Annotated in this window: 88 protein-coding genes (1 of these 88 cut by a window edge); 21 read left to right on the forward strand and 67 right to left on the reverse strand. The window is 66.7% G+C overall.

What is annotated here, in order from left to right; translation table 11 throughout:
• Positions 1 to 417, reverse strand: the 5' portion of a protein-coding gene (locus DBO33_RS31765) for an ABC transporter permease (RefSeq protein ID WP_107658327.1). 399 nt of this gene lie to the left of the window's left edge; only the first 417 of its 816 coding nucleotides appear in the window; the start codon lies at positions 415 to 417; the stop codon falls past the left edge of the window.
• A 211-nt stretch (positions 418 to 628) separates the two neighbouring features.
• On the opposite strand from DBO33_RS31765, the gene DBO33_RS31770 reads away from it, so the two are divergent.
• Positions 629 to 2,011: an APC family permease gene (locus DBO33_RS31770; RefSeq protein WP_107658328.1), complete on the forward strand. Its 1,383-nt coding sequence runs from the start codon at positions 629 to 631 to the stop codon at positions 2,009 to 2,011.
• Positions 2,012 to 2,104: 93 nt separating this feature from the next.
• Positions 2,105 to 2,605, forward strand: a complete 501-nt coding sequence (locus DBO33_RS31775) for a hypothetical protein (protein ID WP_234391147.1) — start codon at positions 2,105 to 2,107, stop codon at positions 2,603 to 2,605.
• On the opposite strand, the gene DBO33_RS31780 is transcribed toward DBO33_RS31775, so the two are convergent.
• Both DBO33_RS31780 and DBO33_RS31785 read right to left on the reverse strand, forming a co-directional pair.
• Positions 2,606 to 3,058, reverse strand: coding sequence for a DUF4254 domain-containing protein (locus DBO33_RS31780; RefSeq protein ID WP_107658330.1), 453 nt, complete (start codon positions 3,056 to 3,058; stop codon positions 2,606 to 2,608).
• Positions 3,059 to 3,572: 514 nt separating this feature from the next.
• The gene (locus DBO33_RS31785) at positions 3,573 to 4,331 is read right to left on the reverse strand and encodes an SDR family oxidoreductase (RefSeq protein ID WP_234391148.1); all 759 of its coding nucleotides are present in this window, start codon (positions 4,329 to 4,331) and stop codon (positions 3,573 to 3,575) included.
• Between the two features lie 73 nt (positions 4,332 to 4,404).
• Between DBO33_RS31785 and DBO33_RS31790 the strand changes: the two genes are divergently transcribed.
• From DBO33_RS31790 to DBO33_RS31800, 3 genes are read left to right on the forward strand one after another with little or no spacing between them, the layout of a single operon-like run.
• Entirely contained in the window at positions 4,405 to 4,761 is a 357-nt protein-coding gene (locus DBO33_RS31790) for a winged helix-turn-helix transcriptional regulator (RefSeq protein WP_234391149.1), read from the forward strand.
• A 33-nt stretch (positions 4,762 to 4,794) separates the two neighbouring features.
• Positions 4,795 to 5,898, forward strand: a complete 1,104-nt coding sequence (locus tag DBO33_RS31795) for a DNA polymerase III subunit beta family protein (protein WP_107658332.1) — start codon at positions 4,795 to 4,797, stop codon at positions 5,896 to 5,898.
• A gap of 11 nt (positions 5,899 to 5,909) precedes the next feature.
• Positions 5,910 to 6,398, forward strand: coding sequence for a hypothetical protein (locus DBO33_RS31800; RefSeq protein WP_107658333.1), 489 nt, complete (start codon positions 5,910 to 5,912; stop codon positions 6,396 to 6,398).
• Between the two features lie 185 nt (positions 6,399 to 6,583).
• On the opposite strand, the gene DBO33_RS31805 is transcribed toward DBO33_RS31800, so the two are convergent.
• The gene (locus DBO33_RS31805; protein ID WP_407670554.1) at positions 6,584 to 7,951 is read right to left on the reverse strand and encodes a TIGR03118 family protein; all 1,368 of its coding nucleotides are present in this window, start codon (positions 7,949 to 7,951) and stop codon (positions 6,584 to 6,586) included.
• Between the two features lie 222 nt (positions 7,952 to 8,173).
• On the opposite strand from DBO33_RS31805, the gene DBO33_RS31810 reads away from it, so the two are divergent.
• Both DBO33_RS31810 and DBO33_RS43170 read left to right on the forward strand, forming a co-directional pair.
• The gene (locus DBO33_RS31810) at positions 8,174 to 8,674 is read left to right on the forward strand and encodes a peroxynitrite isomerase (protein WP_107658335.1); all 501 of its coding nucleotides are present in this window, start codon (positions 8,174 to 8,176) and stop codon (positions 8,672 to 8,674) included.
• 709 nt (positions 8,675 to 9,383) lie between these two features.
• Positions 9,384 to 9,536 carry a hypothetical protein gene (locus tag DBO33_RS43170; protein ID WP_159080634.1) on the forward strand — a complete coding sequence of 51 codons (153 nt, stop codon included), beginning with the start codon at positions 9,384 to 9,386 and terminating at the stop codon, positions 9,534 to 9,536.
• On the opposite strand, the gene DBO33_RS31815 is transcribed toward DBO33_RS43170, so the two are convergent.
• From DBO33_RS31815 to dxr, 5 genes are all read right to left on the reverse strand, one after another.
• Entirely contained in the window at positions 9,530 to 11,338 is a 1,809-nt protein-coding gene (locus DBO33_RS31815) for a penicillin-binding transpeptidase domain-containing protein (protein ID WP_107658336.1), read from the reverse strand. The genes DBO33_RS43170 and DBO33_RS31815 overlap by 7 nt on opposite strands.
• Positions 11,339 to 11,425: 87 nt before the next feature.
• Positions 11,426 to 12,292 carry a GNAT family N-acetyltransferase gene (locus DBO33_RS31820; protein ID WP_107658337.1) on the reverse strand — a complete coding sequence of 289 codons (867 nt, stop codon included), beginning with the start codon at positions 12,290 to 12,292 and terminating at the stop codon, positions 11,426 to 11,428.
• Positions 12,293 to 12,425: 133 nt separating this feature from the next.
• Positions 12,426 to 13,583: a flavodoxin-dependent (E)-4-hydroxy-3-methylbut-2-enyl-diphosphate synthase gene (gene ispG, locus DBO33_RS31825; protein ID WP_107658338.1), complete on the reverse strand. Its 1,158-nt coding sequence runs from the start codon at positions 13,581 to 13,583 to the stop codon at positions 12,426 to 12,428.
• A 226-nt stretch (positions 13,584 to 13,809) separates the two neighbouring features.
• Positions 13,810 to 15,003 carry a M50 family metallopeptidase gene (locus tag DBO33_RS31830; protein WP_107658339.1) on the reverse strand — a complete coding sequence of 398 codons (1,194 nt, stop codon included), beginning with the start codon at positions 15,001 to 15,003 and terminating at the stop codon, positions 13,810 to 13,812.
• A gap of 819 nt (positions 15,004 to 15,822) precedes the next feature.
• Complete coding sequence (dxr, locus tag DBO33_RS31840) at positions 15,823 to 17,001, reverse strand: 1-deoxy-D-xylulose-5-phosphate reductoisomerase (protein WP_107658341.1); 1,179 nt, start codon at positions 16,999 to 17,001, stop codon at positions 15,823 to 15,825.
• 137 nt (positions 17,002 to 17,138) lie between these two features.
• Between dxr and DBO33_RS31845 the strand changes: the two genes are divergently transcribed.
• The 5 genes from DBO33_RS31845 to DBO33_RS43180 all read left to right on the forward strand — a co-directional run bounded on the left by DBO33_RS31845 (position 17,139) and on the right by DBO33_RS43180 (position 19,166).
• A complete protein-coding gene (locus DBO33_RS31845; RefSeq protein ID WP_107658342.1) occupies positions 17,139 to 17,408 on the forward strand; it encodes a DUF2631 domain-containing protein in 270 nt (89 codons plus the stop codon).
• Positions 17,409 to 17,427: 19 nt separating this feature from the next.
• The gene (locus tag DBO33_RS43175; protein WP_159080635.1) at positions 17,428 to 17,592 is read left to right on the forward strand and encodes a hypothetical protein; all 165 of its coding nucleotides are present in this window, start codon (positions 17,428 to 17,430) and stop codon (positions 17,590 to 17,592) included.
• 9 nt (positions 17,593 to 17,601) lie between these two features.
• Positions 17,602 to 17,919: a hypothetical protein gene (locus DBO33_RS31850; protein ID WP_107658343.1), complete on the forward strand. Its 318-nt coding sequence runs from the start codon at positions 17,602 to 17,604 to the stop codon at positions 17,917 to 17,919.
• A gap of 933 nt (positions 17,920 to 18,852) precedes the next feature.
• Positions 18,853 to 18,978 carry a hypothetical protein gene (locus DBO33_RS44505; RefSeq protein ID WP_267897904.1) on the forward strand — a complete coding sequence of 42 codons (126 nt, stop codon included), beginning with the start codon at positions 18,853 to 18,855 and terminating at the stop codon, positions 18,976 to 18,978.
• A 35-nt stretch (positions 18,979 to 19,013) separates the two neighbouring features.
• On the forward strand, positions 19,014 to 19,166 hold the full coding sequence (locus DBO33_RS43180; protein ID WP_159080636.1) for a hypothetical protein: 153 nt from the start codon (positions 19,014 to 19,016) through the stop codon (positions 19,164 to 19,166).
• A 145-nt stretch (positions 19,167 to 19,311) separates the two neighbouring features.
• Here the strand turns inward: DBO33_RS43180 and DBO33_RS31855 are convergent, their stop codons facing one another.
• The 3 genes from DBO33_RS31855 to DBO33_RS31865 all read right to left on the reverse strand — a co-directional run bounded on the left by DBO33_RS31855 (position 19,312) and on the right by DBO33_RS31865 (position 21,224).
• Positions 19,312 to 19,569 (reverse strand): hypothetical protein, encoded by a 258-nt coding sequence (locus DBO33_RS31855; RefSeq protein WP_107658344.1) that lies wholly within the window; start codon positions 19,567 to 19,569, stop codon positions 19,312 to 19,314.
• The gene (locus DBO33_RS31860) at positions 19,566 to 20,108 is read right to left on the reverse strand and encodes an RNA polymerase sigma factor (RefSeq protein WP_107658345.1); all 543 of its coding nucleotides are present in this window, start codon (positions 20,106 to 20,108) and stop codon (positions 19,566 to 19,568) included. Before DBO33_RS31860 ends, DBO33_RS31855 begins: the two co-directional genes overlap by 4 nt.
• 177 nt (positions 20,109 to 20,285) lie before the next feature.
• Entirely contained in the window at positions 20,286 to 21,224 is a 939-nt protein-coding gene (locus DBO33_RS31865) for a LysR family transcriptional regulator (protein ID WP_107658346.1), read from the reverse strand.
• A 36-nt stretch (positions 21,225 to 21,260) separates the two neighbouring features.
• Here DBO33_RS31865 and DBO33_RS31870 point away from each other — a divergent pair, with 36 nt between their 5' ends.
• Positions 21,261 to 21,674, forward strand: coding sequence for a DUF5997 family protein (locus DBO33_RS31870; RefSeq protein WP_107658347.1), 414 nt, complete (start codon positions 21,261 to 21,263; stop codon positions 21,672 to 21,674).
• 18 nt (positions 21,675 to 21,692) lie between these two features.
• Here DBO33_RS31870 and DBO33_RS31875 read toward each other — a convergent pair whose 3' ends face one another.
• The 3 genes from DBO33_RS31875 to DBO33_RS43185 form a co-directional block, all read right to left on the reverse strand.
• Positions 21,693 to 22,688: a hypothetical protein gene (locus DBO33_RS31875; RefSeq protein ID WP_234391150.1), complete on the reverse strand. Its 996-nt coding sequence runs from the start codon at positions 22,686 to 22,688 to the stop codon at positions 21,693 to 21,695.
• A gap of 254 nt (positions 22,689 to 22,942) precedes the next feature.
• Positions 22,943 to 23,794 carry an inositol monophosphatase family protein gene (locus tag DBO33_RS31880; protein WP_107658349.1) on the reverse strand — a complete coding sequence of 284 codons (852 nt, stop codon included), beginning with the start codon at positions 23,792 to 23,794 and terminating at the stop codon, positions 22,943 to 22,945.
• A 47-nt stretch (positions 23,795 to 23,841) separates the two neighbouring features.
• A complete protein-coding gene (locus tag DBO33_RS43185) occupies positions 23,842 to 24,369 on the reverse strand; it encodes a hypothetical protein (protein ID WP_159080637.1) in 528 nt (175 codons plus the stop codon).
• 898 nt (positions 24,370 to 25,267) lie between these two features.
• On the opposite strand from DBO33_RS43185, the gene DBO33_RS31885 reads away from it, so the two are divergent.
• Positions 25,268 to 27,262, forward strand: coding sequence for a glycosyl hydrolase family 18 protein (locus tag DBO33_RS31885; protein ID WP_107658350.1), 1,995 nt, complete (start codon positions 25,268 to 25,270; stop codon positions 27,260 to 27,262).
• Positions 27,263 to 27,316: 54 nt separating this feature from the next.
• Here DBO33_RS31885 and DBO33_RS31890 read toward each other — a convergent pair whose 3' ends face one another.
• The 3 genes from DBO33_RS31890 to DBO33_RS31900 all read right to left on the reverse strand — a co-directional run bounded on the left by DBO33_RS31890 (position 27,317) and on the right by DBO33_RS31900 (position 31,737).
• Positions 27,317 to 29,041 (reverse strand): ABC transporter ATP-binding protein, encoded by a 1,725-nt coding sequence (locus tag DBO33_RS31890; RefSeq protein ID WP_107658351.1) that lies wholly within the window; start codon positions 29,039 to 29,041, stop codon positions 27,317 to 27,319.
• The gene (locus DBO33_RS31895; protein WP_234391151.1) at positions 29,038 to 30,819 is read right to left on the reverse strand and encodes an ABC transporter ATP-binding protein; all 1,782 of its coding nucleotides are present in this window, start codon (positions 30,817 to 30,819) and stop codon (positions 29,038 to 29,040) included. Before DBO33_RS31895 ends, DBO33_RS31890 begins: the two co-directional genes overlap by 4 nt.
• A gap of 225 nt (positions 30,820 to 31,044) precedes the next feature.
• The gene (locus DBO33_RS31900) at positions 31,045 to 31,737 is read right to left on the reverse strand and encodes a TetR/AcrR family transcriptional regulator (RefSeq protein ID WP_107658353.1); all 693 of its coding nucleotides are present in this window, start codon (positions 31,735 to 31,737) and stop codon (positions 31,045 to 31,047) included.
• 177 nt (positions 31,738 to 31,914) lie between these two features.
• Here DBO33_RS31900 and DBO33_RS31905 point away from each other — a divergent pair, with 177 nt between their 5' ends.
• Entirely contained in the window at positions 31,915 to 32,865 is a 951-nt protein-coding gene (locus DBO33_RS31905; protein ID WP_107658354.1) for an alpha/beta fold hydrolase, read from the forward strand.
• Between the two features lie 237 nt (positions 32,866 to 33,102).
• Here DBO33_RS31905 and DBO33_RS31910 read toward each other — a convergent pair whose 3' ends face one another.
• Together DBO33_RS31910 and DBO33_RS31915 are read right to left on the reverse strand one after the other, a co-directional pair.
• Positions 33,103 to 33,393, reverse strand: coding sequence for a hypothetical protein (locus DBO33_RS31910; protein WP_107658355.1), 291 nt, complete (start codon positions 33,391 to 33,393; stop codon positions 33,103 to 33,105).
• A gap of 214 nt (positions 33,394 to 33,607) precedes the next feature.
• Positions 33,608 to 34,357 (reverse strand): MerR family transcriptional regulator, encoded by a 750-nt coding sequence (locus DBO33_RS31915; protein WP_107658356.1) that lies wholly within the window; start codon positions 34,355 to 34,357, stop codon positions 33,608 to 33,610.
• Between the two features lie 61 nt (positions 34,358 to 34,418).
• Here DBO33_RS31915 and DBO33_RS31920 point away from each other — a divergent pair, with 61 nt between their 5' ends.
• Positions 34,419 to 34,895 carry a DUF6194 family protein gene (locus DBO33_RS31920; RefSeq protein ID WP_107658357.1) on the forward strand — a complete coding sequence of 159 codons (477 nt, stop codon included), beginning with the start codon at positions 34,419 to 34,421 and terminating at the stop codon, positions 34,893 to 34,895.
• Between the two features lie 232 nt (positions 34,896 to 35,127).
• Here DBO33_RS31920 and DBO33_RS31925 read toward each other — a convergent pair whose 3' ends face one another.
• From DBO33_RS31925 to rlmN, 4 genes are all read right to left on the reverse strand, one after another.
• Positions 35,128 to 35,460 carry an Rv3235 family protein gene (locus DBO33_RS31925; RefSeq protein WP_159080638.1) on the reverse strand — a complete coding sequence of 111 codons (333 nt, stop codon included), beginning with the start codon at positions 35,458 to 35,460 and terminating at the stop codon, positions 35,128 to 35,130.
• An 845-nt stretch (positions 35,461 to 36,305) separates the two neighbouring features.
• Positions 36,306 to 37,157 carry a helix-turn-helix domain-containing protein gene (locus tag DBO33_RS31930; protein WP_107658359.1) on the reverse strand — a complete coding sequence of 284 codons (852 nt, stop codon included), beginning with the start codon at positions 37,155 to 37,157 and terminating at the stop codon, positions 36,306 to 36,308.
• A gap of 72 nt (positions 37,158 to 37,229) precedes the next feature.
• Positions 37,230 to 38,537, reverse strand: coding sequence for a cytochrome P450 (locus tag DBO33_RS31935; RefSeq protein ID WP_159080639.1), 1,308 nt, complete (start codon positions 38,535 to 38,537; stop codon positions 37,230 to 37,232).
• Positions 38,538 to 39,044: 507 nt separating this feature from the next.
• A complete protein-coding gene (gene rlmN, locus DBO33_RS31940) occupies positions 39,045 to 40,154 on the reverse strand; it encodes a 23S rRNA (adenine(2503)-C(2))-methyltransferase RlmN (RefSeq protein ID WP_107658361.1) in 1,110 nt (369 codons plus the stop codon).
• Between the two features lie 125 nt (positions 40,155 to 40,279).
• Between rlmN and DBO33_RS31945 the strand changes: the two genes are divergently transcribed.
• Complete coding sequence (locus DBO33_RS31945; RefSeq protein ID WP_107658362.1) at positions 40,280 to 40,648, forward strand: LapA family protein; 369 nt, start codon at positions 40,280 to 40,282, stop codon at positions 40,646 to 40,648.
• Positions 40,649 to 40,680: 32 nt separating this feature from the next.
• On the opposite strand, the gene DBO33_RS31950 is transcribed toward DBO33_RS31945, so the two are convergent.
• The 7 genes from DBO33_RS31950 to rpsB all read right to left on the reverse strand — a co-directional run bounded on the left by DBO33_RS31950 (position 40,681) and on the right by rpsB (position 46,867).
• Positions 40,681 to 41,412 (reverse strand): hypothetical protein, encoded by a 732-nt coding sequence (locus DBO33_RS31950; RefSeq protein ID WP_107658363.1) that lies wholly within the window; start codon positions 41,410 to 41,412, stop codon positions 40,681 to 40,683.
• Positions 41,409 to 42,095 (reverse strand): MarR family transcriptional regulator, encoded by a 687-nt coding sequence (locus DBO33_RS31955; protein WP_107658364.1) that lies wholly within the window; start codon positions 42,093 to 42,095, stop codon positions 41,409 to 41,411. The genes DBO33_RS31950 and DBO33_RS31955 overlap by 4 nt, the downstream gene beginning before the upstream one ends.
• 52 nt (positions 42,096 to 42,147) lie before the next feature.
• A complete protein-coding gene (locus DBO33_RS31960; protein ID WP_107660774.1) occupies positions 42,148 to 42,990 on the reverse strand; it encodes a phosphatidate cytidylyltransferase in 843 nt (280 codons plus the stop codon).
• A gap of 420 nt (positions 42,991 to 43,410) precedes the next feature.
• The gene (gene frr, locus DBO33_RS31965; RefSeq protein ID WP_107660775.1) at positions 43,411 to 43,968 is read right to left on the reverse strand and encodes a ribosome recycling factor; all 558 of its coding nucleotides are present in this window, start codon (positions 43,966 to 43,968) and stop codon (positions 43,411 to 43,413) included.
• Between the two features lie 50 nt (positions 43,969 to 44,018).
• A complete protein-coding gene (gene pyrH / locus DBO33_RS31970) occupies positions 44,019 to 44,747 on the reverse strand; it encodes a UMP kinase (RefSeq protein ID WP_107658365.1) in 729 nt (242 codons plus the stop codon).
• A gap of 253 nt (positions 44,748 to 45,000) precedes the next feature.
• Complete coding sequence (gene tsf, locus DBO33_RS31975) at positions 45,001 to 45,825, reverse strand: translation elongation factor Ts (protein WP_107658366.1); 825 nt, start codon at positions 45,823 to 45,825, stop codon at positions 45,001 to 45,003.
• A 163-nt stretch (positions 45,826 to 45,988) separates the two neighbouring features.
• The gene (rpsB, locus tag DBO33_RS31980) at positions 45,989 to 46,867 is read right to left on the reverse strand and encodes a 30S ribosomal protein S2 (protein WP_107658367.1); all 879 of its coding nucleotides are present in this window, start codon (positions 46,865 to 46,867) and stop codon (positions 45,989 to 45,991) included.
• Positions 46,868 to 47,661: 794 nt separating this feature from the next.
• On the opposite strand from rpsB, the gene DBO33_RS31985 reads away from it, so the two are divergent.
• Complete coding sequence (locus tag DBO33_RS31985) at positions 47,662 to 48,126, forward strand: M23 family metallopeptidase (RefSeq protein WP_234391428.1); 465 nt, start codon at positions 47,662 to 47,664, stop codon at positions 48,124 to 48,126.
• A gap of 197 nt (positions 48,127 to 48,323) precedes the next feature.
• On the forward strand, positions 48,324 to 48,842 hold the full coding sequence (locus tag DBO33_RS31990; protein ID WP_107660776.1) for a DUF1990 family protein: 519 nt from the start codon (positions 48,324 to 48,326) through the stop codon (positions 48,840 to 48,842).
• 34 nt (positions 48,843 to 48,876) lie between these two features.
• On the opposite strand, the gene DBO33_RS31995 is transcribed toward DBO33_RS31990, so the two are convergent.
• The 7 genes from DBO33_RS31995 to DBO33_RS32025 form a co-directional block, all read right to left on the reverse strand.
• Positions 48,877 to 49,236 (reverse strand): GatB/YqeY domain-containing protein, encoded by a 360-nt coding sequence (locus tag DBO33_RS31995; protein ID WP_234391152.1) that lies wholly within the window; start codon positions 49,234 to 49,236, stop codon positions 48,877 to 48,879.
• Between the two features lie 54 nt (positions 49,237 to 49,290).
• Positions 49,291 to 51,207 (reverse strand): alkyl/aryl-sulfatase, encoded by a 1,917-nt coding sequence (locus tag DBO33_RS32000; protein ID WP_107658370.1) that lies wholly within the window; start codon positions 51,205 to 51,207, stop codon positions 49,291 to 49,293.
• Between the two features lie 123 nt (positions 51,208 to 51,330).
• A complete protein-coding gene (locus DBO33_RS32005) occupies positions 51,331 to 51,639 on the reverse strand; it encodes a DUF202 domain-containing protein (protein WP_107658371.1) in 309 nt (102 codons plus the stop codon).
• The gene (locus DBO33_RS32010; protein WP_107658372.1) at positions 51,636 to 52,001 is read right to left on the reverse strand and encodes a YidH family protein; all 366 of its coding nucleotides are present in this window, start codon (positions 51,999 to 52,001) and stop codon (positions 51,636 to 51,638) included. Before DBO33_RS32010 ends, DBO33_RS32005 begins: the two co-directional genes overlap by 4 nt.
• Positions 51,998 to 52,669, reverse strand: a complete 672-nt coding sequence (locus tag DBO33_RS32015; RefSeq protein WP_159080641.1) for a DUF3159 domain-containing protein — start codon at positions 52,667 to 52,669, stop codon at positions 51,998 to 52,000. Before DBO33_RS32015 ends, DBO33_RS32010 begins: the two co-directional genes overlap by 4 nt.
• Before the next feature lie 170 nt (positions 52,670 to 52,839).
• Positions 52,840 to 53,535, reverse strand: coding sequence for an acetoacetate decarboxylase family protein (locus tag DBO33_RS32020; protein WP_234391153.1), 696 nt, complete (start codon positions 53,533 to 53,535; stop codon positions 52,840 to 52,842).
• A gap of 174 nt (positions 53,536 to 53,709) precedes the next feature.
• Positions 53,710 to 54,441, reverse strand: a complete 732-nt coding sequence (locus tag DBO33_RS32025) for a TetR/AcrR family transcriptional regulator (protein WP_107658375.1) — start codon at positions 54,439 to 54,441, stop codon at positions 53,710 to 53,712.
• Positions 54,442 to 54,495: 54 nt separating this feature from the next.
• Here DBO33_RS32025 and DBO33_RS32030 point away from each other — a divergent pair, with 54 nt between their 5' ends.
• On the forward strand, positions 54,496 to 55,956 hold the full coding sequence (locus tag DBO33_RS32030) for an MFS transporter (protein ID WP_234391154.1): 1,461 nt from the start codon (positions 54,496 to 54,498) through the stop codon (positions 55,954 to 55,956).
• Between the two features lie 115 nt (positions 55,957 to 56,071).
• Here DBO33_RS32030 and DBO33_RS32035 read toward each other — a convergent pair whose 3' ends face one another.
• From DBO33_RS32035 to DBO33_RS32105, 15 genes are all read right to left on the reverse strand, one after another.
• Positions 56,072 to 56,995: a tyrosine recombinase XerC gene (locus DBO33_RS32035; protein ID WP_107658377.1), complete on the reverse strand. Its 924-nt coding sequence runs from the start codon at positions 56,993 to 56,995 to the stop codon at positions 56,072 to 56,074.
• Between the two features lie 48 nt (positions 56,996 to 57,043).
• Entirely contained in the window at positions 57,044 to 57,478 is a 435-nt protein-coding gene (locus tag DBO33_RS32040) for a PIN domain-containing protein (protein ID WP_107658378.1), read from the reverse strand.
• Positions 57,475 to 57,714: a ribbon-helix-helix protein, CopG family gene (locus tag DBO33_RS32045; RefSeq protein WP_107658379.1), complete on the reverse strand. Its 240-nt coding sequence runs from the start codon at positions 57,712 to 57,714 to the stop codon at positions 57,475 to 57,477. The genes DBO33_RS32040 and DBO33_RS32045 overlap by 4 nt, the downstream gene beginning before the upstream one ends.
• A 65-nt stretch (positions 57,715 to 57,779) precedes the next feature.
• A complete protein-coding gene (gene dprA, locus DBO33_RS32050) occupies positions 57,780 to 58,916 on the reverse strand; it encodes a DNA-processing protein DprA (protein WP_107660777.1) in 1,137 nt (378 codons plus the stop codon).
• A 128-nt stretch (positions 58,917 to 59,044) separates the two neighbouring features.
• Entirely contained in the window at positions 59,045 to 60,553 is a 1,509-nt protein-coding gene (locus tag DBO33_RS32055) for a YifB family Mg chelatase-like AAA ATPase (protein ID WP_107658380.1), read from the reverse strand.
• Complete coding sequence (locus DBO33_RS32060; RefSeq protein WP_107658381.1) at positions 60,553 to 60,909, reverse strand: YraN family protein; 357 nt, start codon at positions 60,907 to 60,909, stop codon at positions 60,553 to 60,555. The genes DBO33_RS32055 and DBO33_RS32060 overlap by 1 nt, the downstream gene beginning before the upstream one ends.
• Positions 60,910 to 61,042: 133 nt before the next feature.
• Positions 61,043 to 61,348 (reverse strand): DUF2469 domain-containing protein, encoded by a 306-nt coding sequence (locus tag DBO33_RS32065; RefSeq protein WP_011210678.1) that lies wholly within the window; start codon positions 61,346 to 61,348, stop codon positions 61,043 to 61,045.
• 46 nt (positions 61,349 to 61,394) lie between these two features.
• Positions 61,395 to 62,150 (reverse strand): ribonuclease HII, encoded by a 756-nt coding sequence (locus tag DBO33_RS32070; RefSeq protein WP_107660778.1) that lies wholly within the window; start codon positions 62,148 to 62,150, stop codon positions 61,395 to 61,397.
• Between the two features lie 80 nt (positions 62,151 to 62,230).
• Complete coding sequence (gene lepB / locus DBO33_RS32075; RefSeq protein ID WP_407670555.1) at positions 62,231 to 63,013, reverse strand: signal peptidase I; 783 nt, start codon at positions 63,011 to 63,013, stop codon at positions 62,231 to 62,233.
• A 192-nt stretch (positions 63,014 to 63,205) separates the two neighbouring features.
• Positions 63,206 to 63,547, reverse strand: a complete 342-nt coding sequence (gene rplS / locus DBO33_RS32080) for a 50S ribosomal protein L19 (protein ID WP_029893064.1) — start codon at positions 63,545 to 63,547, stop codon at positions 63,206 to 63,208.
• 207 nt (positions 63,548 to 63,754) lie between these two features.
• Positions 63,755 to 64,672, reverse strand: coding sequence for a hypothetical protein (locus tag DBO33_RS32085; RefSeq protein ID WP_107658382.1), 918 nt, complete (start codon positions 64,670 to 64,672; stop codon positions 63,755 to 63,757).
• Between the two features lie 24 nt (positions 64,673 to 64,696).
• A complete protein-coding gene (locus DBO33_RS32090; protein ID WP_107658383.1) occupies positions 64,697 to 67,096 on the reverse strand; it encodes a Tex family protein in 2,400 nt (799 codons plus the stop codon).
• 207 nt (positions 67,097 to 67,303) lie between these two features.
• Positions 67,304 to 67,531, reverse strand: coding sequence for a hypothetical protein (locus tag DBO33_RS43195; protein ID WP_159080642.1), 228 nt, complete (start codon positions 67,529 to 67,531; stop codon positions 67,304 to 67,306).
• Between the two features lie 376 nt (positions 67,532 to 67,907).
• Positions 67,908 to 69,533 (reverse strand): AMP-binding protein, encoded by a 1,626-nt coding sequence (locus DBO33_RS32100; protein WP_107658385.1) that lies wholly within the window; start codon positions 69,531 to 69,533, stop codon positions 67,908 to 67,910.
• The gene (locus tag DBO33_RS32105) at positions 69,533 to 71,155 is read right to left on the reverse strand and encodes an AMP-binding protein (protein ID WP_107658386.1); all 1,623 of its coding nucleotides are present in this window, start codon (positions 71,153 to 71,155) and stop codon (positions 69,533 to 69,535) included. Before DBO33_RS32105 ends, DBO33_RS32100 begins: the two co-directional genes overlap by 1 nt.
• An 87-nt stretch (positions 71,156 to 71,242) precedes the next feature.
• On the opposite strand from DBO33_RS32105, the gene DBO33_RS32110 reads away from it, so the two are divergent.
• Positions 71,243 to 72,091 (forward strand): LuxR C-terminal-related transcriptional regulator, encoded by an 849-nt coding sequence (locus DBO33_RS32110; RefSeq protein ID WP_107658387.1) that lies wholly within the window; start codon positions 71,243 to 71,245, stop codon positions 72,089 to 72,091.
• A 39-nt stretch (positions 72,092 to 72,130) separates the two neighbouring features.
• Here the strand turns inward: DBO33_RS32110 and trmD are convergent, their stop codons facing one another.
• From trmD to ftsY, 14 genes are all read right to left on the reverse strand, one after another.
• Positions 72,131 to 72,817, reverse strand: coding sequence for a tRNA (guanosine(37)-N1)-methyltransferase TrmD (gene trmD, locus DBO33_RS32115; RefSeq protein WP_107658388.1), 687 nt, complete (start codon positions 72,815 to 72,817; stop codon positions 72,131 to 72,133).
• Positions 72,818 to 72,824: 7 nt separating this feature from the next.
• Positions 72,825 to 73,349 carry a ribosome maturation factor RimM gene (rimM, locus tag DBO33_RS32120; protein WP_107658389.1) on the reverse strand — a complete coding sequence of 175 codons (525 nt, stop codon included), beginning with the start codon at positions 73,347 to 73,349 and terminating at the stop codon, positions 72,825 to 72,827.
• Positions 73,350 to 73,592, reverse strand: coding sequence for an RNA-binding protein (locus DBO33_RS32125; protein WP_011210690.1), 243 nt, complete (start codon positions 73,590 to 73,592; stop codon positions 73,350 to 73,352).
• The gene (rpsP, locus tag DBO33_RS32130; protein WP_107658390.1) at positions 73,592 to 74,029 is read right to left on the reverse strand and encodes a 30S ribosomal protein S16; all 438 of its coding nucleotides are present in this window, start codon (positions 74,027 to 74,029) and stop codon (positions 73,592 to 73,594) included. Before rpsP ends, DBO33_RS32125 begins: the two co-directional genes overlap by 1 nt.
• Positions 74,030 to 74,228: 199 nt before the next feature.
• Positions 74,229 to 74,780, reverse strand: coding sequence for a dihydrofolate reductase family protein (locus DBO33_RS32135; protein WP_107658391.1), 552 nt, complete (start codon positions 74,778 to 74,780; stop codon positions 74,229 to 74,231).
• A 95-nt stretch (positions 74,781 to 74,875) separates the two neighbouring features.
• A complete protein-coding gene (locus DBO33_RS32140) occupies positions 74,876 to 75,622 on the reverse strand; it encodes a class I SAM-dependent methyltransferase (protein WP_107658392.1) in 747 nt (248 codons plus the stop codon).
• A 62-nt stretch (positions 75,623 to 75,684) separates the two neighbouring features.
• Positions 75,685 to 76,668, reverse strand: a complete 984-nt coding sequence (locus DBO33_RS32145) for an LLM class F420-dependent oxidoreductase (protein ID WP_107658393.1) — start codon at positions 76,666 to 76,668, stop codon at positions 75,685 to 75,687.
• A gap of 82 nt (positions 76,669 to 76,750) precedes the next feature.
• Positions 76,751 to 77,845, reverse strand: a complete 1,095-nt coding sequence (locus DBO33_RS32150) for an amidohydrolase family protein (protein ID WP_107658394.1) — start codon at positions 77,843 to 77,845, stop codon at positions 76,751 to 76,753.
• 231 nt (positions 77,846 to 78,076) lie between these two features.
• A complete protein-coding gene (ffh, locus tag DBO33_RS32155) occupies positions 78,077 to 79,642 on the reverse strand; it encodes a signal recognition particle protein (protein ID WP_107658395.1) in 1,566 nt (521 codons plus the stop codon).
• A gap of 170 nt (positions 79,643 to 79,812) precedes the next feature.
• On the reverse strand, positions 79,813 to 80,127 hold the full coding sequence (locus DBO33_RS32160) for a hypothetical protein (protein ID WP_308633306.1): 315 nt from the start codon (positions 80,125 to 80,127) through the stop codon (positions 79,813 to 79,815).
• A 117-nt stretch (positions 80,128 to 80,244) separates the two neighbouring features.
• Positions 80,245 to 82,722 carry a [protein-PII] uridylyltransferase gene (locus DBO33_RS32165; RefSeq protein WP_407670556.1) on the reverse strand — a complete coding sequence of 826 codons (2,478 nt, stop codon included), beginning with the start codon at positions 82,720 to 82,722 and terminating at the stop codon, positions 80,245 to 80,247.
• 85 nt (positions 82,723 to 82,807) lie between these two features.
• Positions 82,808 to 83,146 carry a P-II family nitrogen regulator gene (locus tag DBO33_RS32170; protein WP_107660780.1) on the reverse strand — a complete coding sequence of 113 codons (339 nt, stop codon included), beginning with the start codon at positions 83,144 to 83,146 and terminating at the stop codon, positions 82,808 to 82,810.
• A gap of 5 nt (positions 83,147 to 83,151) precedes the next feature.
• The gene (locus DBO33_RS32175; protein ID WP_325050761.1) at positions 83,152 to 84,531 is read right to left on the reverse strand and encodes an ammonium transporter; all 1,380 of its coding nucleotides are present in this window, start codon (positions 84,529 to 84,531) and stop codon (positions 83,152 to 83,154) included.
• Between the two features lie 404 nt (positions 84,532 to 84,935).
• Positions 84,936 to 85,849 (reverse strand): signal recognition particle-docking protein FtsY (gene ftsY, locus DBO33_RS32180; protein ID WP_199856821.1); only part of this gene is annotated, 914 nt, incomplete at its 5' end.

An 85,849-nucleotide genomic window follows, 5' to 3' on the forward strand; every position in this document is an offset into this window, starting at 1 on the left:
GATCACCAGTCCGCACAGCACGGCGACCGCCAACGAGACCACGGCACGGTACATCGCCGCCGTCACGCGCGCTGCCAGCGGTGCCGTCGCGGGCATCGGCATCGAGCCGAATCGCACGGTGAGCCCATCCTTGGCGTCGCTGGCCGCACGGAACGCGGCCGAGGTCGCGCAGAAGGCCACCGCCTGCATCACGATCATCGGCATGAGGAACTGGGCGTAGCTGCTGAGCCCGTGCCCGTACACGCTCATCACCAGGTTCAGCGGCACGTAGAACCCGAGGGTGAACACGGTCGGCGCGACCACGGCGGTCACCAACTCGCCGTTGCGCCAGGACGGCCGGATCAGGCGGCTGGTCAGGACCCACCACTGGGCGGCCGCCCCGATCCGCGGCCGCGACGCCACCGTCAGCAGGCTCATCTGCACGCTCTCATCCTGCGGATATCCGCACCGGTTTGCCGGGAACCGGCACTTGTCCGCATGTCGCGGGCGACTGTCCTAGGAGATACCGAGACAGCGCGCGTTTCGGTTCATCGCGTCGCGCGATTCGCCGCGAAAGTAAAAGTCGGTCGACTACTTTCGAGTGGTTCGGGGTACTTCATCCATCTGTTCGAACATCGGGAGGGACCGCATGGCCGAGGTCACCGCACAGCGGGAATCGCAGCCGGAGCTGAAGCGGGTGATGGGCCCGGGACTGCTGTTGCTGTTCGTGGTCGGCGACATCCTCGGTTCCTCGATCTACGCGCTCACCGGCAAGGTGGCCAACGAGGTCGGCGGCGCGGTGTGGGTGCCGTTCGTGGTCTCGTTCCTGGTCGCGCTGGTCACCGCGATGAGCTACCTCGAATTGGTCACCAAATACCCGCATGCCGCGGGTGCCGCGCTCTACACGCACAAAGCCTTCGGCATCCAATTCCTGACCTTCATGGTCGCGTTCGCGGTGATGTGCTCCGGGATCACCTCGGCCTCGACGGCGTCGCGCGCCTTCGCGGCCAACTTCGCCGCGGCCTTCGACCTGGATCTCGGCAAGGGCATCGCGATCACCATGATCGCGCTGGCCTTCATGATGGTGGTCGCGGCGATCAACCTGCGTGGGGTCAGCGAGGGCGTCAAGCTCAACGTGCTGCTCACCTGCATCGAGCTGACCGGTCTGCTGATCGTCATCGGGATCGGCTGCTGGGCGCTCGGCGCGGGTGACGGCGACTTCGGCCGGGTGGTCGAGTTCGACACCGGCGACCGGACGGCGGTCGGCGGCGTCATCGCCGCCACCACACTGGCCTTCTACGCGATGGTCGGCTTCGAGGATTCGGTCAATATGGCCGAGGAGTGCAAGCAACCCAGCCGGATCTTCCCGAAGGTGCTGCTGGCCGGGCTGGCCATCACCGCGCTCGTCTATGTGCTCGTCTCGATCACTGCGATCGCGCTGGTGCCGGTGGCGCAACTCGGCCAGGGCGACACGCCCCTGCTGCAAGTCGTGCAGGTGGGCTGGCCGGCGTTCCCGACGCACGTCTTCGCCTACATCAGCATGATCGCCGTCGCCAACACCGCGCTGATCAACATGCTGATGGCCAGTCGCCTGCTCTACGGCATGGCCAGGCAGGGTGTGTTGCCGCGGCCGCTCGGGCACGTGCACGCCGGTCGGCGCACGCCCTACATCGCGATCCTGTTCACCACGCTGCTCGCGCTGTGCCTGATCGCGGTCGTCAGCGAGGTGCCCGAGCTCGGCGGCACCACCGCGCTGCTGCTGCTCGCCGTGTTCACCGTCGTGAACGTCGCCGTGCTGGTATTGCGCCGAGATCCGGTGTCGCACGAACACTTCCACACGCCCACCGCGCTCCCGGTGATCGGCGCGCTGACGTGCGGGTTCCTGGTGACGCCGTGGACCGACCGCAATCCGCAGCAGTACGCGATCGCGGGGGTACTGCTCGCCGTCGGCGTCGTGCTGTGGGGCGTCAACCACCTGGCGATTCGGTACTTCCACGCCGCCCCCGCAGCGGCGAAACCACCCGCCGAATAGTGGATCTTGTTCTCGGACAGTGCACCAGCTCACGCCGGGTTCGCCCGGATCACTAGGTGACTAGTCGCGGCACGGTGAGTAATGTGTGCCGGGATGACCAGCATGGAAGCTCGTTTCGGTGACGCGACCCGAACCGTGCCCCTCCCCAACCCGTGGAACCTGGCGGCCTATCTGGCCGCTGTTGCCGCGCACCGCGGCCGCTCCATCAGCCTGCACACCGCGCCCAAGCCGCTGCTGAACGAGATCGGTTGCGGCGGAGGCGGTCTCTGGGTCGCGCGCAAACACGACGACATCATCGTCTACGACGTCGACGCCACCGACCGCAATGCCGACCACATCATCCTGCATGAGGTCGGGCACATGCTGCTCGGTCACGGCACCACCGAATCGGATCGCAGCGCGCCGGTGCCGCCGTCGCTGGGGCTGCTGCTGCCGTCGGTGTCGCCGCAGTCGATCGAGCATGTGCTCGGCCGGACCGAGTTCGGCGTCGACCGGGAGCGGGAGGCGGAGGTGTTCGCCGACATGACCATGGTCTACGCGACATTGCCGCAGCGCCGGAGTCGGTCGTTCCGGCTGTTCGGCCGCGGGAAATAGTTACGAGCGCTCGTACGGGTCGTCCGGTAATCGCCGGATGCCGTAGCGCAGGTCGTCGATGAGGTCCTGGTAGCCGTCGGCCAGCTCCTCGATCTGCACCCACGCGTCGTAGAAGACCGCTTCCGGGGCGAAGGCCAGCGCGGCGAACGCCTGCGCGGTCATCCCCGCGAGCCGGTCCACGATTCTGCCGACGGTTTCGGTGTGTTCGGGAGCGGCGATCTCCGGGACCGGGGTCGCCAAGGTGACCCAGCGGTCGATGGTACGCACCAACTGGATGCGACGCCGATCGATCTTGACCGACTCGGTCGCCGGGGTCCGCTCGCGAACCAGATGCAGCTGCGCTAGTTCGCCCGCCGCCTCCAGCATCGGATGATCCTCGTGCGGGAAGCCGCGGAAGGCCGCGAGCAGCAGGTCTTTCCCGGGGAGCGCGCGGTCGTTGCCCGAGTGGTTCATCGCAGCGCACCCACCTGGACGTGCGACCACTCACCCGGGTACCGAACACCGCGCCGTCGCCGCAGCTCATCGCGCACCTGGCACACATCGATAGCGTGAACGAGACTTCCCCCCTCCACGTCGATTTCACCTACTTCCGTTCATCCGACACGCGCTGGTCAGCGACCTCCCCACCAGCCTGCCGTCGCATCCCTCCGGGTTCGGCAAACCTCGAGTGAGCACACCTTAATCTGCCACCCGGAACTAATGACCTGCGGCTATGCCCAATCGATGCGGCGTCCAAACCAATCCCGGGCGAGTCGGGCAAATCGTGCCTGATGCGCACGCAAGTGCGGCGAGCGGACCGGCGGTTGCCGCCGGGCGTTGACCGCCCCGAATCTGCGGGACATCCGCGAGCGGGCATGGAGTCATGCGTTTCGGCCAGTTGCCCCACCGTCCACAGCACGTCGGCCAGCTCTCCCTGCCCGTTCGATCGAGGGTTGCGCTCCCGCCACGTCGCCGCTGCGGACGTGGGCTACGAGAGGGCGGGCTCGGTGGTGAGGTAGTCGGGTCCGCCGATGTAGGTGGTGTGGCCGGATTCGGTGGGGCTGGTGGTGGCTTCGGCTACGGCGGTGGCGAATTCGGTGATGGTGGGTAGTGGGGCGGTGTCGCGGCGGGCGGCGACGGCGTCCGGGTTTCGGCGTTCGAGGAGTTGCACGATGATGGTGCCGTCGATCATGTCGCCGGAGACGGTGTGCAGGGTGACGCCGTGGGTGGTGAGCGTGGGGATCATGGCGCGTAGTGCGTCTTCGCCCGCGCGTTTGCTGGCGGCGATGGGTTCGTATTCGGAAGGAACGGGTTTGCGGCCGTGGAAGTGCGCCTGGTGACTGGTGACGAAGACGATGCGGGCACCGGAAGGCATGTGCGGCAAGGCAAGTCGGACCAGCCGGGTTTGCGCGTCACGGTTGATCGACATGGCGTAGTCGGCGGCGGCGTTGCGCTCCAGTCCGCCGGAGGCGTTCAGGATCAGGACGTCCAGGCGGCCGAACTGCTGGGTGATGCCGTCGATGAGGGCGCGGGCAGAGTCCGCGTCGGAGATGTCGGCGCCTGCGGTGGACGCGCTGCCGCCGGCGGCGATGATCTCGTCGGCGATCGCGTTGGCACGCTTGGCCTTTTCGCGGTAGTTGATGATCACGTGATCGCCGCGGCCGGCGAGGATGCGCGCCGTTTCGGCGCCGATGCCGCGGGAGGCACCCGTGATGAGAACGATTCGCTGTCCGGCTGGTTCGACCACCGTCTTCCTCTCGGTTGCGGACCCGGCGGCCCGGCGGATTGCTTCTAATTCAGAATCACTATGGTAGTTCTAAATGAGAAGTGCAAGCGGGGCGAGGCCGCCCAAGGACCGGGCCGATCCAGCGAACGCACCGGTATTGGCCGCGATGGAACTGCTGGGTCAGCGGTGGGTACTGCGCGTGCTGTGGGAGTTGGAACCCGGGCGGCTCGGGTTCCTAGAACTGCGGCGACGGATGGACAACTGCTCCTCCAGCATGCTGTCGGTGCGGCTGCAACACCTGCAAAGCGCTGGGCTGATCGTGAAGAACGCCGACAAGTCCTACGAACTCACCACCGCGGGAACCGAACTCGGCGTCGCCCTGGGTGGCGTCTGGGATTGGTCGCGACGATGGGACGCGACACTCACCGACCCCACCAATCGCACCGTTTGACCTTCCGCCTACCTGAGACTCCATGATGACGGGGTGGCAGAGTCCGACGGGTTGATCACGATAGGCGTGCTGGCGCGAGCGAGCGGGCTCACAGCCAGTGCGCTGCGGTTTTACGACGACAGCGGATTGCTGGTACCCGCCCGGGTGGATCCGCTCACCGGGTACCGCTACTACACGGCGGCGCAGCGGGAACGCGCGGCGCTGATCCGGAAGCTGCGGGCGATCGAGGTACCGCTCGACTCGATCTCCGACATCCTGTCCGGCGATACCGAGCGCGCGGAACGCTTGCTGGACGAGCACGTCGGTGAGCTGACACGCCGGGCACAGGAGGCCGCACGCGTTGCCGAGACGATCAAACAGACCCTCGGCACCGGCGACACGGTCGTGCTGCCAGCGGCATTGCTGGCAGAGGCTTTCGAGCAGGTGCGCGCCGCTGCGGCGATCCACCACGAAATACCCGTACTGGCCGGGATTCTGGTGGAGGCGAACGCGAATTCGCTGACGCTCACCGCCACCGATCGATACCGGCTGTCGACACGAACAGTGGTGACACGGGATCGGCGAGGCGACGATTGGGCGCTGGTCGTCGACGCGAGCGAGGTCACGCCGGTCATCGCATGGCTGCGCCGGCAGGACGACATCACCGCTGTCCCAAGGGATCAGGCACTGGTACTCACCAGTGACAGCGCCGAGCGACATTGCCGAGTGATCGACGAACCGTTTCCCGACTATCGTGCGGTGCTGGCCGGGCTCGCGCCAGTCCGAACACGGGTACTCGCGGCCCGGGATCGGTTACGCGATCTACTCGAAAACTCCTCCCGCACAGTACGGTTCGAGCTGCTCCCGACCACGGGCTTCGTCAACCCGTTCGCCACCGATGCGGCCGAACCGCTCGACCGGACCGGTCTCACCGTCTCCGATGGCAACCACCGACACCACCTCCCCGCCACCGTCACCGGCGCCCCCATCGATATCTCCTTCGACGTCGCAACACTGCTGCCCGCGATCCACACCGCGCTGGGCCCGGATCTCATGCTCGACATCGCCGCAGCCGACCTCCCGGTCGTCCTGCGCTCCGCCACCGACGGCGACCTCACCACCCTGGCCATGCCGACCCGGCAGCCACTCGACAGATAGGACCATCCGCCATGACAGACGACACCATGACCGCCATCACGCAGGCGGTAACACTCGGGCACGAAGGCCACCCCGACGCGGCCCGCGAGTCCCTGCTCACTCTCTGGAACTCCCTTGGCCCACAGGGCGATCCGCTACACCGCTGCAGCCTCGCCCACTACCTCGCTGACCTCTACGACGACGCGGCCGAAGCCCTCACCTGGGACATTCGCGCCCTCGACGCCGCAGACGCGCTCACCAACGCCCGCGCCCAGCAGTACGAGCCCAGCCTGGACGTCCAGGGCTTCTACCCCTCCCTGCACCTCAACCTCGCCGACAACTACCGCAGGCTGAGCTCCTTCACCGCCGCCCAACGCGAGGTCAGCGCCGCCCGAGCCACCCTCCACACCCTCCCCGACACCCCCTACGCCACCATGATTCGCACCGCGGTCGAGGAGGTCGAACAAGCGATCCGTGCCCAGAACACCGACCCCCGCCCATCCGCACCCACCGGCAGGTAACGAGCGAAGACACAACCGTGCGGCACTGAGAGGGCAGCAGCGGCGTTGTCGAGTTTTGCCACTTGAGCAGAGTCATATGGTTGCTCGTCAAGATCAAGTAGCGACCATTCGACTCTGCTCGATTCAGCTCTGGCCAACAAACGCGAACGGCCCGCACTCAGAGTGCGGGCCGTCGACGTCAGGACCTACTTCAGGCGGAGCTTGCCGAACAGCCCATCCTTCTCATCCTCCGGACCCGCCGTGAAGTACAGCGAGTCGGCATCACCGAGGCTCTCCCCGTTGCCGAACATCAGCGCCCAAAGCCCCTCGATCGCAACGGGCTTGCCCTCCGCATCACGCAGGTAGTCGACGAACTCGCCGGTCGCGTCATCGAACGCGAGAATATAGCCCGCGCCTCCGAAGTTGCCGATCAGCAGCTTGCCGCTGAGCGGCCCGAAGCCGGCGGGCGCGACGGTCACCGCCCAGGGTGCGTTGAAGCGCTTGTCGCCGTCGAACACGCGAACCAGCTTGCCGTCCGCGTCGAACTCCGCGACTTTGCCCTTGTCCGGCAGACCCTTCGCGTCCTTCTCCTGATCCTTGTCCAGCGAATCCTCTTCGCCGACATCCAGCTTGGTCGCGTCGGCCTCGGCCGACTTGGTGGTCGCGTAGGCGACGAACACCCGGTTGCCGACGGTGGACACGTTGAACGGAGCGGGATCGCCCGGCTTCACCTTCTTGCCTTTGTCCGGCGCGGCGGCGTCGACGGCCTCTCCGGTGGCGAACGGGTTGACGAAGCCGGCGGTCGGGATCAGCTGCCAGTTCTTGTCCAAGGTGCGCACCTGCGGATCCTTACCGAAGTCGGCCGCGAGCAACTTGTCACCGGACGGGGAGAGCGCGATACCGAAGAACTGCATACCTTGCGGTTCGCCGTCGAACATCAGGTTGGCGGGTCCGTCCTGCCGGACGATGGTGCCGTCGGCGGCCTGCTCGGTCCAGCCGGAGATCTTGCCGGAGTCGGTGGCAAAGATGAACCGCGCCGAGCCGCTGAGCATTTGCCGCGCACCGTTCACCTCGACCGGCTGATCGCGCACCACGAACAGATCGGAGGTGATCGGCGCCGGGTTGAACAGCACACCGGTGGCTTTGCCGATGCCGTTGTCCGAGGTGTCGGCGTCGGCGCCGGGGATGGTGACGATCTTCAGCGGATCCTGGAACAGCTTCTGCAGCTTCGGGTCCGCGGACGCGGTCACATCGCCGACGAACTGGAACGACTTGCCGCCCGCACCTACCCAGAAATGGCCGCCCGCACCCTTCGGCCGGTCGGCGAGGCCCCAGGCGTTCACCATGTCGGGAAAGGTGAACAGTGCCTGGTACTCGGCCTTGTTGGCCGCCAGATTGGTCTGCACATACCGATTGCCATCGAGCGCGGGCACCTCGGTGTCGGCCGGCTCGGACTTCGAGCAGGCGACGGCGACCACCAGCGCGGCGCCGAGCACCGAGGCGCGCAGCAGACCGTTTCTCGTTCGCGCCCGCCACGCACCGGCCCGGCGCAACTCACTGCAGTGTCCGTTCAACTTTTGTTCCTTTCCGACAGGCTCGCCCCTGTCGGGACGAACCGCACAGCGGAGCACGCGCCACCCCCGACGAAAGCGCATTCTCCGAGCCCGTCGACATTTGCCGGCAAGTTCTGTAGGCCACACACCACGATTGACGTTTAGGCGATGCTAACCTTAGCTCCAAGAGAATTCGGCAGTATACGAACACCCCGCGAACCAACAAGGTTTAGGCTGTGCGCCGTGGTCGAACCCCAACCCGCAATCGCGCCCCATCCCGATATCGCCCCCCTCGCTCCACTGCTCGGCACCTGGCGTGGCAACGGACACGGCGAATACCCGACCATCCAGTCGTTCGATTACCTGGAAGAAGTCCGGTTCGGCCACCTCGGCCGCCCGTTCCTCACCTATCGGCAGCGCACCCGCGCCGCCGACGGCAGCCGACCGATGCACGCCGAAACCGGCTATCTGCGTTGCCCGAGCCCGGACCGCGTCGAATTGATCTTGGCGCACCCCACCGGAATCACCGAAATATGTGAGGGCGCACTGAATGTCGCCGACGGTGCGCTGCACATGGAATTCGACTCCACCAGCATCGGCCGCACCGGCACCGCGAAACTCGTTACTGCCCTTGGTCGCACCTTTCAATTGAAAGGCGACACCATCGATTACACGTTGCGCATGGCCGCCGTCGGCGAGCCACTGCAACACCACCTCGCCGCCACGTTGCGCCGCGCCGAGTAGCCGCGCGCGAAAGGCGCTAAGCGCCCAGGCCGTTCATCGCAAGCTCGATGAACCGCCGCCAGTTGCTGCTACCGGTGCGGATGGTCGCGGACAAGTCGCCGACCAGCAGGAACATATCCGCCGCGGTGGCGTCGGCAGGAATGGTTCCGCGGCCCGGCCGTCCGCGAGGCCGCAGTGGCGTCGGCCGGAATGGTTCCCCAGGCCCGGCCGTCCGCGAGCAGATCACGGACCGCCGCTTCGAGGTCCGCCTTGGTGGCTCCCCTCGGCTCGATTTCCGAGGGTCCCCTGACGGCTTCGATCGCCGGCGGACAAACCCCGATCGCCCGCGAGGACCTCACCGACTCGGGCGAGGCACAACCGGCCCCTACACAGCGGACGAGCCCGCTGATCCGAATACCTCCGCCGAGCGCAGGCAAATTCTCGACATTATTCGGCCTGATCGCTCGTTTCACGGAGTAGTTCCACCATCGCCACAATCTGCGGAATCGGCCTCTCACCCGACGGTAGCCTCACCGAAGATCTCAGAGAATGTGACCCGACGCACTGCACGGGCCTGACATGTCGTCCGTCACTTGCGCTTGTTCACTGAATCGATCTCGGTTTACGGTTCTGCTTCAGCAAACTTTCAGATAACTTCGCGCGGCAACCCTCGCGCGGAGTAACCAGCACCTTTCCCCCGTCGACACCCCTGACCCGAGGGAGCCGAACAATGAAGCGTTCCACCACAGTTCTGGCCAGTGTGGCCATCATCCTCAGCGGCGCTGCCACCGTACAGATCCTCGACGGCGGCGACGCCGGCGCCGCGATCATGGACCACACCGCCGCGACCAGCAACCAGTCAGCGCAAGACCCGGCTCAGTAACCGGCCGGCAGCGCGGCGACCATATCGCGGGTGACCGCGACCGCATTATCGGAGCTGCCACCCTTGACCAGCAGCGTCGCGAACGCGATATCCCCGCGGTAGCCGACGAACCACGAGTGCGACCCGCCGTCGACCTCGGCCTCACCGGTCTTGCCGTACACCTCCCCCTGATCGGCGATCCGCTCCGCGGTGCCGCCGGTGACCACCCTGCGCATCATCGCCCGCAACCCAGTGATCACCTGCGGCGAGAAGGTCGTCAGCTCGCCATCGACCGTGGTGGTGCGGCCCGCGATCAGGTACGGCACGGGTACCGAACCGTGCGCGATGGTGGCCGCCATCAAGGCCATGCCGAGCGGGCTGACTACCACCTTGCCCTGGCCGATACCGTCCTCGGTGCGCTGGATCAGCTCGTCGGAGGGCGGCACCGAGCCGGAGAACGTCGGCAGTCCGGCCACCGTATAGCCCGGTCCGACACCGAGTTTCGCGGCGGCCGCGTGCAGCGCGTCGCCCGGCAGCCTGCTGGCCACGTTGGCGAAGGTGGTGTTGCACGACCGCTCATAAGCCGTGATCATCGGCACGTCACCGACCGTGAACAGGTTGTAGTTGGGAATCATGCGTTCCCCGATGGTGATTCGGCTCGGGCACGGCAGCACCGTGTCCGGGGTGGCGAGGCCGGTGGACATCGCGGCGGCCGCGGTCACCGTCTTGAATACCGAACCCGGCGGATACTGCCCGATCGTCGCGACCGGCCCGTCCCGATCCGCCGCCTTGTTCTGCGCGATCGCCAGAATCGCACCGGTGGACGGGCGCAGCGCCACCATCATGGTCTGCTCTTCACGCAGGTCGACGGCGCGCTGCGCGGCGTTCTGCACATTGCGGTCGACGCTGAGCGAGAACGAGGGGGCCGGTTGCGACGGCACCTCGGTGAGCACGTCGGTGTCGGCGCCGTTCGCGTTCATGGTGACCACGCTCCAGCCCGCCTTGCCGTCCACCTCGGCGATCACGGTCTTGCGGATCTGAGCCAGCAAATCCGGGGCGAAGGCGCGGTCGGTGGGCACCAGGTCCCACTGCGTGCTGATCACCACGCCGGGCAGGCCGATGAGATCGGTACTCACCTGGTCGAATTCGTTCTCACTGAGCAGTGCGACCGTGTACGCGCCGCTGGTCGCGGTGGCGGCGTCCCGGATGGATTCGGGCGTGAGCTGCGGGTCGAATCGGCGCAACGCTCCGGCGAGCACGGTCGCGACCGCGCCGGGGTCGCCGGCGTTCGCCGCGGTGAACGCCACCCGGGACACCTTGCCGGGCACCAGCACATCGCTGCCCGCCTGCTCGTTCACCCTGGCGCGCGGGGCCGGGGTGGACCGCAGCGACATCGTCTGCGTGTCACCGAGTTTGGGATGGATGTTCGAGGAGGTCCAGCGCACTTTCCAGCGACCGCCGCTGCGGCCCATCTGCAATTGCCCGGTGTAGCGCCAGGTCCGGTCCTTGGGGAGCCGCCACTCGTAGGTGTAGTCGACGGTCGCGGTGTCGCCGGTGACCCTGGACGAGCCGATGCGAGCGGTGAGCCGCTCGGCCTGCAGGTGATCCCAGGCCGAACCCATTGCCGCACCGGCCTTTTCGGGCTGGTTCGTGAGCTGAGCCGCGGCCGTCAGGTCGCGCTCGGCGAACGCCGCGACGAAGTCGTCGGCCGCGGGCACCGGTCCCTGCGGGCCGCGCGCACAACCCGCCGCGGGCACCGCGAGCAGCGCGACAGTGAGCGTGATGAGAAGCGGTGTTCTCAGCGGAGTAGTGCTAGTCGACATCGATACCGATGGTAATAGCCAACACCGAGCAAACCATCGCGCCGCTCCGTGTTTCTTTCCACTGAAACGGTTTTCAGCGTAAACGGATCAGTCGAGCAGGACCGTGGAGAAGGTAGCGATCTGCCGGAAGCCGACTCGGGAGTAGGCGCGGCGCGCGACTTCGTTGTAGTCGTTCACATACAGGCTCGCGGTGCGGCCGGACGCGATGACCGCATTGGCGATGGCGGCGGTGCCCATGGTGCCGCGCCCGGTGCCGCGATGTTCGGGATGCACCCAGACACCTTGGATCTGGCCGGTGCGCCGGGACAGCGAACCGACCTCGGCCTTGAATACGACCTCGCCGTCCTCGAAACGTGCCCAGGCGCGGCCGGATTCGATCAGGCTCTGAATGCGGCGACGGTAGCCGCGGCCACCGTCACCAGCGCGGGGATCCACACCGACTTCTTCGATGAACATGGCGATCGCGGCGCAGAGGTAGCGATCGAGTTCGTCCGGGCGCACCCGGCGCACGGTCGGGTCGGGAGCCACCAACGGCGGTTGGGTGAGGGCGAGCAGCGGCTGCTCGCCGCGTAGTTCCCGCTCCGGACCCCAATGGTCGGACAGCATCTCCCACAGCGGTAACGCCAGTTCACGACGTCCCACCACCGAGGAGGCGATGCGCGGCCACCGGATCGCCCGGTCCGCGAAGGCCCGCAGCGCATTGTGGTCACCGCGCAGCGGGATCAGGTTCGCACCCGAGAAACACAGCGACTCCGAAGGGCCGCCGCGACTCCACAGTTCACCCTGCCCGCACCTGGCCGTGTCCAGGCCGAATTCCTGGAGCCGGGCGGCGACCATGCACGAGGCCACCGGATCGGCATCCAGAATTCGCAGGACCTGGCCCAGGTCCCGGTTCGCGAGCTGCCGCGCGGGAACGTACTTCGTCCTTCGCGTCGGCTCCAGCAGACTCCGCACGGTGATAGCCTGCCACGAATATCGACGATGTGGTACGGCTATGCCGAACGCAACAGTCGCAGGTGTGTCGAACTGAACCGGGCGAAGCGCACCTTCAGCCCCGCCCGGGCCTGGTGAAAGTTCGGCCGGCGGCTCAGCCGACCGTGACGACCGGTTCGCCCGCGCCCGCGTCCACGCCCATTTGCTCGGCGATGCGCAGCGCCTCCTCGATCAGGGTCTCCACGATCATCGCCTCCGGCACGGTCTTGATGACCTCGCCCTTGACGAAGATCTGGCCCTTGCCATTGCCGGACGCGACACCGAGGTCGGCCTCGCGCGCCTCACCGGGGCCGTTCACGACGCAGCCCATCACGGCCACCCGCAACGGCACCTCCATGCCTTCCAGTCCGGCACTGACCGCGTTCGCCAGCGTGTACACGTCCACCTGGGCGCGGCCACACGACGGGCAGGACACGATCTCGAGCTTGCGCGGGCGCAGGTTCAGCGACTGCAGGATCTGGTCGCCGACCTTGATCTCCTCGGCGGGCGGCGCGGACAGCGAGACCCGGATGGTGTCGCCGATGCCCTCCGACAGCAGCGCGCCGAACGCCACCGCGGACTTGATGGTGCCCTGGAACGCCGGACCCGCCTCGGTCACGCCGAGGTGCAGCGGGTAGTCGCTGCGCGCGGCCAGTTGCCGGTAGGCCTCCACCATGACCACCGGGTCGTTGTGCTTGACCGAGATCTTGATGTCGCCGAAACCGTGGTCCTCGAACAGGCTGGCCTCCCACAGCGCGGATTCCACCAGCGCCTCCGGGGTGGCCTTGCCGTACTTCTCCAGCATGCGCTTGTCCAGCGAACCGGCGTTGACGCCGATGCGGATCGGGATGCCCGCGGCGGCCGCCGCCTTGGCGACCTCGCCGACCCGGCCGTCGAATTCCTTGATGTTGCCCGGGTTCACGCGCACCGCGGCACAGCCCGCGTCGATCGCGGCGAAGATGTAGCGCGGCTGGAAGTGGATGTCGGCGATCACCGGGATCTGGCTCTTGCGGGCGATCGTCGCCAACGCGTCCGCGTCTTCCTGACGCGGACAGGCCACGCGCACGATGTCACAGCCGGAAGCGGTCAGCTCCGCGATCTGCTGCAGGGTGGCGTTGATGTCGTGGGTCTTGGTGGTGGTCATCGACTGCACGGAGATCGGGTGATCACTTCCGACCCCGACATTGCCCACCATCAACTGACGGGTCTTGCGTCGAGGAGCGAGAACGGCCGCAGGAGCGGCGGGCATCCCCAATCCGATTGTGCTGGTCACCTTCGGCTGCCTACTTTCATACGTGCGGCCTCGCGCATCCGCGGCTCGCAAGCGCTCTGTACATTCCGGGCCGTTCGCTTTCCGAGCTTAGTCGCGCACGCCGAACGACCACCCTGTGACGCCCACGACAACGTACTGCCCCCAAGCGCCGGCGACAGGGTACCTCTTCGCAGGCGAACAGCGGTGGTCGGTCCTCGACGGGACTCGTCCGGTCGAGTAAACGAAATCAGAACAGTTTGATCGGGTTGACGATGTCTGCGGCGAGGGTGAGCAGCATGTACGCACCGCCGATTACCACGACCACGTAGGTGGCGGGCAGCAGCTTCAGATAGTTGACGGGTGCGCCCGGGGCGAGCCCGCGCCAGCGGCGGAGGACGTCGCGGATCTTCTCGTAGATGACCACGGCGATGTGGCCGCCGTCGAGCGGCAGCAGCGGAAGGATGTTGAAGGCGCCGAGGAAGAAGTTCAGGCTGGCCAGCACCAGGATGAACATCCCCCAGAGTCCGCGCTCGGCGGTCTCGCCGCCGATCCGGCTCGCGCCGTAGACGCTGACCGGGGTCTCCGGGTCGCGTTCGCCACCGGTCACGGCCTCCCACAGCGACGCCACTTTCGCGGGCATCTGGGCAAGGGACTGCACGGTGCGCACGGTGAGGTCACCGGTGAACGACAGCGAGGCCGGGATCGCGGTCAGCACGTTGTAGTCGGGGCTCTTCGGCAGTTCGCGGATGATGCCGACCGCGCTGACCTCGCGCTTCTCCCCTGTCTCGGTGTAGCGCACGACCCGCTCGGGATTCACTCGGAGCGTCAGCGACTGCCCGGCACGGTCGACCGTGTAGGTCATCTCTCCGGTCGCGTTCCTGGTTTCGGTGGTGAACTTGACCCAGCTGTCGACGGGCTTGCCGTTCACGGCGGTGATGGTGTCACCGATCTGCAGCCCTGCCTGTTGCGCGGGCCCGACGCCCGAGCACGGATTGGTGGTGCGATCCGGGTTCTCGTCGGACAGGCACTGCAATTCTCCGACCTTCACCGGCGGTTCGGTCAATATCGGCAGCCCCCAGCCGACCGCCATGATCACGATCAGGACGAAACCGAGCACGAAGTTCATCGCGATCCCGCCGGACATCACCACGAGTCGTTTCCACGTGGCCTGCCGGTACATCGCCCGGTCGATCTCGTCGGGCTCCAGTTCGTCCAGCGCGGTCATGCCCGCGATGTCACAGAACCCGCCCAGCGGCAGCGCCTTGAGGCCGTACTCGGTTTCACCGCGCCGGAACGAGAACACCTTCGGCCCGAAGCCGATGAAGTACCGCCGCACCTTCATACCGCTGGCCTGGGCGGCCCACATGTGCCCGCATTCGTGCAACGCGATCGATATCGTGATGCCAAGGGCGAACAGCACGAACCCCAACGCGTAGACCATGTGTTTAGCAGCCCTCCTGCATAGCGCAGCTCGCCTCGATGAAGTGCGACCGCCGGGTCGGCCGCCCACAAACCTGCACCCGCACATCCCGTCACGGCCGCGAGCACCCCGACCACAGTAACCGGACCCCGCCCGACCCTGCGTATTCAGTGTGCCAGGCGGGGCTCACCAGGCGAGTCGATCCGCGGCAACGCGAGTTCGCCCTGCCGATGATTGGCGCCGACGCGGAAGTTACACATGCGTACGCGGTTAGGCGGGCCGACTCAGGCGCTCACGCCAATTCGCGGACGGCCTCAGGCACCGCACCCGGTTCGCGGGCGGCGTCAAGCGCGCACTCGGGTTCGCAGGCGACCTCAGGCGTGCACCCCGGTTCGCGGGCGACCCCAAGCGCGCACTGGGCGACCCCGAGCGCGCACTGGGGTTCGTGGCCAGCCTCAAACGCGCACCCGGGTTCGCAGACGGTCTCGGGCACGCACCGGCACCACCGACGACCTCAGGCGCGTACGCCGTTAGCGGGCGACCTCAGGCGCGCATGCGGTTAGGCGTGGGCCTCGGGCGCGCACCCAGGATCGCGGGCGTCGTCAGGCGCGCATCCGGGATCCGGACGTCATCAAGTACTCGCCCGGGATCGCAGGCGTTGCCAGGCACACAGCCCGGATCACCAGCGACCTCAGGCACACAGCCCGGATCACCAGCGACCTCAGGCACACAGACCAGTTCACCGACGACCCCAGGCAGACCAGCTCGGATCACGGAGGACCCAGACACGAACCCGGGGTTGCGGGCGGCGTCAAGCGACCACCGGCGCCACCGACAATCTCAGCCACGCACTCGGGATCGGGCGAAGTCGCGGGCCCAGGTGTCGGCGGCGAGGACCTCCTCGAGGGAGTTCGGTTCGGTGCGCCACTGGTCGGCAGCCTCGATCGCGGCGGCCACGGTGCGGACGATGGCGGGGAAGCGGATGGCGCCGTCCAGGAACGCTTGTACCGCAACCTCATTGGCGGCGTTGTAGACGGCGGTGACGGTGCCGCCTGCTTCGCCGGCCCGGCGGGCGAGGTCGATCGCGGGGAAGACCTCGCTGTCGACGGGCTCGAAGGTCCAGGTGGCGGCGGTGCCGAAGTCGCAGGCCGCGGCGGCGCCCGGCACCCGGTCGGGCCAGCCGAGGGCCAGCGCGATGGGCAGTTTCATGTCCGGCGGGCTGGCTTGGGCGAGGGTGGAGCCGTCGGTGAAGGTGACCATCGAGTGCACGATCGACTGCGGGTGCACGGTGACGTCGATGCGGTCGTAGGGAATGCCGAACAGCAGGTGCGTCTCGATCAGCTCGAGCCCCTTGTTGACCAGCGACGCGGAGTTCAGCGTATTCATCGGACCCATCGACCAGGTCGGATGCGTCTTCGCCTCAGCGGGGTTCACCGATTCCAGCATCTCGGTGGTCCAGCCGCGGAACGGTCCGCCGGACGCGGTGAGCACCAGCCGGTCCACCTCCTCGGCCCGCCCGCCGCGCAGGCACTGGGCGAGCGCGGAATGTTCCGAATCGACCGGCACGATCTGGCCGGGCGCGGCCGCGCGGGTGACCAGCGAGCCGCCCGCGACCAGCGATTCCTTGTTCGCCAGCGCGAGCCGGGTGCCCGACTGCAGGGTGGCCAGGGTCGGTTCCAGTCCGAGCGAGCCGACCAGCGCGTTGAGCACGACGTCGGCCTCGGTGCGGCGCACCAGTTCGGTAGCCGCGTCCGGACCGGCCAGCTCCACCTCCAATTGCTGAGCGGCGGCCGGATCGGCGACAGCGACATTGCGCGTCCCGGTGGCGGCCATCTGCGCGGCGAGCAGCTCGGTATTGCCGCCGCGCGCGGCCAGGCCGACCACCTCGAACCGGTCGGGGTTGGCGGCGATCACCTCGAGCGCTTGGGTACCGATGGATCCGGTACTGCCGAGGAGCAGGACTCTCACGATGTCGGACACGGGTTCATTGTGGCGCACAAGAAAGTACGCGCAGTGCATACCCGTCCCGCCCGCTGTCATCGCCCGACCGGCGTGGCCGACTTACAACGACGCGCCGTCGTATGTCACGATATCGAGCAGCAGTCCATCGAGCGCGTACCGGAACCCGCGGTACCCGAACCAGCTAAGGAGCGATCGTGGCCGCCACGGAACTCGAACCCGCCAGCACCGAGCGCGGCATCGTCACTCACGTGGACACCGCCGAGGTTCCCTCCGCAGAGTGGGGATGGAGCGGTGAGTCGCCCCGTACCTTCCGCATCGCCGGCTGGATCACCGCGTTCATCCTGCTTGCGATGATCATCGGTAACCACAAGGGGCGAGTCGAGGACATCTTCCTCATCGGTTTCGCCGCCGCCATCGTCGGCATTCTGGTCCGGGATTCGTTCCTGCGGCGCAAGCCTCGCTAGCTTTCCCTTTCAACGGCACTTGACCGTCGCGAGTAGCGGCCACGGTCAGGTGCCGTTGATCATGGTGGACCCGCCGAATGCCCTGAGTTATACCGGCTTTCAGCAGGCCAGCGGGGTCGAGTACGGTGTGCGTCGAGAGGTCCGCGACTCACTCGAGTCGCGGACCTTCGCTGCTGACCTGTGAGGAACCCCCATGCCCAAGATCTTCGCCGCCGCGCTGCTGACCGCCAGCGCCATCGGTTCCCTGCTCTTAGTTCCCGCCGCCCCGGCCCACGCCCAGTCCGACGCTTGCAACCGTGCCATCGTCGCGATCAACAAGGCCATCGACGGCTCCCCCGATGGTGTCATCGACGACGTCGTCGCACAGGCCCTCCACTTCACCCTGATGTCCCTCGATGCCCAAGGCGAAGAGAAGGCCGCCATCACCGGCTACGCCAACGCCCTGCTCGACGAAAACGTCACCGACCTGGACCCTTACACCACCGAACTCAACCGAGTCTGCGGCGCCTGACCGCTCCGGGAGTAGCGGCGTCGAGCGGGACACCAGGGTGCCCGCACTCCGATTCGCCGTCGCTACGTCCCAGGCGAGCGGCCACGCCGCGAAGCGGGACACGACGCACCGCTCACCCGCACTTCGCCGCCGCTACGTCCCGGCCAACCGGCCCGACGCCGCCAAGCGGGACATCACGCAGTGCTCACTCGCACTTTGCCGCCGCTATGCCCCGGCCAGCGCCCAGCCGCCGCCCAGCGGGCCTTGAGGCAGCGCTTCCCCCCACGTCACCGCCGCTCCGTCCCATTCGGCGAAAGGTGGTCCAGGGCACGGCCGCTCGATGGCGTCGAGCGGGACATGAAGCCGCGCGCACGCGCCATTTCCGCCGCTACGTCCCGGCAAGACCACCCGATGCCGTCGAAGGGGACATGACGCAGCGCTTACTCTCGATTCGCCGCCGCCATGTCCCGGCCAACGCCGCCCAGCGGGACACGACGCAGCGCTCACTCCCACTTCACCGCCGCTACGTCCCGGCCAACCCGCCCAACGCCGCCCAACGGGACACGACACAGCGCTCACCCGCACTTCGCCGCCGCTACGTCCCGGCCAACCCGCCCAACGCCGCCGAACGGGACATGACACAGCACTCACTCCCACTTCACCGCCGCTACATCCCATTCGGCGAAAGGTGTTCCAGGGCACGGCCGCTCGATGGCGTCGAGCGGGACAGGAAGCCGCGCGCACGCGCCATTTCCGCCGCTACGTCCCAGGCAAGCCACCCGGCGGCATCGAGCGGGACATGACGCAGTGCTCACTCGCACTTTGCCGCCGCTACGTCCCGGCCAACCCGCCCGAGGCCGCCGAACGGGACATGACGCAGCACTTCGCCGCCGCTCCGCCTCATTCTGCGAAAGGTTGTGCAGGGCAAGGCCGCTCGATGGCGTCGAGCGGGACATGACGCGACGCGCACTCGCGATCTGCCGCCGCTACATCCCGGGCAAGCCACCCGATGCCATCAAGCGGGACATGACCCGCGCCCCCGCACTTTGCCGCCACGACGTCCCGCTCGACGAAAGCTGAGCCCAGGCACGGCCACGCGATGCGGCGGTCGGGACATGACGGCGCGCGCACTCGCGGTTGGCCGCCGCTACGTCCCGGGCAAGCCGCCCAATGCCGTCAAGCGGGACATGACGCAGCGCCCATTCGCAATTCGCCGCCGCTACGTCCCGAACAAGCCGAACGACGCCGTCGAGCGGGACATGGCGTAGCACGCACCCACGCTTTGCCGCCACGACGTCCCGCTCGACGAAAGGTGGTCCGGGGGTGGCTTATGCCGTCGGACGGGATATGACGGAGTGCGCACTCGCAGTTGCTGCCGCCATGTCCCCGCTCGACGGACGAGTGGGGTGTGGGTCAATCGGCGAGCGTCAGTTGGCATCGACCGTCTGCGCACGATCGTTGCAACCGGCCCATCGAAATGGTCTGCATCAATCCGATGGCCCAGCAGGTCGGGCAACCCCGGAGTGCGACGAAGCCGAGCGGGGCGAGTAGCAAACTCGCCAGGCCGACCCACGGCAGCAGCGCGAACGCTGCGATCAGTGCGCCGAATCCGGCCACCCCTCGGGCCAGATGCCGCGGCACCGAAGTGCTGGCGAAGCTCTGCTCGTTCATTCGCGACCCGCTTCCGGAAACCCGCCGCGCAACGACTGCTGCACGGCGGAACGAGCCCGATGCAACCGCGACTTCATCGCCGCGGTGCTGAGACCGAGACGATCCGCCACCATGCGCCCGCTGTACCCCTTGAGGTCTCGCATGATCAGCACCTGCCGCTGATCGATCGGCAAGGCCGCGATGGCCGACGCCACCCGCTCAGCCTCCAACCGACGCATCGCCTCGTCCTCCGCTGAGACCATCGAGACATCAGGTGTCACCTCGACAGGTCGCCCCATCAGCCGCAACTGACGCAGGCACTCGTTGCGCACGATGCGAAACATCCACGCCGCCAACGCTCCTGACGCACGCAGCGTGCCGATCTTGCGGTACAGGATGATCAACGCCTCCTGCGCGGCATCCTCGGCATCCTCCGGCGACGCACACAGCGAATAGGCGAACCGCCGCACATGCGGGTGCGTCCCCGACACCAGCGCGGCGATCGATTCCACATCACCCGCCCGCGCGCAGGTCACCAATTGTTCGTCGGGCCAACTCATTTCCGGCTCCGACGACGCAACACGGCAACACTGCACGCACAAACCAGCAGTGCGCCAACAACAATCGCGGCAATGATCACAGCAACCTCCCGAACCAGTGCCGACGTGGTTGCCGGCACAAGTAAGAGAGGGGCGGACTCCGGAAAAGGATTCACCCGTGGATCAACTGGATCCGAGCTACCGTCCCCGACGCTTCACTGGCTTCTTCTTACCGACCGCATTCTTCGCCGGACCGGGTCGTCCACCAGCCCGCTTCGCCACCGACTTCTTCTGTGGCTCAGCACTTTTCGCCCGCACTCCAGGCGACCGAGAACTGCGCTCCGAGCGACCCCGCACCACGCCTACAAAATCTTCCACCAGATCACTGGTCCGCTCCGTCGGCCACGCCAACGCGATCTCCGTGTCCGCAACGTCGGTGACCGTGCGATACACCAGGTCACGACGAGCATGCAGCCGAGCGATCGAATGCGGAACCACGGCGACACCCACCCCCGCCGCGACCAGCTCGATAGCACCCGAAACAGCGTCGATATCGGAGGCGTCCTGCATCCGCTCATCGGCCAGATCCGCCATGCTCACCTGCTCGAACACCGAGATCGGATGATCCTTCGGCACTACAACCACCGGCACCTCCCGATACAGCGGAATCGCACTCATCCCGTCCCGGTCGATCGGCAGCCGAACAAAACACAGATCGACCCGCCCCGACCGCAACGCCGCTTCCTGCTCCCCCATCGGCACCCCCACCACCTCGAGCGGCGTATCCGGAAACCGCTCCCCCCAGATCCGCGTCCACTTCGACACCGTCACACCGGGCACAAACCCCACCCGCAATGCCGCCGGCCCGTCCGTCGTCTCCTCGACCACCGACTCGGCCCGCGCGATCAACTCCCGCGCCTCCACTAATAACGCCGCCCCATCCTCAGTCAACTGAGTGGGCTGCGCGCCCGGCACGAACAGTTTCGCCCCCAGCTCCTCCTCCAATTCGATGACCGTCTGACTCAATCGCTGCCGCGAAATATTCAACCCCTTCGCCGCCCGCGCAAAATGCAGCTCCTCGGCAACCGCGACAAACCACCGCAGCCGCGCGACATCGATCGACTCGAACCGGCTCATGCCAGGAACACTATCGCCACCCGATACGCTGGTTCAGTGAGCCCGGACCCGAACCCCCAGATGATGAAGCCCCTGACCGCAGCCAACAAGCTCGGCATCTACCTCCCCGCGGCCCCCGAATCCTTCCAAAACACCCCCCTCTCGCGCGCCGACCTCGAAGCCCTCCGCACCGACCCGCCGGAATGGCTCACCGAACTCCGCCGCACCGGCCCCTTCCCCCGCGACGTCACCGCCCGCAAACTCGGCGTCTCCAACTCCGGCCTCTCCCGCGCCCAGGTCTCCGACGCCCTCACCGCCGACGAGATCACCGCCCTCCTCGCCGACCCCCCGGAATGGTTGGTCCGCGAACGCGAGAACTACGCCGAGGTCCTCAAGGAAAACGAGCGAATCGCCGCCAAGGAAGCCGAACGCCGCGCCGCCACCAACCGCCCCGCGAAGAACCGCACCTAGCCGTTTCCGCCGGGCCCCTCACATACCGCTGACGAACTCGCGGTAAAGGAACTTCTGATGCAGGCTTTCGAGGGTTCCCGAGTGCCGCCGGAACGGAATCAAGGCGAGGCGCAGTGGCCGGGTAATCGGTATACCCGGCCCTACTAGCTCCGCCACAGAAGCCGCCGCTTCGATCAACGTCGCCTCGGTCTCATTCGGCTCAGCCGCCTCGAGACCCAGGCGCCGGAGCAACTGGTCGCGCACGCCTTCCACGTCGAGTTCCAAGCGACGCGCTTCCTCCTCGGTATCACAGCGCGACAGCGCCCGCCGGAAATCGACTGCCCGCGCCCGGTATTCGTCGATACGGCCGCACACCATCTCGAGCCACCGCTCGTCGCTGAGTCGTCCCCGGTCCCGCAGCGACCACAATCGCCCACCCAACAGCGGCAATTGGTACTCCAACAGCTGGAGTCGACGACCATGCCTAGCGCCCGCGACCTTGCGAATCTCGCTGGGTATCCCGCGGACCGCCGAGATCACTTCTTCGATCGTATTGTCGGGAACACCGTCATCGAAGAGATCGAACATCACCGAGAAGTCCCGGCGAAGCGGGTGTGGTGTGTAGGCAACAGCTTTCACCTTCGCCCGCGCCGAATACCGCAGCGAGCGCACCAACGTGGCAATGAGCCACAGTTGCTGTTCGCTGTCCTCGATCAAGCTACGGAATTGCCCTTCCATGGCAAACGATGACGCACGCGCCCACTGGTCGAAGGGGTCGAGTTCAACACCGTCGGCACTGGCGATACGAGCCCGGTGATGGCCCTCGATTCTGACGTTCTCCCACTGGTAATCCGCCCACGCCGCGATGTTCGCCAGCATCCGCTGCCCACCGCCGCGCTCCTGCACTTCGCGATCGGTGCGGCGGGTCTTATCGATGAACCGCAGCATGGTCTCGACACCGGTGGTTTTGAGCGTCTCGATAGCGGTCCGCTCGGCCGTGGCGAGGGCAGGCTCTTCGCCGATGCCGATCAGCATCGGCACGGCGATTCGCAGGTCGAAGAGGTGGCGAAGGATTCGAGGGAAGTCACCGTAGTCGGCGGGAACCGGATTCAACTTGGTCGGGTGCGGTACGAGTACCTCATCGAAATAGATCAGGGATTGGACGAGCTCGGCGTAACACTGCTGAGCGAAGGGATCGCGCGGTCGCGATGGTGAGCTGTGGTTCTGCGACAGGATGAATTCTTCTGCGCTGGTGAACGTCGTGACGTCCACCATGACACGATTGGACATCAGCCGCTCCGAGGCTCCGCCAGCAACTCGACGAACCACTGCACGCAATCAGGGTCGCCGGCGATCGTCTCGGCGAAGGTCGGCTCGCGGTGGTTCAGAAACTGCTCATCGAGCGGTAACGGGCTGATCCCGTGGCCGTCGGTAGCTGTGCGCCCCATCGCCGTCACCAGTCCGATGCCCGCCGCCCCATCCCATACTTTCTGATTGGGCCGGTAGAACAGGTCGAACTGATGTTCCGGTGCTCGGGTCCAAGTGGACAGGTCGATGCAGGTTCTGACCATGTCCAACGTTTGGGAGGTGGTGCGGGTCTTCATGACACATCCGGCATCGGCGAGATCGGCCTCGAACTTCCGCACGGCGGTGTTCTTGCTTCGCGTGACCGAGGCCCGCCTCGGTGTCTTCGCCGGACCAACCGGCTCAGCCGTTTGTCCGTTCACCAGTACCTCGCCTGACCAATGAATCGTGATGGGTGAACGATCAACACCCAACTCGGGAGCAAGGACGTACGCCGCTGTCGGCACACCGGCTTCGAGAAGGCATACAACACTGCAGAATTCGCGTCCGCCCAGTGTGGTGAACTCACTCGTACCGTCGATCGGGTCGATGATCCAGGTCGGCTCGCCCGAGCTGGGCAGCTCCGCCGCGTCCTCTTCCGCGACGAAGCGCGAACCGGGAAAGTGTCTCCCGATGGTTTCGATGATGGTCGTCTGAGCAGCCAAGTCTGCCTCGGACAACAGCGTGTCGTCGGCTTTCGTATCGACCTGCAGCGAGGCGAGGTTGCGGCGGTATCGGCGGAGCAACGGCAGCAACTGCTCATCCAGTGCTTTCCACAACGATCCGACGTCGCTCAAAGCGCCTCCCACGCAGTGTTGTCTTCCGAGGGTAGCGGCTGTGCGGGTCATCGGAGGCGGTAACCCGCCGGTTCAACCAGGTCGCACGGGGCGTTGCACGCCGACAAGGCCGCGCTACGGAAACAGGCGCACGACAGAGGGATTGCGGTACACACCGTCCGCAATGGGGCGGGCGCGGTTGTATCGCCGGCCTCGGTGCGGGCATTCGTGATAGCGGCGTACATGTCCGGCGTTGCCCAGGAACCACCTTCCGCCACAGTTCTTATATTGCCTGCCGGCTCGAGTAGGTCGAGATCGGCGGCGTACGCGCTGATATGGATCCATGTGGGAACGGGCGTCTCCGAGAATGCATTGAAGGGGGCGAAGCCGGTCAGGCATACTCGCCCCGTCACGCTGGCGCCGGCGGCGATCAGGCCGGTTCGAGGTAACGGACTGCCGTCTTCTGTGGCGCAATCGATCCTGATCATTCCGTCGCGTCCACTCGAACTACCTTTGTCGTCACGAATGGCGTCGAAGAACCGCAAATTCTCCGGATATGCGGGCAATTTGGTGACATTCTTGGCGACTACCGTCACTACGAAACGGTCGGGGCGGTCGACAGGTCCGATTACGGTCAAGTCCGAGAGGGTCAGTGACCACGGGCCGACCCGACCGGTTCGCCGTTGGCCAATCCGGCGACGACGGTGGGAGTCGGCGGTGCATCCGTCGGTGTTGCCGTCCCGCTGGGCCGGGACAAGCGAGTGGCGATGCCTCCCACCAGCGTTCCAGCGGACCAGCGCCGCCACCACGATCAAGACGGCTATCCGTTGGTCGCAGCGACCAGACGTTCGGGTCACCCGGATCGGACGGGGTGAACGGTTGCTCGGTCACGGCGGCCTCACATACTGCTCGTTCGGCCGCTAGGTCTCATCGAGAGCACCGAGTGACCGTTACCTCACCGGCATAACTGTCCGATCATTTCGCCGTGCACGATCGTGCACCGAATCGGCTTGCACAGCCGTGGTTTCCAGCAGCACCTGCCCGGCGTTTGCATAATGCGCAACAGCACCAAACCATCCCGGTAATGTCGAACGTGAAATCAGAGATCTGCGACAAGGCTTCAGCAAGACTGCTACCAGCCGGTCGCATCGAAATAGTCGAATAACCGCCGCGCACAATAATCCTCAGCTCCCCTGTCTGCGCAACTGGGGAAGTAAATACCCACTGACGTGCCGAAATCCCCACTCTTACACTGGGGATTCGCCTGCAACATTTCGTGTCATGATTCAAATGGTTGTTCAGGCAGTGACGGCAGACCGGTCTGCTGTTGGCCGGAACCTCCTCTTGCACAACAGTTCTCGGTTCTCGTTTGCCTCCTCTGTTCGGGCTGTCGCCGCGCGCAATCACCGAAATCGGGTGTCGTGGTGGCCGATTCGCTGACCTGAGCGAATCGGTTCTTCGGGGACCGATACAACGTCCCCATAGGGAGGACCCATGCGAACCGCGAAACATACGGGGCTCATCGCCACGGTCGCGAGTCTGGTGATCGGCATATCGGCGGTGTTGGTGGGGTTCACCAATGCCGCGCCGGTGCACACGGCGTCGGTCGGCGCGACTTCCGGCGGTGTCAAGATCGCCTACTACAACCAGTGGTCGGTCTACGAGAACCGCTTCTACCTCAAGAACGTCGATACCTCGGGTATGGCGGCCAAGCTCGACTACATGATGTACGCGTTCGCGAACATCCACCCGACAGAACACACCTGTTTCGAGGCGAACAAGGCGGCGAGCCAGGACGAGAACAACCCGAATGCCGGCGACGGCGCGGGTGACGCGTTCGCCGACTACGGCAAGTCCCACGACGCGTCGATGAGTGTCGACGGCACCGCGGACAAGTGGGACGACCCGATCGTCGGCAACTTCAAGCAGATCAAGCAGTTGAAGGCGAAGCACCCGAACCTGAAGGTGCTGTTGTCGATCGGCGGCTGGACGTACTCGAAGTTCTTCTCCGATGTGTCCGCGACCGACGCCGCGCGCAAGAAGTTCGCCTCCTCCTGCATCGATATGTTCATCAAGGGAAACCTGCCGAAGATGGACGGCTACGGCGGTCCGGGCACCGGTAAGGGCGTCTTCGACGGGCTCGACCTGGACTGGGAGTACCCGGGCGGCGGCGGCCATGTGGGTAACCACGCCTCGGCTGCGGACAGGGCGAATTTCACGCTGCTGACGGCCGAATTGCGCAAGCAGCTGGACGCGCAGGGCGCGGTCGACGGCAAACGTTACGCACTGACCGCTGCGGTGGCAGCGGGTCAGGACAAGATCCGCCACTACGAGACGAACAACCTCGGCAAGTACCTGGACCTCGTCAACGTCATGACCTACGACATGCACGGCGCGTGGGATGCGAAGGGCCCCACGAACTTCCAGGATCCGATCTACAGCAGGCCGGACGACCCGATGGCACCGGTCCCGCCGGGCAACGGGAAGTACAACATCGACGCGGCGATCAGCGCATGGACCACCGGCGACAGCTCGTACGGCATCCCCGGCGGCTTCCCGGCGAACAAGCTGACCATCGGCTATCCGTTCTACTACCGCGGCTGGACCGGTGTGCCCGCGGGCAATAGCAATGGGTTGTTCCAGCCCGCAACGGGTCCGGCACCCGGCGGTCCGTCCTCCGGCAACGTCCCCGGCATCCGGATGTACAAGGAACTGGCCGGCGTCGTGGACAACCCGTCGCGCACCTTCTACGACCCCGTAGCCCAGGCCGCCTTCTTCTACGACGGCACGAACTGGTGGGGCGGCGACTCACTGCGATCCATCCAAGCCAAGTCGGACTACCTGCACTGCAAGGGTCTCGGCGGCGCGATGATGTACTCGCTGGAGAACTTGGATCCCGCGTCAACCTTGTTCAACCAGGTGGTCAAGACCGTCGACGGTACCGCGACGAACTGCAACCCGCCGACATCCACGACCCCACCCACCTCCACCACAACCACGCCACCTACCTCCACGACAACCACTCCGCCAACCTCTACGACAACGACCACCCCGCCGACCAGCACGACGACAACCACACCGCCGAACGGAAACGGTGTGATCAACGGCGATTTCGAGACCGGCGCCCTGTCCCCGTGGTCGTGCGCGGGCAACCTCGGCTCGGTCACCACCACCACGGTCCACGGCGGGAAGAACGCCCTCACCGGCGCGGCGAGCAACAGTGACACCGCCCGCTGCTCCGAGGAGATCACCGTCGAACCGAACCGTACGTACACGCTGTCGGCCTGGGTCAACGGCAAGTACGTCTACCTCGGTGTCACCGGCTCCGGCACCACTGACACGTCCACCTGGACACCGGGAACCAACGGCGCCTACCAACAACTTTCGACCAAGTTCACCACCGGACCTGCCACCACGAAGGTCACCATCTGGGTCCACGGTTGGTACGGCCAAGGTTCTTACAACGCGGATGACATCACGCTGAAGTAGGAACCCGACACACGAAGGTGGGTCTCGCTCGACGAGACCCACCTTTCGTGGCGTCTATACCGTCAACCGCCACCCCTGTGCCCGCTCGCGTTCACGCCAGAAGTCGGCGTACTTTCCCGCTTGTGAGATCAGCTCATCGTGGTTGCCGCGCTGGACTATTCGTCCATTGTCGAGCACCAGGATCTGGTCGGCGGCGGCGATGGTGTGCAGGCGGTGGGCGACGACCAGGAGGGTGCGCTGCTGGGCCAATACGCGGATGGCGTCGACGACCGCCGCCTCGTTGTCCGGGTCGAGGGCCGCGGTGGCTTCGTCGAGCAGCACGATCGGGGCCTGCTTGATCAGTGCCCTGGCTATCGAAACCCGTTGGCGTTCACCGCCGGACAGGCTGACGCCGCCTTCGCCGACACGGGTGTGCCAGCCGTCGGGGAGGCGTTCGACGATCTCGTCTACCCGGGCCAGCCGGGCAGCGTCGCGGATTTCCGCGTCGGTAGCGTCGGGCCGGCCGAGGCGGATGTTGGCCTCGATGGTGTCGTCGAAGAGGTATACGTCTTGAAACACCATGGCCAGCTGGTTCATTCGTGCCTCGGTGGTCAGTTCACGCACGTCGACGCCGCCGACCCGGACCGTGCCGGCGTCGACATCCCAGAAACGCGCGGCCAGCCGCAGCAGCGTGGTCTTTCCTGCCCCCGACGGGCCGACGATGGCGGTGAGCGTGCCGGGGCCTGCCTCGAAATTGATGTCCCGCAGCACCGGCCGATCGCCGTACTTGAAACCGACGTTCTCGAAACTCACCGCGCCGGGTGTAACCACCTGTGTCGCAGCACCTTCCGGCAGCGTGGGCACCGCAAGCACCTCGTCGATCCGATCGATGTTCTCCGCGGCCACCCGCAACGCTGCCCCGTGGTCCATGATCTCGACCAGTGGGCCGACGAACCGGGTGACGAGTACGAGCAACGCGATCAACTCGGCGGCATCGAGCGAGGTGCCCAGCGCGAGGGCGACGCCGATGGTGATCAGCGCGACGAATACCGCCTGCACGGCGACGGAGAATACGAGCAGCGCGGAGACCGCGTTCCGGCTCAGCTCACCGAAGGCGCGCCGCTCCCCTACCAGCGCGTTGTCGAGCAGATGATTGTCGGTGCCGGTGCGGCCGAAGGCCCGCAGCACCGGTTGACACTGCGCGAACTCCACTACCCGCCCAGCCGCTTCGACCGCCGCGTCATCGACCGCGCCGAAACTGCGCGCGAGGGCGTGCTGCGACCAGCGGTATGCGGCGAGCAGCACCAGACCGGAGAGGGCCAACGCCACCCCGAGCCGCCAATCGAACAGCAGCATCCCCAAGGCCACGACCGCCGGGGTGACCACCGCGCCGACCACCGGCTGCATCAGGTGCGCGGGCACGCCGAGGATGCTCATCGTCCCCTGCGTCATGGTGTGCGTCAGCCGACCGGTCCGCTCGGTACCGAACCAGCCCAGCGGCAGCTTGGCCAGATGGTCGCCGACGCGGTGATGCATCCCGGCCAGCAGGCTGTCGGCGATCCGCTGGCCATGTATCGCTTGCGCGTAGAACACCACACATGTCACCACCGTCGTCGCGGCGAGGGTGGCCAACCATGGTGCCGCGGCGTCCCGATCGCCGTCCAGCAGCGGACGCAGCACGGGAACCACGAGCAGTAGGCAGATGCCCTGCAGCACCGAGAAGGCGACTATCAGCCCCACCCATCGAATGAACCGTGCTCGGTCATCCGGGTGGACGATCCGAAAGAGCTTGCGGATCATGCTGATTCCTTTCCATAGGCCAACTGAGCCGAGCCGGCGGGAGCAGCAACCGTGTCGTGCCGCTGGGTCGCCCACATCCGCGCGTACTCGCCATCGGCTGCAAGGAGTTCGTCGTGCGTGCCTGCTTCGACCACTCGGCCGCGTGCAAGAACAACGATGCGGTCCGCGCCGCGGATCGTGTACAGGCGGTGGGCGATCACCAGCAGGGTGCGGCCGGTGACCAGCCGTGACAGCGCATCCTGCACCGCCGCTTCGGATTCCGGATCGGCGAAGGCCGTCGCCTCGTCCAGCACCAGCACGGGTGCGTCGGCCAGTAACGCTCGCGCGATCGAAATCCGTTGCGCCTCACCGCCGGAAAGCTGCGCATCCGCGCCGACGACGCTGTCATAACCGCGGGGCAGGGCCGCGATGCGTTCGTGGATCTGAGCCGACCGCGCAGCGGCCTCGACCTCCGCTAGCTCGGCCTCGGGCCGTCCGAGCGCGATATTGTCGCGAATACTGGTGCGCAGCAACGATGTTTCTTGAAAGACGAACCCGACCCGGCGATACAGTTCACGCTCCGCGATCTTCCGCACATCGACGCCGCCGATCCGCACAGCGCCACCGTCGACATCCCAGAAGCGTGGTAGCAGACGCGCCAGCGTCGACTTCCCCGAACCCGAGGCGCCTACCAGCGCGGTGACCGTGCCCGGCTCCAGCATCAGATCGACACCGTCTAGCACAGTCGTCTGTCCGTCGTAAGAGAAACGCACAGAATCGAATTCGACGCGAGCACCACTCGGCACCGATGGATCGGCGACTCGCGGCAGCTCAGGGGTCGCGAGCAGTTCGGCGACGCGCCCGGCGGCGGCGGTCGCCTGCTGCATCGCGATCGCGCCGAAGCCGAGCGCCAGCACCGGCGCCCCCAGCCCCACCGCCAACATCACGAACGCGATGAGTTCGACCGGATTCGCCCGCAGCCACAAACCACCACCGAGGGCGACCAACAACAGCACTGGCGGCGAAATCGTCATGGACGCAAGCGCATCCAGTCGGCGGGTCGGTCCGGCCCACTCGCTGAAGAAACGCGCGAGGTCGTCGCCTGCGCGCCGGTAGCGGGCCTCGCGTCCGGCTCGCTCGAACGCCTTCACGACCGCGATGCCGTCGACGAACTCGACCATGGCCGAGTTGACCTTGTCCACCTCCGCGTTCCAGCGCGCCATTCGCGCCCCTTCGCCGCGCTCCATGTACGCCACCAAGCCGAACCACAGTACCAGCGGCGCCAGACACAGCGCGGCCAGCCGCCAGTCGAGAAAGAACAGATAACCCAGTGCGACAACGGGAGTGACCACGGCGGCCACCAGATCGTTGATCGCGTGCGCCACCACGTGGTGCACGGCGGTGACATCATCGGACAGCGCTCGCTTGACCCGACCGGAGCTGTGCTCGGAGAACCAGCCCAGCGAAACCCGGCTCAGCCGCTGCGCCGTGCTGCGCCGGATCTGCAGGCTCACATCGGCATCCGCATTGTGGCTCAGCGTGTACGCGAACCCCGCGCATACCGTGCGGATGACGAAACCGATGGCCGCCACCGCCACGAACGCCCAGATCCGGTCGCGATCCACCGCGTCGTCGCCGAGGAACTCGCGGGCGATCTCGACGATCGCGAGATACGGCGCGAGTCCGGCCAGCGACCCCAGCAGCTGGAGCACCCCCGCCACTGCCAAGCGGCCACGCACGGGCGCGAGGACAACACCCAATCCGCTGCGTTTCTGTTCCGGCTGCGCTGCCTCAGCCACCGTTGCGTCATCTCGCACTGCCGTACTCATCCGGCCCCTCGCAAATTAGATCAGTGTTTCAATTCAGAGTGTATAGATGACTCCGATGAATGCAAGTGCATTGAATTCAGCCCACCGAGGGCTGCCGAATAGCGATGGGCGACTGCGGATTACGCGGCGACTGTGCCCGCCCATCGTGCGATCCAGCGCCTCCAAGCGGGCACCGAGGCGATCACATCACGTCGGCTACTGCCTAGACGCGCCGAGCTCCGCCAACCGCGCTTCGAGCCCGTCCAGCACCCGGTCGAGTGCGTATCGGCAGAACTCGCGCTGCATAGCGTCGCGCACGGCGGGATCACCCTCGAAGCGTGCGACCATCCGCCGCATCTCCTCGGTGCCGGTGCCCGCGGCGGGATGCGATTCGAGCATGGTCAGCAGGCCCGCCAGCCCCACCCCGGTGTCGGCGCGCGATCGCTCGCCGACGGCGATCAGCCCGAGACAGGTGTCGAAGGCGGTCGAGTAGGCGACGGCGGATTCCTCGCCCCACCCCGCTTCGACCATCAGCCGCATCCCGGTGGCGAGCGTCGGCAGGAGTTGGTCGGTCTGCGGTCCGTTGTGCAGCAGCCAGGTCGCGACGCCAGGCCATTGCGGCAAGTGGTCGATCATGGCCGACAGCACGCTGTGCAGCATCGACCGCCAGTCGGTGTCATCGATCGTCAGATCCATCGTGGCGTACACCCGGTCGACGACGGCCGCGCAGACCTTCGCCCGGTCGCCGACGTGGTGGTAGATCACCGACAGCGACGTGTCGAGACGGGCGGTGAGTTCGCGCATGCTCCAGCCGTCGAGTCCCCGCTCGGCCGTCAGGGCCGTCGCGGCCGCCACGATCATGTCGCGCGACATGCCGGTGCGGTAGGCGCGCCTGGAACCTGCGGACATCGGTATCCCTAATCGTGAGCGGAGTTGGAACGGCGATCCAGAGCATAGATCCGTGCCCACCCTTGGTGGTGGTCTGCTCCACCTTGGGGGATCGAGCCCAGCACTCGGGGCTCTGAACACGGCGGCCGTTGCGGTGGACAGTTGAGGAAGTCACCACCAGCGAACCCGGAGCCCCCGATGTCGATCTCGAGCACCCTCACCACCTCGGCAGCACGCCGCGTGACGGTGTCGACCGAAGACGGTGTGGCGCTTGCGGTTCGGGAATACGGGCCGCGGCATGCGGAGCTCACCGTCGTACTTCTGCACGGGCATTGCCTGCGCACCGAGTCGTGGACCGACGTTCGCGACGCGCTGCGGCGCCAGTACCCCGGTGCCAGAATCGTCTGCTACGACCACCGTGGGCACGGTGACTCCGCCGCGGCGTCCCGGCAGACGTATCACCTCGAGCAACTCGGGCACGACCTGCGCGACGTGCTCGACGCCGTCGCGCCGACCGGCCCGGTGGTGCTCGTCGGCCACTCGATGGGCGGCATGACCGTGCTGACCTACGTCAGCCAGCGACCGCACGAGATCGGCACTCGCATCGTCGGTGTCGCACTCATCGCGACCGCGGCGAGTGGGCTGGCCGACGCGGGCTTCGGTCGGCTGCTGCGTAACCCGGTGATTTCGGTGTTCCAGGCTGCGGTTCGACGGGCGCCGGTGCTGATGCATCACGCGAAGTTGGTGGCCTGCAAGGTTTTCGCGCCGATCATCCGGATGGCCGAGTTCGGTGATCGTAAGGTCAGCGCGCGCGTGCTCGCTCTCGCCAACGCGATGCACAACGCGACGCCGATCGTGACGATGGCGGGCTTCTTGAGCTCGTTCATGGACTACGACCGGACCGATGCGCTTGCGGTGCTCTCGCAGATTCCCACGTTAATACTTTGCGGTACAGCGGATTTGATGACGCCGCCCGCGCATTCCATCGCTATGGCGGCGGGTGTCGAGTATTCGGACCTGGTGCTGGTCGAGGGGGCTGGGCACTCGGTCATTCTCGAGCAGCCGGAGCGGGTTGGCGAGGCGGTTGCTCGGTTGGCGAAGCGGGTGAGTGGCGTTGAACCAGCGGCGCATCTCACACTCGTCGCATAGTGCTTGCGCTGGTCGTGCCGCGTATTGAATTGTGGCCCAGAGCGTTCAGGGGTTGCGCAGCGCATTTGATGGCTGCGCGGCGAATCTAGAGACCTAACCCTATGGGCGACAGGGTGTTTGGCGACGGTCAGCTGGTACCGACCCGCTCGGCGCCTCGAAACACACTCAACGTCCTGGAAAGCGGTGTCGTGCGGTCAGAGTCACCGACCCGTCGATCCGCACGACACCCGCGCAAACTCAGGTGTACTGCGCCTGCTGGGCGATGACAAAACCACCCTGCCCGTTGGCGTCCTGCCCGGTGTCGAGAACCTTGTCGTCCAGGAACGCCGCGGCATCCTCGTCCAGGAAGATTCGTGACCCTTCGGCGGTCAGGATCTGGTCTTGCTCAGCCGGTACCGCGGCTACCTCGAGCTGCAGCGTTTCCGCGCCGTCGGCCGTGGAGATGCGCAGCCCGGCATCCTCCGGTGTGCCTTCCGCGGACGTAATAGTGCGAACGACCTCGATGGCGGTGGGGGTGAGCATCAACATATATGTGGTTCCTTCCCGCTGTCGTGACAGTCAGCCAAGAATTTGGCGAACTCCGATCCCGCCGACCGCTACCAACGCCCCCATCGGCGTCGGCAGGCCATACCGGCGTTCTCTCCGGAGTAGCCATCGGCTGCTTCGCGAAACTATATTTTTCGCAGTCGGCCGCATTTCCCCTGTTCAGAAGCGAATTGTGAGCCTCGCCGCAGCCGGTCGGCTAGCGGTCAGCGGCCTGATCGGGGTGCGTGGCAGCAGCGGATGAAGTCACGGCGTGCAGTGCTGCGGCGGCGTCTAGGAACGCGGTGGAACGCATGGAGAGGGTGGCGTCTCGGGCAGCTAGCGCGGACTGCACGTCGTCGGATCGGTGCGCCTGGCGCAACTCGGGCAGCACGGCTCGGAGGTGGGTGATCGGGTAGCCGGCTTTGCGGAGTTGATGGACGATGCGGGCGTCTCGAACCTGTGCCGGGGTGTAGTGCCGTGCTCCCTGGTGGGTTCGGTTGCGTTCAGGGACGACCAAACCTTCTGCGTCCCAATGCCGCAGCGTCGAGGTGCGGATGCCGAGGGCGTCGGCGAGTTCGGTGATGCTCATCGAATCGGTGCTGTGCACGTCAGCGATCGGCTCGCCGGAGATCGACGCGGCGGCCTGTTGAGCGTGGCCGAGTTCGATGCGCTCGACGTGCAGACGCGCGTGCGCGGCGTCGAGCAGGGCAAGGGCTGCTGCGAGCGGGCCCGTGTGGACGGTCCGCAGAATCTTCTTGGCTTCGGTCGGGCCGGTAGCGGTGGCGAGTGCCCGGTAGGCAAGCGCCGAATGGAGGTGCACCTCCGCATAAGCCCGGTGGCCGCCCGGCGTGCGTACCGCAGGCGGCAGGACACCCTCGCGTTCGAGGTTGCGCACCTGCTGCACCGAGTACCCGGCGTGGCGTGCGATATCGACAGTGCGCACGACCTGCGATTTGAGGTTTCGCAACCAGAACTCCTAGCAATCGCGCCCAAAGTCCACAGAAGCACTTGAATGACACGCTGGAACCATGACCATAGACGAGATCATCGACTTCGTGGCAGCCCTCGACGGCGTACTGACCCTCCGCCCCACCGCCGGCGACCAGTGGCCGGAGATCAGCTGGGGCGACACCTTCTTCTACTACTCCCCCGACGGCGTCGTCCCCACCAACACCCAGCCCTTCGCCACCATCATCACGAAGGACTACCCCGACGACCAGAACTCGCGCCTGCACCGCCCGGATACCTTCCGGGTCAATATCGCCGCCGGAAAAGACGCTTTCATAGGCCACACCGGTTACCAGCCGCGCGAAGCAGACACCAAAGACGTCGACCACAGCGCCACCGACACCGTCATCCCCCACCCCAGCTACGGCACCGCAGCCTGGCTCGCCGTAGTGAACCCCGGCACCCGCACCGATACCGTGACACGCGAACTCCTGCACTCCGCCTACCTGCGCGCACGTTCCCGCTACGAGCGCCGTGCCGTCGCGGGCCCGCGTTGATACCCCGTCTCACCCCTGCGGCGGCGTCTTAAGCTTGCGATAGCAACGATTAGCTGCGAATGTGGCCCGAAATCTCGTCGGCGGCGTCGTTATCGTTGCTATCGCAACGTTAAGGACCCCGCACGCGATTCCAGCCGGCCTTCGTAATTCGTCGCGCAAGCGACCCGCTGGGAACGCAGCGAACCCGTCAGGTCGACCGAATCAACGACACGACCACACCGAATGCGTGCGATCACAGCACGCGCAGAGCGGTCAACCGCCAGCCGGCGCGAGTGCGGGCAATGCGTGCGGCAAGCGCGAAATGACGGTGTCCGCGGTCGTACGAGCCGCACAACTCCGCAGCAGCACCGTTGACCATCACGACGTCCACCCGTCTCAGTACCGCCGTACCCAACTCACTGCCGGGCACGAAGTCACCGTTGACAATCGTGCGCACCACCGACACCACCGACGGGTCGGCAATGGCGCCGAGCTGCGCGACCGGCCGGTGACGATCGAGTACTTCCAGCGCGCATCGCAACCCGCGATGAGCGAATTCCTTTGCCCCACTATCTACTTCGTCCACTGCGCCGAGGTGCCCAGCACGCAACACGCGACGCGGAACTGGCCTGCCCGACCGCTGCGACCGTTCGGAATGCAGTGCGTCACCGGCTGACCGACTCGCGGCCAAACCCGCCGCCCCCGCACATTGCCGACGATCTTCCCCTGGTGCGGCATCAAGCGCAGGCGATGGCCCCACAAAACAATCCACTTCAACTCCCCCTCAGCTCACGTCGCGTCCCCCGCGATCGAATCGCGAAAGCATCTCACGCACATCCCGCCACGTCCACCAACCAAGCGACCACTAGCGCCATCACTATCCACATCGACCGTGGAACACGGCCGGTGGTTCTCGCCCCTGAAGGTGCACCGTCTGGTCAGCATGCGGTGCGGTCCCCTCCCCTCCAGAATTGGGGGACCGTACTTGCTCGAGCCAGGCGGTACACCTTCAAAGGCGAGAACGTCATCGGCGTGGACGCGCCGGCGTGACGGATGCGGCGGGGCCTTCGGTCGGCTGGTCGACCGGTCCGTACGGCGCCGCCGCTCCTCCGATGTGCGGAGTCGGCGCGCCGAGGAGCCGTCAGCTTTGCCACGGCTTGCTCGCGCATGACTTGGCATGGCGCGGCGATTCGATTAGCTGATCGGATCGTTAAAAGTCTGCGCCCTAAGGCTTTTCACTTGTCATGGATGCAGTCTTTGACCACGCACGACTCTTGTCAACCGCCCCGCGGACCCATCCTGATCGGTCGCCTGCGCGGCCAGCGACTTTCGGGACGCCGGACGAAAGAATGTCTACAACTTGTAGCACTTGCCGTACACCCCAACGCCTTTCGAATACCGCCTATGCGGCAGCGGCAAACACCAACGGTGCTACCGCGTCTCGACGGGAATCAGCGAATGAAACAGCACCGGTGGCAGTGCCGGTGTGCCGGAGCGGGGCAGCGGATTGGCGTCTCGGTGGACGTTGACGTAGTAGTACTGCTGGCCGGTGTGATCGCGCAGGTGGAGTCGCGCGCGGCTGGCGTAGAAACGTGCCGCAGGCCGGGTCGACATGATCTGGAATTCCGGCGCTCTGGACATCCTGTCGAGCGCCTGCAGATCGGCCTGTCCGACGAAATGGTGCCGCAACTGGGTGGCTGTCCAGACGCCGAGATGCGTTTCCGGCCACCAATCTTCGCTCAGCACGTGTTTCGATCGAGGGTCGAGCACCAGCCACTCCAGAAACGAGCTGCCTGCCTGGACGCCGGGGTGGAGCCGTTCGTAGGCGGCATTCGCCTCGAGCACCCACAGGAGTCCCGGGATCAGCAGCGCGGCGGGGAAGGACATGCTGTGCACCCATGCCTTGTCGCGCGGTTCCGGGACGATCCGTGCGCCCGGCACCGCGTGCTGGAGCTGAATGCCCTGAACGAGAATCTCTTCCAGACTGTGCAGATCAGGTAGCTCCAGCACGGCGGCGACCGTCGCCAAGGTGCGGTGAGTCACCTTCCTGGCACCGGACTCGTAGGCTTTGATCGTCGCGACCGACAGACCGGTGAGGTCGGCCAGATCTTGCTGGCTGAGCCGGGGCTCCGCGTCGATCCTGGCCTTGACCAGCCGATCCCGCACCGCCGCTTGGCCGACTGTCAGCGCCGGTCTACCAGACACCAGGTTTCGGCGACCGGGGGCTTCGGGCGTGGAGTCATCTTCGCTCTCCCCGGTGATCTGCTCTGCGGTCATGTCCATTCGAATTCGATAGGTGGCCAGTGGATTACGAACCTGATGGCAATGACCGGCACATCAGCGCCGAACGTACTCTCAAACCCGAGCGGGAGCGAGCCGGACCGGCAGGTACCGCGGACCTGCCGTCAGTATCGACTCGGCCATCGGGAGGTCGGCGGGAGCGGCGGCGAGAGACAAGTCGGGGTAGCGCGCCAGCAGAGCTCGCAGCGCCACCTGCCCTTCGAGCCGAGCCAGTCGTGCACCGATGCAGTAATGCATGCCGAGACCGAACGTGAGATGGATCGGGCCACTGCGGTCGCCCAAGTGCACGTGCAGGGGGTCGTCGAAGACCGCGGGATCGGTGTTGGCCGCGCCGAGCCCCACGATGACCACCCGGCCCGGCGGGATCTCGAACTGCCCCAGCACCAATGGCGCGGTGGTGTATCGCATGGTGGCGAACGGTCCTGGGCTCGCGATGCGCAGCGCCTCCTCGACGTAGGTGTCGATACGATCCGGGTCGGCGACGAGTTCGTCGCGAAGTTCGGGTGTCAGGAGCATGATGCTGTTGGCGATCAAGCCGCGCGTGGTTTCGTACCCGGCAGCCAGGAGCACGGTGGTATTCGTTGCGATTGCCCGGTCGGCCGCGGCGATCCGGTCGGCCGTCGGCAGTTCGGCGGTAGCGGGGTCCGCTGCGACCGCGGCATCACAGCGAATGATCAGCGTGCCGAGCAGGTCGGCGGGCAACGGGTCATCCGAGGTCCAGGACACCAGATCGGCTCGCTGCCTGCGGAGACTCACCTGCCCCATCAGGTAGTACGCGAACTTCTTGCTTGCCCGAGCGCGTTCCTGACCCGGACTCTGGGAGAGCAACATCGTCTGCACCCATTCACCGAATTGCTGATGATCACCGGCCGGAACCCCGAGGATTTCACAGATCACCTGCACCGGCAGCGGTGTGGCATACGCCGGTAGCAGGTCGACCGGCTCGTCGGCGGCCGCAGCAAGGTCGGTGAGCAGTTTCTCGGCGATCTCTTGCACCCGCGGCTGAAGTGCGGCCACGGTCCGGGGTGTGAATGCGTCGGCCACCAGCGCCCGCAGGCGGGTGTGCTCGGGCGGATCCGACCACGGCAGTCGCTCCGCCATCGCGAGCGCAGGCAACGTGAGCTCAGCGAACTGCTTGACCTCGGGGCTGGTGGTCGCGGAAGGGTTCTTCCGCAGGCTCTCCTCGCCCAAGGCCTGACGGGCCAGCGTGTAGTCAGTAATCAGAATCGCGTTGCCACCACCAGGGAAGGTCACCTCGTGAACGCCACCGGCTTCCCGCAAGCTCGGGTAGATCTCGTATGCGCGACGGAAGAAATCGTCAGGCAACTGGACACGCGGCGGTGGATCGTGCGAGGTGGTCATCCGTGGGCCTCTGTTCGCTCGTCTCAATCGGCACAGCCAGGGATCAACCTCGCTGGAGACGATCATGCAGCACAAACCGCAACAGGTTCCAGTTTTGCGCTCCACCGGTTGTGCGACCGGGTGGATCAATTCTCTCGCCGAAACTATTGAACCGCTGACACATTGGGGTTCCGGGACCCGGTGGCGCTGCAGCTGTCGCGATACAAGCGTTTCGTCAGCTCCGATGGTCGAGGCCGATGACCACTCCCCCATTTCGCGACACCGAGCGTCACCACTGCCGCCTTGCGTTCGCCCACTTCGTAGCTCGACCGAGCACGTGCCCTGGCGTCGTCGGCGCCTACACCTCACGAGTATTAGGACCGTACTCCTAAGGACTGCAGTCCTATAGGCCGCGCGCAGCCGACCGGGTCACGGCCGTCTCGGGTTGGTCGTACCCTCACGGGAGATTAATTTTCGTCGGGCACTCGGCGCATTGACGCACCCCGACGAATAGGTCGGTCTGAGACCTCAGCCTTCGGCGGCGAGTTGTCCGCAAGCTGCGGCGATTTCCTGGCCGCGGGTATCACGGACGGTGCACGGCACACCCTGGGCGTTCACCCGCCGAACGAACTCGGCCTCAACAGGTTTCGGCGAGGCATCCCACTTGCTGCCCGGCGTCGGGTTCAACGGAATCACGTTGACGTGCACGCGCGAACCCAACGCCTTGTGCAGCTTTTGTCCGAGCATGTCGGCGCGCCAGCCCTGGTCGTTGATATCGCGAATCAGCGCGTACTCGATGGAGACACGGCGACCGGACTTGTCGGCGTAGTAGCGGGCGGCGTCGAGGACCTCGGCGACCGGCCAGCGGTTGTTCACCGGGACGAGGGTGTCGCGGAGTTCGTCGTCGGGGGTGTGCAGGGAGACGGCGAGGGTGACCGAGAGGTCTTCGTCGGCCAGTTTGCGGATCGCGGGGGCCAGGCCGACGGTGGAGACGACCACGTTGCGCTGGGAAATACCGAAACCGTCCGGCGGCGGGGAGGTGATGCGGCGGACCGCGGCGACGACCCGCTTGTAGTTGGCCAGCGGTTCGCCCATGCCCATGAAGACGATGTTGGACAGCCGGCCCGGCCCGCCGGCGACCTCACCGTCGCGCATCGCGGCTGCCGCGGCGCGAACCTGGTCGACGATCTCGGCGGTGGACAGGTTGCGGTTCAGTCCGCCCTGGCCGGTCGCGCAGAACGGGCAGGCCATGCCGCAACCTGCTTGGCTGGAGATGCAGAGGGTGGCGCGGTCGGGGTAGCGCATGAGCACGCTCTCGAGGAGCGTGCCGTCGCCCGCGCGCCACAATGTCTTTCGCGTTTCGCCCGCATCGCAGGCGACGTGCTTCACTACCGACATCAGCGGCGGGAACAGCGCCTCGCCGATCTTTTCGCGCACGGGCGCGGGTAGGTCCGTCATCTGCGCCGGGTCGGCCTGCAGCCTGCCGTAGTACTGGCGGGCGATCTGATCGGCACGGAACTTCGGCAGTCCCAGCTCCTCGATGGCTGCCCGCCTGCCCTCGGCGTCGAGGTCGGCGAGGTGCCGGGGCGGCATGCCACGGCGCGGAGCATCGAAAACGAGGGGCAGGGAGACGGTCATAGTTCCTCCATTCTCCCATCTGGGCGAATGTGCCGCACACTCGCCCGCACGCGGCGGTTCCGACATGGCCGGATCGTCGCCGGGAAATACGTGTAACTGTCATAGCAGTGGGCAATGATCGGAACATGTCCACCAATGCTGAGCACCTGCCTGAGCCCGATCCGGATCTGACGGACGAGCGCACGGCGCCGACCCCGCCGACCGCACCGCCGGCCACCACCCCGCCGAGCACCGTCCCGGCGAAGCACCGCCAATCGTTGTCCACTCGCACCGGCACCACCTGGATGAGCCTGATCGCGGGCGCTCTCATCCTGATCATCCTGCTGGTCTTCATCCTGCAGAACCTCGATCAGGTCCAGGTCGGCCTGTTCTTCTGGCACTTCTCGCTGCCGCTCGGCGTGGCAGTGCTGCTGTCGGTCATCGGCGGCGCGCTGGTGATGGCGCTGGTCGGCGGCCTGCGCATCCTGCAACTCCGCCGCGTCGCGAAGAGGTAGCTCATCGCGCTTCGGCGGAGAATGCCGGACCGTCAAGGCGTGAGAGCACGAACGAGGGCACGGGTGCGCGCCGGATTTCCGGTGCACCTCCGCAGCGCGTGTCCCGGCTGGTCGAAATGCTCACGCAACAGATCGAGCGCGTCGGTGAAGGTGGTTCCGGTGGGCCAGGATGTTCGGTCCGCGTATCCGCATTCGAGCAGTCGTGCGATGTCTTCGGCGTCACGCGGAGTGAAGCGGTGCAAGTAAGCGAAGACTTTGATGCAGAGGGCCGTTGCGATGTCCGGGATCGCGACGATGGCGGATGTCCGGGTGCCATCGATCAGCTTGGCACTCAAAGCAATCCACACCGGCTCCCGAGCCAACGCCACGTGCAGCGCCGGGATACCGTCGACCGCGATCGGTCCCGCATCGAGATCGGGGACATGCCGATTGGTGAACGACGGTGCCAGCAAGTCGATCGTCGCGGCAGTTCCACCGACCGAACGCTCGAATCGGTTGCCCGCCCGTGGATTGTCATAGCCCATGCCGCGCAATCGATTCAGCAGAACTCCGTCCCGGATGGTTACCAGTTCTACCGCGAGATCAGCATCTCTGGTCGCGCGCAGCGGGACCGATACCCCGCTGCGCAGCACATGGAGATTGACCATGTGCCCGCCGATCACCGCCCACGACTCCAGCGCGGCACCGGCGGTTGCGGCATCGGCCAGCGCCAGATACGCACCATCCTCGGCCCGCGAACCGCTGAAGACCTCGAGCTCGATCATGCAACGCGCTCGAGCTCGCTGCGGGCGGCGAGGAAGCGTTGTTCGAGTTCGGCTACGGCTTCAGCAGTATCGGGCCCGTCGCCGGTGAGCAGATGCCGGGCGATCTCGGTGATGGGTGCGAGCGGCCACGCTTGTGCAGGTGGCCCGCCCATCGCCGTGGCGATCGCCGGATCGAGCCGCAGTCCTGGCGCGAGCTTGCCGACGTTCACCACGATGGTCGCATCGGCGGGACTCGTTTCGACCGGGACGAATCCTGCCGCTTCCAGGTCCAAGTGCCCATCGGCGTGCAGATAGACGATGTCCGGGATTCGCCACGGTGCGACCCGGTCCGCTGCCCAATCGCCGCAGACCTGCAGCGAGACCTGTTGATCGGCGGCGTGTTCCAGCGCCAGCTCGATCTGCCGCTGCATGGTGTCGAGGCTGTACCAGGACTCGACGACGTCGACCTTGGGCGGACGGGCGGAAACCAGACGCTCGAACAGCTCGCGGGGGCGGCGCACCTGCCAGCCGTCCGGGCCGCGTTCGGTCCAGCCGAACGCATCAGCGGCAGCCAGGATTTGCGACACTCGCGCCTGCGTCACATCGGTAGCTTCCGCGATGCCGACCTGCCGCTGGGCAGCAGGGCTGCCGAGCAGAAACGACAGCACAGCCACCTCGGCACGCGACAGCTTGTCTTCGGACATCCTGCGAGTATAAATTTTTGCCGACGGGGTGGCAAGAATTTATAGTCGCAGGTCAGAGGAGGGTTGAGAGAACCAGCCAGGAGACGAAGGCGGACGGGAGCATGGAGTCGAGGCGGTCCATGATGCCGCCGTGGCCGGGCAGCAGGGTGCCCATGTCCTTGATGCCGAGTTCGCGTTTGATCTGGGATTCGATGAGGTCGCCGCAGGTGGCGACGAGGACGAGGCCGACGCCGAGCACGACGCCGATCATCGAGTTGGCTTCCAGCAGCAGGGTGACCGTGAGCAGGCCGCCGATGACGGTGAAGACCAGGGAGCCGCCGAAACCTTCCCAGGATTTCTTCGGGCTGATCGACGGCACCATCGGATGCCTGCCGAACAGCACGCCTGCCACGTAACCGCCGACGTCGGAGCAGACGACCAGGATCATGAAGGTCAGCACCCGCAGGTTGCCGTCCGGTTCGAGCAGCAGCAGCGTCGCGAACGAGGCGAGCAGCGGGATCCACGCCAGCGTGAAGATGGCGATGGCGGTGTCGCGCAGGAAGTTTCGCGGCGCGGTCTGCAAGCCGTGATCGAACAGGCGCCACACCATGCAGGTGAGCGCGGTGCCCGCGAACGCGCCCGCGACTCCGCTGGCCCCGTAGGGCCAGCCGAGCCAGAACACGGCCTGCCCGCCGGCGATCAGCGGGATGCGCGGCACCAGGACGTCGGCTTCGCGGAGCCGTTTGGCGACCTCCCAGGTCGCCACGCCCACCGCGACACCGACGACCCCGATGAACACCTTCGGCACGAACAGCAGAATCGCGATGAGGGAGAGACCGAGTCCGAATCCGACCGCGAGCGCCGCGGGCAGGTTCCGGCCCGCGCGAGAGCCGGGCGCGGGCGCGGCGGCGAGCACCGCGTTGGGACCGTGCGCCTCCGGGTCATGCTCGGCCGCCGAGGCAGCCGGACCCTGTTCAGCACCCGCGGCATTCGAGGCCCACCCGGACGTGTTGTCCACCCCGGCCGCTTGCTGCCCAGCAGCACCGTCGAGACGGGCGGCCGAACCGTCACCATCGGCCGAAGCGTCATGACCGGACGCCGCAGCGGAGGCTAACGGCTCGTGCCCCGACGCTCCCGCATCGCGCACGTGCTCCTGCCTCGCTTCAGCTGTGCCGTTCACCGGCCTCGGCTCCTCAGCCGCACCGGTCGCGGCGGCGTTCTCGGCCACGATTGTCCCGTCGCTCAACTCGTCGTTCCGTTCGTCCCCCGCCCGGGCGGGCGTGCTGCGGTGTCCCATCGGCGGCATTCCCGGTGCCCATCGCTCACGCCACCGGCGTCAGACCTCGAGCAGTTCGGCTTCCTTGTGTTTGACCAGTTCGTCGATCTGGCCGACATACTTGGCGGTGGTCTTGTCGAGGTCCTTTTCGGCACGCCCGACCTCGTCCTCGCCCGCCTCGCCATCCTTCTGGATGCGCGACAGTTCGTCCATGGCTTTGCGGCGGACATTGCGGATCGACACCTTCGCGTCCTCCCCCTTGCCCTTGGCCTGCTTGGCCAGCTCGCGGCGGCGCTCCTCGGTGAGCTGCGGTACCGAAATCCGAATGATGTCACCGTTGTTGGTGGGATTGACACCGAGATCGGAGTTGCGGATCGCGGTCTCGATCGCGCCGAGCTGTGCCTGCTCGTACGGCTTGATCACGACCATGCGCGGCTCCGGCACCGTAATGCTGGACATCTGGGTGATGGGGGTGGGCGAGCCGTAGTAGTCCACGACGATTCGAGTGAACATCCCCGGGTTGGCACGTCCGGTGCGGATGCCTGCGAGATCGTCCTTCGCTACCGTGACAGCCTTTTCCATCTTCTCCTCGGCGTCGAAGAGCGCTTCTTCAATCACGACCGTTTCCTCCACAGCGTCGTCATCGTCATGATCCGCGGGTCGCGGGGTCAGGACCGAACCAATGTGCCGATCTTCTCACCGGCGACCGCTCGGGCGATATTGCCCTTGGTCAACAAATTGAACACCAGCATCGGCATCTGGTTGTCCATACAGAGACTGAAGGCCGTCGCGTCGGCGACCTTGAGGCCCTGTTCGATGACCTCTTTGTGGGTGATCTCGGAGTACATGGTGGCGTCCTCGTCGACCTTGGGGTCGGCGGTGAACACCCCGTCGACCGCCTTGGCCATCAGCACCACCTCGGCGCCGATCTCCAGAGCGCGCTGGGCGGCCGTGGTGTCGGTGGAGAAGTACGGCATGCCCATGCCCGCACCGAAGATCACCACGCGGCCCTTCTCCAGGTGCCGCTTGGCGCGCAGCGGGAGGTAGGGCTCGGCGACCTGGCCCATGGTGATCGCGGTCTGCACCCGGGTCTCGATGCCCTGCTTCTGCAGAAAGTCTTGCAGCGCAAGGCTGTTCATCACGGTGCCGAGCATGCCCATGTAATCCGAGCGGGCCCGTTCCATGCCGCGCTCCTCGAGCTCGGCGCCGCGGAAGAAGTTGCCGCCGCCGATCACCACGGCCACCTGCACGCCGGTGGCGACCACCTCGGCGATCTGCTCCGCGACCGTCTCCACCACATCGGGGTCGAGGCCGACGCGGCCGCCGCCGAACATCTCGCCACCCAATTTCAGAAGCACCCGGCGATATCCTGGGCGGTCGTTCCCCGGGTCCGTCATGGGTGTTCTTCTCCTTCGGCGGTCAACGTGTTCTCGGCAGGCAAGTGCGTCAAAGAATTCGGCAGCTCGGAAAGGCTCCTCAACACGGAGCGGCCCCTATCCTGCCCTATGTGTGCTCGGCGGCATAGGAAGACCCCCCGTCAACCGGCATATCGGTCGACGAGGGGTCTGCTCTATGTAGCCATCGGCGGCATTCAGACCAGGTCCCGCGTCTGGATCCCAGCGGTTGCCGGGACGACCATGCGGGGCGCGATCAGTTCGAGCCGACCTCGAAGCGGGCGAAGCGGGTCACGGTGACCCCGGCCTCGTCCAGCAGCGCCTTGACGGTCTTCTTCGAATCGGTGACCGACGACTGCTCCAGCAGCACGACGTCCTTGAAGAAGCCGTTGACGCGGCCCTCGGTGATCTTCGGCAGTGCGGCTTCGGGCTTGCCCTCTTCGCGAGCGGTCTGCTCGGCGATGCGGCGCTCGTTCTCCACGATGTCGGCCGGAACCTCGTCGCGGGTCACGTACTTCGCCTTGAGCGCGGCAACCTGCATGGCGGCGGCACGCGCGGCGTCGGCCGCCGCGTCACCCTCGCCCTGGTACTCGATCAGCACGCCGACAGCGGGCGGCAGATCCGAGGCACGCTTGTGCAGGTAGGTGGCGACCGGGCCGTCGAGCGAGATCACCCGACGCAGTTCGAGCTTCTCACCGATCTTGGCGGCCAGCGCCTGCACGGCCTCGTCGGCGGTCTGGCCGCCGAGGTCGAGCGCCTTGAGCGCGTCCAGGTCGGCCGGCTTGGCGGTCGCGGCGGCAGCCACGATCTGGTCGGCCAGCGCCTGGAACTCCGCGTTCTTGGCGACGAAGTCGGTCTCGGAGTTGATCTCGAGCATGACGCCGCCCTTGGCGGTGACCAGGCCCTCGGCGGTGGTGCGCTCGGCACGCTTGCCGACGTCCTTGGCGCCCTTGATGCGCAGGATCTCGACGGCCTTGTCGAAATCACCGTCGGTCTCGGCCAGCGCGTTCTTACAATCCATCATCCCGGAGCCGGTGAGCTCCCGGAGCCGCTTCACGTCGGCAGCGGTGTAGTTCGCCATCGGGGGCGAGCCTCCTTCGGAGAAAGTACTCGAATACTGGGCAGCGGTGATCACCATCGCACGCGATCGTGATCACCGCCGGAACAGTGCCTGAACGGCGGCGTTCGCTGTCCCTACGTCGTGACGCAAGCTACCGGCGCACGCCGCCGTGGGTTGAGAAGACTCAGGCCTCGGCCGGGGTCTCCACCGGAGCCTCGGCGGGGGCGGCCTCAGCGGCAGCCTCGGCAGGGGCCTCAGCCGGGGTTTCGGTAGCGGCTTCGGCGGCCGGTGCGGCCGACGCGAGCAGCTCCTGCTCCCACTCGGCCAGCGGCTCGCCCGCGCCCGACTCCGGCTTGTCGTCGCCGGAGGACAGACCGGCCCGCGCCTGCACGCCCTCGGCCACCGCGGAGGCGACGACCTTGGTCAGCAGTGCGGCGGAACGGATCGCGTCGTCGTTACCCGGGATCGGGTAGTCGACCAGGTCGGGGTCGCAGTTGGTGTCCAGGATCGCGATGACCGGGATGTTCAGCTTGCGCGCCTCGCCGACGGCGATGTGCTCCTTGTTGGTGTCGACGACCCAGATGGCCGAAGGCACCTTGGCCATGTCGCGGATACCACCGAGGGTGCGATCCAGCTTGGTCATCTCACGCGTGAGCATGAGGATTTCCTTCTTGGTGCGACCCTCGAAACCACCGGTCTGCTCCATCGCCTCGAGCTCCTTGAGGCGCTGCAGGCGCTTGTGCACGGTGGAGAAGTTGGTGAGCATGCCACCCAGCCAGCGCTGGTTGACGTAGGGCATCCCGACGCGAGTCGCCTCGGCCGCGATCGACTCCTGGGCCTGCTTCTTGGTGCCGACGAAGAGAACGGTGCCACCGTGGGCGACGGTCTCCTTGACGAACTCGTAGGCCTTGTCGATGTAGGTCAGCGTCTGCTGCAGGTCGATGATGTAGATGCCGTTGCGGTCGGTGAAGATGAACCGCTTCATCTTCGGGTTCCAGCGCCGTGTCTGGTGCCCGAAGTGCGCGCCGCTGTCCAGCAGCTGCTTCATTGTTACGACAGCCATAGCTCCCGTATCTCTCTTTCGTTTGCCGGTTGACGCAGTGAATCGGTGATCCACTGCCCTGGCGCCTCCGAACCGTCGGACCCGACCGCGAAGGTGGGGACCAGCCGACGACTCCCTGCTTCGCACAGACACCGTCGCGAATCGATGGATGATGAGCTCGATTCGAACAGCGCCGTTGCGAACAAGCACGGGGTGGCGCGCGAAGTCGGTCTATGCAGGCACAGACCGCTCGATCAGTCTATCGGGTTCCAGGCCAGCTACTAAATCGGCCTGTCAGGGGGTACGCGGTGGTGGTTGCGGACTGTGGAACGGGGGATGTCCACAGACGGGAAAGTTGTCCACATTCGGGGTAGTGGGGGTTCCGGGATGGGTTCGTTCGGATGAGGCTTTGTGGCATGCCTTCGAAACCGATCTCGTCCATGATGACGCTGGTCATACCGCTTTTCTTCGCGCTCGCCGNGGCACCACGGGACATGGGCGCTGCGCTCGCGACGTGCACGGGTTCGTTCTGTGGGCTGGTGCGTCCGGCGCCGTTGCGCGTCATGGGTGATGGGGCGGCGCATGAGAGGGGGTCTGGTATCGGCCCGTTTGCGACATCTCCGCTCGATCCGGAGTTCTGTGAATACGTCGGTCCCGCACCGTTTTTCATGTCGCCGAGTGATTCCGAGTTCTGCGGGCTCGTGTCACCTGCCCCGCTGTCGTTGCCACCGGTCGCAACCAATTGATCTGGCGTGATGGGGAGCAACAGGGCACGCCGGGTTGTCGTCCTGATCGGTCTCGTGTTGATCGTGCTGATGTGCGTGGAACCGGTCTCGACGGCCGCGCCGGTCGGTGGGTTCGGCTGGCCGCTACAGCCTCGGCCGGCTGTGCTGCAGCGGTTCGACAAACCTGCGCAGAACTGGCTGCCGGGGCATCGCGGGGTGGATCTGGCCGGTGTGCCCGGGCAGGGGGTGCTGGCTGCGGGAGAGGGAATCGTGGTGTTTGCCGGGACGGTGGCGGACAAGTCGGTGGTGTCGATCGATCATCCGGGTGGGTTGCGGACCACGTATGAGCCTGTGCGCGCCGAGGTTTCGGTGGGGCGCCGGGTCGGGCGCGGCGACCGGATCGGCACGCTGGAGGCCGGGCACGAAGGGTGTGGGACGTGTCTGCATTGGGGATTGCGGAGTGAAGGTGGTGGTCGGCGTCGACGGGAATACCTGGATCCTTTGGGTTTGCTGCACCTCGCTCCCCTACGCCTGAAACCGGTTGCGCCATCATGAGGTGATTGCCGCTGGCGCTCGTATGTAGCGCCCGCTACGTCTGAACCGGTTGCGCCAACATGACGTGACTGCCGCTGGCGCTGTACGTGAGCACCCGCTGCGTCTGAAACCGGTTGCGTGGTGCGGGAGGCTCAGCGTGTCGAAACCGACGCCGGGTAATGCTTCCCAACCGGGCCGACCGGGGTGAAGATCAAGGCATGGAGCATGGGCCCAGCGATCCGCCGTTCACCTATTCCGAAGTCGGTGCCACGAGCAGTGAGCTGCCTGCGGGGTACCACGGGTTTCGGTTACGGCGGCAGATCGGCCACGGGCGGGCGCTGTTCGAGCACGCGGCGGTGGCGATCCTGGAGTATCGGATGCAGAAGGGCACCGGCATCTTTCAGGAGGCGTCGACCCCGACGGCCGAGCCAGGCACCCGACTGACGGTGCGGCTCGGCATCGGGCCGCTGGCCATCACCGCGCCGTGCCGGGTGGTGTATGTGCTGGCCGCGCCGAACCAGCGCGGCTTCGCGTACGGCACACTGCCGGGGCATCCCGAGAGCGGTGAGGAGTTGTTCTCCGTCGAGTACGACCCGGCCGACGACGCCGTGTACGGCGTGGTGACCGCATTCTCGCGCCCGGCGACCTGGTACACCCGGCTGGGCGGTCCGGTAGCTCGCCTGATCCAGCGCTTCGTCGCCGGGCGATACATCAAGACCCTGCCCACCACACCCTGACGCACAAGGCGACCGGCGTCCGTTGGCAGCGGTCCTAGAGCAGGTCTGCCAACACCTTGGCCTGCACCCGCAGTTCCTCGGCCTGCTCCGCACGCCCGACCCCGTCGTATTCCTCGGCCACGGTGTGGCGTTCGGCGATCTCCGCACGCACGATCTGTTCGATGTCCGCCTCGGTCAGTTCGCGCCGGGCAACCTCGGCGACGCCCAGGCCGACCGCACTCCCCTCCACGGCACCCGCCCGATGCTCGCCGACATCCACAGCCTCCGCATTGTCGATGGCACCCAGCGTGGACCGCAGGGCGGCGATCGCCTGGCGGTCCCGAGATTTCATCGCCACGGACAGAGCGGCGCGCAAGCGCGCACGCAAGGGATCGGTCGACGGTTCGGTTGACATGATCACCACCGTAAGGAGAGTCATTCGCGGAGTCGAACACATTTTGCGGGCGGGCTACCCGACCGTGCCGCGCGGCGTGACGATGGAGAAGTCCGGGTCCGGCGCGTCGAATACGCCGACGAGCTCGGCCAGCTTGGTGACATCGCCGTCGATGAGGATGTCGCCCGCGGCCGCCGCTACCCCGAAATCCTCGCCCGCCAACAGCACTCGGATAAGCGTCGCCTTGCTCAGCGTGAAGGTCGCGTCGGGTTCGGGCAGCGACACCCCGTCGGGCCGGTCGTAGTGGGTCAGCCGCCCGTTGCGCAGTTCGAGGCGGTGCACCCGATCCTCGTCAGTGATCTGCCACTCCGCGACGACCCGCTGATTCCACGCCTTCGGCCCGTCGACGCGCAGCGCCATGGCGTCGAAGACCTGGTCGACGGTCAGCGCCGCGAGCATGGTCGGCGAGGTGGCCTTGGTCGGCGTGCCGAACGAGCCGTAGCGCAGTTCGTAGGCGCCGCTGAGGTAGAAGTTGCGCCAGGTGGCGTTCTCCGCGCCGTAGCCGAGTTGCTCGAAGGTGCTGGCCTGCAACGCTTTCGCGGCATCATTGGTGGGATCGGCGAAGATCACGTAATTGACCACCTGGGCCACCCAGCGATAGTCGCCCGCATCGTAGGACTCCTGCGCCTTGCGCAGCACCTCCTCGGCGCCGCCCATGAATTCCACATGCCGGACTGCGGATTCGACCGGCGGATGCTCCCACAGATGCGCCGGGTTGCCGTCGAACCAGCCCATGTATCGCTGGTAGATGGCCTTGACGTTGTGGCTGACCGACCCGTAGTACCCGTGCGTATGCCAGCTGCTCTCGATAGCCGTTGGCAGCGTGAGCATTTCGGCGATCTCGGCGCCGACGTAGCCCTGATTCAGCAGGCGTAGGGTCTGGTCGTTCAGGTACCCGTATAGGTCACGTTGCAGCGCAAGGAATTCCACCAGCCGGTCGGTGCCCCAGGTGGGCCAGTGATGGGAGGCGAACACCACATCGGACCGGCGCGCGTACAGGTTGATCGCCTCGGTCAGATACTTCGCCCAGACGTGCGGGTCGCGCACCAGGGCGCCGCGCAGCGTGAGCAGGTTGTGCAGTGTGTGCGTGGCGTTTTCGGCCATGCACAGTGCGCGGTGCTCGGGGAAGTAGAAGTTCATTTCGGCGGGCGCTTCGGTGCCGGGGGTGATCTGGAAGACGATCCTGATCCCGTCGACCGTTTCCTCCTGCCCGGTTGTGGTGATGTCCACGGTCGGCGGGATCAGGGTGATCGTGCCGATCGAATTGGTCTGACCGAGACCGGCGCCCACCGCCCCGAGCGGCCCACGTGGCAGCACCGCGCCGTACATGTAGCCCGCTCGTCGCGCCATGGCGGTACCCGCGTACACGTTCTCAGCCACTGCATGCTCCAAGAAGCCCGCCGGAGCGAGGATGGGACAGCGGCCGGCCGCAACATCGTCGGTGCTGGTAACCCCCAGCACGCCGCCGAAATGATCTACGTGCGAATGGGTGTAGATGACGCCGGTCACCGGACGATCTCCTCGATGCGCACGATAGAGCGCCAGACCGGCGGCGGCGGTCTCCGCTGTGATAAGCGGATCTATCACCAGCACACCGGTTTTGCCCTCGACGAGGGTCATGTTCGACAGGTCGAACCCGCGGATCTGATAGATCCCTGCCGTGACCTCGAACAGCCCCTGCTTCATGACCAGACCGGACTGCCGCCACAGGCTCGGATTGACCGACGCGGGACAGGATCCACGCAAGAAGCTGTAGGAGTCGTTGTCCCACACCACACTTCCGTCGGCGGCGGTCACCACGCCGGACTCCGGTGCGGCAATGAACCCGCGGTCGGCGTCCGCGAGATCGGCGGTGTCCGCGAACGGCATCGCGGCGGCCGCACGCTGCTGCTCGGCCACGATGAAATCGCTCGGCTCGGTCGCTGTGCTCATGCCCGCACCTCGCTCACACTCGGTTCCGATATGCGCCAGACCCGCCGACATACGATCCGCTCGCGTCGTTCGCTCATGTCATCCTCCAGAGAGTCGGTACAAAGTCGCTGTGCCGGTATGGGTTCAGGGCGACGGATCGGTGAACTGGATCGCTGCCGCGAGACCAGCGACGACCACTACCGCCACCGTTGTCGCGGCGACAACATTTCTGCCGTAGCCGTAGTTGCCCTGATGCAAACTGCGGTTGCGCAGGAAACTCAGGCCTGCCAGCGCGGCCATGGCGATCGCGGCACCGATGGGCGCGATCATCGCGGGACGCCACCCGCTGGTCACGGCATGGTTGAGGAACAGTGCGCCGGTGATCATCGCGGCCACCGCCGTCCGTCGCCAGGCCAAGGCGGTGCGTTCCGCGGCGAGCCCGGCGCGGCTCATCGCAGCAACACCGCGACACCCGCGAGCACCGAAACAACAGCGATGCCCGCGGACAGGATCGGCACCATCACCGTGTCGGGCAGCGGACGCCCCTGCCGCATCGCCACACCGACTCGGCGCCAATGCACGTACGCGCCCACCGCGACGATCACCGCGAGCACCAGGCAACTCAGCGCGAGTGCGCGCCGTGCGCCGCCCATTCGGAACGGCTGCACCAATGTGTGCACCGCGACACCGCCGGCGAGCAGGCCGAGCGACGTACGCATCCACGCCAGGAACGTGCGTTCGTTGGCGAGGGTGAAGCGGTAGTCGACCTCTTCTTCCCCGTCCTCCGACACGGCGTCGGGGCTCGGCAGCGTCATTGCGCCCCGGCTCGGACCGCGGTCTTGCCGCGCACCCACAACCAGGTCAACGCGAGCAGCACGACCAGCGCGGGCTTGCCGAAGACCAGGGCGAAGGTGCCGAGCAGGACCACCTTGTCGGCCAGATACAGCGGCACCATCACCGCCACGTGCGCCGCCCAGAATACGAACCAGGCGAAGGTGATTCGGCGATGCAGGCGCAGCCGGGTCGCCGCGTCGGCGGGCTCGGCCGGTTCGAGCCGAATCTTGCGGCTCACCGGGTAGCTGAGTGGCTTTCCGGTGAGCAATGTCGCGCCGAACAGCACGGTCATCACGACACTCAACGCTACTTCGGGCAGATAGAAACCGCGCCCCTCCCCGGTGATCTCGACGAACAGGGAGAACACCAGGATTATCAGCACCGCGCCCGCAACCACCCGCACCGAATCGCCGCGCATCAGCCGCACAGCGCCCAGCACGACTGCGATCAGGATGGCGACGAAAACACCGACCTCGGCACCGGCTGCCGAATACCCGATCAGAAATCCGATCGCCGGCGCGGCGCCATCCAGAATGTGTTGCGGGCCGTGCATCGCCCGGAACTTTCCCCACATCTCAGCCACGGCCCCGCGTGATTCCGCCAGGCTGTCGCCTGGATCCAGCACCTCGCGCTGGTCGTCGGAGTTCACGGGCACCTCTCCCACACAAGTCGGTTCGGGCTGCGAGCGAGAGTCCGCTACGCCATGTTCGGCGAGCAAACAATCCGCTACGTCACACTAACCGGCCCTTCCGAGGGCGTCCACGAACCGCGCAAGGCCGTGATCATGCGGTTATCGACCCAGGGTCGGGCCGTGGTGGCCTACACAGGAACGGCATCCTCGAAGGTCATCGCCAACCGGGCGATGCTGGATGTCATGAGAGCGCGACGGGGCAGGCGCAGCGACTTCAGTTCGTCGGCGATGGCGTGATTGCCGAGGGACAGCGTGGCCCCGCCCGGACGGGCGCGCATGCCCGACGGCTCCATCCGCCAAGGCGTGCACCGAGTGACGCCGTCGATGTGCGAGTAGGCGTCGAACGAGGAGGCGGTGTTTCGACGTTCCGGCGTACGAAAGCCCTGACGAACAGTCAGGTCGACGATGAGCTCACCGTCCTGGCGCAGCGCACCATGCCGAATTTCGGTGTCGTGACGCACGCTGAAATCGGCGAGTTCCTTGGGGAATCCCCAGATTCCACGACCCGCCGCGAGCGTGAAGTCACCGTCGACCGGCAGTCGATGGATGAAGACTCCCGCTTGGTTCGTCGCCAAGGCCCGGACGTCGCCGAACCGGCCGGCCGGTGCCGCGGTGTGGTGCCGGACCATGAAGGAGACGCCGAACTCGTGGTACGGGCCGAGATCACCGTCGACGTACTCGACGAAAACGAGCGAGCACATCGCGCGGCCGCCCGGCAGCCGCAGCACTCGTAACCCGGAGTAGTCGACCAACTGTTGCGCGGCGCCGGCGGGAACCAGATAGGTCGCCATGAAAGCGTGTGCGAGCCGGATGCGAACCGGCATGTGAACTTCCTGGCCGAGGACGGGATGGGGGCTCACCCGAACGCCTTCCCGCGCACCCGCTTCGAGCCGTGGAGCGCACCGTTTCGCTGGACTATCGAGTCCATAAACTAGAACTCGTTTCAGTTTAACAAGGCAGCCTCCGCAACGGCCCAAATGCCGACGATTGGCGATGCCCTAACCCTCGGATGGAGGCCCCGCCCCCTCGGAGAAACCGCGCAGACGGTGCTGGAGACCGTCGAGCAAACACAGCAACCCGAAGTCGAACGCCATCGCTCGCGAGACGTCGGTGTCCTGCGGCGTCGACTCCTGATAGTCCGCGAGCAGTTCGGGATAGTCCTCGGCCACGCCTTCCATGGTTTGCACGATGAGGTCCCGGTCGATTTCCATGTCGCCATACGCCTTCGTCCAGGCGATCTCCGGCGTCACCACCCCGAGCACATAGGACATCACCGTGCCACTGGCGAAGTAGATGTCGACACCGCGGAAGCCCGCGCCGACGTATGCGCGACGCAGCCGGTCGGTGAGCCGCAACGCATTCGGCCCCAGGCTGGGTAGCTGACCGATCAGGGTCGCGCCCCACGGATGCTCGCGCAGCGCGGCGCGGAAGTTGTAGGCAAACGTCGTGATCACCTCACGCCACGGCGCCTGCTCGGGTTCCGGGACCTCGACCATGCCCCAGAATTCATCGAGGACCCATTCCAGCAGTTCATCCTTGTTGGCGACGTACCAGTAGAGGCTGGTGGCGCCCGCGCCGAGCTTGGCGCCGATCTTGCGCATGCTCAAGGACTCGAGTCCTTCCGCGTCGAGGAGTTCGACGGCGGCGCCGATGATCTGATCGAGGCGTAAACCCGACGTCTTCGGCTGACGGGGTTCGCGGATCCATACCGAGGTGAACTGCTTGGTCACCCGTCGATCCTATATTCACTCGCACATTGTTCGAGTCTCTCGTACGCTGTTCGAGTGGAATCGAACGTTGTACGAGACCCTCGCCGTTGGTGGATTCTGGGGGTCCTTTGCCTGTCCTTGCTGGTGCTGATGCTCGACAGCACTGTGCTTAATCTCGCTATCCCGTCGCTGATCCGGGAACTGGGTGCCACACCGTCGGACGTGCAGTGGATCCTGGACGCCTACGTGCTGGTCTTCGCCGGACTCCTGCTCACCGCGGGCAGCCTGTCCGATCGATTCGGCAGGCGACGGATGCTGATCTACGGCCTGGCCGTGTTCGGCGTGGCATCGCTGGTCGCGGTGCTCGCCACCGAGCCATGGCATGTCGTCGCCGCCCGCGTGGCGATGGGGATCGGCGGTTCGCTGCTGATGCCGTCGACCCTGTCCATCCTGATGACGACCTTCGCCGAGGACGAGCGGCGCAAGGCGATGGCCGCCTGGTCGACCGTCTCGATGGTCGGCATCGTGGCCGGGCCGACGCTGGGTGGTCTACTGCTGCAGCACTATTGGTGGGGCTCGGTGTTCCTGCTCAATATCCCGGTAGCGGTGCTCGCCATCGTGGCCGCGCTGGTTCTCATGCCCGAGTCCACCGGTGAGCAGCGGCCGGTCGATCTGGTCGGCGTGCTGCTGTCCATCGTCGCGCTGGTGTCGACGGTCTACGTGATCATCGAACGCGAGTGGAATATCGGCATGATCGTGCTGGCCGTGCTGACCGCGATCGGGTTCGTGGTGTGGGAGAGCCGGTCGGAGCACCCGATGTTGCCGCTGGCGGTGTTCCGCAATCGCGACTTCACCGGCACGGCATTCACGTTGTTGCTGATGGTGTTCGGCATGGGCGCGGTGATGCTGATGCTCACCCAGTACCTGCAGTTCGTGCTCGGCTACGGACCGATGAAAGCTGGGCTGGCACTGCTGCCATACGCGGTGGCCGCCGCGGTGTGCAACGGGCTCGGCGCGACCTTGGGCAAGAAGATCAGCAACAAGGCGCTGATCGTCTCGGGGTTGCTGATCATGGCGGGAGCGTTCGCGATTCTCGCGGTCGGCGAGGGATACCTGTGGATCCTGGTCAGCATGCTTGTCATGGGCATCGGCGGCGGTCTGGCCGGCCCTGCCGCCTACACCTCGATCATGAGTGCCATTCCGCTCGAGCACGCCGGCGTCGGTTCGGCCATGAACGACACGTTGCAGCAGGTCGGTATGGCGATCAGCATCGCCATCCTCGGCAGCGTGCTCGCCGGTGTGTTCACCGATCACATGCCGACGGACGCACCCGACGCGGCACGTGAATCCATCGGTGCCGCTTTCCAACTCGGCTTCGGTGAAGCTGCGAAGGAAGCGTTCACCACCGCCATGTCGACCGGTTCGTGGATCAGTGCGGGCTTCTGCGTTGCGGCTGCGGTACTCGGTGTGACGTTGCTGCGGACGCGCAAACCGTCGGCCGGACTGCCGCAGGCGGACACGGTGGAGGTCGGCTGATCCGGTGACGATCTGCGAATGCATACTCGCAGAGCTGGTCCCGTTCCTCGTGAGCGGGGCCAGCGCGGTCACCGCACCCCAACTGCCACTCGGCACTGCGGCCGATCGTCGCACTTCAGGCGCGGGGGTGAGCTTGGTCGTGCACCTTCTTCAGGCGTTCGATGGAGACATGGGTGTAGAGCTGGGTGGTGGCCATGCTGGCGTGGCCGAGGAGTTCCTGCACAACGCGGAGGTCCGCACCGCCTTCGAGCAGGTGGGTGGCTGCGGTGTGACGTAGACCGTGCGGGCCCATATCGGGAGCACCCGGGATGGACGAAACCACCTCATGAACAACAGTTCTGGCTTGACGTTGGTCGAGGCGTTTGCCGCGGCGGCCGAGCAGTAGTGCCCGTCCGGACTCGGCGGTCGCGAAGGCCGCGCGGCCGTGTTGCAGCCAGTGGCCGATCGCCTCGTCGGCGGGGATGCCGAAAGGCGCCGAGCGTTCCTTGTTGCCTTTGCCGAGCACCCGGACCACCCGGCGTTCGCGGTCGACGTCGTCGATGTCCAGGCCGCACAACTCGCTGACCCGAATTCCGGTGGAGTACAACAGTTCCACGATCAGCCGGTCGCGCAGTGCCATCGGGTCATGCTGTGCGGCACCGGATTCCGCGGCACCCATGACGCCGAGCGCCTGCTGCTGGCCGAGGACGGCAGGCAGCACCCGGTGTGCTTTGGGCGAACCGAGCCGCAATCCCGGATCGACGGCCAACCGTCCGGTCTGGGTGAGCCAGGCGGTGAAGGTCCGCGCAGCAGAGGCCCGCCGCGCCATCGTGGTCCGCGCCACCCCCGCGGTCGACTGCTGCGCGAGCCAGGACCGCAGTAGCAGCAGATCCAGTTCGCGCACCGCGGAATCCGCCGATCTGGCATACAGGTGCGCCAGCAGCGAACGCGCATCCCCCAGATAGGCGCGCACCGTGTGCGCCGACCGATTCCGCCCGAGCCGCAGATGCCTGCCGTACTCCGTCAGCAGTGCTTCCAGATCCTCGGGTAGCTCGTCCATCCCACCACCGTCCCGACAGTCGTCCCCGTTGGCAAGCCACCGCGCCGGTCAAAGGTCGTCCGGCAGCACACGGAAGGCTGCGGCACCGGTCAACGGCCGGATGGCACGAAAGTCCTTGCGATCGAGGGTAAGGATCACGTCGGTCTCGTATTCGGCTGCCAGCACAACGTTTACCGCGTCAGTCAGATCGAGCCGCAGGTCTGCGTATCGCTCCTGCACCATGCGGGCCTTACGCAAGTGGCCACTGGGCAGACTCGGCGCGGCAACCCGGCCGAGCGGCTCCTGGGCGAGCAACCAGTCGTTGATCACTCCCGCCGTGGACCAGTCGAAGTCTCGGGTCACGATGTGCTCGATCTCGAGCAGAACCAGTGGGCAGACAACTGTCAGCGCCGCCTCAGCCAATGCGGCACGCGCCCCTTCGTGGTCTGGCCCAGCGGTGTTGAAGGCTGCGACCAGACCCGAGGTGTCGCCGATGACGATCAACTGTTCCGCCGGACGATCGCGTCCCCCACCGCCTGCTTGATGTCTTCGTGCGTCACCGATCTGCCGAAGTCGAGAGTTGGAATGTCCCAGTCTTCGGTCCACCGCTTCGTGCGCAGTGCGGCGATGTGGAATGCCTCGCGGAAAATCTCGGACTCGGGACGGCCCTCCCGCACGGCAGCCTCCTTGATGAGGGCCAAGTCCTCTTCTTCGACCATCACTGTCGTCTTCTTCAGCATGGAGGTTATGGTACCAGCACCATACATTCGTGATAGCTCCTTTTTCGTGGGTGGTTTGCATGCGCTCACTTGTCCTCTGGGTTGCGGCGGCCAGCTATTTTTCGGAACCAACCGCCGCCGTCCGTGCCGACCAACTCGGCGAATTCGAGGGCGGGTAACGCTGCTCGAACAGTGGACAGCGGCAGTCCGGATTGCTGGGCCAGTTCGCGGGGAACGCGCGAACCGACTTTCGGAATGGCGGCGAAGACGAGCGCTTCGTCACCGGACAGGGCTTCTGCACGCTGGTCGTCCCGGCCAGCGATGCCGGGCAGGGGCAGGTGGAGGGGGCCCGCCTCGTCGATGACCTCTTCGGCACGCGTGACGAGTAGCGCTTCCCCGTCACGGATCATGCGATGGCAGCCGACGGATGCGGCCGAGGTGACCGGGCCGGGGACGGCCAGCGCCGGACGGTTGAGGCGGCGTGCCCATTTCACCGTGTTGCGCGCGCCGCTGCGCAATCCCGCCTCGACTACCAGGACGCCGTCCGCCAGTGCGGCGACCAATCGGTTGCGGGCCAGGAATTGATGCTTGTGGGCGGTGGTTCCGGGTGGGTATTCGCTGACCACCAGTCCGGTCTCGGCGATCTCGGCCAGCAGCCGATCGTGTTGTGCGGGGTACGGCCGGTCTATGCCGCAGGCCAGCACCGCGATGGTGCGGCCGCCTACGGCCAGTGCCGCGCGATGCGCCATCCCGTCGATCCCGAATGCCGCGCCCGACACGATCGTCCAGCCTTGGGCCGCCAGGTCGCCCGCGATCTCGCCGGTGACCTGATTTCCGTACCCGGTGCTGCATCGTGCGCCCACGACCGCGAGCGCGCGGTCGCTCGACTCCAGCAACGACAGCGGGCCGCGCACCCACAGCACGAGCGGCACCGCGCCGTCCCGGTCGCGTTCGGCGTCGAGTTGGGAAAGTCCCAGTAGCCGCCACGCGGGCCACTCCGGATCCTCGGGCGTGACGACGCGCCCACCCATCCGCTCGATCGTATCCAGATCCATTGCGGCCGAATCCGTTCCGCGTCGCTGCGCGGTGGGCCCGCGCAGCGACGCAGGCAGGTCGCACTCGCGCACGGCCCGCGCCGCCTCGAGCACACCGACCGACTCGATCAATGCTGACAGCGCTGCACACGGCCCATTCACCACTCGGGACAGATATACCCACGCCAGCCGCCGCTCATAGGCGTCGAGATCGACTGGCGCGGAACACCCTTCCGCGCCGGGCGCCAGAAGCTCTCCACCGTCGTCCCGCGGAAGCGACACCGCACCGCCGTCTGTTCGAGTGACCTGACAAGCGCTCACTGCGCACCTCGCTGACGAAAGTTCAATGCCGCCAGCACATCCTGCGAGGTCGGCAGCTCCGCGCCGCGCAAGTCGGCGATCGTCCAAGCCACTCTTATGGCACGGTCGGCCCCGCGTGCCGACATTCGACCGAGTCGCAGCGCCGTCTCGACCGGAGCGAGCGCCTCCCGCGGTAGCCGGAATCGTTGGCGCAGAATATGTCCGGGGACTTCGGCGTTGTTCAGCCAGCCGTACTCCTGCCAACGCCGCACCGCCGCCTGCCGTGCCGCGGCGACCCGCTCGCGCACCACCGCGCTGCTCTCGGCCTCGTCGGTGCTGAAAGCGGCACCGGACTGACCGCGCATCTGCACCCAGATGTCGATGCGATCCATCAGCGGCCCGGACAGTTTCCCGAGGTAGCGGCGCCGGGCGAGCGGCGCGCAGATGCAGTCGACGTCCCGCGCCGGTGCGCACGGGCAGGGGTTGGCCGCGAGCACCAGCTGGAACCGGGCCGGATATCGGGCGACGCCGTCGCGGCGGGCAATGCGAACCTCGCCCTCTTCCAACGGAGTTCGCATCGCCTCCAGCACCTTGGTCCCGATCTCGGCGCATTCGTCGAGGAACAGCACGCCGCGGTGTGCCCTGCTCACCGCGCCCGGCCGTGCGGTACCCGAGCCGCCGCCGACCATCGCGGTCACCGACGTCGAATGGTGCGGCGCGACGAACGGCGGCATCGTGATGAGCGGATGATCCCCGGACAGCACCCCCGCCATCGAATGGATGGCGGTAACCTCCAACGATTCGGACTCCGACAGTGGCGGCAACAGTCCCGGAAGACGTTGCGCCAGCATGGTCTTCCCGATCCCCGGCGGACCGGTGAGCAGCAGATGGTGCCCGCCGGCCGCGGCCACCTCCAGTGCCCATCGGGCCTCGTCCTGCCCGACCACCTCGCTCAGGTCACCACCGGAACGCACCGGATCGGGCAGCTGCCCGTTCGGTTCGGGAAGCGTGCCTTCACCGCGCAACCAGGCCACCACCATGCGCAGGCTAGGCGCCCCGAAAACCTCCACCCCGGTGACCAATCCGGCTTCGGCCATCGCCGCTTCCGGCACCACGACCGCAGGCCACCCCGCATTGCGGGCCGCGATCACGGCGGGCAGGATGCCGCGCACCCGCCGGACCCGGCCGTCCAGCGCGAGCTCACCGAGCAGCACCGTCTTCGCCAGCCGCTCCGACGGAACCGCACCCGACGCGTCGAGCACCGCGATGGCCAGGGCCAGATCGTAAACGCTGCCGATCTTGGGCAGGGTCGCAGGCGAGAGCGCCAGAATCACCCGCCCGTCCGGCCACTTCTCCCCCGAGTTCGCCACGGCCGAGCGCACCCGGTCCCGCGATTCCTGCAGGGCCGTATCCGGCAGGCCGACCAGGTGCACCGAGGGCAGCCCCTGCCCGATATCGGCTTCGATCTCGACGAGCAGTCCGTCCACCCCGGTGACCGCGACCGAATGCGCCCGGCCGAGGGCCATCAGAACACCGCCTGGAGATGGTCGATCTGCGGCTGATGCCCGCGGATCAAAAGCACCGAGACGACGTCGAACCGGATGTGCCGCCACGGCCCGTCCTGCTCGGCCAGCCACAGCAGGGCGAGCCGCCGGATGCGCTGCTGTTTGGTGAAGGTGACCGATTCGGCCGGTATCCCGAATCCGAGCCCGGACCGGGTCTTGACCTCCACGAATGCGGTGACGTCGGCATCCCTGGCGATCAGGTCCAGTTCGCCGTATCTGCATCGCCAGTTTCTGCTGACGATCTCCATCCCCGCGGCCTGCAGGTACCGTGCCGCCAGTTTCTCGCCGTACGCGCCGAGCGCCCTTGTGTCTGTCACTCGGTCAGCGTCCCCGGCCGGGCGCCGCGCCTTCGGGCCTCGACCTGGGCAAAGACAAAACCTGTTGATAGCCGAGGCCCTGTGGACAACTCGCGGTGCACAGGCACCGCGGGCAGTGGGCCGAGCTGGCCGGCTACTCCGGCAGGCGCAGGTCCGGCTTCTCGAGCTCTTCGATGTTGACGTCCTTGAAGGTGATCACTCGGACGTGCTTGACGAAGCGGGCCGGGCGGTACATGTCCCACACCCAGGCGTCGCTCATCCGAACCTCGAAATACACCTCACCGTCGGCGTTTTGCGGGCGCAGCTCCACGGAGTTGGCCAGGTAGAAACGGCGCTCGGTCTCCACCACGTACGAGAACTGACCGACGATGTCTTTGTACTCTCGGTACAGCGAGAGCTCCATCTCGGTTTCGTACTTCTCGAGGTCCTCGGCACTCATCGGGTGGGACGTCCTCCTTCTCGCCGCGTTGCGTCGTGTGCTGACATCATCGCGCATGGGTAGCGCCGGTAGCCACTCGGCTATCCGGACGCACGACTTGGAACTCCTCGGACATCATCGGGTCGACCTCGCCCGCGAGTACCGCGTCGGCCTCCTCGGCCACCGTGGCGACCGGCCGCAGGCCCGCCGCCTCCCGCACATTGCGCCAGGAACGCCGGTGTTCGTCGCTGGGGCCGAGGCGGTTCAACGCGGCGATGTGGTCGGGCGTGTTGTAGCCCTTGTGCGACGCGAAACCGTAGCCGGGGAACCGCGCGTCTAGCTCGACCATCATCCGGTCCCTGGTGACCTTGGCCAGGATGCTGGCGGCGGCGATGCAGGCCGCGGCCGCGTCACCACCGATCACCGGCAGTGACGGCGCCGGAATGCCCGGCACCCGGAAGCCGTCGGTCAGCACATATCCCGGCGTCTGACCGAGTCCGGCGACCGCGCGCCGCATGCCTTCGATATTGGCGACGTGGATGCCGATCGAATCGATCTCCCAGGCCGGGATGACCACCACGTTCCAGGCCAGCGAGAGCCGGGTGATGATCGGATACAACTCTTCCCGGACGGGCTCGGTGAGCTTCTTCGAATCATCGAGCCCGGCCAGCTTGTCATAGGCCTTCGGCGCCAGCAGGCACGCTGCGACGACCAACGGTCCCGCACACGGTCCGCGACCCGCCTCGTCGACGCCGGCCACCGGGCCGAGCCCGCTGCGGATCAATGCCGCTTCCAGCGTGCGCAACCCACTGGCCTTGCGCATCACCACGCGCGGCGGCCACCCATTGCTCTGTACCACTCGACCCTGCCCCACCGTCCAATTATGCTGCGGCCGCTGATGGTCTAGTTTTCCTGGGCGTTTTCCGAACGCACCGGACCGATCCGCCCGGGCGGCCAGATCTTGAAGACGGCCTTGCCGCGCACGTTGTCCACCGGCACGGTGCCTTGGAGTTCGTCCTTGATGTGGGCGCGCGAGTCCCGCGACTCGTTGCGGTTGTCGCCCATCACCCACAGATGCCCCTCGGGCACCTTCACCGGCTTGAACTCGCGCCCGCCACCGGCGCCGAAGGGCTGGCCGGGGGTATACGGGACGATGTAGCGGGCGTACGGCTCGTCCAGCGGCTTGCCGTCGACGATGACCCGGCCCTGCGGATCACAGCATTCGACGGTCTGGCCGCCGACCGCGATCACGCGTTTGACCAGGTCGTTCTCGTCCGGGGGCACCAGGCCGAAGAACGAGAAGAAGTTCTGCACGCCGCGGATGGCGGCGTTGTCCGATCGGATCGACCGATAGGTGTCGTTCCAGGAGGGCGGTCCGACGAATACGACGACGTCGCCCGGCTTCGGATCACCCCAGTAGTAGCTGAGTTTCTGCACGTAGATGCGGTCGCCCGTGCAACCGGCGCAGCCGTGCAGGGTGGTCTCCATCGACTGGGACGGAATCACGTACGGGCGCCCGATGAAAGTGACCATAAGGGCTGCGATCACCGCCGCGATCACGACCAGGATCGGCAGCTCCTGCCAGAACGGTCGCTGTTTGCGCTGCTTTCCGCGCCGCCTGCTGCGCGGACGGTTTCCTTCGTCGTCCGACCCGGACACCGCAATCGACCCGCTTTCGTCTGCCACGCGGACTAGATTAGCCCGCTCATTGGGGGTGCTGCAGTGGAGTACGGCTTCACGTCCACCGCGGCCTGGCGTATCGACCGGATTACCTGCCCGAACAGGCGAATAGCCCGACATCCGGAGATGTCAGGCTATTCGATACAGCTATGCGTGGCGACAAACCACGAAGTGCCGCGCGGGGCGCGACTGGTCAGCTCAGCGCTTTTCCTTGATCTTGGCGGCCTTGCCGCGCAGATCGCGCAGGTAGTACAGCTTGGCGCGACGGACGTCACCGCGGGTGACGACCTCGATGTGGTCGATGTTCGGGGTGTGCACCGGGAAGGTGCGCTCCACGCCGACACCGAACGACACCTTGCGGACCGTGAAGGTCTCGCGGATGCCGCCGCCCTGGCGTCGGATGACGACGCCCTTGAAGACCTGGATGCGCTCCTTCGAGCCTTCGATGACCTTTACGTGCACATTGAGGGTGTCGCCCGGCCGGAAGTCGGGGACGTCGCTGCGCAGCGACTTCTCGTCGACGAAGTCAAGGGTGTTCATTTCCATCCTTATGGGTTCGCGCGAACAGAGGACCCTGGCGGCACATCGCGTGCTCGGCCGGTTCATGCTCCGATTCAAGGGGATGCGCCTGGTCCACGATCACCCAGGGCAACCTGAGTATTGTGCCAGATCAGCGGGTCGCCGGAAAAATCGGCCCCCATGGCTGTACTTCAGCGAGCCAGATCAGGTCGTAACCGACTGATTCAGTCACTCACGATCAGGCGCGTGGACCACCGGCTCGGCGTCCGGTGTGTCCGCCACCGGCTCATGGTCCGAGGAGAACAGGGACAAGTGGTGCCGGTGAGGTGCGGGTGGGGCGGGTACCACGGTGCGGGTCAGCTCGGCTTCGGCGGCGGTGCGGACGTGTTCGACGTCGGGTTTGCCGGCCACCAGGTCTTGGACGAAGATCTTGGCGCGGATGACGGGGCGGCGGTAGCGGCGTTCGCGGACGATGGCGCGGTACATGAGGCGGCGGCGGTCGGCGTAACGCCAGCGGGCCCAGGGGGCGCCCGGCCTGCTGAGCCGGAGCGCACCGACCACGAGCAACGGCAGGAAGAACATGCCGAACAGACCGGTCCAGATCTTGCCCTTGGCGATGACCATGGCGGCGAGCCCGAGGTTGACCACGGCGAAGGCGACCACGAACACCCGGACTTCGATGCTCGGGTCGCTGCGGAAGTCGTTGATGTCCAGCAACCACAGCGGGTGAAAGCCGAGCAGTAGCAACCCGGTTACCGCGAGCGCGACGAACACCGCGTCGACCGAGGTGCGTCCCTGCTCCTCCCAGTACACGTCGCGCAGATAGAAGATCAGCGCGAATTCGTCGAGGGTCAGCGCGGCACCGACACCGAAGGCGGCGGCGAGCACGGCGGCCGTGGTGGTGTCGGCGGTCTGGTACTGGGTGACCATGCCGACGCCGGACGCCAGCACCAGGATCACCCCGAACACCATGTGGTGGATGTGCACCCCGCCGGACCGCACGTTGCCCGGCCACCAGCGCACCTGTTTGCGGATCAGCCGGACGCTGAGCCGGATCAACAGGAAGCCGACGATGAACCCTAGAAGGAAGCACAGCAGCGGGAGCCTGCCCTGCGCGATCACATCCTCACTGAGCCACCGTCGCATGGCCGCCTGAATCCTCCGTCCGAACTACTGCCCGAAACCCGCCCGGCGCAACGCATCCGCCATCGAACCGGTCGGCGCGGGCGCGTTGCGGCGCTGATTGCCACCGCCGCGAGCCTGGCCCTGGTTCCGCTGACCTTGATTGCGGCCCTGCTGGTTCTTGCCCTGCCCATTCTGCCGCTCCGGCGCGCCACCCTTGCGCTCACCTTGGCCACGCTGCCGATTCTCGCCGCGTTCGCCCTTGGCCGCGACGCCCGGCTCGTCGTCCAGCCGCAGCGACAGCCCGATGCGCTGCCTGGCGACGTCGACCTCGAGCACCTTCACCTTGACCACGTCACCGGTGTTCACCACTTCGCGCGGATCCTTGATGAAGTTGTGCGACATCGCGGAGACGTGCACGAGTCCGTCCTGGTGCACACCGATGTCGACGAAAGCGCCGAACGCGGCGACATTCGTGACGACCCCTTCGAGCACCATGCCGGGCTCGAGGTCGGCGACCTTCTCCACGCCCACGGCGAATTCGGCGGTCTTGAACTCGGGTCGCGGGTCGCGGCCCGGCTTCTCGAGCTCGCTGATGATGTCGGTGACGGTCGGCAGACCGAAACGTTCGTCGGTGAACTCGTCGGCGCGCAGCGAGCGCAGCACGGTCGTATTGCCGATGACCTCGGTGATGTCGCGGCCGGTCTTCTGCATGATCCGCCGGACCACCGGGTACGCCTCGGGGTGCACCGCGGAGGTGTCCAGTGGGTCGTCACCGCCGCGAATCCGCAGGAAGCCCGCGCACTGCTCGAACGCCTTCGGCCCGAGCCGTGGCACCTCGAGCAGCGCGGTCCGGCTACGGAACGGCCCGTTCTGATCCCGGTGCGCCACAATGCTTTCCGCCACCGACCCGGCGATGCCGGACACCCGCGACAGCAGCGGCACCGAGGCGGTGTTCACGTCGACACCGACGGCGTTCACCGCGTCCTCGACCACCGCGCCGAGCGAACGCGCCAGCAGCGTCTCGGACACGTCGTGCTGGTACTGGCCGACGCCGATCGACTTCGGATCGATCTTCACCAGCTCGGCCAGCGGGTCCTGCAGGCGGCGCGCGATCGACACCGCGCCGCGCAGCGACACGTCCATGTCGGGCAGTTCCTGGGTGGCGTAGGCGGAAGCGGAGTACACCGACGCGCCCGCCTCGGACACCACGATCTTGGTCGGCTTGTTCTCCGGAATGCGCGAAATGAGCTCGGTGGCAAGGGCATCGGTCTCCCGCGAGGCGGTGCCGTTGCCGATGGCGATGAGCTCGACCCCGAAGCGGGCGACCAGCGCGCCGAGCACGGCGAGGGACTTCTCGGTCTGCCCCTGCGGCTTGTGCGGGTAGATCACCTCGGTGGCGACGGCCTTGCCGGTGGCGTCGACGACGGCCACCTTCACACCGGTCCGGTAGCCGGGGTCCAGACCCATGGTGGTGCGGGTGCCGGCCGGCGCGGCGAGCAGCAGGTCGCGCAGGTTCGCCGCGAACACGTCGACGGCGTCCTTCTCGGCCGCCTGTCGCAGCCGCATCCTGGTGTCGATGCCAAGGCTCACTTGCAGTTTGGTCCGCCACGCCCAGCGCACGGTGTCCAGCAGCCACGTGTCGGCGGCGCGGCCCTTGTCGGCGATGCCGAACTTGATGGCGATGCGGCCTTCGTAGATGGAGCGTTCGCCGGGTTCGAGTTCTTCGGTGTCGGGTTCGAGGTGCAACGACAGCACGTCTTCCTTCTCACCGCGCAGCAGCGCCAGGATGCGGTGCGAGGGCAGCTTGGTGAACGGCTCGTTGAACTCGAAGTAGTCGGCGAACTTGGCGCCGGCCTCCCCCTTGCCCGCACGCACGGTCGACCGGACCTGGCCGCGGTTCCACATCAGCTCGCGCAGCTCACCGACCAGGTCGGCGTCTTCGGCGAACCGCTCGACCAGGATCGACCGCGCGCCGTCGAGTTGCTCGGCGTTGTACTGCGCGGGATCGGTGGCCGGGTCGTTGATCAGCGCGTCGGCGACCGGCTCGTGGCCCGCCTCGCGCGCGATCTGCGCCTTGGTGCGCCGCTTCGGCTTGTACGGCAGGTAGATGTCCTCGAGCCGGGCCTTGGTCTCGGCGAGCATGATCTGCTGGTGCAGCGCGTCGTCGAGTTTGCCCTGGCCGCGGATGGATTCGAGGATGGCGCCGCGGCGCTCGTCGAGCTCGCGGATGTAGTGCAGACGCTCATCGAGCAGGCGCAGCTGCGCATCGTCGAGGCCGCCGGTGACTTCCTTGCGGTATCGCGCGATGAACGGCACGGTCGAGCCGGCGTCGAGTAGCTCGACGGTGGCACGCACCTGGCTTTCCCGCACCGCGAGTTCGTCGGCGATGCGACGGTTCACGCTCGCTTGGCTCGCGACACCGAGGGGCGTCGCGGATGGGAGCACGGCGGGGTCGGACTCTGCACTTACAGTCTCGGGCGCTGTCGTCACGTCCGCAGACACTACCGGGACCACCCGACACGGGACCCGCACCCAGTGGAACCGGGTCGCACGTGCCGTGTCACCGCTGGTCCCGGCCCTCGGCACGACGCGACGAACCAGGCCGAGCACGCTCGGCCTGGTTCGGTAGTTCGCACTGATCGACCCAATTGCCTACGGCAAGATCAATTCCGGGCTGTACATCCGGATGAGCCCGTTGCCGTCCTTGGTGACCTCGGTGAAACTGACATACCGATGTCCCGGCTTCGCCAAGGCCTGGTCCACGGTCAACGGCGGGGAGGGGTACCTGCCGTTGGTGCACGGGAATGGACCGCTGGTTGCGACGTGTTCATCGGTGCCACCGTTGGCGTACGCGTCTTTATCCACGACAGTCACCACCATGGTGCAATTCTTCGAATTGATGGAATCGTTTTTGAAGGTGATTCCACCGAATGCCCTCGGCACCCCGTTCTCGGCATAAATGCAGGACTCCACTTCCGCGGAGCCATCGCTCGTCAAATAAATACCCGAGCACTCGTAGGGGCTGCTGCCCGGCGCCGCGGAGGCGGCTGGTGCGACCATGAGCAGTGGTGCGGCGCTGACGAAAACGCAAGACAGGACACGTGATAACGAACTGATGGACATGCAAGACCTTTCGATATCAGATTTGTCAATCCCCGAAAATGACCTTGTTCCACCATATGTGGATCACCGACAGCTCACATGACCACACTATTCGGGGCATCCGCTACGTTAACGTCTCTCACCAGCAGCGATATCAGACTTCCTGCGGCAAACCGAGGAGCCCGCGCGACAATTCGCGCATCTCCGCCTTGCGAATTTTGCCGGTGACGGTCATCGGAAACTCCTCGACCACGTGCACATAACGCGGAATCTTGAAGTGCGCCAGCTTGCCCGCGCAGAACTCGCGCACGGCCTCGGCGTCCAACGGTGCCGCGCCCTCCCGCATCCGGACCCAGGCCATCAGCTCCTCACCGTATTTCGGGTCGGGCACGCCGATCACCTGCGCATCCAGGATGTCGGGGTGGGTGTAGAGGAACTCCTCGATCTCGCGCGGGTAGACGTTCTCGCCGCCGCGGATGACCATGTCCTTGATCCGGCCGGTGATCGCCAGGTAACCGTCGTCGTCCATCACGCCGATGTCGCCGGTGTGCATCCAACGGGCGGTGTCGATCGCCTCGGTGGTCTTCGCCTGGTCGTTCCAGTAACCGAGCATCACCGAGTAGCCGCGGGTGCAGAGCTCGCCCGGCTCGCCGCGCGGCACCGTGAGACCCGTTGCGGGGTCGACGATCTTGCCCTCGAGGTGCGGGCCGACCCGGCCGACGGTGGCGGTGCGCCGGTCGATGCCGTCGTCGCGGCGGGGCTGGGGGGGCACCGGCGAGGGCTCGGGCATGCCGTAACAGATGCACACCTCGTGCATGCCCATCCGGTCGATGACCCGCTTCATCACCTCGACCGGGCACGGCGAGCCCGCCATGATGCCGGTGCGCAGGCTGGACAGATCCGGTGTGGCGGAATCCAATTCGGTGAGCAGCGCGATGAACATGGTCGGCACGCCGTAGAGCGAGGTGCAGCGTTCGGACTCGACGGCGGCCAGGGTCGCCACCGGATCGAACGCCGGTGCCGGAATCACCACCGCCGCACCGTGACTGGTGCTGGCCAGATTGCCCATGACCATGCCGAAGCAGTGGTAGAACGGCACCGGCACGCAGATCCGGTCCTGTTCGGTGTAGCCGCAGAGTTCGCCGACGAAGAAGCCGTTGTTCAGGATGTTGTGGTGGCTCAGTGTGGCGCCCTTGGGAAAACCTGTTGTCCCCGAGGTGTATTGGATGTTGATCGGGTCGTCGATGGACAGTTCCACGCCCAGCACGGCCAACCGTTCCGCGTCGATCGCGGTGCCGGCCAGTTCATCCCATTCCGGCGTACCGAGCACCAGCACCTGCTCCAGGGCCGGGCAGTTCGGCCGGACCTCCTCGATCATCGCGACATAGTTCGACGTCTTGAACTCCGGCGCCGCGACCAGCACCCGCACACCCGCCTGGCACAGCACGTACTCCAGTTCGCTGGTGCGGTACGCGGGATTGATATTGACCAGGATCGCGCCGATCTTCGCCGTCGCGTACTGCACGAAGAACCATTCGGCGCAGTTGGGCGCCCAGATGCCGACCCGGTCGCCCTTGCCGATACCGCGCGCGGCCAGTCCGGTGGCCAGCGCGTCGATCGCGGCGCCGAGCTCGCGGTAGGTCCAGCGCCGATCGGTGGGCTTGTCCACCAACGCTTCCCGGTCCGGGTAGGCGGCGACGGTGCGGTCGAGATTGCCGCCGATGGTGTCACCGAGCAGTGGGGTCTCCGAGGTGCCGGACGCGTAACTCGGCAGCGACATCACTTGTTTCCCTTCTGCCGCAGCACATATCGCTGCACCTTGCCGCTCGGCGTCTTCGGCAGACTCGCCACGAAGTGCACGGTGCGCGGGTAGGCGTGGGCGGCGAACTTCTTCTTCACCAGATCCTGCAGCTCGGCCTCCAGCTCGACGCTACCTTCGAACCCGTTGCGCAACACCACGAATGCCTCGAGCACCTCGCCGCGCAGTTCGTCGGGCATGCCGACCACCGCCGCCTCGGCGACCTGGTCGTGCAACACCAGCACGCTCTCCACCTCGAACGGGCCGATCCGGTAACCGGCCATGATGATCACGTCGTCGTCGCGGGCGGAGAAGCGGAAGAAGCCGTTCGCGTCCTGTGAGCCGGCGTCGCCGGTGAGGTACCAGCGGCCGTCTGAGGTGTAGCGCTGGGCGGTGCGCTCGGGGGCGTTGAGATAACCGAGAAACCAGAGCAGCGGGCTGTTTTCGGTGTCGATGGCCACCCGGCCGAGCTCGCCGGTGGGCGCGATGGTGTCGCTGTCATCGGACAGCACCGCACACGTCCACCCGGGCAGCGCCCGGCCCATCGAGCCGGCCGGGACCTCGGCGTCGAGCGCCTCGTGCCAGGAGTTGCAGATCAGCATGCCGTGCTCGGTCTGCCCGTAGTGGTCGCGCACGGCGACACCCAGATGTTCCCGTGACCACGCGACGACGTCGGGCGTCAGCGGTTCACCGGCGGACGAGGCTCGCCGCAGTGCGGCATGCATCGACGCGCCTGTGCTGTCGGCGCGCAGCGCGCGATACACCGTCGGGGCGGCGGTGAAGTTGGTGACGCCGAAGCGTTCCAGCACCTGCCAGGTGAGCGTCGGCGAGAACGCGGCGTGCAACAGGATGCTGCGCACACCGCTGGCCAGCGGCGCCATGATCGCCCAGTACAGGCCATAGGCCCAGCCCGGATCGGCCGCGTTCCAGAAGACGTCGTCCGCGCGCACGTCCAGCGCGAACTCCTGATACGCCTGGAACGACGCGAGCGCGCGCAACGGAATCGGCACGCCCTTGGGCGTTCCGGTGGTGCCGCTGGTGAACAGCTCGACCAGCAGACCGTCGCCGCCGATCACCGCCGCCGGTTCGTGCTGCGCGTCTTCGGCGAGCAGATCCAGCATGCCCAGCGTGCCCTCGGGCGCGTCACCGCTGACGATGAGCTGCCACGGCGGGTCCGCGGGCATATCGGGGCCGGGCGCCAGTTTGACCGCTTGATCGGCATCGGCGATGACGACCGAGGCGCCGCTCGCCTCCAGCCGGAACGCGATGGCCGGCGGCGCGAACGCGGTGAACAGCGGAACGTGCACCGCACCGCGACGCCAGATCCCGAGCAACGCCACCACCAGATCGGTGGATTTGCCCATCAATGTCGCTACCCGGTCGCCCTGCTGGATCCCCAGTTGGGCCAGGCCGGTGGCGAAACGCGCCGAACGTTCCCGCAGTTCGCCGTAGGTGAGATCGATCGAGGACAGGTCGCGATCGACGATGGTGAAGGCGATCGCATCCGCCGGATGCCGGTCACACAGCAGGTCCGCCGCGCACGCGTCGGGCCGGTCGTACATGGCCAGCAGTTCGCGCACCCGCGCAGTCAGGTCGGTGCCCATTTCCGCCACTCCTCATCATGATCCAGCTCACCCAATAGGATGTGGGTCACATCGATCACCCACTACCCCCGAAAAGGGGTGAGTCCCATGACCCACAGTTCACTGTTGCGTCCACGCGACGCCGACGCCTTGCGCGCTGAAATCCGCTGGGTAGCGGGCACAGCGCGGGTGCCGGTGGCGTTCGGCGGCGAAGTGCACGGTGATGCACTGCTGCTATCAGAATTCGTCGGCACCCTGACCAACGGCCTGCGCGGACTCTCGGTGCTGCGCACCTCGGGTCTCGGTGGGCGCGTGATGGATTCCGGCCGCCCCGCCTCGGTCTCGGATTACTTCAACACCTCCAGCATCACCCACCACTACGACGGGCCGGTCTCCGGCGAAGGGCTGCGCTCGATCGTCGCCGTGCCGGTGGTGGTCGGCCAGCGCTCGCGCGCGGTGCTCTACGCGGCGACGCGTGGTGCGAGCCCGCTGGGCGATCGCACCGCCGACCTCGTCGTCCAAGCCGGTCGCCGGCTGGCCACCGAGATCGCCATCCGCGATGAGGTGGACCGGCGCCTACGACTGCTCGAGGCGACCAATCCGGCTTCCGACACCGCGCCCGCCATGGCCGAGGAACTGCGCGACATCCACGCCGAACTGCGCGGCATGGTCCACTCGGCCGACGACCACCTGCGCAATCGTCTGCACACCGTCTGCGAACGTCTGACGCGCGTGATGGTCGGCGACCCGGCCACGGACGCACCGCACCTGTCCCGCCGCGAGTTGGACGTGCTCGCCCAGATCGCGCTCGGCTGCACCAATCAGGAAGCCGCCCAACGCCTTTCGGTCGGGCCGGAGACCATCAAGAGCTACCTCCGCAACGCCATGACCAAGCTGGATGCGCACACCCGCCACGAGGCCGTGGTCACCGCACGCCGGCACGGATTGCTGCCGTAGACAGGTGCTCTCGACGCGAGAGCACCTTCGGCGGCGGATTCAGTCGGTGTCGGGAAGCAGGTCCGGGCGGCGGGCGCGGGTGCGCTCGAGCGATTGCTCGTGGCGCCACGCGGCCACCTTGGCGTGGTCGCCGGACAGCAGCACCGAGGGGACCTCGAGGTCGCGCCAGACGACCGGGCGGGTATAGCTGGGACCTTCGAGCAGACCGTCGGAGAACGAATCCTCTTGGTGGGATTGCTGATTGCCGAGAACACCCGGCAGCAGACGGACGACGGCTTCGGTCATGACGAGCACGGCGGCCTCGCCACCGATGAGCACGTAGTCGCCGATGCTGACCTCTTCGACGCGCACTCGGCGGGCGGCGTCGTCGAAGACGCGCTGATCGATGCCTTCGTAGCGGCCGCAGGCGAAAACAAGGTGGTCCTCGGCGGCCCAGCGGTGCGCGGTCTCCTGGGTGAACGGGACACCGGCGGGTGTCGGAACGACCAGCAGCGCGTCGTCGGGGCAGACCTCGTCGAGAGCGTCACCCCAGACCGTCGGCTTCATGACCATGCCCGGACCGCCGCCATACGGCGAATCGTCGACGGACTTGTGCACGTCGTGGGTCCAGCGGCGCAGGTCGTGCACGTCCAGCGCGAGCAGGCCCTTGTCGATTGCCTTGCCCAGCAACGCCGTTCGCAGCGGCTCCAGGTATTCCGGGAAGATCGTGACGACATCGAGTTTCACGCCGACCTCATTCCGGATCGAGGAGTCCTTCGGGCGGATCGATGACGATCAGCCGCTCCGCAAGGGACACCGTTGGCACGATGGCGGTGACGAAGGGAATCAGGATCTCCCGGCCGTCTTCCGCGGCGGTCACCGAAAGCAGTTCTCCCGCAGCGGAATGCAGTACTTCGCGCACGGTGCCGACCACGGTCTCGTCGGTGAGCTGGACGGTCAGCCCCTCGAGTTCGTGGTCGTAGTACTCGTCCGGGTCGTCGGACGGCGGCAGCTCTTCGCTGTCCACCACGAACAGCGTGCCGCGCAACGCGGCGGCCGCGTCCCGGTCGGCGACACCGGCGAGAAACACCAGAAGCCGGCCCGAGTGCTCTCGGGCCGACTCCACGGTGAAGTCGCGGACTTCGGTGGATCGCGGCAGCCGACCGCGCAGCGTGCTGCCCGGCGCGAACCGGGCCGCGGGATCGTCGGTGCGTATCTCGACGACCAGTTCACCGCGCACGCCGTGCGACTTGGCGACCCGTCCTACGACAAGTTCCATCTACTGATCGGTGTCGACCACGTCGACCCGGATGCCCCGGCCGCCGATGCCGGCGACGAGGGTGCGCAGCGCGGTCGCGGTACGACCGCCGCGACCGATCACCTTGCCCAGGTCGTCGGGGTGCACATGCACCTCGACGGTGCGTCCGCGGCGGCCGGTGATCAGCTCGACGCGCACGTCATCGGGATTGGCGACGATGCCGCGAACCAAATGTTCGACGGCATCGGCGACGACAGCGCTCATTACTCGGAGGCCTCAGCAGCGGCGGGCGCCTCGGCGGCCTCTTCCTTCTTGGCGGCCTTCTTCTTCGGGGTGACGGCCTCGTTGGTCGGGGCGTTGTCGGCGGCGGCCAGCGCGGCGTTGAACAGGTCCAGCTTGGAGGTCTTCTCCGCCTTGGTCTTCAGGGTGCCCTCGGTGCCCGGCAGGCCCTTGAACTTCTGCCAGTCGCCGGTGATCTCCAGCAGGCGCTGGACGGGCTCGGTCGGCTGCGCGCCGACACTCAGCCAGTACTGAGCGCGCTCGGAATCGATCTCGATGAGCGACGGCTCTTCCTTCGGGTGGTACAGGCCGATGGACTCGATGGACCGGCCGTCCCGGCGGGTGCGCGCGTCGGCGACGACGATGCGGTACTGCGGGTTGCGGATCTTGCCCAGGCGGGTGAGCTTGATGCGAACAGCCATGCTTGTTCTGCCTCTTTCGTAGGTTGGTCACGGCGCAATTCAGCGACCCGCACGGTCTGCGAGCCCGGTTTAGCGCATGGAGTGTGTGACCGCCGCGCGGTACGTAACCGGAGACGGGCTGACACTTGTCCGGAAGGACGGTTGTTCATTGTGCCAGATGGGTCACCGCCACCAGAAATCGCACCCTGGAGACAGGCGCCTACGGCCGCCGGTAGCGCAGCAGCACCACCCCGGAGTTGAACGGTTGCGTCTCGACCAGGCGCAACGAGGGGATACGCGCAGCGTCGGCGAACAATCGCCGGCCTGTGCCCTGGACCACCGGGTAGACGAACAGACGGTACTCGTCGACCAGATCGGCGGCGATCAGGGCGTGCACCAGCTGGATGCTGCCGGTCGCGACGATGTCCTTGCCCGGCTGCTCGCGCACCGCGTGCAGCTCGTCGATGCCGCGCAGGATCACCGTGTTCTCCCACTCCGGGTCTTCGAGGGTGCTCGTTACGACGTATTTCGTCGACTTGTTCAGGTGGTCGGTGACGCCGGTCGGGTCATCGGTCTGCTTCGGCCAGTACCCGCGCATCTCCTCGAAGGAGACCCGGCCGAACAGCACCGCGTCGGAGTTCGCCATGTGCGTGCCCAGCACCGCCGTGAGGTCGGACTGATCCACCCCGTCGGCGTTGGCCACGGCGAACCAGTCCGCAGCCTCGATCACGCCGTCCAGGGTGATGTTCTCGGTCACTATCAGATCCCGCATCGCTGCTCCTGCCGGTCGGGAATGCGTCTGCTACTGAAGACGTGCCGCGCCAATCGGATTCATCGGTGCCGCGGGTTTTCCGCCGTGCCTCGCGCTCACGTCGCGGGCGGCGCCTCGGCAGTGAGCGCGTGCGTCTTCGTCCATGGCCCGCCCCACCACAGCTGCCAGCCGAGGGTGCGCGCGGTGAGCGTCTCCGCACCGTTCGCAGACAACGTGGACTCGTATTCGCCGGTCCGGCCGATGTCGACCAGCACGAGGTGCCCGCCGGGGCGCAGCACCCGCAGTGCCTCGCGCACGGCGGCGGCCCGGCGCGCAGGGGCTTTGATGTTGTGGATGGCGAGGCTGGAGACGATCACGTCGAACTCGCCGTCGCGGAACGGCAGGGCGGTCATGTCACCGGTGTGTAGTTCGATGCGATCGGCGACATTTTCGGCCACGGCGTTCCGCTCGGTGGTTGCCAAGCTGTTGCCGGACTGGTCGACCGAGCGCCACAGGTCGATGCCGACCGCGCGCCCTTTCGGCAGTCGCTTGGCAGCGGCCAGCAGCACCGCGCCGCGACCGCAGCCGAGGTCGAGCAGGCGCTCGTCGCCGCGCAGCCTGAGATCGTCGAGTAGGCGCTCCCAGGCGCGGAACTTTCCGCGCCGACTCGCGTGGAGAAACAGTGCGAACTGCGCGCCCATAACGAGACCGCCCAGCAGGGTCAGCCACGCCGGTGCGGCATTGCCGACCGCCGCGTTGCCGACGGCGGCCGCGAGAAAGCCGACCGCGAGGACACCCAATGTGAGCATGACCGGCGGCGCGTCGAAGCCGTAGGACGCGCGCCGCGGTGTGGTCGTCGTCACGAACCCAATTCTATCGAGCCCAGAAGTTTTCGCGCCCCAACACTTTTCAGGGCGTTCGATACTCAGCGGACCAGCGGAGCAAGAGTGCGTCCGGCGAGCGCGACCGCGCCGGGCTCGTGACCGTTGGTCACCATGTTCACGATGATGCCCTGCACACCGTGGTCGAGCACCCTGGTCTGCAACTGTTCGGCAACCTCGTCAGGGGTGCCGACGAACTGACGATCAGCGATGGTCTGCTCGCGTTCCTCCTCGGACAACGTGGACAGATCGATATCGATGCCGCGCAAGAAGTCCCGTTGCTGTGCGCGCGCCTGGTCGCCGTCCTCGTCGACCATCAGGAAGCACAGGTAACTGACCTCCAGCGTGGCCGGATCACGGTCGATCTCGGCGCAGCGCTGATGCAGCGCCGCCATCTTCCGCGGCAGCTCCGAGGCATTGCAGATGATGTTGAGGTGGTCGGCATGGCGGGCGGCCAGCGCGAAGGTCTTCTTCTCCCCCGCGCCGCCGAGCATGATCGGCAGATCGTCGCGCAGCCGCGGCTCGTTGATGGCGTCGTCGGTGTGATACCACTTGCCGTCGAAGGTGGAACGCTTGCCGCGCAGCATCGGCTCGATGATCTGCAACGCCTCGCCGAGCCGCTCGAAACGCTCGGTGAAGGTACCGAATTCGAAGCCATAGGACTTGTGCTCGAGCTCGAACCAGCCCGCACCGATGCCGAGAATCGCGCGACCGGCACTGACCAGATCGAGCGTGGTGACGGTCTTCGCGAGCAAAGCCGGATTGCGGTAGGTATTGCCGGTGACCAACGCGGACAATTGAATTCGCTCCGTCGACGCGGCGATTCCGGCCAGCGCGGTATAGGCCTCCAGCATCGGATCTTCGGGTTCACCGAGGCCGGGCAACTGATAGAAATGGTCCATCACGAACACCGTGTCGAACCCCGCCGCCTCGGCCTCCCTGGCCTGCGCGACAACGGTCGGGAACAACTCGCGAACTGGCTGGCCGTAACTGAAGTTGGGCATCTGATAACCGAGGCGAATGCTCATATCCCGTGACCCTACGCGGGCACCCGAGACGCGATCATGATCACGGGAAAATGGTGGCGGTAATCGCACGGCCGCCGATCGACTACCGGTGGCCGGTGACGGGCGTGTGGTCGGCATACAAGCGGCCGCGGAGAATTACCGCATACGGAGTGGTGAGCGTCTCCGGATTACTGCGCGGATCTTCTTGGTAGACAACGAAGTCGGCAGGGGCACCGTGTTCGATGCTGGGACGACCGAGCCACGTGCGGGCGTTCCAGGAGGCGGCGCCGAGCGCGTCGTGCGCGGACAGGCCCGCTCCGGACAGCGCGGTGATCTCATCGGCGATACGACCGTGCCGGATGGAACCGCCCGCGTCGGTGCCGGCGAAGATGGGCACGCCCGCGTCGTGCGCGTTGGCCACGGTGCCGCGGACCCGGCGATGCAGGTCGCGCATGTGCGCGGCATAGGTGGGGAATTTGCCTGCGCTGTCGGCGATTTCGGGGAAGGTGTCGATATTGACGAGGGTCGGCACGAGGGCGGTGCCGTGCTCCACCATCATCTCGATGGTGTCATCGGTGAGGCCGGTGCCGTGCTCGAGGCAGTCGATGCCCGCGTCGATCAGGCCGGGCAGCGCGTCCTCGCCGAAGACGTGAGCGGTGACGCGGGCGCCGTTGGCGTGGGCGGCGGCGATCGCCTCCTTGAGGATGGCGTCGCTCCACAGCGGACGCAGGTCGCCGACGGAGCGATCGATCCAGTCGCCGACGATCTTCACCCAGCCGTCGCCGAAGCGAGCCTGCTCGGCGACGATCTCCGGCAGGTCGCGCTCGTCGTCGAGCTCGATGCCGAGCTCGCGGATGTAGCGGCGCGGGCGGGCGATGTGGCGGCCCGCGCGGATGATCCGCGGCAGTTCCTCGTGGTCATCTATGAATCGGGTGTCGATGGGCGAGCCGGCGTCGCGCAGCAGCAGCGCACCGGCGTCGCGTTCGGTCTCGGCCTGCGCGATGGCGCCGTCGTGATCCTCGTCGCCGCCGCCGTAGCGGATCCCGACGTGGCAGTGCGCGTCGACCAGGCCGGGCACGATCCACCCTGTGCGGCACAGTGTTTCAGCGCCGGGCACCGGTTCGAACGACACCAGCCCGTCCCGCACCCACAGATCGCGGACTTCCTCCCCGGGGAGAACCACACCTCGCAGATGCACAGCAACCTCCAGACGACGTCGGCTGCCTCCAACCTAACGTCCACGCCCCCTGACAGTCACGCATCAACCTCAGTCGACGGCGGCCGCGCCGATAACTGCATGCGCCGAGGGGTCGGCCCAGCGGCGCGAGATGAGGCGCGGCATGCGAAGAGGCGACGCACAGCGGGCCCGCCTGCGAAACGAAACACCGCCCCGCACCGGCGATCTCGGTGCGGGGCGGCGTTCGGGCGTCTACTTCTTCGGGAACTTCAACTTCGACAGGTCGAACCCTTCGAGCCCGGGCGGCAACTGGTCCAGCCCGGCGGGCATGTTGGAGAGGTCCGGCATTCCGGCGGGCATCCCCGGCATCCCCGCGGGCAGGCCGGGCATGCCACCGCGCACCTTCGGCGGCGTGGGGCCGCGGCCACCCTTCTTGCCCTTCTTGCCTTTTTTGTTGTTGGCGCGCCGGGAGCCGGGCATGCCCATCTGACGGCCCATCATCGCCATCATCTTCTTCGCCTCGAAGAAGCGGTCGACGAGCTGGTTGACCTCGGAGACCTGCACGCCGGAGCCGTTGGCGATGCGCAGCCTGCGGGAGGCGTTGATGATCTTCGGGTTGGCCCGTTCGGCCGGGGTCATGCCGCGGATGATGGCCTGCACCCGGTCCAGCGACTTGTCGTCGACGGCGGCGAGCGCGTCCTTCATCTGGCCGGCGCCGGGCAGCATGCCGAGCAGGTTGCCGATCGGGCCCATCTTGCGGATCGCGAGCATCTGATCGAGGAAGTCCTCGAGCGTCATCTCGCCGCTGCCGATCTTGCGGGCGGCTTCCTCGGCCTGTTCCTGGTCGTAGATCTGCTCGGCGTGCTCGATCAGGCTGAGAACGTCGCCCATGCCGAGGATGCGGCTGGCCATCCGGTCCGGGTGGAAGACGTCGAAGTCCTCGAGCTTCTCACCGGTGGAGGCGAACATGATCGGCGCGCCGGTCACCTCGCGCACCGACAGCGCGGCGCCACCGCGGGCGTCGCCGTCGAGCTTGGTGAGCACGACACCGGTGAAGCCGACGCCGTCGCGGAAGGCCTCGGCGGTGCTGACCGCGTCCTGACCGATCATCGCGTCGAGCACGAACAGCGTCTCGTCCGGCTGCACGGCGTCGCGGATGCCCGCGGCCTGACGCATCAGTTCTTCGTCGATGCCGAGGCGACCGGCGGTGTCGACGATGACCACGTCGTACTGCTTGGCGCGGGCCTCTTCGATACCGCCGCGGGCGACCACGACCGGGTCGGCGGCGCTGACACCGAGCGCGTTGTCGCCACCGCCGATGGAGGTGCCGCCGTGCGGGGCGAACACGGGCACACCCGCGCGTTCACCGACCACCTGCAGCTGCGTGACGGCGCCCGGACGCTGCAGGTCGCAGGCCACCAGCAACGGCTGATGTCCTTGTCCCTTCAGCCATTTGGCGAGCTTGCCCGCGAGGGTCGTCTTACCGGCACCCTGCAGACCGGCGAGCATGATCACGGTCGGCGGCGTCTTGGCCAGGGTGATCCGGCGGGTCTCGCCGCCGAGGATCCCGACGAGTTCCTCGTTGACGATCTTGACGACCTGCTGGGCCGGATTCAGCGCCGCGGAGACCTCGGCGCCCTTGGCGCGCTCCTTGATCCGGGCGATGAAACCGCGCACCACAGGCAGCGCGACGTCGGCTTCGAGCAGGGCTAGCCGGATCTCGCGACAGGTGGCGTCGATGTCGGCCGGTGACAGACGCCCCTTACCGCGCAGATCCTTGAGGGCACCGGTAAGCCGGTCGGACAGGGATTCGAACACCGATCGCGCTCCTGATCTCGGGGGACGTCAATTGTCTCCCAGGGTAATGGGATCACCGGCCTGGCCGCGCACGGGGCGGCCCCGCGCATTCGTGCTCTGCGCGAACACGCGAGAAATCGACCGGGCCGCTTCGCTGCCCGGTCGAGGCGTTTCCCACTCGAGCGGCGTGCCTATTCGAGGGAACGGCGACGCGGTTTGACGGTCTTGCGATAGTCGTGATTTTCCTGGGCCACCATGTAGACCGCCTCGCGGGCGGTCAATCCCAGTTCGAGGGCCAGGTCGTCGAGAATGGCCCATTCCGTGGTCGTGGGGATTCGTGAGTTGGCGACCGTGGAGGCGATGGTCATGGCGGTCACAGCCTGTTGTCCGGACAATGTGCGACCCGGTAGCCAGGAAACCACCCAGCGATCTTCGCCGACGCACCGCGCCATATGCGTGGTCTCGTCGCTCGTCATCATCGACGCCGAAACAACTTCAATTGCCACCGACGTGCTCCCCTCATGCTAGCGATAGCCAGACGCTCTGATACTAGAACGTGAGGGGGCCTCGAGATATGGGTTCCAGCAAATCACGTGCAACAGATTGGTTACCGCAGGTACCGGTCAGGAACCGATGATCTCCGGACCCGGCATCCCGTTCTCCGGCTTCTTCGGCGCGGGCCGCGGGACGACGGCGAGCATCGCCTTTTCGATGGCCGCCCGGCGGTCCGGGGTGTCTTCGCTGCCGAGGTCGACGCAGAAGGTGTCGACGACCGCCGAGCCCATGGTCACCACCTTTGCCCAGCGCACGTCGGCTCCGCAGGCCTCCAATGCGGCGGCGAGCCGGCTCAATACGCCGATCCGGTCCTCGGCGCGCAGCTCGAGCAGCACCTGACCGGGCACCGAGGTGCCGGACCAGAGCACCCTCGGTTGCGCTTGGGCGTACTGGCCGGGTCCGATGCCACCGGCCTCGCGCTCGCGCTTCGTCAGCACGGCTGCGACGTCCAAGTCACCGGCGATGGCGCGGATGAGTTCCTGGCGCAACAGTCCGGCATCCGGCGGGTCACCGAACTTCGGCGACACCACGAAGGTGTCGATGGCGGAGTCGCCTTCGACGCCGAGCGAGGCCGACAGCACCCGCAACGAGTGCAGCGCGAGCACCCCGGCGGCGTCGGAGAGCAGGCCCGCGGCGTCGGGCGCGATCACCGTGACCGTGTAGATGTATTTGCCCTCGCCCGGCTTCAATTCGACGTGCACGCCGCCCGACGCGGCCTTGGCGACCAGTTCCGGCGCGATCGGTTCGGGCTCGGGTAGTTCGCCGCCGGCCATCACCAGACGACAGCGCCGCACGAGGTCGCCGATGAGCGAGGCCTTCCAGTCGCCCCAGACACCGGGGCCGGTGGCCAGCGAATCCGCCTCGGCCAGAGTGTGCAGCAGTTCCAGCAGTTCCGGGTCGCCGTCGAGCAGGTCGACCACACGCTGGACGGTTGCCGGGTCGGCCAGGTCGCGGCGGGTCGCGGTGTCCGGGAGCAGCAGGTGATGGCGCACCATGGCGCTGAGCGTGCGCACATCCGACGGCCAGAGGCCGAGCCGACGGCCGATGTGGGTGGCCAGTTCCGCGCCGACGACGCTGTGGTCGCCCGCGCGACCCTTGCCGATGTCGTGCAGCAGCGCGCCGAGGGCGAGCAGGTCCGGCCGGGCGACGCGGGTGCTCATCGCGCTGGCGTAGGACACCGTCTCCATCAGATGACGGTCGACGGTCCAGGTGTGCAGCGCGTCGCGTGGTGGCAGGTCGCGGACGGCGCCCCATTCCGGAAGTAGCCTGCCCCACAGGCCCGTTCGGTCGAGTGCCTCGATCGCGTCGATGGCGCCGCGGCCCGCGCCCAGCAGCACCAGCAGGTCGTTGAGTGCGTCCTTGGGCCACGGCTCGCGCAGTTCGGGGGCGTCTTCGGAGAGCCGGTTCAGCGTAGTGGCCGACATCGGCAGGCCGGTCTGCGCCGAGGCGGACGCCACCCGCAGGATCAGCCCGGGGTCGCGCTGCGGCCGCGCGTCCCTGGCCAGCACCACCTCGCCCGCGTGCTCGACCACCCCCTCATCGAGTGGTCGGCGCACCGGCATGCGGCGCAGCCGAGCCAGCCCGCGGCGCGGCAACGCGTTTGCCGCGGTACGCAATCCGACGTCCACCGAGTAGCTCACCGTGCGCGCGGAATCGCTGAGCGTGCGCGCCAGATCGAATCGGTCGCCGATGCGCAGCGCCGCGCCGATCTCGTCGGCATCCTGGGCGCGCAGCTGGTCCCGGGCTCGACCGGCCACCCGGTGCAGCTCGGTGCGAACATCCAGCAAACGCCGATGTGCTTGGCGCAGACCACCTCCGGGCACCTCGGGACCGAGTCCCGGCATGGCGTCGGTCAATTGGGCGATGGCGAGGGCGTCGAGCAGCTGGATGTCGCGCAGGCCGCCGCGCCCGTTCTTCAGGTCGGGTTCGGCGCGGTGCGCGATCTCGCCGCTGCGCTGCCAGCGCGCCTCGGCCTGGGCGATCAGCTCGTCGAACCGGGTGCGGATGCCGGTCCGCCATTCCCGGCGCACCCCGCCGATCAGCAGACCGCTCAGATCCTGGTCGCCGACGATGTGCCTGGCCTCCAGCATGCCGAGCGCGGCGATGAGATCGTCGGACGCCACCCGCAGCGCCTGCGGCACGGTGCGCACGCTGTGATCGAGCTTGATGTGGGCGTCCCACAGCGGATACCAGAGCTGATCGGCGACCTCGGCGACCCTGGCCGGGTCCACGTCGTCGTGCAGCAGCACCAGGTCCAGATCGGAGTACGGCAGCATCTCCCGGCGGCCGAGCCCGCCCACCGCGACGACGGCGAGCCCGCTGTCCCTGGTGATGCCGAGTTCGGTGCCTTTACTGGTCAGCCACAGTTCGTAGAGGTCGACCAGGGCTTGCCGCAGGGACTCGGCATCGAGGCGCGGATTGCGCGGCATGCCGCCGTCGAGCAGTTGGGTTCGAGCGCGGACCAGATCGGCCGCTCCATTGGATACCTTGCCGCCGTTGCCGTCCCCGGCCACCGTTCGGTCACCGCCGTGCTCGTCACTACCCACAACCCACCGCCCATCCATGCGCTGCGGCCCCGCCCCGACCGGTACGCCGGTGGGAGGCGGGGCCGCCGCTCGATCGATATCTGTCCTACAGAGCGTCGGTACCGCGTTCGCCGGTCCGCACTCGGATGATCGTGTCGACCGGAGTCACCCAGACCTTGCCGTCACCGATCTTGCCGGTGCGCGAGGCCTCCACGATCACCTCGACGACCTTCTCCACAGACGCGTCGTCGACGACCACCTCTACCCGCACCTTGGGCACGAAATCCACGGAGTACTCCGCACCGCGGTAGACCTCGGTGTGCCCCTTCTGGCGGCCGTAACCCTGGACTTCGCTGACAGTCATGCCGAGCACGCCCGCCTGCTCGAGCCCGGTCTTGACGTCCTCGAGTGTGAACGGTTTGACGATTGCGGTGATCAGTTTCATGTTCGTCATGCCTCCTTGACGGCCGAACGTGCCGTGTTGCCCACAGCGGCGAAATCGTAGGCGGTTTCCGCGTGCTCGGACTCGTCCAAGCCCACCGACTCGGCTTCGTCGCTCGCGCGCAGCCCAATGGTGAACTTCACGATATAGGCAATGATCAGGCTGGCGATGAAGGAGAAGGCAAGCACCACACCGGCGCCCACCGCCTGACGCCACAGCTGGTCGATGCCGCCGCCGTAGAACAGGCCGGTCTTGGCCGCACCGGTCTCGGGCGCGGCGACCAGGCCGATCATCAAGGTGCCGACGATGCCGCCGACCAGGTGCACGCCGACCACGTCGAGCGAGTCGTCGAAGCCGAACTTGTACTTCAGGCCTACCGCCAGGGCACACAGCGCGCCGGCGACGCCACCGATGGCGAGCGCGCCGAGCACGTTCACCGAGGAGCAGGCCGGGGTGATGGCGACCAGACCGGCCACGATGCCCGAGGCCGCGCCGAGCGAGGTCGGCTTACCGTCGCGGAACTTCTCCACCAGGATCCAGGCCAGCAGGCCCGCCGCCGTCGCGATGGCGGTGATGATGAAGGTGGAGCCGGCCAGGCCGCCCGAGGTGAGCGCGGAGCCCGCGTTGAAGCCGAACCAGCCGAACCACAGCAGACCGGCGCCGAGCATGACGAACGGCAGGTTGTGCGGGCGGAACGGGGTGGTCGGCCAGCCCTTGCGCTTGCCGAGCACCAGCACGAGCGCGAGCGCGGCGGCACCGGCGTTGATGTGCACCGCGGTACCACCGGCGAAGTCGACCGCCATCAGCTTGTTGGCGATCCAGCCGCCCTCGTGGACGACGTTGCCGTCGGCGTCCTTGGCGTCGAAGTCGAAGACCCAGTGCGCGACCGGGAAGTAGACGACGGTGACCCAGATGCCGGCGAACAGCAGCCAGGAACCGAACTTCAGGCGGTCGGCGACCGCGCCCGAGATGAGGGCAACCGTGATGATGGCGAACATCAGCTGGAACGCGACGAACACCGTCATCGGAATCGTGCCGAGTAGCGGAATGTCGGTGGCCGCCGTGGTGACGGTGCCACTCGCGTCCTTGACCTCGGCTACCGCGTTACCGCCGATCAATCCCTTCAGTCCGAAGAACTGAGCGGGATCGCCGATAACGCCGAACTTGTTGTCACCGAAAGCCATCGAGTATCCGTACAGCGACCAGAGCACGCCGACGAGGCCCATGGCGCTGACGCTCATCATGATCATGTTCAGCACGTTCTTCGACCGGACCATGCCGCCGTAGAAGAATGCCAGACCGGGCGTCATCAACAATACGAGCGCTGAGCTCGCCAGCATCCATGCGGTGTCACCGGTGTCCGGTGCACCGGTAAGGGGAAATGCCACCTTGAAGTCCTCCTCATCTCGGGCCCTGCCGACTCCGGCAAATGGACCTGCACAGAAGGGTCCTCACTTGGTGTTTCATCCACAGAGCTGGCGTGTTTCGCCTGCGTGAACGGATGGGCCAGTTGTGTTGCTTCCACGTTTCGTGGTTTACCGGGCAAGTTTTCGCGCCGGTCGGAAGGTGACTCCGGACAAAAGGGATTTGCGGCTACTGGCGAGTAGAGCTAGCAAACATTCCGTTTGCGATGCGTTTGGCCGCAAACACCACGGGCGCGGAGAAATATTTCGTCGCGGGTGCGGGTCATCCGATGATTCACTGCGCCGAGGGTGGATTACGGCGGAACTCTCACGCAGGATCGCGACGACGCCCGGTAGTGGACTCCCCTACCGGGCGCTGACAGTGTGACTCAGCCGAGCAGTGCGTCCACGAACGCGCCGGGTTCGAAGGGGGCCAGGTCGTCGGCGCCCTCACCGAGGCCGACCAGTTTCACCGGGACACCGAGCTCGTGCTGGACCTGGAAGACGATGCCGCCCTTGGCGGTGCCGTCGAGCTTGGTGAGGACCACGCCGGTGATGTCGACCACCTCGGCGAAGACGCGGGCCTGCATCAGGCCGTTCTGGCCGACGGTCGCGTCGAGCACCAGCAGCACCTCGTCGACGGCGGCCTTCTTCTCTACGACGCGCTTGACCTTGCCGAGCTCGTCCATCAGGCCGGTCTTGGTGTGCAGGCGGCCCGCGGTGTCGATGAGGACGGCGTCGACGCCGCGCTCGATGCCCGCGGTGACCGCGTCGAAGGCGACGGCGGCCGGGTCGGCGGACTCCTTGCCGCGGATGGTGTCGGCGCCGACGCGCTCACCCCAGGTCTGCAGTTGGTCGGCGGCGGCGGCGCGGAAGGTGTCGGCCGCGCCGAGCAGCACGCGGCGGCCGTCGGCGACGAGCACGCGCGCGAGTTTGCCGGTGGTGGTGGTCTTTCCGGTGCCGTTGACGCCGACGACGAGCAGGATCGACGGGTGGTCGGCGTGCGGGAGGGCGCGGATCGAGCGGTCGAGTTCCGGGCGCAGCGCCTCGATCAGCACGTCGCGCAGCACCGCGCGGGCCGCCTCGGGGGTGCGGACACTGCGGGAAGCCATCTCGGCGCGCAGCCGGGCCACCACTGCGGCCGTGCTCGCGGTGCCGAGGTCGGCGAGCACCAGGGTGTCCTCGACCTCTTCCCACGACTCGTCGTCGAGGTCGCCGCCGCCGAGCAGGCCGAGCAGGCTCTTGCCGACCGCGTTCTGGGAGCGGGACAGGCGGCCGCGCAGGCGGACGAGGCGGCCTGCGG

Origin of the sequence: Nocardia suismassiliense, assembly GCF_900269665.1 — a bacterium.
Classification (GTDB): domain Bacteria; phylum Actinomycetota; class Actinomycetes; order Mycobacteriales; family Mycobacteriaceae; genus Nocardia; species Nocardia suismassiliense.

Bases quoted from the DNA above. Each gene is read 5' to 3' on its own strand.
- DBO33_RS31770 (WP_107658328.1), top strand. From the start codon at position 629: ATGGCCGAGGTCACCGCACAGCGGGAATCGCAGCCGGAGCTGAAGCGG.
- DBO33_RS31775 (WP_234391147.1), top strand. From the start codon at position 2,105: ATGACCAGCATGGAAGCTCGTTTCGGTGACGCGACCCGAACCGTGCCC.
- DBO33_RS31780 (WP_107658330.1), bottom strand. From the start codon at position 3,058: ATGAACCACTCGGGCAACGACCGCGCGCTCCCCGGGAAAGACCTGCTG.
- DBO33_RS31790 (WP_234391149.1), top strand. From the start codon at position 4,405: ATGAGAAGTGCAAGCGGGGCGAGGCCGCCCAAGGACCGGGCCGATCCA.
- DBO33_RS31800 (WP_107658333.1), top strand. From the start codon at position 5,910: ATGACAGACGACACCATGACCGCCATCACGCAGGCGGTAACACTCGGG.
- DBO33_RS43170 (WP_159080634.1), top strand. From the start codon at position 9,384: ATGAAGCGTTCCACCACAGTTCTGGCCAGTGTGGCCATCATCCTCAGC.
- DBO33_RS31815 (WP_107658336.1), bottom strand. From the start codon at position 11,338: ATGTCGACTAGCACTACTCCGCTGAGAACACCGCTTCTCATCACGCTC.
- DBO33_RS31830 (WP_107658339.1), bottom strand. From the start codon at position 15,003: ATGGTCTACGCGTTGGGGTTCGTGCTGTTCGCCCTTGGCATCACGATA.
- dxr (WP_107658341.1), bottom strand. From the start codon at position 17,001: ATGCACTGCGCGTACTTTCTTGTGCGCCACAATGAACCCGTGTCCGAC.
- DBO33_RS31850 (WP_107658343.1), top strand. From the start codon at position 17,602: ATGCCCAAGATCTTCGCCGCCGCGCTGCTGACCGCCAGCGCCATCGGT.
- DBO33_RS44505 (WP_267897904.1), top strand. From the start codon at position 18,853: ATGACGCGACGCGCACTCGCGATCTGCCGCCGCTACATCCCGGGCAAG.
- DBO33_RS43180 (WP_159080636.1), top strand. From the start codon at position 19,014: ATGACGGCGCGCGCACTCGCGGTTGGCCGCCGCTACGTCCCGGGCAAG.
- DBO33_RS31855 (WP_107658344.1), bottom strand. From the start codon at position 19,569: ATGAACGAGCAGAGCTTCGCCAGCACTTCGGTGCCGCGGCATCTGGCC.
- DBO33_RS31860 (WP_107658345.1), bottom strand. From the start codon at position 20,108: ATGAGTTGGCCCGACGAACAATTGGTGACCTGCGCGCGGGCGGGTGAT.
- DBO33_RS31865 (WP_107658346.1), bottom strand. From the start codon at position 21,224: ATGAGCCGGTTCGAGTCGATCGATGTCGCGCGGCTGCGGTGGTTTGTC.
- DBO33_RS31875 (WP_234391150.1), bottom strand. From the start codon at position 22,688: ATGCTGATCGGCATCGGCGAAGAGCCTGCCCTCGCCACGGCCGAGCGG.
- DBO33_RS31885 (WP_107658350.1), top strand. From the start codon at position 25,268: ATGCGAACCGCGAAACATACGGGGCTCATCGCCACGGTCGCGAGTCTG.
- DBO33_RS31890 (WP_107658351.1), bottom strand. From the start codon at position 29,041: ATGATCCGCAAGCTCTTTCGGATCGTCCACCCGGATGACCGAGCACGG.
- DBO33_RS31900 (WP_107658353.1), bottom strand. From the start codon at position 31,737: ATGTCCGCAGGTTCCAGGCGCGCCTACCGCACCGGCATGTCGCGCGAC.
- DBO33_RS31905 (WP_107658354.1), top strand. From the start codon at position 31,915: ATGTCGATCTCGAGCACCCTCACCACCTCGGCAGCACGCCGCGTGACG.
- DBO33_RS31910 (WP_107658355.1), bottom strand. From the start codon at position 33,393: ATGTTGATGCTCACCCCCACCGCCATCGAGGTCGTTCGCACTATTACG.
- DBO33_RS31920 (WP_107658357.1), top strand. From the start codon at position 34,419: ATGACCATAGACGAGATCATCGACTTCGTGGCAGCCCTCGACGGCGTA.
- DBO33_RS31930 (WP_107658359.1), bottom strand. From the start codon at position 37,157: ATGGACATGACCGCAGAGCAGATCACCGGGGAGAGCGAAGATGACTCC.
- DBO33_RS31935 (WP_159080639.1), bottom strand. From the start codon at position 38,537: ATGACCACCTCGCACGATCCACCGCCGCGTGTCCAGTTGCCTGACGAT.
- rlmN (WP_107658361.1), bottom strand. From the start codon at position 40,154: ATGACCGTCTCCCTGCCCCTCGTTTTCGATGCTCCGCGCCGTGGCATG.
- DBO33_RS31945 (WP_107658362.1), top strand. From the start codon at position 40,280: ATGTCCACCAATGCTGAGCACCTGCCTGAGCCCGATCCGGATCTGACG.
- DBO33_RS31950 (WP_107658363.1), bottom strand. From the start codon at position 41,412: ATGATCGAGCTCGAGGTCTTCAGCGGTTCGCGGGCCGAGGATGGTGCG.
- DBO33_RS31955 (WP_107658364.1), bottom strand. From the start codon at position 42,095: ATGTCCGAAGACAAGCTGTCGCGTGCCGAGGTGGCTGTGCTGTCGTTT.
- pyrH (WP_107658365.1), bottom strand. From the start codon at position 44,747: ATGACGGACCCGGGGAACGACCGCCCAGGATATCGCCGGGTGCTTCTG.
- tsf (WP_107658366.1), bottom strand. From the start codon at position 45,825: ATGGCGAACTACACCGCTGCCGACGTGAAGCGGCTCCGGGAGCTCACC.
- rpsB (WP_107658367.1), bottom strand. From the start codon at position 46,867: ATGGCTGTCGTAACAATGAAGCAGCTGCTGGACAGCGGCGCGCACTTC.
- DBO33_RS31985 (WP_234391428.1), top strand. From the start codon at position 47,662: ATGTGCGTGGAACCGGTCTCGACGGCCGCGCCGGTCGGTGGGTTCGGC.
- DBO33_RS31990 (WP_107660776.1), top strand. From the start codon at position 48,324: ATGGAGCATGGGCCCAGCGATCCGCCGTTCACCTATTCCGAAGTCGGT.
- DBO33_RS31995 (WP_234391152.1), bottom strand. From the start codon at position 49,236: ATGTCAACCGAACCGTCGACCGATCCCTTGCGTGCGCGCTTGCGCGCC.
- DBO33_RS32000 (WP_107658370.1), bottom strand. From the start codon at position 51,207: ATGAGCACAGCGACCGAGCCGAGCGATTTCATCGTGGCCGAGCAGCAG.
- DBO33_RS32005 (WP_107658371.1), bottom strand. From the start codon at position 51,639: ATGAGCCGCGCCGGGCTCGCCGCGGAACGCACCGCCTTGGCCTGGCGA.
- DBO33_RS32010 (WP_107658372.1), bottom strand. From the start codon at position 52,001: ATGACGCTGCCGAGCCCCGACGCCGTGTCGGAGGACGGGGAAGAAGAG.
- DBO33_RS32020 (WP_234391153.1), bottom strand. From the start codon at position 53,535: ATGCCGGTTCGCATCCGGCTCGCACACGCTTTCATGGCGACCTATCTG.
- DBO33_RS32035 (WP_107658377.1), bottom strand. From the start codon at position 56,995: ATGGACGAGCTACCCGAGGATCTGGAAGCACTGCTGACGGAGTACGGC.
- DBO33_RS32045 (WP_107658379.1), bottom strand. From the start codon at position 57,714: ATGCTGAAGAAGACGACAGTGATGGTCGAAGAAGAGGACTTGGCCCTC.
- DBO33_RS32055 (WP_107658380.1), bottom strand. From the start codon at position 60,553: ATGGCCCTCGGCCGGGCGCATTCGGTCGCGGTCACCGGGGTGGACGGA.
- DBO33_RS32065 (WP_011210678.1), bottom strand. From the start codon at position 61,348: ATGAGTGCCGAGGACCTCGAGAAGTACGAAACCGAGATGGAGCTCTCG.
- DBO33_RS32070 (WP_107660778.1), bottom strand. From the start codon at position 62,150: ATGCGCAAGGCCAGTGGGTTGCGCACGCTGGAAGCGGCATTGATCCGC.
- rplS (WP_029893064.1), bottom strand. From the start codon at position 63,547: ATGAACACCCTTGACTTCGTCGACGAGAAGTCGCTGCGCAGCGACGTC.
- DBO33_RS32085 (WP_107658382.1), bottom strand. From the start codon at position 64,672: ATGCGACGGTGGCTCAGTGAGGATGTGATCGCGCAGGGCAGGCTCCCG.
- DBO33_RS43195 (WP_159080642.1), bottom strand. From the start codon at position 67,531: ATGGTGGTGACTGTCGTGGATAAAGACGCGTACGCCAACGGTGGCACC.
- DBO33_RS32100 (WP_107658385.1), bottom strand. From the start codon at position 69,533: ATGTCGCTGCCGAGTTACGCGTCCGGCACCTCGGAGACCCCACTGCTC.
- DBO33_RS32105 (WP_107658386.1), bottom strand. From the start codon at position 71,155: ATGGGCACCGACCTGACTGCGCGGGTGCGCGAACTGCTGGCCATGTAC.
- DBO33_RS32110 (WP_107658387.1), top strand. From the start codon at position 71,243: ATGACCCACAGTTCACTGTTGCGTCCACGCGACGCCGACGCCTTGCGC.
- rimM (WP_107658389.1), bottom strand. From the start codon at position 73,349: ATGGAACTTGTCGTAGGACGGGTCGCCAAGTCGCACGGCGTGCGCGGT.
- DBO33_RS32125 (WP_011210690.1), bottom strand. From the start codon at position 73,592: ATGAGCGCTGTCGTCGCCGATGCCGTCGAACATTTGGTTCGCGGCATC.
- rpsP (WP_107658390.1), bottom strand. From the start codon at position 74,029: ATGGCTGTTCGCATCAAGCTCACCCGCCTGGGCAAGATCCGCAACCCG.
- DBO33_RS32135 (WP_107658391.1), bottom strand. From the start codon at position 74,780: ATGCGGGATCTGATAGTGACCGAGAACATCACCCTGGACGGCGTGATC.
- DBO33_RS32145 (WP_107658393.1), bottom strand. From the start codon at position 76,668: ATGAGCATTCGCCTCGGTTATCAGATGCCCAACTTCAGTTACGGCCAG.
- DBO33_RS32170 (WP_107660780.1), bottom strand. From the start codon at position 83,146: ATGAAACTGATCACCGCAATCGTCAAACCGTTCACACTCGAGGACGTC.